Annotated in this window: 107 protein-coding genes, 1 tRNA gene and 4 pseudogenes (1 of these 112 running past the window's edge); 68 read left to right on the top strand and 44 right to left on the bottom strand. The window is 60.5% G+C overall.

Annotation, left to right across the window (positions count from 1 at the left end):
* The 4 genes from secA to CAF79_RS06840 form a co-directional block, all read left to right on the top strand.
* Positions 1-2,718, top strand: partial view of a preprotein translocase subunit SecA gene (gene secA, locus CAF79_RS06855; RefSeq protein WP_085697184.1) — the 3' portion only. 21 nt of this gene lie to the left of the window's left edge; 2,718 of the gene's 2,739 nt are visible here — the last part of the coding sequence; its start codon lies beyond the left edge, outside the window; it ends in the stop codon at positions 2,716-2,718.
* 122 nt (positions 2,719-2,840) lie between these two features.
* The gene (argJ, locus tag CAF79_RS06850; RefSeq protein ID WP_064383762.1) at positions 2,841-4,058 is read left to right on the top strand and encodes a bifunctional glutamate N-acetyltransferase/amino-acid acetyltransferase ArgJ; all 1,218 of its coding nucleotides are present in this window, start codon (positions 2,841-2,843) and stop codon (positions 4,056-4,058) included.
* A 62-nt stretch (positions 4,059-4,120) separates the two neighbouring features.
* On the top strand, positions 4,121-4,753 hold the full coding sequence (locus CAF79_RS06845; protein ID WP_085697183.1) for a glutathione S-transferase family protein: 633 nt from the start codon (positions 4,121-4,123) through the stop codon (positions 4,751-4,753).
* A complete protein-coding gene (locus CAF79_RS06840) occupies positions 4,750-5,694 on the top strand; it encodes a Nudix family hydrolase (protein ID WP_085697182.1) in 945 nt (314 codons plus the stop codon). Before CAF79_RS06845 ends, CAF79_RS06840 begins: the two co-directional genes overlap by 4 nt.
* 137 nt (positions 5,695-5,831) lie before the next feature.
* Here CAF79_RS06840 and CAF79_RS06835 read toward each other — a convergent pair whose 3' ends face one another.
* The 3 genes from CAF79_RS06835 to CAF79_RS06825 are packed head-to-tail and all read right to left on the bottom strand — an operon-like array spanning position 5,832 to position 9,419.
* Positions 5,832-6,416, bottom strand: a complete 585-nt coding sequence (locus tag CAF79_RS06835; protein ID WP_085697181.1) for a cob(I)yrinic acid a,c-diamide adenosyltransferase — start codon at positions 6,414-6,416, stop codon at positions 5,832-5,834.
* 3 nt (positions 6,417-6,419) lie between these two features.
* Positions 6,420-8,456 (bottom strand): HAMP domain-containing sensor histidine kinase, encoded by a 2,037-nt coding sequence (locus tag CAF79_RS06830; RefSeq protein WP_085697180.1) that lies wholly within the window; start codon positions 8,454-8,456, stop codon positions 6,420-6,422.
* A 45-nt stretch (positions 8,457-8,501) separates the two neighbouring features.
* Complete coding sequence (locus CAF79_RS06825; RefSeq protein WP_085697179.1) at positions 8,502-9,419, bottom strand: putative 2-dehydropantoate 2-reductase; 918 nt, start codon at positions 9,417-9,419, stop codon at positions 8,502-8,504.
* Positions 9,420-9,559: 140 nt separating this feature from the next.
* Here CAF79_RS06825 and CAF79_RS06820 point away from each other — a divergent pair, with 140 nt between their 5' ends.
* Complete coding sequence (locus tag CAF79_RS06820) at positions 9,560-10,045, top strand: YajQ family cyclic di-GMP-binding protein (protein ID WP_065258535.1); 486 nt, start codon at positions 9,560-9,562, stop codon at positions 10,043-10,045.
* Positions 10,046-10,183: 138 nt separating this feature from the next.
* Positions 10,184-11,023, top strand: coding sequence for a mechanosensitive ion channel family protein (locus CAF79_RS06815; protein WP_064599011.1), 840 nt, complete (start codon positions 10,184-10,186; stop codon positions 11,021-11,023).
* Positions 11,024-11,146: 123 nt separating this feature from the next.
* Here CAF79_RS06815 and CAF79_RS06810 read toward each other — a convergent pair whose 3' ends face one another.
* Positions 11,147-12,490, bottom strand: coding sequence for an OprD family porin (locus CAF79_RS06810; protein ID WP_085697178.1), 1,344 nt, complete (start codon positions 12,488-12,490; stop codon positions 11,147-11,149).
* An 898-nt stretch (positions 12,491-13,388) separates the two neighbouring features.
* Between CAF79_RS06810 and CAF79_RS06805 the strand changes: the two genes are divergently transcribed.
* Both CAF79_RS06805 and CAF79_RS06800 read left to right on the top strand, forming a co-directional pair.
* On the top strand, positions 13,389-13,814 hold the full coding sequence (locus tag CAF79_RS06805) for an HIT domain-containing protein (protein ID WP_085697177.1): 426 nt from the start codon (positions 13,389-13,391) through the stop codon (positions 13,812-13,814).
* Positions 13,815-13,817: 3 nt separating this feature from the next.
* On the top strand, positions 13,818-14,024 hold the full coding sequence (locus CAF79_RS06800; RefSeq protein ID WP_085697176.1) for a SlyX family protein: 207 nt from the start codon (positions 13,818-13,820) through the stop codon (positions 14,022-14,024).
* A gap of 86 nt (positions 14,025-14,110) precedes the next feature.
* Here CAF79_RS06800 and CAF79_RS29595 read toward each other — a convergent pair whose 3' ends face one another.
* Positions 14,111-14,713, bottom strand: coding sequence for a cold-shock protein (locus tag CAF79_RS29595; RefSeq protein ID WP_085697175.1), 603 nt, complete (start codon positions 14,711-14,713; stop codon positions 14,111-14,113).
* A gap of 308 nt (positions 14,714-15,021) precedes the next feature.
* Between CAF79_RS29595 and CAF79_RS06790 the strand changes: the two genes are divergently transcribed.
* The 19 genes from CAF79_RS06790 to nadA all read left to right on the top strand — a co-directional run bounded on the left by CAF79_RS06790 (position 15,022) and on the right by nadA (position 30,152).
* Positions 15,022-15,492, top strand: coding sequence for a Dps family protein (locus CAF79_RS06790; RefSeq protein WP_085697174.1), 471 nt, complete (start codon positions 15,022-15,024; stop codon positions 15,490-15,492).
* A 241-nt stretch (positions 15,493-15,733) separates the two neighbouring features.
* The gene (locus CAF79_RS06785) at positions 15,734-16,081 is read left to right on the top strand and encodes a ribbon-helix-helix domain-containing protein (RefSeq protein ID WP_085697236.1); all 348 of its coding nucleotides are present in this window, start codon (positions 15,734-15,736) and stop codon (positions 16,079-16,081) included.
* A gap of 113 nt (positions 16,082-16,194) precedes the next feature.
* The gene (locus CAF79_RS06780) at positions 16,195-16,416 is read left to right on the top strand and encodes an FmdB family zinc ribbon protein (protein ID WP_007951210.1); all 222 of its coding nucleotides are present in this window, start codon (positions 16,195-16,197) and stop codon (positions 16,414-16,416) included.
* A 108-nt stretch (positions 16,417-16,524) separates the two neighbouring features.
* Positions 16,525-18,300 carry an aspartate--tRNA ligase gene (gene aspS, locus CAF79_RS06775; protein WP_085697173.1) on the top strand — a complete coding sequence of 592 codons (1,776 nt, stop codon included), beginning with the start codon at positions 16,525-16,527 and terminating at the stop codon, positions 18,298-18,300.
* Between the two features lie 123 nt (positions 18,301-18,423).
* Positions 18,424-19,170 (top strand): YebC/PmpR family DNA-binding transcriptional regulator, encoded by a 747-nt coding sequence (locus CAF79_RS06770; RefSeq protein WP_085697172.1) that lies wholly within the window; start codon positions 18,424-18,426, stop codon positions 19,168-19,170.
* Positions 19,171-19,328: 158 nt separating this feature from the next.
* Complete coding sequence (ruvC, locus tag CAF79_RS06765; protein WP_007951206.1) at positions 19,329-19,856, top strand: crossover junction endodeoxyribonuclease RuvC; 528 nt, start codon at positions 19,329-19,331, stop codon at positions 19,854-19,856.
* Positions 19,857-19,970: 114 nt separating this feature from the next.
* Complete coding sequence (gene ruvA / locus CAF79_RS06760) at positions 19,971-20,579, top strand: Holliday junction branch migration protein RuvA (RefSeq protein ID WP_007951205.1); 609 nt, start codon at positions 19,971-19,973, stop codon at positions 20,577-20,579.
* Positions 20,580-21,641 (top strand): Holliday junction branch migration DNA helicase RuvB, encoded by a 1,062-nt coding sequence (ruvB, locus tag CAF79_RS06755; protein WP_085689401.1) that lies wholly within the window; start codon positions 20,580-20,582, stop codon positions 21,639-21,641.
* A 127-nt stretch (positions 21,642-21,768) separates the two neighbouring features.
* The gene (gene ybgC / locus CAF79_RS06750) at positions 21,769-22,236 is read left to right on the top strand and encodes a tol-pal system-associated acyl-CoA thioesterase (RefSeq protein ID WP_007951203.1); all 468 of its coding nucleotides are present in this window, start codon (positions 21,769-21,771) and stop codon (positions 22,234-22,236) included.
* Positions 22,226-22,921, top strand: a complete 696-nt coding sequence (gene tolQ / locus CAF79_RS06745; RefSeq protein ID WP_007912733.1) for a protein TolQ — start codon at positions 22,226-22,228, stop codon at positions 22,919-22,921. The genes ybgC and tolQ overlap by 11 nt, the downstream gene beginning before the upstream one ends.
* Before the next feature lie 23 nt (positions 22,922-22,944).
* The gene (gene tolR, locus CAF79_RS06740) at positions 22,945-23,397 is read left to right on the top strand and encodes a protein TolR (protein ID WP_162803534.1); all 453 of its coding nucleotides are present in this window, start codon (positions 22,945-22,947) and stop codon (positions 23,395-23,397) included.
* Positions 23,397-24,476: a cell envelope integrity protein TolA gene (gene tolA, locus CAF79_RS06735; RefSeq protein WP_085697170.1), complete on the top strand. Its 1,080-nt coding sequence runs from the start codon at positions 23,397-23,399 to the stop codon at positions 24,474-24,476. Before tolR ends, tolA begins: the two co-directional genes overlap by 1 nt.
* Before the next feature lie 17 nt (positions 24,477-24,493).
* Positions 24,494-25,774 (top strand): Tol-Pal system beta propeller repeat protein TolB, encoded by a 1,281-nt coding sequence (tolB, locus tag CAF79_RS06730; protein WP_166742344.1) that lies wholly within the window; start codon positions 24,494-24,496, stop codon positions 25,772-25,774.
* Between the two features lie 52 nt (positions 25,775-25,826).
* On the top strand, positions 25,827-26,324 hold the full coding sequence (pal, locus tag CAF79_RS06725) for a peptidoglycan-associated lipoprotein Pal (protein WP_003178634.1): 498 nt from the start codon (positions 25,827-25,829) through the stop codon (positions 26,322-26,324).
* Between the two features lie 6 nt (positions 26,325-26,330).
* A complete protein-coding gene (ybgF, locus tag CAF79_RS06720; RefSeq protein WP_085697169.1) occupies positions 26,331-27,176 on the top strand; it encodes a tol-pal system protein YbgF in 846 nt (281 codons plus the stop codon).
* A 165-nt stretch (positions 27,177-27,341) separates the two neighbouring features.
* Positions 27,342-27,989 (top strand): 7-carboxy-7-deazaguanine synthase QueE, encoded by a 648-nt coding sequence (queE, locus tag CAF79_RS06715; RefSeq protein WP_007951198.1) that lies wholly within the window; start codon positions 27,342-27,344, stop codon positions 27,987-27,989.
* A 1-nt stretch (position 27,990) separates the two neighbouring features.
* Positions 27,991-28,683, top strand: a complete 693-nt coding sequence (gene queC / locus CAF79_RS06710) for a 7-cyano-7-deazaguanine synthase QueC (RefSeq protein WP_085697168.1) — start codon at positions 27,991-27,993, stop codon at positions 28,681-28,683.
* 63 nt (positions 28,684-28,746) lie between these two features.
* Positions 28,747-28,822, top strand: a tRNA-Lys gene (locus tag CAF79_RS06705).
* Between the two features lie 271 nt (positions 28,823-29,093).
* The gene (gene nadA / locus CAF79_RS06700; protein WP_039766022.1) at positions 29,094-30,152 is read left to right on the top strand and encodes a quinolinate synthase NadA; all 1,059 of its coding nucleotides are present in this window, start codon (positions 29,094-29,096) and stop codon (positions 30,150-30,152) included.
* A gap of 58 nt (positions 30,153-30,210) precedes the next feature.
* On the opposite strand, the gene CAF79_RS06695 is transcribed toward nadA, so the two are convergent.
* The 12 genes from CAF79_RS06695 to arcD (CAF79_RS06640) all read right to left on the bottom strand — a co-directional run bounded on the left by CAF79_RS06695 (position 30,211) and on the right by arcD (CAF79_RS06640) (position 44,796).
* Positions 30,211-30,699, bottom strand: coding sequence for an RDD family protein (locus CAF79_RS06695; RefSeq protein WP_085697167.1), 489 nt, complete (start codon positions 30,697-30,699; stop codon positions 30,211-30,213).
* A gap of 97 nt (positions 30,700-30,796) precedes the next feature.
* Positions 30,797-31,009 (bottom strand): cold-shock protein, encoded by a 213-nt coding sequence (locus tag CAF79_RS06690; protein ID WP_011335634.1) that lies wholly within the window; start codon positions 31,007-31,009, stop codon positions 30,797-30,799.
* A 405-nt stretch (positions 31,010-31,414) separates the two neighbouring features.
* On the bottom strand, positions 31,415-32,539 hold the full coding sequence (gene gcvT, locus CAF79_RS06685; RefSeq protein WP_085697166.1) for a glycine cleavage system aminomethyltransferase GcvT: 1,125 nt from the start codon (positions 32,537-32,539) through the stop codon (positions 31,415-31,417).
* Between the two features lie 116 nt (positions 32,540-32,655).
* Entirely contained in the window at positions 32,656-34,032 is a 1,377-nt protein-coding gene (locus CAF79_RS06680) for an L-serine ammonia-lyase (protein ID WP_085697165.1), read from the bottom strand.
* A 75-nt stretch (positions 34,033-34,107) separates the two neighbouring features.
* Positions 34,108-36,960, bottom strand: coding sequence for an aminomethyl-transferring glycine dehydrogenase (gcvP, locus tag CAF79_RS06675; RefSeq protein ID WP_085697164.1), 2,853 nt, complete (start codon positions 36,958-36,960; stop codon positions 34,108-34,110).
* A 10-nt stretch (positions 36,961-36,970) separates the two neighbouring features.
* Positions 36,971-37,354 (bottom strand): glycine cleavage system protein GcvH, encoded by a 384-nt coding sequence (gcvH, locus tag CAF79_RS06670; RefSeq protein ID WP_007951190.1) that lies wholly within the window; start codon positions 37,352-37,354, stop codon positions 36,971-36,973.
* Positions 37,355-37,804: 450 nt separating this feature from the next.
* Positions 37,805-39,313, bottom strand: a complete 1,509-nt coding sequence (locus tag CAF79_RS06665; RefSeq protein WP_085697163.1) for a sigma-54-dependent transcriptional regulator — start codon at positions 39,311-39,313, stop codon at positions 37,805-37,807.
* Between the two features lie 208 nt (positions 39,314-39,521).
* Positions 39,522-39,884 (bottom strand): DUF5064 family protein, encoded by a 363-nt coding sequence (locus CAF79_RS06660; protein ID WP_085697162.1) that lies wholly within the window; start codon positions 39,882-39,884, stop codon positions 39,522-39,524.
* A gap of 62 nt (positions 39,885-39,946) precedes the next feature.
* Positions 39,947-40,876 (bottom strand): carbamate kinase, encoded by a 930-nt coding sequence (gene arcC / locus CAF79_RS06655; RefSeq protein ID WP_085697161.1) that lies wholly within the window; start codon positions 40,874-40,876, stop codon positions 39,947-39,949.
* Between the two features lie 121 nt (positions 40,877-40,997).
* Positions 40,998-42,008, bottom strand: a complete 1,011-nt coding sequence (locus CAF79_RS06650; protein WP_085697160.1) for an ornithine carbamoyltransferase — start codon at positions 42,006-42,008, stop codon at positions 40,998-41,000.
* A 69-nt stretch (positions 42,009-42,077) separates the two neighbouring features.
* Positions 42,078-43,334 (bottom strand): arginine deiminase, encoded by a 1,257-nt coding sequence (arcA, locus tag CAF79_RS06645; RefSeq protein WP_085697159.1) that lies wholly within the window; start codon positions 43,332-43,334, stop codon positions 42,078-42,080.
* Positions 43,335-43,368: 34 nt separating this feature from the next.
* On the bottom strand, positions 43,369-44,796 hold the full coding sequence (gene arcD, locus CAF79_RS06640) for an arginine-ornithine antiporter (RefSeq protein ID WP_085697158.1): 1,428 nt from the start codon (positions 44,794-44,796) through the stop codon (positions 43,369-43,371).
* Positions 44,797-45,244: 448 nt separating this feature from the next.
* Here arcD (CAF79_RS06640) and arcD (CAF79_RS06635) point away from each other — a divergent pair, with 448 nt between their 5' ends.
* Entirely contained in the window at positions 45,245-46,672 is a 1,428-nt protein-coding gene (gene arcD / locus CAF79_RS06635) for an arginine-ornithine antiporter (protein WP_085697157.1), read from the top strand.
* A 75-nt stretch (positions 46,673-46,747) separates the two neighbouring features.
* On the opposite strand, the gene CAF79_RS06630 is transcribed toward arcD (CAF79_RS06635), so the two are convergent.
* The 9 genes and pseudogenes from CAF79_RS06630 to gap all read right to left on the bottom strand — a co-directional run bounded on the left by CAF79_RS06630 (position 46,748) and on the right by gap (position 57,299).
* Positions 46,748-48,097 (bottom strand): CoA transferase, encoded by a 1,350-nt coding sequence (locus CAF79_RS06630; protein ID WP_085697156.1) that lies wholly within the window; start codon positions 48,095-48,097, stop codon positions 46,748-46,750.
* Between the two features lie 92 nt (positions 48,098-48,189).
* On the bottom strand, positions 48,190-48,945 hold the full coding sequence (locus CAF79_RS29685; RefSeq protein WP_371320921.1) for a methyl-accepting chemotaxis protein: 756 nt from the start codon (positions 48,943-48,945) through the stop codon (positions 48,190-48,192).
* Positions 48,946-49,047: 102 nt separating this feature from the next.
* A pseudogene (locus CAF79_RS29680) lies at positions 49,048-50,055 on the bottom strand (HAMP domain-containing protein); the annotation flags it as partial.
* Positions 50,056-50,508: 453 nt separating this feature from the next.
* Positions 50,509-50,904 (bottom strand): YbaN family protein, encoded by a 396-nt coding sequence (locus tag CAF79_RS06620; RefSeq protein WP_085697155.1) that lies wholly within the window; start codon positions 50,902-50,904, stop codon positions 50,509-50,511.
* A gap of 180 nt (positions 50,905-51,084) precedes the next feature.
* Positions 51,085-51,681: a biliverdin-producing heme oxygenase gene (locus CAF79_RS06615; RefSeq protein WP_085697154.1), complete on the bottom strand. Its 597-nt coding sequence runs from the start codon at positions 51,679-51,681 to the stop codon at positions 51,085-51,087.
* Positions 51,682-51,792: 111 nt separating this feature from the next.
* The gene (locus tag CAF79_RS06610; RefSeq protein ID WP_085697153.1) at positions 51,793-54,378 is read right to left on the bottom strand and encodes a TonB-dependent receptor; all 2,586 of its coding nucleotides are present in this window, start codon (positions 54,376-54,378) and stop codon (positions 51,793-51,795) included.
* Positions 54,379-54,500: 122 nt separating this feature from the next.
* Complete coding sequence (locus CAF79_RS06605; RefSeq protein WP_085697152.1) at positions 54,501-55,466, bottom strand: FecR domain-containing protein; 966 nt, start codon at positions 55,464-55,466, stop codon at positions 54,501-54,503.
* Between the two features lie 122 nt (positions 55,467-55,588).
* Complete coding sequence (locus CAF79_RS06600; protein WP_085697151.1) at positions 55,589-56,107, bottom strand: RNA polymerase sigma factor; 519 nt, start codon at positions 56,105-56,107, stop codon at positions 55,589-55,591.
* 190 nt (positions 56,108-56,297) lie between these two features.
* Positions 56,298-57,299: a type I glyceraldehyde-3-phosphate dehydrogenase gene (gap, locus tag CAF79_RS06595; protein WP_007951174.1), complete on the bottom strand. Its 1,002-nt coding sequence runs from the start codon at positions 57,297-57,299 to the stop codon at positions 56,298-56,300.
* A 221-nt stretch (positions 57,300-57,520) separates the two neighbouring features.
* Between gap and edd the strand changes: the two genes are divergently transcribed.
* The 11 genes from edd (at position 57,521) to CAF79_RS06540 (ending at position 70,897) form a co-directional block, all read left to right on the top strand.
* Complete coding sequence (edd, locus tag CAF79_RS06590) at positions 57,521-59,347, top strand: phosphogluconate dehydratase (RefSeq protein ID WP_064598951.1); 1,827 nt, start codon at positions 57,521-57,523, stop codon at positions 59,345-59,347.
* Positions 59,344-60,297 (top strand): glucokinase, encoded by a 954-nt coding sequence (locus tag CAF79_RS06585; protein WP_085697150.1) that lies wholly within the window; start codon positions 59,344-59,346, stop codon positions 60,295-60,297. The genes edd and CAF79_RS06585 overlap by 4 nt, the downstream gene beginning before the upstream one ends.
* Positions 60,298-60,469: 172 nt before the next feature.
* Positions 60,470-61,201 (top strand): response regulator, encoded by a 732-nt coding sequence (locus CAF79_RS06580; RefSeq protein WP_085697149.1) that lies wholly within the window; start codon positions 60,470-60,472, stop codon positions 61,199-61,201.
* A 31-nt stretch (positions 61,202-61,232) separates the two neighbouring features.
* A complete protein-coding gene (locus CAF79_RS06575) occupies positions 61,233-62,660 on the top strand; it encodes an ATP-binding protein (protein WP_170929703.1) in 1,428 nt (475 codons plus the stop codon).
* Positions 62,661-62,764: 104 nt separating this feature from the next.
* On the top strand, positions 62,765-64,024 hold the full coding sequence (locus tag CAF79_RS06570; RefSeq protein ID WP_085697147.1) for an AGE family epimerase/isomerase: 1,260 nt from the start codon (positions 62,765-62,767) through the stop codon (positions 64,022-64,024).
* A gap of 118 nt (positions 64,025-64,142) precedes the next feature.
* On the top strand, positions 64,143-65,444 hold the full coding sequence (locus tag CAF79_RS06565) for an ABC transporter substrate-binding protein (protein ID WP_085697146.1): 1,302 nt from the start codon (positions 64,143-64,145) through the stop codon (positions 65,442-65,444).
* Positions 65,445-65,537: 93 nt separating this feature from the next.
* Entirely contained in the window at positions 65,538-66,446 is a 909-nt protein-coding gene (locus CAF79_RS06560; protein ID WP_085697145.1) for a carbohydrate ABC transporter permease, read from the top strand.
* Positions 66,439-67,284 carry a carbohydrate ABC transporter permease gene (locus tag CAF79_RS06555; protein WP_007951164.1) on the top strand — a complete coding sequence of 282 codons (846 nt, stop codon included), beginning with the start codon at positions 66,439-66,441 and terminating at the stop codon, positions 67,282-67,284. Before CAF79_RS06560 ends, CAF79_RS06555 begins: the two co-directional genes overlap by 8 nt.
* A gap of 2 nt (positions 67,285-67,286) precedes the next feature.
* Positions 67,287-68,447: an ABC transporter ATP-binding protein gene (locus CAF79_RS06550; RefSeq protein WP_085697144.1), complete on the top strand. Its 1,161-nt coding sequence runs from the start codon at positions 67,287-67,289 to the stop codon at positions 68,445-68,447.
* Between the two features lie 132 nt (positions 68,448-68,579).
* Positions 68,580-69,926, top strand: coding sequence for a carbohydrate porin (locus tag CAF79_RS06545; RefSeq protein ID WP_085697143.1), 1,347 nt, complete (start codon positions 68,580-68,582; stop codon positions 69,924-69,926).
* Between the two features lie 116 nt (positions 69,927-70,042).
* Entirely contained in the window at positions 70,043-70,897 is an 855-nt protein-coding gene (locus CAF79_RS06540; RefSeq protein WP_085697142.1) for a D-hexose-6-phosphate mutarotase, read from the top strand.
* Positions 70,898-71,033: 136 nt separating this feature from the next.
* Here CAF79_RS06540 and CAF79_RS06535 read toward each other — a convergent pair whose 3' ends face one another.
* Positions 71,034-71,894, bottom strand: coding sequence for a MurR/RpiR family transcriptional regulator (locus tag CAF79_RS06535; protein ID WP_169842436.1), 861 nt, complete (start codon positions 71,892-71,894; stop codon positions 71,034-71,036).
* Between the two features lie 226 nt (positions 71,895-72,120).
* On the opposite strand from CAF79_RS06535, the gene zwf reads away from it, so the two are divergent.
* From zwf to CAF79_RS06515, 4 genes are all read left to right on the top strand, one after another.
* Complete coding sequence (gene zwf, locus CAF79_RS06530) at positions 72,121-73,587, top strand: glucose-6-phosphate dehydrogenase (RefSeq protein ID WP_085697141.1); 1,467 nt, start codon at positions 72,121-72,123, stop codon at positions 73,585-73,587.
* Complete coding sequence (gene pgl, locus CAF79_RS06525; protein WP_085697140.1) at positions 73,574-74,287, top strand: 6-phosphogluconolactonase; 714 nt, start codon at positions 73,574-73,576, stop codon at positions 74,285-74,287. The genes zwf and pgl overlap by 14 nt, the downstream gene beginning before the upstream one ends.
* Positions 74,288-74,304: 17 nt before the next feature.
* The gene (locus CAF79_RS06520) at positions 74,305-74,970 is read left to right on the top strand and encodes a bifunctional 4-hydroxy-2-oxoglutarate aldolase/2-dehydro-3-deoxy-phosphogluconate aldolase (RefSeq protein ID WP_011335602.1); all 666 of its coding nucleotides are present in this window, start codon (positions 74,305-74,307) and stop codon (positions 74,968-74,970) included.
* Between the two features lie 202 nt (positions 74,971-75,172).
* Positions 75,173-75,889 (top strand): intradiol ring-cleavage dioxygenase, encoded by a 717-nt coding sequence (locus tag CAF79_RS06515; RefSeq protein WP_085697139.1) that lies wholly within the window; start codon positions 75,173-75,175, stop codon positions 75,887-75,889.
* Here the strand turns inward: CAF79_RS06515 and CAF79_RS06510 are convergent.
* The gene (locus tag CAF79_RS06510) at positions 75,886-77,067 is read right to left on the bottom strand and encodes an aminotransferase class V-fold PLP-dependent enzyme (RefSeq protein WP_085697138.1); all 1,182 of its coding nucleotides are present in this window, start codon (positions 77,065-77,067) and stop codon (positions 75,886-75,888) included. The genes CAF79_RS06515 and CAF79_RS06510 overlap by 4 nt on opposite strands.
* Positions 77,068-77,097: 30 nt before the next feature.
* Positions 77,098-77,334, bottom strand: coding sequence for a DUF3820 family protein (locus CAF79_RS06505; RefSeq protein WP_003213031.1), 237 nt, complete (start codon positions 77,332-77,334; stop codon positions 77,098-77,100).
* Positions 77,335-77,539: 205 nt separating this feature from the next.
* Between CAF79_RS06505 and CAF79_RS06500 the strand changes: the two genes are divergently transcribed.
* Positions 77,540-78,016, top strand: a complete 477-nt coding sequence (locus CAF79_RS06500; protein ID WP_085697137.1) for a PA2169 family four-helix-bundle protein — start codon at positions 77,540-77,542, stop codon at positions 78,014-78,016.
* A 70-nt stretch (positions 78,017-78,086) separates the two neighbouring features.
* Here the strand turns inward: CAF79_RS06500 and CAF79_RS06495 are convergent, their stop codons facing one another.
* Entirely contained in the window at positions 78,087-78,557 is a 471-nt protein-coding gene (locus CAF79_RS06495) for a MaoC family dehydratase (RefSeq protein ID WP_085697136.1), read from the bottom strand.
* A 42-nt stretch (positions 78,558-78,599) separates the two neighbouring features.
* Complete coding sequence (locus CAF79_RS06490; protein WP_085697135.1) at positions 78,600-79,544, bottom strand: alpha/beta hydrolase; 945 nt, start codon at positions 79,542-79,544, stop codon at positions 78,600-78,602.
* A gap of 258 nt (positions 79,545-79,802) precedes the next feature.
* Here CAF79_RS06490 and fadD2 point away from each other — a divergent pair, with 258 nt between their 5' ends.
* A complete protein-coding gene (gene fadD2 / locus CAF79_RS06485; protein ID WP_085697134.1) occupies positions 79,803-81,491 on the top strand; it encodes a long-chain-fatty-acid--CoA ligase FadD2 in 1,689 nt (562 codons plus the stop codon).
* Between the two features lie 347 nt (positions 81,492-81,838).
* Positions 81,839-83,536 carry a long-chain-fatty-acid--CoA ligase FadD1 gene (gene fadD1, locus CAF79_RS06480; RefSeq protein ID WP_085697133.1) on the top strand — a complete coding sequence of 566 codons (1,698 nt, stop codon included), beginning with the start codon at positions 81,839-81,841 and terminating at the stop codon, positions 83,534-83,536.
* A gap of 92 nt (positions 83,537-83,628) precedes the next feature.
* Here the strand turns inward: fadD1 and CAF79_RS06475 are convergent, their stop codons facing one another.
* The gene (locus tag CAF79_RS06475; RefSeq protein WP_085697132.1) at positions 83,629-84,006 is read right to left on the bottom strand and encodes a hypothetical protein; all 378 of its coding nucleotides are present in this window, start codon (positions 84,004-84,006) and stop codon (positions 83,629-83,631) included.
* 197 nt (positions 84,007-84,203) lie between these two features.
* Between CAF79_RS06475 and CAF79_RS06470 the strand changes: the two genes are divergently transcribed.
* From CAF79_RS06470 to def, 3 genes are all read left to right on the top strand, one after another.
* Positions 84,204-84,395, top strand: a complete 192-nt coding sequence (locus CAF79_RS06470) for a CsbD family protein (protein ID WP_039766114.1) — start codon at positions 84,204-84,206, stop codon at positions 84,393-84,395.
* Positions 84,396-84,572: 177 nt separating this feature from the next.
* Positions 84,573-85,523, top strand: a complete 951-nt coding sequence (locus CAF79_RS06465; RefSeq protein WP_085697131.1) for a YihY/virulence factor BrkB family protein — start codon at positions 84,573-84,575, stop codon at positions 85,521-85,523.
* Positions 85,524-85,525: 2 nt separating this feature from the next.
* Positions 85,526-86,065, top strand: a complete 540-nt coding sequence (gene def / locus CAF79_RS06460; RefSeq protein WP_007951144.1) for a peptide deformylase — start codon at positions 85,526-85,528, stop codon at positions 86,063-86,065.
* Here the strand turns inward: def and CAF79_RS06455 are convergent, their stop codons facing one another.
* A complete protein-coding gene (locus CAF79_RS06455) occupies positions 86,066-86,485 on the bottom strand; it encodes a GNAT family N-acetyltransferase (protein WP_085697130.1) in 420 nt (139 codons plus the stop codon). It abuts the gene before it with no gap.
* A 120-nt stretch (positions 86,486-86,605) separates the two neighbouring features.
* Between CAF79_RS06455 and CAF79_RS06450 the strand changes: the two genes are divergently transcribed.
* From CAF79_RS06450 to CAF79_RS29670, 6 genes and pseudogenes are all read left to right on the top strand, one after another.
* A complete protein-coding gene (locus CAF79_RS06450; RefSeq protein WP_085697129.1) occupies positions 86,606-87,547 on the top strand; it encodes a fatty acid desaturase in 942 nt (313 codons plus the stop codon).
* Positions 87,548-87,554: 7 nt separating this feature from the next.
* Complete coding sequence (locus tag CAF79_RS06445) at positions 87,555-88,346, top strand: phosphate/phosphite/phosphonate ABC transporter substrate-binding protein (protein ID WP_085697128.1); 792 nt, start codon at positions 87,555-87,557, stop codon at positions 88,344-88,346.
* Positions 88,347-88,473: 127 nt separating this feature from the next.
* The gene (locus CAF79_RS06440; RefSeq protein WP_085697127.1) at positions 88,474-89,019 is read left to right on the top strand and encodes a sigma-70 family RNA polymerase sigma factor; all 546 of its coding nucleotides are present in this window, start codon (positions 88,474-88,476) and stop codon (positions 89,017-89,019) included.
* On the top strand, positions 89,016-90,029 hold the full coding sequence (locus CAF79_RS06435; RefSeq protein ID WP_085697126.1) for an ABC transporter substrate-binding protein: 1,014 nt from the start codon (positions 89,016-89,018) through the stop codon (positions 90,027-90,029). Before CAF79_RS06440 ends, CAF79_RS06435 begins: the two co-directional genes overlap by 4 nt.
* Before the next feature lie 579 nt (positions 90,030-90,608).
* A pseudogene (locus CAF79_RS29675) lies at positions 90,609-91,379 on the top strand (PAS domain-containing protein); the annotation flags it as partial.
* A 9-nt stretch (positions 91,380-91,388) separates the two neighbouring features.
* A complete protein-coding gene (locus CAF79_RS29670) occupies positions 91,389-91,928 on the top strand; it encodes a methyl-accepting chemotaxis protein (RefSeq protein WP_371320920.1) in 540 nt (179 codons plus the stop codon).
* 86 nt (positions 91,929-92,014) lie between these two features.
* On the opposite strand, the gene CAF79_RS06425 is transcribed toward CAF79_RS29670, so the two are convergent.
* The 3 genes from CAF79_RS06425 to CAF79_RS06415 all read right to left on the bottom strand — a co-directional run bounded on the left by CAF79_RS06425 (position 92,015) and on the right by CAF79_RS06415 (position 94,723).
* Positions 92,015-92,581: a hypothetical protein gene (locus CAF79_RS06425; protein ID WP_085697124.1), complete on the bottom strand. Its 567-nt coding sequence runs from the start codon at positions 92,579-92,581 to the stop codon at positions 92,015-92,017.
* 154 nt (positions 92,582-92,735) lie between these two features.
* Entirely contained in the window at positions 92,736-94,157 is a 1,422-nt protein-coding gene (locus tag CAF79_RS06420) for an MFS transporter (protein ID WP_085697123.1), read from the bottom strand.
* A gap of 125 nt (positions 94,158-94,282) precedes the next feature.
* A complete protein-coding gene (locus tag CAF79_RS06415; protein ID WP_085697122.1) occupies positions 94,283-94,723 on the bottom strand; it encodes a PACE efflux transporter in 441 nt (146 codons plus the stop codon).
* 120 nt (positions 94,724-94,843) lie between these two features.
* Here CAF79_RS06415 and CAF79_RS06410 point away from each other — a divergent pair, with 120 nt between their 5' ends.
* Entirely contained in the window at positions 94,844-95,716 is an 873-nt protein-coding gene (locus CAF79_RS06410) for a LysR family transcriptional regulator (RefSeq protein ID WP_085697121.1), read from the top strand.
* Positions 95,717-95,786: 70 nt separating this feature from the next.
* On the opposite strand, the gene CAF79_RS06405 is transcribed toward CAF79_RS06410, so the two are convergent.
* Positions 95,787-96,818: a LacI family DNA-binding transcriptional regulator gene (locus CAF79_RS06405; RefSeq protein ID WP_085697120.1), complete on the bottom strand. Its 1,032-nt coding sequence runs from the start codon at positions 96,816-96,818 to the stop codon at positions 95,787-95,789.
* A 216-nt stretch (positions 96,819-97,034) separates the two neighbouring features.
* Between CAF79_RS06405 and CAF79_RS06400 the strand changes: the two genes are divergently transcribed.
* Both CAF79_RS06400 and CAF79_RS06395 read left to right on the top strand, forming a co-directional pair.
* Complete coding sequence (locus CAF79_RS06400; RefSeq protein WP_085697119.1) at positions 97,035-97,568, top strand: gluconokinase; 534 nt, start codon at positions 97,035-97,037, stop codon at positions 97,566-97,568.
* Positions 97,569-97,650: 82 nt separating this feature from the next.
* Positions 97,651-99,003 (top strand): GntP family permease, encoded by a 1,353-nt coding sequence (locus CAF79_RS06395; protein WP_085697118.1) that lies wholly within the window; start codon positions 97,651-97,653, stop codon positions 99,001-99,003.
* A gap of 192 nt (positions 99,004-99,195) precedes the next feature.
* On the opposite strand, the gene alaC is transcribed toward CAF79_RS06395, so the two are convergent.
* Complete coding sequence (gene alaC / locus CAF79_RS06390) at positions 99,196-100,404, bottom strand: alanine transaminase (RefSeq protein ID WP_085697117.1); 1,209 nt, start codon at positions 100,402-100,404, stop codon at positions 99,196-99,198.
* Between the two features lie 139 nt (positions 100,405-100,543).
* Between alaC and CAF79_RS06385 the strand changes: the two genes are divergently transcribed.
* The 3 genes from CAF79_RS06385 to CAF79_RS06375 all read left to right on the top strand — a co-directional run bounded on the left by CAF79_RS06385 (position 100,544) and on the right by CAF79_RS06375 (position 102,575).
* Positions 100,544-101,206: a LysE family translocator gene (locus tag CAF79_RS06385; RefSeq protein WP_085697116.1), complete on the top strand. Its 663-nt coding sequence runs from the start codon at positions 100,544-100,546 to the stop codon at positions 101,204-101,206.
* 68 nt (positions 101,207-101,274) lie between these two features.
* Positions 101,275-101,769 carry a GyrI-like domain-containing protein gene (locus CAF79_RS06380; protein WP_085697115.1) on the top strand — a complete coding sequence of 165 codons (495 nt, stop codon included), beginning with the start codon at positions 101,275-101,277 and terminating at the stop codon, positions 101,767-101,769.
* 317 nt (positions 101,770-102,086) lie between these two features.
* On the top strand, positions 102,087-102,575 hold the full coding sequence (locus CAF79_RS06375) for a GNAT family N-acetyltransferase (RefSeq protein ID WP_085697114.1): 489 nt from the start codon (positions 102,087-102,089) through the stop codon (positions 102,573-102,575).
* 115 nt (positions 102,576-102,690) lie between these two features.
* Here the strand turns inward: CAF79_RS06375 and CAF79_RS06370 are convergent, their stop codons facing one another.
* Complete coding sequence (locus CAF79_RS06370) at positions 102,691-103,176, bottom strand: N-acetyltransferase (RefSeq protein WP_085697113.1); 486 nt, start codon at positions 103,174-103,176, stop codon at positions 102,691-102,693.
* 141 nt (positions 103,177-103,317) lie between these two features.
* On the opposite strand from CAF79_RS06370, the gene CAF79_RS06365 reads away from it, so the two are divergent.
* From CAF79_RS06365 to CAF79_RS06355, 3 genes are read left to right on the top strand one after another with little or no spacing between them, the layout of a single operon-like run.
* The gene (locus CAF79_RS06365) at positions 103,318-103,743 is read left to right on the top strand and encodes a nuclear transport factor 2 family protein (RefSeq protein WP_085697112.1); all 426 of its coding nucleotides are present in this window, start codon (positions 103,318-103,320) and stop codon (positions 103,741-103,743) included.
* A 40-nt stretch (positions 103,744-103,783) separates the two neighbouring features.
* The gene (locus CAF79_RS06360; protein ID WP_007951101.1) at positions 103,784-104,128 is read left to right on the top strand and encodes a YciI family protein; all 345 of its coding nucleotides are present in this window, start codon (positions 103,784-103,786) and stop codon (positions 104,126-104,128) included.
* The gene (locus CAF79_RS06355; RefSeq protein WP_085697111.1) at positions 104,121-105,350 is read left to right on the top strand and encodes an RNA polymerase sigma factor; all 1,230 of its coding nucleotides are present in this window, start codon (positions 104,121-104,123) and stop codon (positions 105,348-105,350) included. The genes CAF79_RS06360 and CAF79_RS06355 overlap by 8 nt, the downstream gene beginning before the upstream one ends.
* A 122-nt stretch (positions 105,351-105,472) precedes the next feature.
* Here the strand turns inward: CAF79_RS06355 and CAF79_RS06350 are convergent, their stop codons facing one another.
* Positions 105,473-106,198, bottom strand: a complete 726-nt coding sequence (locus tag CAF79_RS06350; RefSeq protein ID WP_085697110.1) for an SDR family oxidoreductase — start codon at positions 106,196-106,198, stop codon at positions 105,473-105,475.
* A 111-nt stretch (positions 106,199-106,309) separates the two neighbouring features.
* Between CAF79_RS06350 and CAF79_RS06345 the strand changes: the two genes are divergently transcribed.
* Positions 106,310-107,146 (top strand): LysR family transcriptional regulator, encoded by an 837-nt coding sequence (locus CAF79_RS06345; protein ID WP_085697109.1) that lies wholly within the window; start codon positions 106,310-106,312, stop codon positions 107,144-107,146.
* Position 107,147: 1 nt separating this feature from the next.
* Here CAF79_RS06345 and CAF79_RS06340 read toward each other — a convergent pair whose 3' ends face one another.
* The gene (locus CAF79_RS06340; RefSeq protein WP_085697108.1) at positions 107,148-108,002 is read right to left on the bottom strand and encodes a LysR family transcriptional regulator; all 855 of its coding nucleotides are present in this window, start codon (positions 108,000-108,002) and stop codon (positions 107,148-107,150) included.
* A gap of 88 nt (positions 108,003-108,090) precedes the next feature.
* On the opposite strand from CAF79_RS06340, the gene CAF79_RS06335 reads away from it, so the two are divergent.
* Positions 108,091-108,528: a multidrug/biocide efflux PACE transporter gene (locus CAF79_RS06335; RefSeq protein WP_085697107.1), complete on the top strand. Its 438-nt coding sequence runs from the start codon at positions 108,091-108,093 to the stop codon at positions 108,526-108,528.
* 58 nt (positions 108,529-108,586) lie between these two features.
* Here CAF79_RS06335 and CAF79_RS06330 read toward each other — a convergent pair whose 3' ends face one another.
* Entirely contained in the window at positions 108,587-109,342 is a 756-nt protein-coding gene (locus tag CAF79_RS06330; RefSeq protein WP_085697106.1) for an SDR family NAD(P)-dependent oxidoreductase, read from the bottom strand.
* 120 nt (positions 109,343-109,462) lie between these two features.
* On the opposite strand from CAF79_RS06330, the gene CAF79_RS06325 reads away from it, so the two are divergent.
* Entirely contained in the window at positions 109,463-110,359 is an 897-nt protein-coding gene (locus CAF79_RS06325; protein ID WP_085697105.1) for a LysR family transcriptional regulator, read from the top strand.
* A gap of 25 nt (positions 110,360-110,384) precedes the next feature.
* Here the strand turns inward: CAF79_RS06325 and CAF79_RS06320 are convergent.
* Positions 110,385-111,473: pseudogene (locus CAF79_RS06320) on the bottom strand (inorganic phosphate transporter); the annotation flags it as partial.
* On the opposite strand from CAF79_RS06320, the pseudogene CAF79_RS28685 reads away from it, so the two are divergent.
* Positions 111,474-111,623: pseudogene (locus tag CAF79_RS28685) on the top strand (LysR family transcriptional regulator); the annotation flags it as partial. It lies immediately after the preceding pseudogene.
* A 25-nt stretch (positions 111,624-111,648) separates the two neighbouring features.
* On the opposite strand, the gene CAF79_RS06315 reads toward CAF79_RS28685, so the two are convergent.
* Entirely contained in the window at positions 111,649-113,262 is a 1,614-nt protein-coding gene (locus CAF79_RS06315) for an inorganic phosphate transporter (RefSeq protein WP_085697104.1), read from the bottom strand.
* Between the last annotated feature and the right edge of the window lie 41 nt (positions 113,263-113,303).

The raw sequence follows: 113,303 nt of genomic DNA, 5'->3' as shown, positions 1-113,303 counted from the left end.
AAACTTTTTGGAAGCAAGAACGAGCGTGAAGTCAAGCGCATGCTCAAGACGGTGCAGCTCGTCAATGCCTTCGAAGAGAAGATGGTCGCCCTCTCGGACGATCAACTGCGCGCCAAGACCGCAGAGTTCAAGGACCGCATTGCCAAGGGGGAGACCCTCGACAAGCTGTTGCCGGAAGCCTTTGCGGTCGCCCGCGAAGCCGGCAAGCGTGTCATGGGCATGCGCCACTTCGACGTCCAGCTGATCGGCGGCATGACCCTGCACGAAGGCAAGATTGCCGAAATGCGCACCGGTGAAGGCAAGACCCTGGTGGGTACCCTGGGCGTTTACCTCAACGCGCTGTCCGGCAAGGGCGTGCACGTTGTGACCGTGAACGATTACCTGGCCCGCCGCGACGCCAACTGGATGCGTCCGCTGTATGAATTCCTCGGTCTGAGCGTCGGCATCGTGACGCCGTTCCAGCCGCCGGAAGAGAAGCGCGCCGCCTACGCTGCCGATATCACCTACGGCACCAACAACGAATTCGGGTTCGACTACCTGCGCGACAACATGGCGTTCAGCATGGAAGAGAAATTCCAGCGCGAACTCAACTTTGCCGTGATCGACGAAGTCGACTCCATCCTCATCGACGAAGCGCGTACCCCGCTGATCATTTCCGGTCAGGCCGAGGACAGCTCCAAGCTGTACATCGAGATCAACAAGCTGATCCCGAAACTCAAGCTGCACGTCGAAGAAGTCGAAGGCGAAGTCACCCAGGAAGGCCATTACACCGTCGACGAAAAGACCCGTCAGGTCGAACTCAACGAAGCCGGTCACCAGTTCATCGAAGACCAACTGACCAGCATCGGCCTGCTGGCCGAGGGCGAGAGCCTGTACTCGGCGCATAACCTGAGCCTGCTGACTCACGTTTACGCCGGTCTGCGTGCGCACAAGCTGTTCCACCGCAACGTCGAATACATCGTGCAGGACGGTCAGGTCGTACTGGTCGACGAACACACCGGCCGTACCATGCCCGGCCGTCGTTTGTCCGAAGGCCTGCACCAGGCCATCGAAGCCAAGGAAAACCTGAACATTCAGGCCGAGAGCCAGACCCTGGCATCGACCACGTTCCAGAACTACTTCCGCCTGTACGAAAAACTGGCCGGCATGACCGGTACAGCCGACACCGAAGCGTTCGAATTCCATCAGATCTATGGTCTGCAGGTCGTCGTGATCCCGACCAACAAGCCACTGGCCCGTAAGGACTACAACGACCTGGTGTTCCTGACCGCCGAAGAGAAATACGCGGCGATCGTCAATGACATCAAGGAAAGCATGGCTGCCGGCCGTCCGGTGCTGGTGGGTACTGCGACCATCGAAACCTCCGAGCACATGTCCGCACTGCTCGTGAAGGAAGGCATCGAACACAAGGTCCTGAACGCCAAGTTCCACGAAAAAGAAGCTGAAATCATTGCGCAGGCCGGTCGTCCGGGCGCACTGACCATCGCTACCAACATGGCCGGTCGTGGTACCGACATCCTGTTGGGCGGCAACTGGGAAGTTGAAGTCGCGTCGCTGGAAAACCCCACCCCTGAGCAGATTGCCCAGATCAAGGCAGACTGGCAGAAGCGTCACCAGCAAGTGCTGGAGTCCGGCGGTCTGCAGGTGATCGCGTCCGAGCGTCACGAATCCCGTCGTATCGACAACCAGCTGCGTGGCCGTGCCGGCCGTCAGGGTGACGCCGGTTCCAGCCGCTTCTACCTGTCGCTGGAAGACAGCCTGATGCGCATCTTCGCCTCTGACCGGGTGAAGAACTTCATGAAGGCCCTGGGCATGCAATCCGGTGAAGCGATCGAGCACCGCATGGTGACCAACGCCATCGAGAAGGCGCAGCGCAAGGTTGAAGGCCGCAACTTCGACATCCGCAAGCAACTGCTCGAGTTCGACGACGTCAACAACGAGCAGCGTAAAGTGATCTATCACATGCGCAACACGTTGCTGGCTGCGGACAACATCGGCGAAACCATCGCTGATTTCCGTCAGGATGTCCTGAACGCTACCGTCAGCGCGCACATTCCGCCGCAATCGCTGCCAGAGCAGTGGGACGTGGCGGGTCTGGAAGCGTCGATCGCCAGCGACTTCGGCGTGAAGCTGCCGATCCAGCAATGGCTCGACGAAGACGATCACCTGTACGAAGAAACCCTGCGCGAGAAGCTGATGAACGAGCTGATCGCCGCCTACAACGAAAAAGAAGACCAGGCGGGTGCCGAAGCCCTGCGCTCGTTCGAGAAGCAGATCGTGCTGCGCGTACTGGACGACCTGTGGAAAGACCACCTGTCGACCATGGATCACCTGCGTCACGGCATCCACTTGCGTGGTTATGCGCAGAAGAACCCGAAGCAGGAATACAAGCGCGAGTCCTTCACGCTGTTCTCCGAGCTGCTGGATTCGATCAAGCGCGACTCGATCCGCGTGCTGTCCCACGTTCAGGTTCGCCGCGAAGATCCGGCCGAAGAAGAACAACGCCTGCGTCAGGAAGCCGAAGCACTGGCCGCCCGCATGCAGTTCGAACACGCCGAGGCTCCTGGCCTGGAAGCGCAACCGGAACTGGTCGGTGAAGAGGTCGATGTGGCCCTCGCCGCCGCCCCGGTTCGCAACGAGCAGAAGCTGGGCCGCAACGAACTGTGCTACTGCGGTTCGGGCAAGAAATTCAAGCATTGCCACGGGCAGATCCAGTAAACCCCGTTTCAATCGCTGAAATACCCGCGCCGCGACCGGCACCAGCCGTCGCGGCGTTTTGCCATTTACACCACCGCCACTACGCTTGGCGGTGCTGACATCATTGAGTAAGGAGCGCATTCATGGCTGTTGGTCTTGGTCCTTTGCCAACGTTGCACCCGGTTGCCGGTTTTGAACTCGGTATCGCTTCGGCCGGCATCAAGCGCCCGGGGCGCAAGGATGTCGTCGTGATGCGTTGCGCCGAAGGTTCCACCGTGGCGGGCGTGTTTACGTTGAACGCTTTCTGCGCAGCGCCGGTGATCCTGGCCAAGAAGCGCGTGCAGAACCCGGTGCGCTACCTGTTGACCAACACCGGCAATGCCAACGCCGGCACCGGCGAACCGGGCCTGGCAGCCGCCGAGCGAACCACCGCCAAACTGGCTGAACTGACCGGTGTGGATGCCAGCCAGATCCTGCCGTACTCCACCGGCGTGATCGGCGAGCCGCTGCCGGTCGAGAAGATCGAGGGCGCCTTGCAGGCCGCGCTGGACGATCTGTCGGAAAACAACTGGGAAGCTGCCGCCACTGGCATCATGACCACCGACACGCTGCCCAAAGGCGCCAGCCGCCAGTTCCAGCATGACGGCGTGACCATCACCGTCACCGGCATCAGCAAAGGCGCGGGGATGATCCGTCCGAACATGGCGACCATGCTCGGCTACATCGCCACCGACGCCAAAGTCTCCCGCGACGTGCTGCAAAACCTGATGCTGGACGGCGCCAACAAGTCGTTCAACCGCATCACCATCGACGGCGACACTTCGACCAACGACTGCTGCATGCTGATCGCCACCGGCAAGGCTGCGCTGCCGGAAATCACCCGTGCCGAAGGCGAGCTGTTCGCCAAGCTGAAACAGGCCGTGTTCGAAGTGTGCATGGATGTGGCCCAGGCCATCGTGCGTGATGGCGAAGGCGCGACCAAGTTCGTGACCGTTGAAGTCAACGGCGGCGGCAATCACCAGGAATGCCTGGATGTCGGCTACACCGTGGCCCACTCGCCGCTGATCAAGACGGCACTGTTTGCGTCCGACCCGAACTGGGGCCGCATTCTCGCCGCCGTTGGCCGTGCCGGCGTGCCGGATCTGGACGTGAGCAAGATCGACGTGTTCCTCGGTGACGTGTGCATCGCCAGCCGTGGCGCCCGCGCCGCGACCTACACCGAAGCCCAGGGCTCGGCGGTGATGCAGCAGGAAGAAATCACCATCCGGATCGAGCTGGGTCGCGGCGATTGCAGCGAAACCATCTGGACCACCGACCTGTCCCACGAGTACGTGAAGATCAACGCCGAATACCGCACCTGATCCCTGCCGAAGAGGGAGGTCTGCGGACCTCCTTTTCTTCTGTCCCATGAAAGGACCCGAACATGAGCCTTCACCTGATCATTGGCGACAAACTGCTTTCCTCCTGGTCCCTGCGCGCGGCGCTGGCGCTTGAACTGACCGGCGCGCCCTACACCGAAGAACTGGTCAAACTCGGCAAGCCCGACACTCGTGAGCGGCTGCTGGCGCACTCGCCGACCGCCAAGGTGCCGCTGCTGAAAACTGCCCGTGGCACCATCGCCGATTCTCTGGCGATTGCCGAATACCTGGCCGAACAGTTTCCTTCCGAACAACTCTGGCCGACCGATATCGCCGCCCGTGCCCAGGCCCGCTCCGCCTGCGCGCAGATGCACAGCGGCTTCTTCGCGATGCGCAATCACATGCCGTTCAACCTGAGCCACGATGCGCCACTCAATCCGGTGCCGCCTGAGGTGAAGGTCGACATCGAGCGCATGCTCGCGCTATGGGCCGAATGCCGCGCCGTTGCGACTGAGCCAGGACCTTACCTGTTTGGTCGGGTGTCGCTGGCCGATGCGTTCTTTGCACCGATTGCCGTGCGCCTGCGTACCTATCAGGTAAAGCTGCCCGCCGAAGATGAAGCCTATGTTGAAACCGTCTACCAATGGCCGGCCTTCAAGGCCTGGCAAAAGGCTGGACTGGAGGAATTGCAGTCGTGAAACGTGTACACGTCGCCGCCGCCGTCATTCGTGACGACAGCGGCAAGATTCTGATCGCCCGGCGTGCCGATACCCAGCATCAGGGCGGCCTCTGGGAATTTCCCGGTGGCAAGGTCGAAGCCGACGAGTCGGTGCAAACCGCGCTGGCCCGTGAGCTGCACGAAGAACTGGGCATCGTCGTCGGCGCCGCGCGGCCGCTGATCAAGGTGCGCCACGATTATCCGGACAAGCAGGTGTTGCTGGATGTCTGGGAAGTCTCGAGCTTCACCGGCGAACCCCATGGCGCCGAAGGCCAGCCATTGGCCTGGGTTTCGGCCAAGGAGCTGACGGATTACGAATTTCCGGCGGCGAACCAGCCGATCGTCGCGGCGGCGCGTCTGCCTGCCGAATACCTGATCACCCCGGAAGATCTGGAAACCCCGGCCTTGCTGCGCGGTATCCAGAAGGCGATCGCCGGTGGGATCAAGCTGATCCAGTTGCGTGCGCCCAATGGTTATGACCCGAAGTACCGCGATCTGGCGGTAGATGCGGTCGGCCTCTGTGCCGGCAAGGCGCAGTTGATGATCAAAGGCCCGTTCGAGTGGCTGGGCGATTTCCCGGCCGCCGGCTGGCACATCACCTCGGCGCAACTGCGCAAGTACGCGGCTGCGGGGCGGCCGCTGCCGGCGGAGCGCTGGTTGGCGGCGTCCTGCCACAACGCTGAAGAACTGGCGCTGGCCGAGCAGATGGGCGTGGATTTCGTCACCCTGTCGCCGGTGCAGCCGACCCTGACTCACCCGGATGCCCAGCCGTTAGGCTGGGAGCAGGCTTCGACGCTGATCGAAGGCTTCAGCAAACCGGTATTTCTATTGGGCGGTGTCGGCCCGGCGGAGCGCGAAAAAGCGTGGGATGCCGGGGCTCAAGGTGTAGCGGGGATTCGGGCGTTCTGGCCTGAGGTTTGATTCTTTACTGAGGCTGATGTCCCCTTCGCGGGCAAGCCCGCTCCCACATTTGATTGCATTCCAACTGTAGGAATACATTTCCCTGTGGGAGCGGGCTTGCTCCGGGCGGCGTTCCAACGAAGGCGTCCTGACAGTCGCTACTGATCTGAAGGTTTCGCCGCCGGTTGCCACAGAATCTCGGCAATGCCCTGGCGCCGCGCAATCAACCTCGCCGCGACAAACAACAGATCCGACAAGCGATTGATGTACGCCAGGCCAACCCCGGCCAACGGTTCGATCGCATTCAAATGCTGGCAACGACGTTCGGCACTGCGCGCCAGGCTACGGCAGACATGCGCTTGGGCAATCAGCATTGAACCACCCGGCAGAATGAAGTTCTCCAGCGGCCCCAATTCCTCGTTCCACACGTCAATGGCCGCTTCCAGCCGTTCGATTTCCGCTGTGTTCAGCGCCTGATATTCCGGCATCGCCAACTCGCCACCGAGATCGAACAGTCGGTGCTGGCAGGGCGCCAACACGTCGATCAACTCATTCAGCCCAGGACAGGTTTCGCGTTCAGCGAGCAATCCGGCCAGCAGCACGCCGACCTGACTGTTCAGCGTATCGACCTCGCCAATGGCCTCGATGCGCGGGTGATCCTTGGGCACGCGGCGGCCGTCGCCAAGTCCGGTTTCGCCCTTGTCGCCGGTGCGGGTGTAGATCTTCGACAAGCGAAAGCCCATGGTTTACCTCGGTAGTTGATTGGTTTCGGCGGCGATGGGCGCCGGTTGTGCCAGTGGCAGACGCAGGGTGAAGCAGGTACCTTGCCCCGGCGCTGACTGCACTTCCATCTGCCCTTTGTGGTTGTTGGTGATGATGAAGTACGACACTGACAAACCGAGTCCCGTGCCCTGGCCGATTTCCTTGGTGGTGAAGAACGGCTCGAAGGTGCGCTTGCGCACGTTCTCGCTCATGCCGATGCCGTTGTCCTCGACCTGGATCTCGGCCCAGGGTGGATTGAGCCGGGTGCGCAGAGTGATCCGCCCCGGCTCGCTGTCATCTTCACGTTGGTGAATTGCCTGCGCGGCGTTTTTCAGCAGATTGAGCAGCACCTGCTCAAGTTCGTTGGCGGTGCCGGGCACAGGGCCCAGCGCCGGGTCGAACTGGCGAATGATCGCCTGACCCTTGAAGTCGAAGCCGATGGCCAGATCGAAGTCGTTACCGGCGATTTCCACCGCTTGATCGATCAATGCCGGCAAATCGCACGGCGCCATCTGGCGGTTGCTGCGACGACTGAAGCTGAGCATGTGGGTGACGATTTTTGCCGCCCGGGCGCCGGCCTGCTGGATGCCATCCAGCAATTGCGGGACTTCCCGGCCTTGCAGGTAGCGGTTGACTGCGTCCAGCTCGATGCCCAGTTGCTCGGCCTGTTCGAGGTTTTTCGGCAGGTCTGGCGACAGACGTCGGCGAATGTTCTGCACGTTGTGCAGGATCGCCCCCAACGGGTTGTTGATCTCGTGGGCCATGCCGGCGGCGAGGCCACCGACCGACAGCATTTTCTCCGACTGCACCATCATTTCTTCCAGCGACAGGCGCTGGGTGATGTCGTCGATCCGGATCACCACGCCGCGTCCGGCACCGCCCATCAACGGGTAGAAGGTGAGGGCGTAGTGTTTGGGCTCGTCGTCCTTGAACCATGTCACCCGCTCGATTTTCGCCACCGTGTGTTGCTCGACGGTCTGCTTGAGTTGCGGCAGGAACGGCTTGAGCGGCGCGAAGGCGAGGAAGATCGGCTGATTCAGCGCTTCGTCCAGCCGTGTACCGGAGAGGGCGCTGGCTTCCTGGTTCCATTGCGTGACGTAGAGCTGTTCGTCAAGTGCGATCAGCGCCGAGGGCATGGAGTCGATGATGCTGTTGAGGTAGTTCTGGAAACCGGTGAGCTTCTTCTCGATCTTGCTGCGCACCTGGACTTCCAGTTCCAGCTTGCGGTTGGTGTGGCGGGTTTCTTCGGCCAGACCCTGGGCCTGATCGTAGGCTGCCTGGGAATCGTCACGGGCGCGTTTGAGTTGCTGCTCCCGGGCCTCGATGCGCGAGAGCATGGTGTTGAACGCCTCGGCCAGACTGCCGATTTCGTCACGGTTGCCCCGTGAGGCGCGCAGGGCGTAATTCTCTTCGCGGGTCACCTGGCGGGACAGTTCTTCGAGTTGATGGATCGGCCGGGTAATCAGGCGCTTGATCTGCCGCGCGATGACCAGCCACAGCAGCACACTGAAAATCAGGATCCCCAGACTGGCCGTGAGTGTGCCGGTATAGAACGCTACTGGCAGTTCGCTGCTGGCCACTAAAAGCAGGTGGCCTGGTGCAGTGCCGGGGCGGGGCAGGGTGATGAGTTGATTGCTGCGAAATTCGGTCAGTTGCCAGGCTTCGATGTGTCGATAGCGCTCTGGCAATTTGAGTTTGTCGCCGTGTTGCAACTGCGCCAGACGTTCGCCTTTGCCGTCGTATAAAGCGGCGGCGCGCAGCGGGGAATAGCTGTCGAGTTCCTTGAGCAGCCGCTCGGCGCTTTGCGGCGACTGCAAGGCTTCGGCCACCAGGCTCGGGTTGGATACCAGCCGGCCGATGGTCTGCAACGCCTGAGGCGCCATGCTTTCCTGGGAGATGTAATAGGCGGCGCTGATAAAGGTCAGGTTGGCGACCAGCAGCACGGTGGTCAACAGCACCAGCAGGGCAGCCAGCAGTTTCTGGCCGACCGGCAGGTTTTCAAGACGCTGGCGCAATGGCATCAGGTTTATCGCAGAAAAGGAACAAGTGGCCAGCGTAGCCGCTGCTCAGTCGACGGGCAATCCGAGACTGTTCAGATGGGCGCTCAGGCGCTGCTGCAATTGCTTCAAATGCGGCAGGTTCAACTGATGACGCTCGGCTACCTTGCAGGCATGCCCGAGCAGATAGCTGATTTCGGTGCGGCGTTTATTGGCCACATCCTGATACATCGACGAGAAGTTCGCCGCCGTGGCCTGGATCACCCGTTCAACTTCCTGTTGCAGGTTGTCCGCCGCTGCCGGTTGCCCGCAGCATTCGAGCAGTTCGGTCAGTTCGCCGCACAGCGTCGCGACTTCGCAGTGATGTTGCTGGAGGTCACCGTTGCGGCAATTGTGCAGCACCGTCAGCGGATTGATCGCACAGTTGAGCGCCAGTTTTCGCCACAGGCGGGTGAGGATATCGGCGCTCCATTCATGGGGGATTTTCGCTGCCTCAAGATCGTCCAGCCAGATGGGGGCCACGGGATGACCGGCGTCGCCGAGCCAGGTGTAACCATGACCGGCAAACACCACGCGCCAGTCGCCATCGCGAAACGCGCCCTCGGTGCTGGAGGCGCTGATGCAGCGGGCTTGCGGGACACGCGCGGCGACCGCTTCCTGGCTGCCGAGGCCGTTCTGCAAAAGAATCAGTTCGGCGTCCGGCGCCAGACGATGGGCAAGTGCGGCCACGGCTGCTTCGGCGTCGTAGGCCTTGCAGGCCACCAGCAGGCGGCGAATCGGCCCGGGACTGTCCGGCGTTTCGCCGGGGATCGTGTAACGGCTGGCCACGCCTTGTTCGACGAGGGTGAGGCCGCCCGCCGTTGCATAGTCATGCAGACGGTCGACGTCGCGCAGGATCAACCGGACCGGCAATCCGGCCCGGGCCAGACGCGTGGCCCAGAGCGTGCCGAGACTTCCGGCGCCGAGGATGTGCCAAGGGGTGGACATCAGTTTTTCACTCGGTAAGGTACATGCATGCAAGGCTCGCGGTGTCGGTGGGAAAAGACCCGTTATAATGAGCCCGATTTTAACCGCAAGCCAAGCGCGCCACGTCCTGAACGAGCGCGCCTTTTTATTGGAGAGATTACATGCCGTCGTTCGACGTGGTATCCGAACTGGACAAACACGAGCTCACCAACGCGGTCGAGAACGCCGCGAAGGATCTCGATCGTCGTTATGACCTGAAAGGCAAGGGCAGCTACGAGTACAAGGAAAAGGAACTGACCGTCAACCTGACCGCTGAAGCCGAGTTTCAGCTGGAAGCGATGATCGAAATCCTCAAGCTGGCACTGGTCAAGCGCAAGATTGATGTGCAATGCCTTGAGGTCAAGGACGCTTACGCATCGGGCAAAGTGATGAAGCAGGATGCCGTACTTCGGGAAGGCATCGACAAGGAGCTGGCGAAGAAGATCGTCGCTCATATCAAGGACGCCAAGCTCAAGGTGCAGGCCGCCATTCAGGGCGAGCAGGTACGCGTAACCGGCAAGAAGCGTGACGACCTGCAGGAAGCCATTGCTGCACTGCGTGCCAAGGAATTCGGCATGCCACTGCAGTTCAACAACTTCCGCGACTAAGCTTTCCGGTCGGGAACCTCTCGGCGTTTACAGCGTCCGAGGCCCAAGCAACGGCAGAAACGATTGAGCCATTTACGGCCCGGTCTTTCTGCCGCTGGTTTTTTACAGCCCGGGAAGCCGGTAATCAGGAGATAAAAGATGGATTTGAATGCTGAGGTAGACAACCTGGTCAAGGCATCCCAGGCGTGGATTCCGATGATCATGGAATACGGCAGCCGTGTGCTGCTGGCGGTGATCACCCTGGCCATCGGCTGGTGGCTGATCAACAAGGTCACGCAAAAGCTCGGCGGCCTGTTGGCTCTGCGCAACGCCGACCTGGCCCTGCAAGGTTTCATCAGCAGCCTGGCCAACATCATTCTCAAGGTGCTGCTGATCGTCAGCGTGGCGTCGATGATCGGCGTCGAGACCACTTCGTTCGTCGCGGCGATCGGTGCGGCGGGTCTGGCCATCGGTCTGGCGTTGCAGGGCAGCCTGGCGAACTTCGCCGGCGGCGTGCTGATTCTGCTGTTCCGTCCGTTCCGCATTGGTGACTGGATCGAAGCCCAGGGTGTGGCGGGTACCGTCGACAGCATCCAGATCTTCCACACCGTGCTGCGCACCGGCGACAACAAGACCATCATCGTCCCGAACGGCAATCTGTCGAACGGCATCATTACCAACACCAACCGTCAGCCAACCCGCAAGGTTGTGTTCGACGTAGGTGTGGATTACGAAGCTGATCTGCAAAAGGCCCGTCAGGTGCTGCTGGATCTGGCCAAGGATGAGCGCGTTCTGCAGGATCCGGCGCCGCAGGCCGTTATTTCGACACTGGGTGACAGCTCGATCACTGTTTCCCTGCGCGTGTGGGTTAAAACGGCGGATTATTGGGATGTGATGTTCATGTTTAACGAACAGTCGCGTGATCGTTTAAAGACTGCAGGCATTGATATTCCTTTCCCGCAACGAGTGATTCGTGTGGTTCAGGAATCGGCGGTGTAATGATAGGTTGCTAATTAATTGGCTGACTTATCGGTCAGGCATCTATTACAAGTGACAGGCAATAAAAAAGGCCCATCGGAAGATGGGCCTTTTTGTTTTGTTACCGCAACTAACTCGGTGCGATTACAAAAGCGACAGCGGGTAGTCGACGATCAGACGGAACTCTTTGATGTCACCTTCGCCCTGGTCAGCGTTGGCGTTATGCCATGCTTGACGAACACGGAAGGAAAGATCTTTGGCCGGGCCGGACTGAACAACGTACTTGACTTCCAAGTTGGTTTCGTTGTGTTTACCGTCAGCACCATAGAGTGGATCACCGTTGGATTTACGGTAAACGCTGTTGGCAGCCAGACCGGTGCCATCGATATCCCAGCCTTTAACGTAACGGGTCATGAAGCTCAGACCAGGCACGCCGTACTCAGCCATTTTCAGGTCATAACGGATTTGTGCGGATTTCTCGTTCGGACCGTTGAAGTCAGAGTACTGGATGGAGTTGGCGAGGAAGATCGAGTCGCCGCCACGATTGTTCTTGCCCACACCGACGTAGTCGAATGGCGTGTCACCGTTAACTTTCTGGAAGGCCAGAGTAACGGTGTGCGCTTTCAGGAAGGACAGCGCGGTCGCCAGGGAGAAGGTGGTGTTGCTGATGTCACCCGCTTCCTTGTCACCGGTGTCGGTGGTGCGGTAGATGTTGAAATCAGTGTTCAGCGAAGTGTCGCCACCGAACGGGGTGGTCAGGTTCACGTTCGCATAGTATTGGTTCCAGACGTCTTCCAGCTTGGCGCCATACAGGGAAGCAGTCAGGTTCTCGGTGATGCCGTACTTGCCACCGAAGTAGTCGATGGTGTTGGCTGCAACGCCAGCATAGTTGGCCCACAGGTCGCCTTCACGGGAGTTGCGATCCTGGCTGGTCGACGAGTAGAAGTGACCGGCTTCGAGGTCAAGATCTTTGACTTCGCTGCTCTGCAGTTGGAAGCCGCTGGCAGTTTGCGGGAGGATGCGGGAACCGCCTACAGCGAACACCGGAGCGGTGCTTGGCTGCATGTCGCCGACTTTGAGTTCGGTTTTCGATACGCGGAATTTCACGGCTGCGCCGGCTTTGCCCTGGCTGTCGTTTACGTGACCGTCAGCGTCGCGGCTCATATTGCCGGTACCGCCGGTGCCATCACCGCCGTCCAGTTTGATTGCCAGGTAACCAAAAGCGTCAACGCCTACACCGACGGTGCCCTGAGTGTAACCGGAGCTGAAGTTGCCCCAGATACCCTGAGTCCAGTCTTTCTGGTCGTTGCCGCCGTCTTTGTTATTGCGGTTGAAGTAATAGTTGCGAATCAGCAAATCAGCTTTCGCGTCTTCAACAAAGCCTTTGGCTTCAGCCTGGTCACTTACGAACGGTGCGGCCGTAGCCATCTGAGTACTGGCTGCTGCTGCAACTGCCAGTGCGATCATGCTCCACTTCATCACGCGCATCGTGATTTGCTCCTTTGGTTTTAGAAGAGTACTGCCGTCCCACCTGTTTTATTATCTGGGCGGCTCTTTCTTTTTGTGTCGGCGCAAACTTATATCACGCCGACCATGTTGGCGATACTTGCACATCCAACCTTTCAGCTTCTTTACGAGCGTGTCGCAATCGGCTTGGTAGATGTCGCAAATTTACAGTCCAAATGCAATGGGACTGACAACTTCAGCGCTGTCTTACAGAGCTTGAGCATCGGTAAAAAAGAGTCCCTTGGCAAAACGCTTGAATCTCCATCGGGCAACCCTGCCACTGTTTTTATGGGGCTCAAGGCATCCACTTCGTGTGGTGCGCTTATAGTCCATATGGGTATGAATGCAACAAGCGTGCACAAACCGCTGAATTGTTCCGGTTTTTTTCAAGGTGCTCGTCTGACGCTGTGAAAACCTCATAAAACCGGGGGCCTCGAGGGCCTTTCATACAGGCTTGACGCCATCCTTCGCATGGTGTTGCTCCTTCAGTTTCGCTGCGCGACAACCAAAAACGTTACCGGTTCACCCCGTGAGTGAGTATTCGGCGGATGCCCGACGCATTGAGCGTAGACGCACTGTGCGGTTTTGGTGCAAAAAAATTCAAAGGCTGTACTGAATTCATACAGTTGGGACGCTGGATGAACGTGAACACTGAGGTGTGTGCGGGTCATTTTGCTCTGCTCATTCGCACTCCCGGTTCCGTCCTGGTGCGCTCAAGTCATAAATGTCACATCTCGGGGCGTGGAGGAATTCTTTCGGCAATGCTGTTCGCCGTGAAGGTCTCTCCAATCGCAGGTATGCTGCCATCCAGTCGCTTGGCTCGCCGCGTTCGTGGCGGGGCGCTAAGCTGAAAACAGGTCATTCGCCGGGAGTGCGCGCAGTGTTTGCTTTAGATTCACGACTTCAACAGGACACGCTGACCATCGGCGATTTCCCGCTTTGCCGACTGCTGTTGTCCAACGACGCCAACTACCCATGGTTCATCCTGGTGCCACGCCGCGACGATATCAGCGAGTTGTTTCAGTTGGATGTCGCCGACCAGCAGCGCCTGTGGCAGGAAACCACCGCCCTGGCCGAAGTGCTCAAGGATTCCTTCGACGCCGACAAAATGAATGTTGCGACCCTGGGTAACGTGGTCAGCCAACTGCATATGCATGTGATCGTACGTAAACGGGACGATGCCGCCTGGCCGGCACCGGTCTGGGGCAAACATCCCGCCAAGCCTTACAGTGCCGGGCAAGTGGCTGCGATTCGCGAGCGCCTGCGTCTGGTGCTGGACGAAGACTTCACTTTTCTGGAGGGCTGAGTCATGAGTTTCGAACAACGTGTTACCGAACTGGAAAGCCGCCTGGCGTTTCAGGACGACACCATTCAGACATTGAACGATGTGCTGGTGGAACAGCAGCGAGTGGTCGAGCGCCTGCAATTGCAGATGGCAGCCGTACTCAAGCGCCAGGAAGAGATGGTGGGGCAGATCGGATCGTTTGAAGAAGATGCGCCACCGCCACACTATTGAAATGTGTGCGGGCATGCTTCCGTGCTCCCATTAAAAAACCGCGAACAGCCAGGCTGTTCGCGGTTTTTTTATTGCGGGGACGTGGATCAGCGGCGCGGCAGGGCAGCGATCACGTCTTCGGCCTGCAGGCCCTTGTCACGGTTCATCACCGAGAACTCCACGCGCTGGCCTTCGACCAGGACGCGGTGGCCTTCGCCACGGATGGCGCGAAAGTGCACGAAAATATCATCGCCGGAATCCCGGGAGATAAAGCCGAAGCCCTTGGAGGTGTTGAACCACTTGACGGTGCCGGTATCGCGATTGCTCATGTCGTAGCTGGTGGGAGCGGCGGCCGGGGAGGACTTGTAGAAGCTGATGGCCAGGTGCAGGACCACGGCAACCAGAGCGATCACCAGGCTGAACAGCACGGCTGGCTGGCCGGCGATGACAGGCATCGGCGCGATCAGGGTCAGGGTTTGCAGGACGACGGTCAGAACCAGCAAGGCGCTGACCAGATTTTGCAGATGCTGGCGCGGACCTTTGTTCCAGTAGGGAATAACTGGCGCAAGGATCAGGTTCAGCAGGCCGAAAAAGGCCAGGTAAAGTGCATCGGGTTGTTGCAGGTAAGGTACCGCTTCGGACTTCAGGCTAGGTATGAAGGACAGCAGCAAGGCTGCTGCGCCCATTAGCAGGTGGACGATTTTCAACATTTTTATTGACTCACGTTATGACGGCTCACAAGGAAGAGCTGAGAGCGCACGGTTCGCTTCGGAACAATAAGAGGCGTTGGACACGTGCACGGCATCAGCCTATGCGCAGGCCCGGAAAACGGGGCTTAGCGACACACTGCCTATTTAACAGTAAAGCCTGCGGCTACTCAAATCACGCCGGCCAGCGGCAGGTACCGGACGATTTGTCGCGTCTATCGGGCCCATGCGGGGGCTGCGGGGCGGGGGTGGCCTTGCTACAGTGAACCGACACCTGCTGGATGAATTTCAATCGCCGTTAGGGGGTAAGCATGGCAATCGATATCGGTATCAGTGAAGAAGACCGCAAATCCATCGTCGAAGGGCTCTCGCGCCTGCTGTCGGACACTTACGTGTTGTATCTGAAGACCCACAACTTCCACTGGAACGTCACCGGGCCGATGTTTCGGACCCTGCATCTGATGTTCGAGGAGCAATACAACGAACTGGCCCTGGCAGTCGACTTGATTGCCGAACGCATCCGGGCGCTGGGCTTTCCGGCGCCGGGCGCGTACGCGACCTACGCTCGCCTGTCTTCCATTAAAGAGGAGGAGGGCGTGCCGAGTGCCGAGGACATGATCAAACAACTGGTCGAGGGGCAGGAGGCGGTCACGCGCACGGCGCGGGGGATTTTCCCTCTGCTGGACAAGGTCAGTGACGAACCGACTGCCGACCTGCTGACCCAACGCATGCAGGTTCACGAGAAAACCGCGTGGATGCTTCGTGCATTGCTCGAGGCCTGATGACGGGAGGCGCACGGATGTTCATGGTTCGTGCGCTCTTCTTTCCCCTCGGAAACTTCACCCGCGACGGTAGGAAACCAGGAAGACGCCCCGCCGCTCCATGATCCTCCGTATCGTGTTGGCTTATCCTACGTGGATGGTCAATAAGTCGTCTGGATCCGCCTTTGCACCTGCGCTTTTAATGAGGTCACAGGATTTCGCCTTGAACACAGGCGCAAAATGGCAAAGGAGTGTCAGCTATATGGAAGGTGGAGGCAGGCGACGAGATATTGCAGTCGATTTGCAGCAGGAAAAGTTCGGGGAGCCGTTTCTCGGCGGGTTCGACATGGAGTTGATCCGGCCACTGTCCCGATCGGTACGCTTGAACGGGTTCGCGACCTGCATGCGGCTGGAGCAGGTTTACTGGAATATTCTAGGCCGGATGGCCGAAGACAATTGCTGTTCGGTCGGCGCGCTGTTGTCCCGTGTCGATCGTGAAGTGCACCTGCGCCATGGCGGGGTGAAAAACTTCAGCGGTCTGGTGCGGGTGGTGTGCGTGGTGCATGGCCTGCGGGATTCTCCGGGGACGCCCGCCGCGGGTTGTCACTGACAAGACGGCCTGTGCAGTCTTCCGGCTGCACAGGCCGCATTTAATGGATATAATCCCGCTCTTTCGCCGCACAGCCCTGCGTGTGCTGGCAATCTGATTGCCGAGACAACCCCATGCCGATGTACGATTACCAATGTGCTTCCTGTGGTCATCAGTTGGAAGCCATTCAAAAGATCAGTGACGCACCATTGGTCGATTGCCCTGCCTGCCAGGCGCCGGAACTCAAGAAGCAACTGTCGATGCCGGGCTTTCGCCTCAGTGGCAGCGGCTGGTACGAAACCGATTTCAAGACCGGCGCGAAGAAGAATCTGGCCGGTGGCGACAAATCTGACTAGGGTTCAAACCCAGGTCGAACGACACGCGCGAGTTTCCACAGATTGCACATTGCTTGAGTGCAACCGGATCTCCACCGAATTTCGAATTACGAGAAGCGAACCACTACCATGATGCGCAGCCATTATTGCGGCCAACTGAACGAAAGCCTGGAAGGCCAGGAAATTACCCTTTGCGGATGGGTTCACCGTCGTCGCGACCACGGCGGGGTGATTTTCCTCGATATCCGTGATCGTGACGGTCTGGCCCAGGTAGTGTTCGATCCGGATCGCGCCGAGAGCTTCGCCGCTGCCGATCGCGTGCGCAGCGAATACGTCGTGAAGATCACCGGCAAGGTTCGCCTGCGTCCGGCCGGTGCCACCAACGCCAACATGGCGTCGGGCATGATCGAAGTGCTGGGCTACGAGCTGGAAGTGCTGAACGAGTCGGAAACCCCGCCGTTCCCGCTGAACGAGTTCTCCGACGTCGGCGAAGAAACCCGCCTGCGTTATCGCTTCCTGGACCTGCGTCGTCCGGAAATGGCCGAGAAGCTGCGTCTGCGTTCGCGCATGACCACCAGCATCCGTCGCTACCTGGACGAAAACGGCTTCCTCGACGTCGAAACGCCGATCCTGACCCGTGCCACTCCGGAAGGCGCGCGTGACTATCTCGTGCCGAGCCGTACCCACGCTGGTTCGTTCTTCGCGCTGCCGCAATCGCCACAGCTGTTCAAGCAACTGCTGATGGTCGCCGGCTTCGACCGCTACTACCAGATCGCCAAGTGCTTCCGTGACGAAGACCTGCGTGCCGACCGTCAGCCTGAGTTCACTCAGATCGACATCGAGACCAGCTTCCTCGACGAAAAGGACATCATGGGCCTGACCGAAGGCATGATCCGCAACCTGTTCAAGGAAGTGCTGGATCTGGAATTCGGCGAATTCCCTCACATGACCTTTGAAGAAGCCATGCGCCGTTACGGTTCCGACAAGCCGGACCTGCGTAACCCGCTGGAACTGGTCGATGTGGCCGATCAGCTGAAAGAAGTTGATTTCAAGGTCTTCAGCGGTCCTGCCAACGATCCGAAATGCCGTATCGCCGCGCTGCGCGTTCCAGGCGGGGCGAGCATGCCGCGCAAGCAGATCGACGACTACACCAAATTCGTCGGCATCTACGGTGCCAAGGGCCTGGCGTACATCAAGGTCAACGAGCGCGCTGCCGGTGTTGAAGGTCTGCAATCGCCGATCGTGAAAAACATCCCGGAAGCCAACCTGAACGTGATCCTCGATCGCGTCGGCGCAGTCGATGGCGATATCGTGTTCTTCGGTGCCGACAAGGCCAAGATCGTCAGCGAAGCCCTGGGCGCGCTGCGTATCAAGCTCGGTCACGACCTGAAGCTGCTGACTTGCGAATGGGCTCCGATGTGGGTCGTTGACTTCCCGATGTTCGAAGAGAACGACGACGGCAGCTTCTCGGCTCTGCACCACCCGTTCACCGCGCCGAAGTGCTCGCCTGAAGAGCTGGAAGCCAACCCGGCAGGCGCTTTGTCCCGTGCCTATGACATGGTGCTGAACGGCACCGAACTGGGTGGCGGTTCGATCCGTATCCACCGTAAAGAGATGCAACAGGCGGTGTTCCGTCAGCTGGGCATCAACGAAGCGGAACAGGAAGAGAAGTTCGGCTTCCTGCTCGACGCCCTGAAATACGGCGCGCCGCCGCACGGTGGCCTGGCCTTCGGTCTGGACCGTCTGGTAATGCTGATGACCGGCGCCCAGTCGATCCGTGAAGTCATCGCCTTCCCGAAAACCCAGAGTGCTGCCGATGTGATGACGCAGGCGCCGGGTGTTGTGGATGCGAAGGCATTGCGCGAATTGCACATTCGTTTGCGCGAGACGCCAAAGGCCGAGTAAGACGGGCCTGAAGGCGCATCTTCGGATGCGCCTTTTTTCTTTCTGCAGTGATTGAAAACAAGTTTTTTTGCTGGCCGATGCACCTGCATGGCGGGCATTGTTCAAGAGAATTCGGAGCGAGTTATGGCAGGTCATTCCAAGTGGGCGAACATCAAGCACCGCAAAGAACGCCAGGATGCCAAGAGAGGCAAGATCTTCACCAAGTGGATCCGCGAACTGACCGTGGCGGCCCGTCAGGGCGGCGGTGATCCGGGTTCCAACCCGCGTCTGCGTCTGGCCCTGGACAAGGCGCTGGGCGCCAACATGAGCCGGGACATCATCGATCGTGCCGTTGCCCGTGGCGCCGGCGCTACCGAAGCCGACAACGTTGAAGAGCTGACCTACGAAGGTTACGGCCCGGGTGGCGTGGCGGTGATGGTCGAGTGCATGACCGACAACCGCAACCGTACCGCAGCGGCTGTGCGCCATGCGTTCAGCAAGTGTGGCGGCAACCTAGGTACCGACGGTTCGGTAGCCTACCTGTTCGAACGCAAGGGCCAGATCAGCTTTGCGCCAGGCGTCGACGAAGACGCGCTGACGGAAGCGGCGCTGGAAGCCGATGCCGACGACGTGGTCAGCCACGAAGACGGCTCGATCGACGTATTCACCTCGTTCACCAGTTTCTATGCGGTGCGCACTGCCTTGGAAGCCGCAGGTTTCAAGGGTGATGACGCGGAAATCGTCATGCAGCCGACCACCAGCGCCGAACTGGATCTGGAGGGGGCCGAGAAGGTGCTCAAGCTGATCGATATGCTGGAAGACCTGGACGACGTGCAGAACGTCTACTCCAACGCGGACATTCCGGAAGACGTGGCCGCTCAGCTCGGTTAAGAGCGGCTAGGCTGCAATGTGGGAGCTGGCTCGCCAGCGATGGCGTCGGCACATCAGGTAATGATGGTGCCTGACACACCGTCATCGCTGGCAAGCCAGCTCCCACATTTGTTATGCGTTATCTCGAATTCAGTGCTTTTACCGAACCTGCAGGCGTTATGACTTTAATTCTTGGTATCGACCCCGGTTCGCGCATTACCGGTTACGGCATCGTTCGCGATACCGGACGCGGCGGTTGCATCTATGTCGCCTCGGGTTGCATCCGCACCGGTGCCGGCGAGCTGCACGAGCGCCTGCAGATCGTCTATCGCGGCGTGCGGGAAATCATTCAGACCTACGGCCCGGTGACCATGGGCATCGAAAAGGTGTTCATGGCGAAAAACGCCGATTCGGCGCTCAAGCTCGGGCAGGCCCGTGGGGCCGCTATCGTTGCCGGCGCCGAAGAGAGCCTGGAGATTGCCGAGTACACGGCCACCCAGGTCAAGCAGGCCGTGGTCGGCACCGGCGCCGCCAATAAAGAGCAGGTGCAGATGATGGTCATGCATATGCTCAAGCTCACCAGCAAACCGCAAATCGACGCATCGGACGCCCTGGCCATCGCCATTTGTCACGCTCACACCCGCTCCAGTCTGTTGCCGCACGGCCTGGGAACGGCACGCAGTCGTGGCGGGCGCCTGCGTCTCTGATAGCATCAGCAGTCAATTTCACGGAATGTGGATTTCGCGCCTGGGTCGTCGGCCGTAAATCCATGTTCTGTCGGTCGCCAGCCCACGGCTGGCCAACGCTCAAGGATCTGAAACGTGATTGGACGCTTGCGCGGCACTCTGGCTGAGAAACAGCCGCCGCACCTGATTCTGGATGTAAATGGCCTCGGGTATGAGCTGGAAGTGCCCATGACCACCCTTTATCGTCTGCCGTCGGTCGGTGAACCGCTGACCTTGCACACCCATTTGGTCGTACGCGAAGACGCGCAGTTACTCTATGGTTTTGCCGGCAAGCGTGAGCGAGACTTTTTTCGCGAGTTGATCCGTCTCAATGGTGTGGGGCCGAAACTGGCCCTGGCCTTGATGTCGAGTCTGGAAGTCGATGAGCTGATCCGCTGCGTGCAGTCCCAGGACACCTCGGCGCTGACCAAGGTGCCGGGCGTGGGCAAGAAAACCGCCGAGCGTCTGCTGGTCGAGCTCAAGGATCGCTTCAAGGCCTGGGAAACCTCGCCGGCCATGTTTGCGCTGGTTCCGAACCAGCCGGACGGCCCGGCGCCGGTCAATACCGCCGAGAATGATGCGGTCAGCGCGCTGATTTCTCTGGGTTACAAGCCACAGGAAGCGAGCAAGGCGATTTCCGCAATCAAAGAGAAAGGCCTGAGCAGCGAAGACATGATTCGACGCGCCCTGAAGGGAATGATTTAAGTGATTGAAGCTGATCGTCTGATCGCCGCCACGCACAGTCCGCGTGAGCGCGAAGAAGTCCAGGATCGGGCGATACGTCCCGTCAGTCTGGCCGAATACATCGGCCAGCCGACCGTTCGCGAGCAGATGGAACTGTTTATCCAGGCCGCCCGTGGTCGTAGCGAATCCCTCGACCACACCCTGATCTTCGGTCCGCCGGGGCTGGGTAAAACCACCCTGGCGAACATCATCGCCGAGGAAATGGGCGTATCGATCAAGAGCACTTCCGGTCCGGTGCTTGAGCGTCCGGGGGACCTGGCGGCGCTGTTGACCAATCTTGAACCGCACGATGTGCTGTTCATCGATGAAATCCATCGTCTGTCGCCGATTGTTGAAGAAGTGCTGTACCCGGCCATGGAAGATTTCCAGCTCGATATCATGATCGGTGAAGGGCCGGCGGCGCGTTCGATCAAACTCGATCTGCCGCCGTTCACCCTGGTCGGTGCAACCACGCGGGCAGGTATGCTGACCAACCCGTTGCGCGACCGTTTCGGCATCGTCCAGCGCCTCGAGTTCTACAGCACAGCTGATCTGGCGACGATTGTCAGCCGTTCGGCGAGCATTCTCGGTCTGCCGCTGGATCCGGAAGGGTCTTTCGAGATCGCTCGCCGCGCTCGGGGCACGCCGCGAATCGCCAACCGGTTGTTGCGCCGGGTGCGGGATTTCGCCGAAGTCCGGGCCAAGGGGCACATCACCAAGTCCGTCGCGGATCTGGCGCTGAACCTGCTGGATGTCGACGAGCACGGTTTCGATCATCAGGACCGGCGTCTGCTGTTGACCATGATCGAAAAGTTCGATGGCGGCCCGGTGGGCATCGACAGTCTGGCGGCGGCGATCAGTGAAGAACGCCACACCATTGAGGACGTGCTCGAGCCGTACCTGATTCAGCAGGGGTACATCATGCGGACGCCGCGCGGCAGGGTGGTTACTCGCCACGCGTACCTGCATTTTGGTTTAAACATTCCGACACGAATGGGCGAAATGCCCGTGGCAGACGAGTTTCTTGATGCCGTGGACGATTGATACACATTTAATGGCGATTTATTCAGCGTTTGTACTGTCTCAGGACGGTACTTTTGCGGTAAAGCCTTTGAACATTGAAAAACAGTTGCCTGGCCGGATTGGCAACCCGAGGAGTAAGCACTAGAGTATGCGCGCGCAAAACGGGCTTGAGCCGTTCGCACATCGTTGTCGCGTTTATTACGAGGACACCGATGCGGGCGGCATCGTGTATTACGTTAATTACCTCAAGTTTATGGAACGGGCTCGAACCGAGCGGCTCCGGGAGCTGGGCTTTGCCCAGTCGGCGCTGGCAGGGGAGGACCTGTTGTTCGTCGTGCATTCCAGCGAAGCGCGTTATCACGCGCCGGCGCGACTGGACGACGAGCTTCTGGTAAGCGCTGATGTAATCGAATTGAACCGTGCCAGCCTGCGCTTTCGACAGCAGGTCAGGCGGGCAACGGATAATGTGCTGCTCTGCGAAGGGCAGTTTCTGGTGGCCTGTGTGCGCACTAACAGTTTGAAACCCCGGGCCCTTCCCGAAGACCTGCGTGCGGCCTTTGCCGACGCGGTCGGCACGGGTACACACTCAAAGCAGGAGATAAAGCGTGGAAGCTAACGTCGTCGACCATTCCTCCATGTGGAGCCTGGTCAGCAATGCCAGCATCGTGGTGCAGTTGGTAATGTTGACCCTGGTGGCCGCATCGGTGACCTCATGGATCATGATCTTTCAGCGCAGCAATCTGCTGCGCGCCGGTCGACGCGCCCTGGAGAGCTTCGAGGAGCGCTTCTGGTCGGGTATCGACCTGTCCAAGCTCTATCGTCAGGCCGGCAGCAACCCGGATCCGGATTCGGGCGTCGAGCAGATCTTCCGCGCCGGCTTCAAGGAGTTTTCCCGTCTGCGTCAGCAGCCAGGTGTCGATCCTGAAGCGGTGATGGAAGGTGTGGCCCGTGCCATGCGCGTCGCCATCTCCCGCGAAGAAGAAAAGCTCGAGCAGAGCCTGCCGTTCCTCGCTACCGTGGGCTCCGTCAGTCCGTACATCGGTCTGTTCGGTACCGTCTGGGGGATCATGAACTCCTTCCGTGGTCTGGCCAGCGCACAACAGGCCACCCTGGCCACTGTGGCACCCGGCATCGCCGAAGCCCTGATCGCCACTGCGATCGGTCTGTTCGCCGCAATCCCGGCCGTTATCGCTTACAACCGTTTCTCTGCCCGCAGCGAAACCTTGCTGAGCCGCTACTACACCTTCGCCGATGAATTCCAGGCGATCCTGCACCGCAAAGTGCACACCAGCGAAGAATAAGCAGGTATTTCCCGATGGCTTTAATCACTCGAGCCCGACACAAGCGCAAGCCGGTCGCCGAGATGAACGTAGTGCCTTACATCGACGTGATGCTGGTGCTGCTGGTCATCTTCATGGTGACTGCGCCGATGCTCAATCAGGGCGTGAAGGTGGATCTGCCCAAGGTTTCCAGCGAAGCCTTGCCGCAGGACAACAACACCCAGGTGCTGACCATTTCGATCAAGGCTGACAAGACCTACTACTGGAACCTTGGCAGCGAAGTCGACACCGAGAAGCAACAGGACCGGGCCATGACCCTGCCACAGATGACCGACGCGGTGACCAAGATCATTCGCGCCGGCACTGAAGGCGGCAAGCGTACCCAGGTCTTCATCCGTGGCGACAAGTCCGTCGATTATGGCTCCGTCATGGGCGCCATGGGCGGGTTGCAGAAAGCCGGGGTCGGTAACGTTGGCTTGATCACCGAGGCGCCCTGATGCAGCAACAGCGAGAGCCGTCCGCCTCGGAAAGCTACTTCTGGCCCAGCGTCTGGGCGATTGGCTTGCACGTGCTGGTGTTCGGCATGCTGTTTGTCAGTTTCGCCATGACGCCTGAGCTGCCGCCGGCCAAGCCGATTGTCCAGGCGACCCTGTACCAGCTGAAATCGAAAAGTCAGGCGACCACCCAGACCAATCAGAAGATTGCGGGTGAGGCGAAGAAATCCGCCGCGCGCCAGACCGAAGTCGAGCAGATGGAGCAGAAAAAGGTCGAGCAGGAAGCGGTGAAAGCTGCGGAACAAAAGAAAGAAGAAGCGGCTCAAAAGGCCGAGGAAGCCAAGAAGGCCGATGAGGCGAAGAAAGCGAACGAGGCGAAGAAGGCTGATGAAGCCAAGAAAGCCGAAGACGCGAAGAAAGCCGCTGAGGCCAAGAAGGCAGAAGAGAAACAATTGGCTGATATAGCCAAGAAGAAAGCCGAAGAAGAAGCCAAGAAGGCTGCTGAAGAAGAGGCCAAGAAAGCGGCCGCTGAAGAAGCCAAGAAGAAGATCGTCGAAGACGCGAAAAAGAAAGCCGCCGAAGACGCCAAGAAGAAAGCTGAAGCTGAAGAGGCGAAGAAGAAAGTCGCCGAAGACGCGAAGAAGAAAGCTGCTGCCGATGCTGCGAAGAAGAAAGCGCAGGAAGCGGCACGTAAATCCGCCGAAGACAAAAAGGCTCAGGCCCTGGCAGATTTGCTTTCCGACACGCCGCAGCGCCAGCAGGCCTTGGCCGATGAGCAGGGCGATGAAGTCGCGGGCAGTTTCGATGACCTGATTCGTGCGCGGGCAGCGGAAGGCTGGGCACGTCCACCTTCGGCACGCAAAGGCATGACGGTTGTGCTGCAGATCGGCATGTTGCCGGACGGTACGGTGACTTCGGTCAGCGTGGCGAAGTCCAGTGGCGACGGTCCGTTCGATGCGTCTGCAGTGGCAGCGGTCAAGAATATTGGACGTTTGACGGAAATGCAGGGAATGAAGCCGAGCGATTTCGCTCCGTATCGTTCATTCAAGATGACATTCACACCTGAGGATCTAGCCTTGTGAGAAACCTTCTTCGAGGAATGCTGGTCGTGATCTGCTGCATGGCAGGGATCGCGATGGCGGATGAAAAGAACATTCTGGTCACCAGCGGCAGCGATCGGGCGACTCCGATCGCCGTCGTGCCGTTCGGTTTCCAGGGCGGTGCCGTCCTGCCGGATGACATGGCTGAAATCATTGGTAACGATTTGCGCAACTCGGGCTACTACTCGCCGATTCCGAAGCAAAACATGATCAGCCAGCCAAGCCAGCCGAGCGAAATCATCTTCCGCGACTGGAAGGCGGTGGGCGCGCAATACATGATGGTCGGCAGCATCGTGCCGGCCGGCGGCCGTCTGCAGGTGCAGTGGGCTTTGTTCAACGTCGCCACCGAGCAGAAAGTGGCTGACGGCAGTGTGTCCGGCACCACCGAACAGCTGCGCGACATGGCGCACTACATCTCCGATCAGTCCTTCGAAAAACTGACCGGCATTAAAGGTGCATTCTCGACTCGCCTGCTGTACGTCACAGCCGAGCGTTTCTCCGAGAAGAACACCCGTTACACCCTGCAGCGCTCGGACTATGACGGCGCCCGCGCCGTGACCTTGCTGCAATCGCGTGAGCCGATCCTGTCGCCGCGTTTTGCACCGGACGGCAAGCGTATCGCCTACGTGTCGTTCGAGCAGAAGCGTCCGCGCATCTTCATGCAGAACATCGACACCGGTCGCCGCGAGCAGATCACCAACTTCGAAGGCCTGAACGGCGCGCCAGCCTGGTCGCCGGACGGCAATCGCCTGGCGTTCGTATTGTCGAAGGACGGTAACCCGGACATCTACGTGATGAACCTCGGTTCGCGTCAGATCACCCGCGTGACCGCAGGTCCTGGCATCAACACCGAACCGTACTGGGGCAAGGATGGCTCGACCATCTACTTCACCTCCGACCGTGGCGGCAAGCCGCAGATCTACAAGACCAGCGCCGGTGGCGGCGGTGCCGAGCGCGTGACGTTCGTGGGCAACTACAACGCCAACCCCAAGCTTTCGGCAGATGAAAAGACCCTGGTGATGATCCATCGTCAGGACGGTTTCACCAATTTCAAAGTGGCGGCCCAGGATTTGCAGCGCGGAAGTGTAAAAATCCTCACTGATAGCACTCTGGACGAGTCGCCTACTGTTGCGCCCAACGGCACCATGGTAATCTACGCCACCCGCCAGCAGGGCCGGGGAGTCTTGATGCTCGTGTCCATTAATGGACGCGTGAGGCTCCCGCTTCCTACCGCTCAAGGCGAAGTCAGAGAACCGTCCTGGTCCCCTTACCTGAACTGACGCGGCGCTTTACGTTTTACTTAACACACTGGGGTTCATTAGGAGTTTCACGATGGAAATGCTGAAGTTTGGTAAATTTGCTGCGCTGGCTCTGGCCATGGCTGTAGCTGTAGGTTGCTCGTCCAAAGGCGGCGACAACGCCGGTGAAGGCGCTGTTGATCCAAACGCTGGTTACGGCGCAAACACTGGTGCAGTTGACGGTTCCCTGAGCGAAGAAGCTGCTCTGCGCGCAATCACCACCTTCTACTTCGAATACGACAGCTCGGACCTGAAGCCAGAAGCCATGCGCGCTCTGGACGTTCACGCCAAAGACCTGAAAGCAAACGGCGCTCGCGTTGTTCTGGAAGGCAACACCGACGAACGTGGTACTCGTGAGTACAACATGGCACTGGGCGAGCGTCGTGCGAAAGCCGTTCAGCGCTACCTGGTACTGCAAGGTGTTTCCCCAGCTCAGCTGGAACTGGTTTCCTACGGCGAAGAGCGTCCAGTTGCTACCGGCAACGACGAGCAGTCCTGGGCTCAAAACCGTCGCGTCGAACTGCGTAAGTAATTCGATATGCGAACGTGCCGTCGTGCTGTAACTGTTCTGGCTCTCAGCCTCGCGCCGCTTGCGGCGTGGGCTGCGGTTCCTGTGGTCGATGACAACTCCGGTTATAACAATAGCGGGAGCAGTTATCCGCCTGCAGGTTACGGTACGAACGGCGCCTATGCCGGGGGAGCGGCTTCGGCCCCTGCCTCGGCACAAGGCATGCTGTTCAACCAACTGCAACAAATGCAGGATCAACTGTCGCGCCAGCAAGGCGTGATCGAAGAACTGCAGAACCAGGTTTCGCGCATGAAACAGGAATCCCTGGAGCGATACCAGGATCTTGATCGGCGCATAGGGTCCGGCGTTGCACCTGCCGCGAATCCCGAGAATTCTTCTGCCGGTGGCGATGCAAGTGCTGCTGCCGGTGCCGCCGCTGGAGCCGGGGCCGCTGCTGCCGCTGCCGCCCAGGCACCTGCTGCGGGTGGCGAACCGGCTGATCCGGCCAAGGAAAAGCTGTATTACGATGCAGCTTTCGACCTGATCAAGGCCAAGGATTTCGACAAGGCCAGCCAGGCGTTTGCCGCTTTCCTGCGTAAGTACCCGAACAGCCAATACGCGGGCAACGCCCAGTACTGGCTGGGTGAAGTGAACCTGGCCAAGGGGGATCTGCAAGGCGCAGGTCAAGCTTTCGCCAAGGTTTCGCAGCTGTATCCCAAGCACGCCAAAGTGCCGGATTCGCTGTACAAGCTGGCTGACGTAGAACGCCGCCTCGGTCATACCGACAAGGTCAAAGGCATTCTGCAGCAGGTGGTGGCCCAGTATCCGGGCACATCCGCCGCTCAGTTGGCCCAGCGCGACTTGCAACGCATGTAACAGCGTTTGACCCGTTTGGAAGAAACCCGCGCTTGTCGCGGGTTTTTTCGTTAGAATTCACGCCCTTTTATGAAACACGCTTCTGGTGATCTACGCGTTGGCGGGGTTGCCTGAAGTGCCTGACGGAGGCGGACAGCCTGTTTAGCTGTTACGCCCGTGGCGACTATGCAAGACACATTGAGAATCACCGAAGTTTTCTACTCGTTGCAGGGGGAAACGCGGACTGCCGGGCTGCCCACGGTTTTTGTGCGCCTGACCGGTTGCCCATTGCGTTGCCAATACTGCGACAGCGCCTACGCATTCAGCGGTGGCACGATCCGCACCCTCGACGACATCCTCGAGCAAGTGGCCGGCTTTCGCCCGCGCTACGTCTGTGTCACTGGCGGTGAGCCGCTGGCTCAGCCCAACGCCATCCCTTTGCTCAAGCAATTGTGCGATGCCGGCTACGAAGTCTCGCTGGAAACCAGCGGCGCCCTCGATATTTCGGCGGTCGATCCGCGGGTCAGTCGGGTGGTCGACCTGAAGACGCCTGACTCCAAAGAAGCCCATCGCAACCGTTACGAGAACATCGAACTGCTGACGCCCAACGATCAGGTGAAGTTTGTCATCTGCTCGCGGGAGGACTATGACTGGGCGGTATCGAAGCTGATCCAGTACGGTCTCGAGCGACGTGCAGGTGAAGTGCTGTTTTCCCCAAGTCACCACGACCTGAATGCTCGGGATCTGGCGGACTGGGTGGTGGCGGATAACCTGCCAGTGCGCCTGCAACTGCAGCTGCATAAATATCTATGGAATGATGAGCCGGGGCGCTGAGATGACTGAACAACTGAATACTAGCCAAAAACGTGCGGTAATCCTGCTTTCGGGTGGGCTGGACTCGGCTACGGTCGTGGCGATGGCGCGCGCTGAAGGCTACGCCTGCTACACCATGAGTTTCGATTACGGTCAGCGTTCCCACGCTGAACTGCATGCTGCTGCTCGCGTTGCCCGCGATCTGGGTGTGGTCGAGCACAAGGTGATCGGCCTGAACCTGAACGGCATGGGTGGTTCGGCCTTGACCGACACCAGCATCGATATTCCGGAGGAGTTGGGCGAAGGCATTCCGGTGACCTACGTGCCGGCGCGCAACACGGTTTTCCTTTCGCTGGCCCTGGGCTGGGCTGAAGTGCTCGGCGCCCGTGACATCTTTATCGGCGTCAACGCAGTGGATTACTCCGGATACCCGGATTGCCGTCCCGAGTTCATCGAGTCGTTTGAGCGCATGGCCAATCTGGCGACCAAGGCTGGTGTGGAAGGCAATGGTTTCCGCATCCAGGCACCGCTGCAGAACCTGAGCAAGGCGCAGATCGTCCAGGCCGGCGTGAAGCTGGGCGTCGATTACGCGCTGACCGTTTCCTGCTATCAGGCCGACGATGACGGCCGCGCTTGTGGCAAATGCGACAGCTGCCGACTGCGTGCAGAAGGCTTCGCGACGGCCGGAATCAGCGACCCGACACCTTATTTTTGATTTTTTTTAAATTAGGTGTTGAATAGTCCTTAAAAATCAGTATTATACGCGCCACCACACAGCGGGTCGTTAGCTCAGTTGGTAGAGCAGTTGGCTTTTAACCAATTGGTCGTAGGTTCGAATCCCACACGACCCACCATTTTTGCTGTTTTTAAAAGTCTGGAAGGCCCACGAAAGTGAGGATTTCCGGATTTTTTTTTGCCTGCGATTCAGGCATCCGACCCTTCGTTTCTTCCCGCCGTGACGCAGGTCAGAATCATCTTTTGTATCACCGGGATATTCTGTAGCCTTGCGCAGCTTCAATGCTGTCCGTGCCTGATAATACTCACTTTCCCGGCGGTACCCTCAAGCGGTCCGGAGCCGGGTGTATACTCGACTTTCGCGCGAATGCGCCTGCAGGTCTTGCGAACATGACGCAGATTTCCGAACGCCTTCTGGTACAAGCCCACCTCGACGCCAAGCAGCCCAAGCCGCTGACGGCCGAGGAAGAGGCCTATTACCGTTCCGCCATCGCCGCCGAGCTCAAGGCTCAGGACGCGGTGCTGGTTGCCCACTTTTATTGCGATCCGATCATCCAGGCCCTCGCCGAAGAAACCGGCGGTTGCGTTTCCGACTCCCTGGAAATGGCCCGCTTCGGCAATGCCCATCCGGCCAAGACCGTGGTGGTCGCCGGCGTGAAATTCATGGGTGAGACCGCGAAGATTCTCAACCCTGAAAAACGCGTGCTGATGCCGACCCTGGAGGCGACCTGCTCGCTGGATCTGGGTTGCCCGGTGGACGAGTTCTCGGCGTTCTGCGATCAGCATCCGGAACGCACCGTGGTGGTGTATGCCAACACCTCGGCTGCCGTCAAAGCCCGGGCCGATTGGGTAGTGACCTCCAGCTGCGCACTGGAAATCGTCGAAAGCCTGATGGATAACGGCGAAACCATTATCTGGGGCCCGGACAAGCACCTGGGCACCTATATCCAGCGTCAGACCGGCGCCGACATGCTGCTGTGGGACGGTGCCTGCATCGTCCACGAAGAGTTCAAGTCCAAGCAGCTGGAAGACATGAAGGCGCTGTACCCGGACGCTGCCATTCTGGTGCACCCGGAGTCGCCGACCTCGGTGATCGAACTGGCGGACGCCGTCGGCTCCACCAGCCAGCTCATCGCCGCCGCTCAATCGCTGCCGAACAAGACCCTGATCGTCGCCACCGATCGCGGCATCTTCTACAAGATGCAGCAGCTGTGCCCTGACAAGGTCTTCATCGAAGCGCCAACCGCCGGTAACGGCGCGGCGTGCCGCAGTTGCGCACATTGCCCGTGGATGGCCATGAACACCCTTGAGCGCACCCTCAAGTGCCTGAAGGAAGGCTCGAACGAGATCTTCGTCGACCCGGCCCTGATCCCACAGGCGATCCGCCCGCTCAAGCGCATGCTCGATTTCACTCAGGCCGCGCGGATGAAGCTGGCCGGCAACGCCTGACTCTGAGCTGCAAACTAAAACGCCCCGATTGGATCGGGGCGTTTTTGCATCTGGAGGATTATTTGGTCTTTTTCGGGATTCGCACGAGCTGCGTGTCGGAGTAGATGTCATGCCAGGCGCGTTTCTGTTTGTCGAACAGCGACCAGAAGAACCCAAGGCCCAGGCACAGCCACGACGCAATCGATACCATGAACCGCAGCAACGCCTGCCACAGGCTGATCGCAGTGCCATCAGCGTTCTGCACGCGAATGCCCCAGACCTGCATGCCCAGGGTCTGCCCGGCGTGAGTCCAGAACTTGGCGAAGAAGCCGAACAGCACCAGCAGCAGCACTGTGGAGTACAGCGGATCGCCATCCAGCTGCCCGGCGTCAGTCAGAACCCGCAGACGCTCCTCGCCGATGATTGCCGCCTGAATCATCTTGTAGACGCCACCCGTCACGATCAGCAGGGCGGTGCACAATAGAAAGTCATAGAACATCGCTGCCAGACGACGACCCAGGCCGACGGTGGGGAAATCGCCCTGGGGAGTGAGCAGGTGTTTCGACATGGCGGCCTCTGGACGGAAAGTGAAGCGCCATTTTACGGATTTGCGCCCACAAAAAAGCCCCTGATATCAATATCAGGGGCTTTTTCGTAACAGAAAATCAGGCTTCTGCGATAACTTCGTCAGCCTGCATGCCTTTCTGGCCTTGCACTGCAACGAAGGTCACTTTCTGGCCTTCTTTCAGGCTCTTGAAGCCGTTGCCCTGAATGGCACGGAAATGCACGAACAGATCCGGACCGCTTTCTGGAGTGATAAAACCAAAACCTTTCTCGTCGTTAAACCACTTGACGGTACCGCTCTGACGTTGGGACATTTCTTATTTCCTTTGACGCAAAAATTGATGACAGTCTCTTCCTCATGAAAGAGTACTGGGGCTGGTTGCAGGAGAGTAAGAAGACGTCGAACGGGATGTAGCTAACTTGTAGGCTACTGCCCAGGTCACGATTCCAAGCTGACCCATGCAAACACAGTGGACAAACTCTACGCCAACTACGGGAGGAAAAACAAGCCCCGTTAAGGCCCCGGGTTTCCTGCGCTTGCCGGCACTTTGGTAGGTCCACTAGACCGGCTTATACGATTAGCTCGTTCAATTGTTTTCGAACGTTATAAACCAAGTTCATATTCGAAACGAAAGTAAACTGAGTGCACTGTTTTATGGCGATTGCGTTACACATTAGTGCACGCATAACGCAATCGCGTTACTTATAGAAACAGTCAATCAACCGCGATAGTAGCGTTGTGGAACAAATGGCATTTTGCTTACAAGCAATGGCACCTTTTTCCCACGAACAATTGCCCAAACTGGCGTATCGAGTGCAACGTAGGCGCTGTCCAGGTAACCCATGGCCAACGGGCCGCCCAAGGTCGGGCCGAAGCCGCCGCTGCACACGCTGCCGACGATCTCGCCCGCTTCGTTGACGATCTCTGCACCTTCACGGACCGGCGTACGCTCTTGCGGCAGCAGGCCGACACGTTTGCGCTGAACACCATTGTGCTGTTGAGCGAAGACTTGCTCAGCGCCGGGGAAACCACCGGCGCGCGCACCGTCGGCACGCCGAGGCTTGGAGATTGCCCACAGCAGGCTGGCTTCGATCGGGGTGGTCTCGGTGTTCATGTCGTGGCCGTACAGGCACAGACCGGCTTCCAGGCGCAGCGAGTCACGGGCGCCGAGGCCGATGGCGGCGACTTCCGGTTCGGCCAGCAGGGCGCGGGCGAGTTTTTCCGCGTCGGCTGCCGGAACCGAGATTTCGAAACCGTCTTCACCGGTGTAGCCCGAACGGCTGACAAAGCAATCTACACCCAGCAGAGTCACGCGGGCGAATTGCATGAAAGTCATTTTCGCCACTTGCGGCGCCAGGCGTGCCAGTACGGTCACGGCGGCCGGGCCTTGCAGGGCGAGCAGGGCGCGTGCTTCGAAGAGCTCGGTAATGGTGCATTGATCGCCGATGTGTTTTTGCAGATGGGCCAGGTCCTGATCCTTGCACGCGGCGTTGACCACCAGGAACAGTTCGTCATTGCCCAGATTGGCAACCATCAGGTCATCGAGGATGCCGCCGGTTTCGTTGGTGAACATCGCGTAGCGCTGCATGCCCACTGGCAGGTCGATGATGTCCACCGGTACCAGGGTCTCCAGAGCTTTGGCGGCATTGGCGCCGGTCAGGCGGATCTGGCCCATGTGCGAGACATCGAACAGCCCGGCCTGCTCACGGGTGTGCTGGTGTTCTTTCATCACGCCCAGCGGGTATTGCACCGGCATGTCGTAGCCGGCAAACGGCACCATGCGGGCGCCGAGTTCGATGTGCAGAGCGTGCAGCGGGGTTTTCGACAGTTGTTCGGTGGACATGCGTGACTCCTTGATTCACACCAACCCTATCCCGGAGGGAGAGGGAGCTCATTACGACCCTCTCCCGTCGGGAGAGGAAATTTATTCATCCCTTTCCCATAGGGAGAGGGCGTCTGTCAGCACTCGATAATGTTGACCGCCAGACCGCCACGGGCGGTCTCCTTGTATTTGCTTTTCATGTCGGCGCCGGTCTGGCGCATGGTGCGGATGACCTTGTCGAGGGAGACGAAGTGCTGCCCGTCTCCGCGCATGGCCATGCGCACGGCATTGATCGCCTTGACCGAGCCCATGGCGTTGCGCTCGATACACGGCACTTGCACCAGTCCGCCAATCGGGTCGCAGGTCAGGCCGAGGTTGTGTTCCATGCCGATTTCGGCAGCGTTTTCCACTTGCTGCACGCTGCCGCCGAGCACTTCGCACAACGCGCCGGCCGCCATCGAACAGGCCACACCGACCTCGCCCTGACAGCCGACTTCGGCGCCGGAAATCGAGGCGTTTTCCTTGTACAGAATGCCGATGGCCGCCGCAGTCAGCAGGAAGCGCACCACGCCGTCATCGTTCGCGCCGGGAATGAAGCGCATGTAGTAATGCAATACGGCGGGAATAATCCCCGCCGCGCCGTTGGTCGGTGCCGTAACCACGCGCCCGCCATTGGCGTTTTCTTCGTTGACGGCGAGGGCGTAGAGGTTGACCCAGTCCAGCACCGACAGCGGGTCGCGCAGCGACGATTCCGGGTTCTTGCACAGTTGCCGGTGCAGCGCCGCCGCCCTCCGCTTGACCTTCAGGCCGCCTGGCAGGATGCCTTCGTTGCGACAGCCGGCAGCCACGCAGTCCTGCATCACTTGCCAGATCTTCAGCAGACCGGCGCGGGTTTCCGCTTCCGGGCGCCAGGCGCTTTCGTTGGTCAGCATCACCTGGCTGATCGACAGGCCATAGGTGGTGCAGTGACCGAGCAAGTCCTTGGCACTTTTGAACGGGAAGGTCAGCGGGGTGGCGTCCTCGACGATGCGGTCGGCACCGGCCGCATCTTCGTCGACCACAAAACCACCGCCGACCGAGTAGTACTCGCGGCTGCGGATCTGCAATCCCGCCGCATCGAAGGCACGGAAAATCATGCCGTTGGGGTGATAGGCCAACGGTTTGCGGATCATTGCCAGATGTTCTTTCTCGTTGAACGCAATGCTGTGTTCGCCGAGCAGGTTCAAACGCCCGTTGCCACGAATCTGCGTGAGACGTGCGGCGACGGTTTCAGTATCCACGGTGTCCGGGTGTTCACCTTCCAGGCCCAGCAGCACGGCCTTGTCGCTGCCGTGACCCTTGCCGGTGGCGCCGAGGGATCCATACAACTCGACCCTGACGCTGGTAGTGGCCGACAACAGGTTTTCCCGACGCAGGCCTTCGACGAAACGCGCAGCTGCGCGCATCGGGCCGACGGTGTGGGAGCTGGAGGGGCCGATGCCAATCTTGAACAGGTCGAACACGCTTAACGACATGGTTGTTCTCCGGTTTCTTGTTATAGGCACATCAGGCTCGCATGAAAGGGGCGGGCGAACCCGCCCCCTCACAGGTCAAGCGTAGCTTTCGATCGACGGGCAGGCGCAGACCAGGTTACGGTCGCCGAACACGTTGTCGACGCGACCGACCGGCGGCCAGTACTTGCCTTCGATCAACGACGCCACCGGGTACACCGCTTGTTCGCGGCTGTACGGGTGAGTCCACTCGCCAACCAGCTCTGCAGCGGTGTGCGGCGCGTTCTTCAGCGGGTTGTCGTCCTTGTCCAGAGTGCCGTTTTCCACTGCGCGGATTTCTTCGCGGATGCGGATCATGGCGTCGCAGAAGCGGTCCAGTTCTTCCTTGGATTCACTTTCGGTCGGCTCGATCATCAGCGTGCCGGCCACCGGGAACGACATGGTCGGGGCGTGGAAGCCGAAGTCGATCAGGCGCTTGGCGACGTCATCGACGCTGATGCCGCTGCTGTCTTTCAATGGACGCAGATCCAGGATGCACTCGTGCGCCACCAGACCGTTGCTGCCGGTGTACAGCACCGGGTAGTGCTCTTCCAGGCGACGGGAAATGTAGTTGGCATTGAGGATCGCCAGTTGCGAAGCGCGCTTGAGACCTGCGCCACCCATCATGCGAATGTACATCCAGGTGATCGGCAGAATGCTCGCGCTGCCGAACGGTGCTGCGCAGACCGCGCCTTCCTTGCGTTCCATGTGGCCGTGGCCCGGCAGGAACGGAGTCAGGTGCGATTTCACGCCGATCGGGCCGACGCCCGGACCGCCACCGCCGTGCGGGATGCAGAAGGTTTTGTGCAGGTTCAGGTGCGACACGTCGCCGCCGAACTTGCCCGGTGCGCAGAGGCCGACCATCGCGTTCATGTTGGCGCCGTCGATGTACACCTGGCCGCCGTTGTCATGAATGATGCCGCAGATTTCGCGGATGCCTTCTTCGAATACGCCGTGAGTCGACGGGTAAGTGATCATCAGCGCGGCGAGGTGTTCGCGGTGCTCGATGGCCTTGGCGCGCAGGTCTTCGATGTCCACGTTGCCACGGGCGTCGCACGCGGTCACGACCACGCGCATGCCGGCCATGTTGGCGGTCGCCGGGTTGGTGCCGTGGGCGGACGACGGGATCAGGCAGATGTCGCGACGGTCTTCGCCACGGCTCTGGTGGTAGGCGCGGATTGCCAGCAGACCTGCGTACTCACCCTGGGAACCGGCGTTCGGTTGCAGGGAGATCGAGTCGTAACCGGTGGCGGCGCAGAGCATCGCTTCCAGTTCGTCGGTCAGTTGCTGGTAACCGGCGCTTTGCTCGGCCGGGGCGAACGGGTGCAGGGCGCCGAACTCGGCCCAGGTCACCGGAATCATTTCGCTGGCGGCGTTGAGTTTCATGGTGCACGAACCCAGCGGGATCATGGTGCGATCGAGGGCCAGGTCCTTGTCCGCCAGCTTGCGCAGGTAGCGCATCAGCTCGGTTTCCGAGTGATAACGGTTGAACACAGGGTGGCTGAGGATCGGTGACTGGCGAACCAGCGCGGCAGGAATGGTGCTTTGCGCGGCAGCGGCCAGAGCAGCGAAGTCCGGCAGGGTCTTGCCGTCGGCGAACAGGCCCCACAGGGTTTCGATATCAGCCTGGGTGGTGGTTTCGTCGACCGACAGGCCAAGACGCTGGGCATCGATCACGCGCAGGTTGATCTGTTGAGCGCGAGCCTTGTCGTGCAACGCAGCAGTTTGCGCGCCGGTGGCCAGGGTCAGGGTGTCGAAGAAGCTGGCTTGCTCGACGGTCACGCCCAGGGCGCTCAGGCCCTTGGCCAGGATCGCGGTCAGGTGATGCACACGGTTGGCGATCCGGGTCAGGCCTTTCGGGCCGTGGTACACGGCGTACATGCTGGCGATGTTGGCCAGCAGCACTTGTGCGGTGCAGATGTTCGACGTGGCCTTCTCGCGGCGGATATGTTGCTCGCGGGTCTGCATCGCCAGACGCAGGGCCGGCTTGCCGAAGCGGTCAACCGAGACACCGACCAGACGGCCCGGCATGTCGCGCTTGAACGCATCCTTGGTGGAGAAGTAAGCAGCGTGCGGGCCGCCGAAGCCCAGCGGTACGCCGAAGCGTTGGGCGCTGCCGATGGCCACGTCCGCGCCGAATTCGCCCGGTGGAGTCAGCAGGGTCAGGGCCAGCAGGTCGGCAGCCACGGCCACCAGAGCGTTGGCGGCGTGGAAGCGCTCGGTCAGTTCGCGGTAGTCGAACACATCACCGTTGCTGGCCGGGTATTGCAGCAGCGCGCCGAAGAAAGGCGTCACGTCGGTCAGTTCACGCTCATCGCCCACGACCACGTCGATGCCCAGTGGCTCGGCACGGGTGCGCAGCACGTCGAGGGTTTGCGGGTGGCTGTGGACCGAGGCGAAGAACTGGTGGCTGCCCTTGTTCTTGCTCAGGCGTTTGCAGAAGGTCATGGCTTCGGCAGCGGCGGTGGCTTCGTCGAGCAGGGAAGCGTTGGCGATCGGCAGACCGGTGAGGTCGCTGATCAGGGTCTGGAAGTTCAGCAGCGCTTCGAGACGGCCCTGGGAAATTTCTGGCTGATACGGGGTGTAAGCGGTGTACCAGGCCGGGTTTTCCAGCAGGTTGCGCAGGATCGGCGACGGCGTGTGGCAGTTGTAGTAGCCCTGACCGATGTAGGTCTTGAACAACTGGTTCTTGCCGGCGATGCCTTTGATCATTGCCAGGGCGTCGGCTTCGCTCAGGCCGTCGTCGAGGCCGAGCACGCTGGTGCCCTTGATGCTTTCCGGGATGACGCTGGCGCTCAGGGCTTCGAGCGAGTCGAAGCCGAGGCTGTTGAGCATGGCTTGCTCGTCACCGGCGCGCGGGCCGATGTGACGGGTGATGAATTCGTTGGCGGTGCCGAGATTAACTTGGGTCATGTCAGGTTCCTCAGGCTTCGGCTTGGGCTTTGATCAGGCGGTCGTAGGCGTCCTGATCCAGCAGCTTGGCGACGGCCGATGCGTCGGCCGGCTTGAAACGGAAGAACCAGCCTTCGCCCAGCGGATCTTCGTTGACCAGTTCAGGGCTGTCTTCCAGGGCCGGGTTGGTGGCCAGGACTTCACCGTCCAGTGGCATGTAAACGCCGCTGGCGGCTTTTACCGATTCCACGGTGGCGGCTTCGGCGCCTTTCTCGTACGCCTGCAATTCAGGCAGTTGCACGAACACCACGTCGCCCAGGGCGTTCTGCGCGAAAGCGGTGATGCCAACAGTGACAGAGCCATCGGCTTCGGCGCGCAGCCATTCGTGATCTTCAGTAAAACGCAACTCGCTCATGGAATCTCCTAGGGGCCAGACTCGTCTGGTGGACGCGGTGGAATACTCGGGCGGCAATGCCCTGATTTTATGAGCGGTTACTTAGCAAGAACGCGGCCAACGTAAAAATATCGTTATAAATCAATGAGTTGATATTTTTCCGAGAGGCTTTGAGGGTGGAGCTTGTAGCGAAATCGCTACAGCTCGGGGCGAAGAAAAAAGCTGAAGCGGATCAAAGCCTTGCACGGCGGTAATCGGAGGAGGGTGTAGCGATATCGTTCCGCTGTAGCGCTTTCAGTACAGATGGAGGTCGCTTTTGGGCTGGGACTCTCAACTGGATGGAGAGCCGGCTGGATGGAAAACCCTGTGGGAGCGAGCTTGCTCGCGATGAGGGCGTGTCAGTCGACAGCTTTTTGGATGTCGCACCGCCATCGCGAGCAAGCTCGCTCCCACAGGGGATTTGCGGTCAGATCAGGGTTTGTTGGGAATGCCGTATTTGCGCAATCGGTGGGCGATCGCGGTGTGCGAGGTCTGCAGGCGGCTGGCCAGTTGGCGGGTCGAGGGGTAGCTGACGTAGAGCTTTTCCAGCAAGGATTTCTCGAAAGCTTCCACGGCTTCTTCCAGGCTGTCGACGTCGCTGTCGGTCTGACGCGCCACGGAGGTGCCGGCGATGTCGAGGTCGCCGATGTCCACCAGACTGCTTTCGCAGATGGCCGCCGCGCGGAAGATCACGTTCTGCAATTGCCGCACGTTGCCCGGCCAGCGGTTGCCGAGCAGCGCCGGGTAAGTGCCCGGGGCGAGGCGGCAGACCGGGCGCTGGATCTGCGCGCAGGCCTGCTGCATGAAATAGCGCGCCAGCAGGAGAATGTCCTGGCCGCGTTCGCGCAGCGGCGGCACTTCGACGTTGAGCACGTTGAGGCGGTAGAACAGGTCTTCGCGGAACAGGCCTTCGCTGACCATTTTTTCCAGGTCGCGATGGGTCGCGCTGAGAATCCGCACGTTGACCTTTACTTCGCGATCACCCCCGACCCGGCGGAAGCTGCCGTCATTGAGGAAGCGCAGCAGCTTGGCCTGCAAGTACGGCGACATCTCGCCGATCTCATCGAGGAATACCGTGCCCTGGTTGGCCAGTTCCATCAGCCCCGGTTTACCGCCGCGTTGTGCACCAGTGAAGGCACCGGGGGCGTAGCCGAACAGTTCGCTCTCGGCGAGGTTCTCCGGCAGGGCCGCGCAGTTCAGCGCCAGAAACGGTGCGTTGTGCCGGGCGCTGATGGCGTGACAGGCGCGGGCCACCAGTTCCTTGCCGGTACCGGTTTCGCCCTGGATCAGCAGCGGTGCATCGAGGGCCGCGACGCGTTGCGCGCGGGCCTTGAGGGTACGGATCGGCGGGGATTCGCCGAGCAGCGCATCGAAACCTTCGGCATGGTCGTGGTGCAGCGCCGAGAGTTGTTCGCCGATGCGGTTCGGCTGATACAGGGTGAGCAGGGCGCCGGCGTCGGTGATCGGCGTGGCGTCCAGCAACAGGGTCTGGCCGTTGACGGTGATTTCCCGCAGCGGCAGGCGGAAGCCCTGCTCCAGCAACGTTTCCAGCAGGAGCGGATCATTGAACAGTTCCGAAACGCTTTCGCCTGCCGGCTCGCGGCCGTACAAGGCGATCAGCGCCGGGTTGGCCAGCAGCACCTTGCCGGCGCTGTCCAGTGCCAGTACCGGGTCGGTCATTGCCGCGAGCAAGGCGTCGAGCTGCAAGTGCCGGCGCTGGCCGGGGAGAATGTCGACCACGGTCACTGCTTCTACGCCACGCACGCGAAACAGCGCATCTTTCAGTTCTTCGAGCACTTGCGGGCTCAAGGTCGGGGCGTCGATGTAGACGTTGGGCGGGATCATCTCCACCGCATCCAGATTGAGATTGCGTCCGCCGAGGATCGCCAGGACTTCCTGGGTGATGCCGACGCGGTCGATGAAACTGACGTGGATACGCATGGGGTGGTTCTGGGTTCTGGAGTGCGGAGGGTGGCAAGTATGCCTTGGGGCGGGGAAATGGTGAAACCGGGCGCGTTCTTCCGCTGGCTACATACCCTTGTGGGAGCGAGCTTGCTCGCGAATGCGGTGTATCAGCAATGAAGATATGGACTGACAGAGCGCTTTCGCGAGCAAGCTCGCTCCCACAGGGGTATGGGGTGAGTTCGAGTCACTCGAAATGCTCGAGATTGACCGGATCCCCGGATTGCATGTTCAACTGCTTGCGGATGTCTTCAAACATCAGGTCGTAATGCTTGTGCACCGAGCCGAGCTGGCTGTGGCTCTTGGGGATGCCGTATTTTTCGGCGATCTGCGTCACGTTGCGGGCGAAGTTGTAGGCTTCCTCCTTGGGCAGAAAGAACGGTTCGTTGACCTCTTTGCCCTGCATGCTGCCGTGAAGGGTGAACTGTATCCCTTTGCCTTTCTGAGGGTCGGTGAACACTTCATAGTCGAGGTGCACGTTGTAATTGACGTCATCGTCAGTCAACGCATGCCGCTCAATATGCAAATGACCGGGTTCGAACTGGGCCATGGTTTTCTCCTTTCAAGGCATGGGAGAAGGGCAGACCTGAGGTCTGCCCCCGGAGTTTCTTTTTATCGATAGGTGATGCCCGGCGCTGCCGTGCTGACCCGCGTACCGGCGGTGCCCTGGACGATGGCTTCGATGTCCGAGAGCGAACCGATCACCGCGACCTTGCCAGTATGGCGCGCAAATTCGCAAGCTGCCTGCACCTTCGGCCCCATGGAACCGGCGGCGAAACCCAGGCGGTCGAGTTCGTCCGGATGGGCCTGGGCGATGGCTTTCTCGGTCGGTTTCTTGAAGTCGACGTACGCCGCGTTGACGTCGGTGGCGATCACCAGCAAGTCCGCCTCCAATTGTTCGGCCAGCAGCGCCGAGCACAGGTCCTTGTCGATCACCGCTTCGATGCCTTGCAGCTTGCCGTGAGCGCCATACATGGTCGGAATGCCGCCACCGCCGGCGCAGATCACGATGCTGCCCTTGTCCAGCAGCCATTTGATCGGGCGAATTTCGAAGATGCGCTTGGGTTTCGGGCTGGCCACCACGCGACGGTATTTGTCACCGTCGGCCTTGACCACCCAGCCTTTCTCTTGGGCCAGGCGCTCGGCTTCTTCTTTGGCATAGACCGGGCCGATGAATTTGGTCGGGTCTTTGAAAGCCGGATCTTTGGGATCGACTTCGACCTGGGTGAGCAGGGTGGCGAACGGCACTTCGAAGTCCAGCAGATTGCCCAGTTCCTGTTCGATGATGTAACCGATCATGCCTTCGGTTTCGGCACCGAGCACGTCCAGAGGGTAGGCTTCATCGGGTTTATAGGAGAGGCCCTGCAGCGACAGCAGGCCGACTTGCGGGCCATTGCCGTGGGCGATGACCAGTTGATTGCCGGAGTGAATCTTGGCGATTTGCTCGGTGGCGATGCGGATGTTGGCGCGCTGGTTGTCAGCGGTCATCGGCTCACCACGGCGGAGCAGGGCGTTACCGCCCAGAGCTACGACGATACGCATGGTGCATGTCCTTTTCGTGTTGATCGCTGATCGTTCCCACGCTCCCGCGTGGGAATGCATCCCGTGACGCTCTGCGTCACAGCGGACGCGGAGCGTGGGAACGATCAGTGCCAAAGCCGGGTTACAGATCAGCCAGAGTCGACACCAGAATCGCCTTGATGGTGTGCATGCGGTTTTCCGCTTGCTCGAAGGCGATGCAGGCCGGCGACTCGAACACGTCGTCGGTCACTTCGATGCCGTTGGCCAGGTGCGGATACTGCTCGGCGATCTGTTTGCCGACCTTGGTATCGCTGTTGTGGAACGCCGGCAGGCAGTGCATGAACTTGGTGCGCGGGTTGCCGGTGGCTTTCATCAGCTCGGCGTTGACCTGATACGGCAGCAGTTGCTTGATCCGCTCGGCCCAGGCTTCAACCGGCTCGCCCATCGATACCCAGACGTCGGTGTGGATGAAATCCACGCCCTTGACCGCCGCTTTCGGGTCTTCGGTCAGGGTGATGCGAGCGCCGCTTTCTTCTGCGTATTGCTTGCAGCGATCGACCAGGTCATCGTGCGGCCACAGGGCTTTCGGCGCGCAGATGCGCACGTCCATACCCAGTTTGGAGCCGACCAGCAGCAGCGAGTTGCCCATGTTGTTGCGCGCGTCGCCCAGGTAGGCATAGCTGATTTCGTGGATCGGCTTGTCGGCGTGCTCACGCATGGTCAGCACGTCGGCGATCATCTGGGTCGGGTGATATTCATCGGTCAGGCCGTTGAACACCGGCACGCCAGCGAACTTGGCCAGTTCTTCGACGATTTCCTGCTTGAAGCCACGGTACTCGATGGCGTCGTACATGCGACCCAGCACGCGGGCTGTGTCCTTCATGCTTTCCTTGTGGCCGATCTGCGAAGAGTTCGGATCGATGTAGGTGACGTTGGCGCCCTGGTCATAGGCGGCGACTTCGAACGCGCAGCGGGTGCGGGTCGAGGTTTTTTCGAAGATCAGGGCAATGTTGTTGCCCTTGAGGTGTTGCTGCTCGGTGCCGGTGTACTTGGCGCGCTTGAGGTCGCGGGACAGGTCGAGCAGGTAGCGCAGCTCACGTGGGGTGTGGTGTTCCAGGCTGAGCAGGTTACGGTTGTGAATGTTGAACGCCATGATGATTCTCCTTGGATTCGGTAATCGGCCCGGCCGCGACAGGGTCAGTGCGGCCGGGGAGATGGTCGTTTAGTAGTCGATTGGGTCGCGCACGATCGGGCAGGTCATGCAGTGGCCGCCGCCACGGCCACGGCCAAGTTCGCCGGCGCTGATGGTGATGACCTCGACCCCGGCCTTGCGCAGCAGGGTGTTGGTGTAGGTGTTGCGGTCGTAGCCGATAACGACCCCAGGTTCCAGAGCCACCACGTTGTTGCCGTCATCCCATTGCTCGCGCTCGGCGGCGAAGCTGTTGCCGCCGGTTTCCACGACGCGCAGGTTCGGCAGGTTCAGCGAGTTGGCCACGACTTCGAGGAACGTTTTGTTCTCCCGTCGTACGTCCAGACCGTAAGGTTTGCTTTCGTCAGGACGGATGATGAACGGCACGATTTCCTTGACCACTTCCGGGAAGACCGTCACCAGGTCGCGGTCGCAGAAGCTGAACACGGTATCCAGGTGCATTGCCGCGCGGGATTTCGGCAGGCCGGCGACCACGACTTTGTCGGCCGCGCCTTTGGCGAACAGCGATTGGGCCAGTTGACCGATGGCCTGGCGCGAGGAGCGCTCGCCCATGCCGATCAACACCACGCCGTTGCCGATCGGCATCACGTCGCCGCCCTCGAGAGTGGCTTTGCCGTGGTCCTTGTCCGGATCGCCGTACCAGACTTCGAAGTCGGCACCGGTGAAGTCGGGGTGAAACTTGTAGATGGCGGTGGTCAACAGGGTTTCCTGGCGACGGGCCGGCCAGTACATCGGGTTGAGCGTCACGCCGCCGTAGATCCAGCAAGTGGTGTCGCGGGTGAACTGGGTGTTGGGCAGCGGGTCGAGCAGGAAGCTGGAATGGCCCAGGTAGTCGCGATACATCTTGATCACGCTGGCGCCTTCGCTGTCCGGCAGATCTTCGCCGGCGACGCCACCAATCAGGAACTCGGCGAGCTTGCGTGGCTCCAGGCCTTCGAGCCAGCTGCGCACTTCGTTGGTCAGGCCGACGCCGACGGTGTCGGGGGTGATCTTGCGATCCAGAATCCATTTCAGCGCTTCGGGGTTGCCGACGATGTCGGTCAGCAGGTTGTGCATTTCCAGCACTTCGATCCCGCGCTCGCGCATTTTGGTGACGAAGTCGAAGTGGTCGCGCTTGGCCTGATTGACCCAGATGACGTCGTCGAACAGCAGTTCGTCGCAGTTGCTCGGGGTCAGCCGCTGATGGGCCAGACCTGGGGAGCAAACCATGACTTTGCGCAGTTTGCCGGCTTCGGAGTGGACGCCGTACTTAACTTTTTCCGTGGTCATTTCAGTGATCCTCCAGAGAGAAAACGTTGGGCAATTACAGAGTCAGGAAGCCGTCGTACAGTCCGTAGGCGGCCACGAGGGCACCCACGACCACTGCGGCGAAAATCAGCTTCTCGACGTTGGTGAAAACCGGTTGATTGAGTTCGAGCTTGGCCTTGGCGAACAGGATCGCGCCCGGGGCATAGAGCAGGGCCGACAGCAGCAGGTACTTCACGCCGCCGGCGTAGAGCAGCCAGATCGCGTAGATCAGGGCGATGGCACCGATGATCAGATCCTTGCGCCGTTCGGCCGCGAAGCCTTCGTAGCTTTCGCCGCGCACCGCCAGTAGCAGGGCGTAGGCCGCCGACCACAGGTACGGCACCAGAATCATCGAAGTGGCGAGGTAGATCAGCGACAGGTAAGTGCTGGCCGAGAACAGGGTGATGATCAGGAACAGCTGCACCATCGCGTTGGTCAGCCACAGGGCGTTGACCGGCACTTGGTTGGCGTTCTCCTTGCGCAGGAACTCCGGCATGGTGTGGTCTTTGGCGGCGGCGAACATGATCTCCGCACACAACAGCACCCACGACAGCAACGCTCCCAGCAGCGAGATGACCAGACCGACGCTGATCAGCACCGCGCCCCAGTGACCGACCACATGTTCCAGCACGGCGGCCATCGACGGGTTCTGCAGTTTGGCCAGTTCCGGCTGAGTCATGATGCCCAGCGACAGCACGTTCACCAGCACCAGGAACAGCAACACGGTGATGAAGCCGAGCACGGTCGCCTTGCCGACGTCCGAACGTTTTTCCGCCCGGGCCGAGAAGATGCTCGCGCCTTCGATGCCGATGAACACCCACACGGTGACCAGCATCATGTTGCGCACCTGGTTCATCACGCTGCCCAGGTCCGGGTTCTTCGCACCCCAGATGTCGGCGGTGAAGATGTCCAGTTTGAAGGCGAAGAGCGCGATCAAGACGAACAGCAGCAGCGGCACGACCTTGGCGACAGTGGTCACGAGGTTGATGAACGCCGCTTCCTTGATCCCGCGCAGCACCAGAAAGTGCACGGCCCATAGCAGGACAGAGGCGCCGATCACGGCGGCAACAGTGTTGCCTTCCCCGAAAATCGGAAAAAAATAACCGAGGGTACTGAACAGCAGAACGAAATAACCGACGTTACCCAGCCAGGCACTGATCCAGTAGCCCCAGGCCGAAGAGAAACCCATGTAGTCGCCGAAACCGGCCTTGGCGTAGGCGTAGACACCGCCATCAAGGTCAGGCTTTCGGTTGGCGAGGGTCTGGAAGACAAAAGCGAGGGTGAGCATGCCGACGGCAGTGATGGCCCAGCCAATCAATACCGCGCCGACGTCGGCGCTGGCGGCCATGTTTTGTGGCAAAGAGAATATCCCGCCACCGATCATTGAACCGACTACCAATGCAACCAGTGCACCTAGTCGTAGTTTTCCGGGAGCTTCAGACATTGCATGACTCCATTGCAGGAGAGAAGAGTTCACAGCGTAGTTCTGTTGGCTTTTCAAACAGCTGACTTAGATCAGTGCATAGTCACATTCCATTGTTAATGAATGACTTATGAAACGTCTGGAGGCATAAGGCTATTTTCTGGAAGGCCCGTCCTAGAGGCCTTTGTCCGAAGTGGTTAAGAATGGATCCTATTACTTTCGAATTATCACGCTAGTTCCTTTTCAGGTTTTGGCAAATTTTTCATCGCTGTTTTCAGTACAGAATTGATTTATCAGGATTCGCGCACAAAACTAACTGAACGTGCTATGCGTTAGTGCCGATGGCTATATATAACGGGTGTTGATTGGCGTTATTCAATAAACGTCATTACGCTTTATCCATTTAGTTAAAAGCCGGTTGCATAACGGTTTCGCGGCAGTTGCCGCTCTGGAACTTGGAGACGCTGGAATGTCGCAACCGACGCAAAAGCTACGCCTTGGCGCACTGATCGCCCTGGTGGTGGGGTCGATGATTGGCGGGGGGATTTTCTCCCTGCCGCAGAACATGGCGGCCCGGGCCGATGCCGGGGCCATCCTGATCGGCTGGGGGATCACGGCGATCGGCATGCTCACCCTGGCCTTCGTGTTCCAGACCCTGGCCAACCGCAAACCGGAACTGGACTCCGGCGTCTATGCCTACGCCAAGGCCGGGTTCGGCGATTACATGGGCTTTTCTTCGGCGTGGGGTTACTGGATCAGCGCCTGGCTGGGCAACGTCGGGTATTTCGTGTTGCTGTTCAGCACCCTCGGCTACTTCTTTCCGGTGTTCGGCCAGGGCAACACGCCAACTGCCATCGGTTGTGCCTCGGTGTTGCTGTGGGCCGTGCACTTTCTGGTGATGCGCGGGATCAAGGAAGCAGCGCTGATCAATCAGTTGACCACCGTGGCCAAGATCATTCCGTTGATCATGTTTGTGATCATCGCCGCCGTGGCGTTCAAGGCCGACGTTTTTACCCGCGATATCTGGGGCCGCAGCAATCCGAATTTCGGCGGCGTGATGGATCAGGTGCGCAACATGATGCTGGTCACCGTGTTTGTATTTATCGGTATCGAAGGCGCGAGCGTTTACTCGGCGCGGGCGGAGAAACGCACGGACGTCGGCCGCGCCACGGTGATCGGTTTCCTCGGTGTGCTGGCGCTGCTGGTGCTGGTCAATGTGTTGTCGCTGGGGATCATGAGTCAGCCGGAGCTGGCGATCTTGCAGAACCCGTCGCTGGCCGCCGTGCTGGAACACATCGTCGGACCATGGGGCGCGTTGCTGATCAGCGTGGGCCTGGCCATTTCGTTGCTCGGTGCGTTGTTGTCGTGGGCGCTGTTGTGCGCGGAGATCCTGTTCGCCACCGCCAGGGACAATACGATGCCGGCGTTCCTGAAAAAGGAAAACGCCAACCATGTGCCGGTCAACGCGTTGTGGCTGACCAACGTGATGATCCAGATTTTCCTGCTGATCACGCTGTTTTCCGCCGGCACTTACACCAGCCTGATCTACCTCGCCTCGTCGATGATTCTGGTGCCGTATCTGTGGTCGGCGGCCTACGCCGTGTTGCTCAGCGGACGGGGTGAAACCTATGAACATGCCTCCGCCGAACGCACCAAGGATCTGCTGATCGGCGGCATCGCGCTGTGTTATGCGGTGTGGCTGTTATATGCCGGCGGGGTGAAATACCTGCTGCTGTCGGCGCTGCTGTATGCGCCGGGAGTGATCCTGTTCGCCAAGGCCAAACATGAGCAGGGCGAGCCACTGTTCACCACGCTCGAGAAAGGGATTTTCACCTGCGTCATCGCCGGGGCCGGGCTTGCGGCCTACGGGTTGTACAGCGGCGTGTTGTCACTGTGAGATTGCGACTGCGGCGGGATGCGGCGCAGGTGCTGTGGACAACCTTGAGTCGTGCGGATTGATATCCGCACTCCTTCAAAACCATTGCGCTGGATGTGAGCCCAACTCGGTTGCCGGCAAAGCCCACTGCAACGGCGTTCCAGCAATACGAAGCGGCGTTTGCAGCCGATGCGCCGGCCCCCACGGCGTCTGTTCCATTTGCAAACTCTGATCCTTTGCATCCTCCGGACGCAGCACTTCGTCCGTCCCCGGCCCATGTTCGATCAACAGCTTCGCTGTCCGCGCCAGCGACAACCGCCCCGAGCCACCTCGACCACTGCGTAACCGTTCAGCCAGCAACCGAATCACACTCGCCGCCATCAGATACCCCGTCGCATGATCCAGCGCCTGTACCGGCAGCGGTGTCGGTTTGTCTGCCTGCTTCCAGCGCTGCCCGGCCTCGGCGATGCCGCTGCTCATCTGCACCAGACTGTCGAACCCCCGACGGTTCTGCCATGGGCCGCTCCAACCGTAGGCATTGAGGCAGACATCGATCAGCCCCGGTGCCAGTTGCCGGCGACGTTCGACGCCGAAGCCGAGATGTTCAAGAGCGTCGGCGCGATAGCCGTGCAACAGGATGTCAGCGTCCTGGAGTAACCCTTCAAATACCGCACGATCCGCCGGTTGATGGAGATCCAGCCGCGCACAACGTTTGCCGAGGGTCATTTCCGGCACCACGCCGGGTTCGTTCCAGGTCGGCGGGTCGATGCGCAACACATTGGCGCCGAGCCCTGCAAGAAAACGGCTGGCAGTCGGCCCGGCGAGTACGCGAGTCAGATCGAGCACCTTGAGCCCGGCCAATGGTTGCGCCACCGAGCCTTGCCAGGGTTGATGACTTTCGTCTTTCCCGTCACTGAAATGCACCAAGGGTTCGGCATTCACCGCCAACCCCTGCGGATGTTTTTGCCACTGCGCCCAACTGCGCATTTCGGCAGCACAACCCTTGGCATCGACCACCGCTTGCTCCAGATCGGCACTGGCCCATTGCGCGACTTTCGCCGCCATCGCCGCCCGGTCGGCGCAAGCGCCGAGCACGCTTTCAGCGGCGGCGCGGTGATGCGGGGCGTTGGTGTGCAGGCGGATCCAGCCGTCTTTGGTCGCGTAGTCGCCGGCCACCGGATCCCACAGGGGCGGCACTGCCCAGCCGATCGGTCGCAGCGAGGTGGCGAACCAGAACGACGCAAGACGTCGGTCGACTTCTACAGTGGGCAAGTCGCCGGTCTGCTGCTGAAGGAGTTCGGCAACCGCTTGCCCGGCAGCGGCAATGCTGGCGCAGGCAAGGTCGGTGACGGCGAACACCGAGGGCAGGGCGCCCTCGGCGGTAAATGCAATCGGCGTGGGGGACAAGCCGAGTGCGGCTTGAATGGACGTGAGCAGATCGGTCATCGAAGGCCCTCCTGAACGAGAGGGCAGAATAGTGCAAAACACTATCGACCTCGATGAAACACTCTGTCCCCTGTGGGAGTCAGGGCGAGCGATTACACGCGGAACTGATCCATCAATTTCATCTGCTGGCTGGCCAGGGCGTTGAGCTGGCTGCTGATCGCCGCCGATTCGGTAGCCTGTTCGGTCAGGGTTTCGGTGACGGTACGGATCGCCGAGACGTTGCGGTTTACCTCTTCGGCCACGGCGCTCTGCTGTTCGGCGGCGCTGGCGATTTGCAGGTTCATGTCGCTGATCACAGTGACTGCATCGCTGATCTTGCCGAGGGCGTCCACGGCCTGGCGGATCTGCCCGGCGTTGTTGTGGGCCTGGGTCTGGCTCGAGTGCATGGTCGCGACCACGCCACGGGTGCCGGTCTGGATGCGTTCGATGACCACGCGGATTTCTTCCACCGAATCCTGGGTGCGCTTGGCCAGGTTACGGACTTCGTCCGCCACCACCGCGAAACCACGACCGCTTTCACCGGCGCGGGCCGCTTCGATCGCGGCGTTCAGCGCCAGCAGGTTGGTCTGTTCGGCGATGCTGCGGATCACTTCCAGCACCGAACCGATCTGCTCGCTGTTGACCGCCAGCTCTTCGACCTCGGTGACCGCTTTGCTGACTTCGTCGGCCAGTTGATTGATGTCACGGGTGCTGCGCTCGATGATCGACATCCCGTCCTTGGCCGACTGGTCGGCGCCTTTCGCCGCGTTGGCGGCATTCGAAGCGCTGTTGGCGACGTCGTGGGCGGTGGCGCTCATTTCGTTGGACGCGGTCGCCACCTGATCGATCTCGCGGAACTGCACCTGCATGCCTTCGCTGGTCTGGCGGGCGATCTCCGACGATTGATCGGCGGTGCCACGGGCTTCGGTGATGCTCTGTTTGATTTGGGCGATGGTCGGTTGCAGCTTGTCGAGGAAGCGGTTGAACCAGTTCACCAGTTCGCCCAGTTCATCCTTCTTGGTGTAGTTCAGGCGCTGGGTCAGGTCGCCTTCGCCGCTGGCGATGTTCTTCAGCATTTCGGCGACGCTGTTGATCGGACGGGTCACGCCCGAGGCGGTGAGCCAGATCAGTACCAGGCCGATCAGACCGGCGATCACGGCCACCGTCAGCGTGGTCATCAAGCCGGTTTGCTGAGCGTCGTCGAGCACCGCTTGCAGTTTGACCGAGTCGGCCAGCAGCACTTGTTTCGGCAAGTCGATGACCACGCCCCAGGCGCGGGAGTTGCCGATCGGATCGACCGGGTAAACGGCGCGGATCAGATCGCCCTGTTCCAGAATCTTCGGCGTGCCGGCGCTCAGCAGTTGCAGGATGTCCTTGCCTTCGGTGCCGAGGGTTTCGGCGATGCCTTTGCCGACCTTGGTCGCGTCGGTGCTGTAGGCGCCCAACACGCCGCTGCCGGAGACAATCAGCATGTGCCCGGCACCGTTGAACAGTTCGCGCTGGGAACCCACGGCCGCCGCTTGCAGTGCATCAAGGGCGATGTCGACGCCGACCACGCCGATAGCCTTGCCATCCACCAGCAGCGGCACGGCAATGGTGGTCATGAGCATTTCCTTGCCGCCCACGGTGTCGGCGTAAGGGTCGAGCAGGCAGGTGCGCTTGTTGTCGCGAGGGCAGGTGTACCAGCTGTTGTAAGGCGTGCCGCTGACACTGAGGGTGGTCTTGTTCATGTCCTCTTCGACCATGATCGTGTTCAGCGCAGAACCGGCGGCGCGGCTCCAGTAGGTGGCGAAGCGCCCGGCTTCGTTGGACTGGCGCGCGGCGTCATTGACGAACTCGCTGTCCTTGCCGTCGAGGCCATTGGGTTCGAAGGCCAGCCAGATGCCGAGCACCTTGCTGTTGCGCTCGAACGCGGTCTTCAGGCTCAGGTTCAACTCTTCACGCAGGGCGCCGGCGTCCAGCGAACGCTTGGCGGCCATGACGCGCATGTCCTTGATCTGGTCGGCCAGCGTGGTAATCACCAGCAGACTTTCACCGAAGGTTTTCTGTACCTGCACCGCCTGTTCGGCAGCCTTGGCCTGCAGCAGGTTCTGCACGCTGGCGGTGAGCATCCTGCTGCTCGACTGGCTGACCAGTTCATCGTTCTGGTTGGTCTGGTAGATATTGATGCCGACGATCAGCGCAACCACACCGAGCAGGCACAGGCCGGACAGCAGGACGATTTTCAGGCGTATGGACAGAGAGTCGAACATGGGACGTTCTCGCGAATGAATGAACTGTTGGCTGCGGGGCAGGGAGGAGCCCGGATCGCCAAATCCATTCAGCGCCATTCAATGCTCATCGGCGCGAGGCGAGAGTGCATGAGCGACATGCCGACGAACGGTCATGACTAAACGTTTGCGTGGGTAAAAGCCCTGAAAACAAGGGGAAAATCAGGAAATCTTCGGCAGCGTTTCCGGTCGCGACCAGATCCACAGGTTGCCCATCGTCATCCCTGCAATCGCCAGATAAATCGGCCAGCCGTGATCGAGCATCACCAGCATCAGGGTCGCGCACAGCAGCATGCTGACGGTGGCGCTGACCTTGGCCTTGCGGGCGATGATCTTGCCGTTGCGCCAGTTGCTCAGGATCGGCCCGAACAGCCGATGGTTTTCCAGCCAGGCACTCAGGCGCGGCGAGCTGCGGGTCGCGGCCCAGGCGGCGAGCAGGATGAACTCGGTGGTCGGCAGGCCGGGCACGACGATGGCGATCAGGCCGATACCGAGGCTGACATAGGCGAGCAGGCCGAACAGCAGGCGGGCGAGTCGAGAAGAGGCGGGTTGGGGCATGGGCTCGGGGGGAATGCGTGAGGCGAAATGGCAATCTTACAGACTTGTGCAGTTCCCTGTGGGAGCGAGCTTGCTCCGGGCGGCGCTCCGACGAAAGCGGTACGTCAGTCAACGATGATGTTGAATCTGACGGCCTCTTCGCGAGCAAGCTCGCTCCCACAATGGGCGGTCTGTGTCGCTTTAGGCCGGTTCGGCTTCTTTGGCGTAAGCCTGTTCCAGCAACACCGTGAAGCGGTTGAACGCATCGATCGCGCCCTGCTCCATTTCAGCTTCTTCTTCAGCGCTGAGTTGCAGCGAATCGAGGGTGCGCACGAAGCGCTTCCAGCCTTCGGCGCGACCACCTTCAGGCTCGCCCAGGTGACGGGCGCCGAAGGTTTCACTCAGGTCCAGGGCAACGGCGCGCTTGATCAGAAACGCAGCGCCGAGCTTGGAGCCTTCAGACACGAAGATCCAACCCAGGGCGCGGGCCTTGCTCGGGTTTTTCAGCGCACCGGCGACGGGTACGGGCACTTCGGTGTCGAGGTCCGCGAGGTCTGCCCTGGCCGCTTCGGCGCGGCAGCGGGCCGGCAGGTCAGGGACGATGGCGATCAGTTCGGCATCGTTGTACAGCGACACCAGTTCCGACTGAAACAGGTACTGCGCGACCACGAAGCGGGCGAAGTTGGCGCGGTTCTCGAACGGCGCGTGGGCCTTGACCAGTGCATCGAGCTTGCTGTGCGGCTCGTGGGTGATCTGGTTCAAGCGTTGCGAACGCAGGGCTTTTTCCTGGGTGCTCATGAGATGTCCTTGAAAAGAAGAGGCGCTTGATAACGAGACGTACGGGCAAGCGCCGGACAGTAAAAAAACCTCACGGCGCGGCAATGCACGCGTGCCGTGAGGTCATCCGGATCAGATATCCCAGACCAGATTGATCGCGAAGTTGCGACCCGGCTGGGTCAGGCGATCGAGGTTGGCCGGTTGTGTCACCGAGGCTTCGCCGACACTGTCGTAACCGCGCACGTCGTCCCATAGCCAGTATTTCTTGTCGGTCAGGTTGTAAATGCCGCCGCTGACGGTGACGTCGTCAGTGACTTTGTAGAACCCGGTCAGATCGAGAATGCCGAAGCCCGGCGACTTGAACTGGCTGCTCACACCGTCCGGCGACTTGAAGTTGCTGTCGTCGACGCGATCCTTCTTCTTGACCACGGTCCAGCTCAGCAGGCCGCCATAGTTGTCCTGGTCGTAACCGAGGCCGAATACGCCGGTCAGCGGGTTGACGCTGTTGAGCGGTTCGCCGGTGTCGTTGTTGCGACCGTAGGCATAGGCAATCGAGCCCTGGGTGTACAGGCCTTGTGGCGCGCCGAACGCGTCGAGATTCAGACGCCCTTTGACTTCGGCGCCCTTGATGGTGGCGTGCTTGATGTTGCTGGACTGGAACGTCAGCTCGCTGTAGCCCGGGGTGACGGCGTCTTCGTTGATGAAGTCGCGGTACTTGTTATAGAACACCGCCACGTCGAACGAGCCTTGCTCGAAGTTGCCGCGCAGGCCGGTTTCATAGCTTTTGCTTTTTTCCGGTTCCAGGTCCGGGTTCGGCGCCACGTTGTAGCCGGTGGTGCTGTTCTCGAAGCGGCCGTACAACGCTTTCGCGGTCGGGGTGCGGAAGCCTTCGGCGTACTGACCGTACCAGGTGTAGTTGTCGGTCAGGGCGTAGGTCAGGCCGAATTTGGGCGAGACTTTATGCCAGGTCTTGTTCTCGTCGCTGACCGTGCCGTTGCCGTCGGCGGCCACGGTGTTGAGGAACTCCTGGGTGATGTGCGGCTTAAGCCGGGTGTAGTCGTAGCGCAGGCCCGGCAGGAAGGTCCAGTTGTTCCAGCTGATCTGATCCTGGGCGAACAGGCTGTAGGTGTTGATGGTCGGGTCCGGGAAGTCGCTGGACTTCTTCAGTACGTCAGCCGCGCTGGTAGCGCCGATGGCGGTGCAGCCGCGACCGACCGCCAGGCACTTGCCGTCGCCGCTGCGCGAGCCGGTGACTTTCTGCTGCTTGATGGTGGTGCCGTAAGTCAGCACATGATCGGTGTCACCGATGGCGAATGCCTTGTCCAGTTGCGCGTCGAAGACCCACTGTTTCTCTTCGTAAATCGTGTCGCGGGTGCGCAGCACTTTGCGGGTGATCGGGTAGTAGAACTCTTCGGTGCTCTGATCGGTCTTGGCGGTCTGGTGGTTGAGGCTCCACTTCACGTTGTCCGCCAGCAGGCTGTCGAGCTCGAAGCTGTGCTCCAGGCCGAAACGCTCGCGGGTGATGGTGTCGTTGCCGGTACGCCACTGGTACATGCCGCCGGGCAGCACGCTGTTCGGGATCGTCGGAGCACCGTTGAAGTACGGGCCGCCGTAGGCGCTTTTCTGATCGGTGTCGCGATCATCCTTGTACTTTTCGTAGGTCAGGCCCAGGCGCGAACCCTCGTTGTAGTTCCAGCCGATCTTGGCCAGCACGTTGGTGGCTTTCACGTCTTCCGGGTTGGCGGCGGTGCGCTCCAGGCCGATGCCGTTGTTGCTGCCGTAGGAATCGGTTTCGTGGCCGTCGCGCTGGCTGTAGTGCAGCAAACCGTCGAACTGGTCGGCGCGACCGGCGACGGTGGCGGATTTCAGCCAGCTCTCATCGGCGGAGCTGTAGCCGGTTTTCAGGCGGGCACCGACGTCTTTGCCGGGCTTGATGATGTCGTCCGGGTCGAGGGTGTAGTAGCTGACGGCGCCGCCGATGGCGTTGCTGCCGTACAGCACCGAGGCCGGGCCACGGAGGATTTCGACACGTTTGATGATTTCCGGGTCGACGTAGTTGCGTTGGGTCTTGGCGTAGGGGCCGTTGAAGAAACCGTCCGGCACTTCGACACCGTCGACCTGAGTCAGGATGCGGTCGCCGTCGATGCCGCGGATGTTGTAGCCGCTGATCCCTCCACGCTGGCCGGCGCCGCCGACGGATACGCCCGGCTCGTAGCGCACCAGATCCTTGATGGTGTTGACGTTGTTGCGGTCGAGTTCTTCGCGGGTGTGCACGGTGACGGTGCTGGGCACGCTGTTCACCGACTGTGCCTGACGGGTGGCGCTGATGGTCACCTGATCGAGGTTGAGTGCGCCGCTGCTGACGCGTTTCTCCAGCACGACGTTGTTGTTGCTCAGTTTGCGGAAGCTCAGGTTGGTCCCCACCAACAGACGCTCCAGGGCTTTTTCCGGTGGCAGCGAACCGCGCACGCCCGGCGACGATACGTCCTGACCCAGTTGCGCCGGCAAACCGACCTGCCAGCCCGTGACGGCGGTGAACGCGTTGAGCGCTGACACCAGCGGTTGCTGAGCGATGGCGAACGAGTAGTCGCCCATGTTGCGCGTCGGCTGTTCAGTGGCGGCCATCAGCGGCGCGGTGCCGGCCATCAGGATGGCGGCGGTCAGCAGCGACAGCACGCGGGAAGGGGAAGAAGTCTGGCGGGTAAGGCGTGAGGACATCGATAGCGCTCCGTGTCGCACGAATCTTTATAGGTGCTGATTGATCTCGCGAGATGCGAATCAATTGCATTGGCTATAACGAGACGAACGAGCTTTGGCTATCGAGTAAAAATAATTCTCATTTAGTTCAAAATCACCAGCGCCGGGAATTCCTGAAGCTTGGCCGAGGTGATGTGAGCGAGCGAACGCACTGCGTCCAGCGGCTGGTCGAGGCGGTAATTGCCGGTGACGGCGACGTCGGCCAACCGTTCGCTGGTGTTGATGATGAATCCCGGATAGTAGCGGCGCAGTTCCGCCAGCACTTGGCTCAGCGGGCAGTTCTCGAAGATCAGCCGACCCTGTACCCAGGCCAGATCGGTGGCGGCGTCGACCTTGGCCGAGCGGTCGAAACCGTTCGGGCCGATGCGGATGCTTTCCCCGGCGGACAGCCGCACACGGGCATCGTCACGGGTAGCCCGCAAATCGACATCGCCGCGCTGCACGCGCACCTGCGCCACGCCATCCAGATAACGCACGGCGAATGCGGTGTCGCGCACGCTGGCTTTCACCGGGCCGGCATCGATTTCCAGCGGCTGGCTGCGGCTGGCCGGGATCTCGAAAAACGCTTCGCCCTGATACAGCCGCGCGACTCGCTGCTGATCGTTGATCGTGCTGGAGAACGCGGAATTGGTGTTGAGCAGGACTTTCGAGCCGTCCTCAAGCTGCAGGCGCTGACGCTCGCCGACCACGGTCAGGTGATCGGCCTGCAGACGCATCGGCAGGTTGCTGAAACTGAACAGCCCGAGCAGCAGAACGGCAGCAGTGGCCAGCGGTTTCCAGTGCGGGCGCAGGCGTGTGAGGACGGTGACTTTCTTCGGCTTGGCCGCGAGGTTCTGCGCGCACCGGGCGATCTGCGGGCCGTCCCAGATTGCTTGGGCCTTGGCGAACGCCTCGCCATTCAACGGATCGGCCGCCAGCCAGGCATGGAATTGCCGGGTTTGCTCCTCGTCCGGACTGCCGAGCACGATGAGCCAGTCCAGCGCCTGGTCCATTGCACTTGCGGCGTCCTGCGCCGATGAAGGCGAAGGGGAGCGGTGGATGTCCGTCACGGTGTTTCCTCGGCAGTGTCTGTGCACGGCTGTTTTTTTGGTGAAGCGTAAAAGTCGGGCAAGGGTAACAAAGCCCGATGATCAGTGCAGTCGATCCTGTCCAATACCGACAAGGCTGCCGATCAGTCGCCGTTCAAGCGTTCGGCGACACCGATGCAGATGGTCATGATCAGTTTGAGTTCTTTCTGCACCGTGCTGAGGGAAACGCTCAGTTCTTCAGCGATTTCCTGATAGCTGCGCCCATGCAGGCGGCTGAGGATGAAGATTTGCTGCTGGCGGGGGCTGAGTTCACCGAGGCTCACGTTCAGGCGCTCCAGCAATTGTTCGGCGTGGGCGGCGTCTTCGGCGCTGCTGGCGGGGGCGGCGACGCTGTGCACCACGTCCTGCGGCACGTCGTCGACCATGGTTCGCGATTGAATCTTGCGCGCACGCAAATGGTCCAGCGCCAGATTGCGCGCGGTCTGGAAAACAAAGGGTTCAAGGTGATCGATGTCCCGCTCGCTCAGCGCCCGGGTGACGCGCAGGTAGGTTTCCTGCAGCAGGTCTTCGGCGGTGCTGTGGTTGTTGACCATGCGTTCCAGCGTTCGCAGCAGTGAAGTGCGCTGGGCGAGGAAAACGTGATTGAACTGCGAATGACTCACGGGAGGACCTGATCCGTTTCGAGCGAATGATAATGCTTATCATCCGCCGGAGTGGTCAAGTGTTGATTTCAGATTGAGATCAAAAAACTGTGGGAGGGGATTTGCTCGCGAAGGCGTCGTGTCAGGCAATTAAATGTCGACTGACCTGCCGCTTTCGCGAACAAGCTCGATCCCACTGGTGGATAGCTGTTTATTCCGCGTTGCACAGCGCCAGGCAGTTATCGAGCATGCGGTTGGAGAAGCCCCACTCGTTGTCGTACCAGGCCAGCACTTTCAGCAGCTTGCCGCTGGATTTGGTGTGGTTGGCATCGAAGATCGACGACAGCGGGTTGTGGTTGAAGTCGCTCGATACCAGCGGCAGGGTGTTGTAGCCGAGGATCTTCGAATGCTGGCTCGCTGCTTTCATCAGTGCATTGACTTCATCGGCCGAGGCTTCGCGCTTCAACTGCACGGTCAGGTCAACCAGCGACACATTGATCACCGGTACGCGCACGGCCATGCCGGTCAGTTTGCCCGCCAGTTCCGGCAGCACCAGGCCCACAGCTTCGGCAGCGCCGGTCTTGCTCGGGATCATGTTCTGGGTGGCGGAGCGCGCGCGGTACGGGTCGGTGTGATAGACGTCGGTCAGGTTCTGGTCGTTGGTGTAGGCGTGAATCGTGGTCATCAGACCGCTTTCGATGCCCAGTTCGCGGTGCAGCACCTGGGCCACCGGCGCCAGGCAGTTGGTGGTGCACGACGCGTTGGAAATGATCTGGTGCGACTGGCGCAGAATGTCGTGGTTCACACCATAAACGACGGTGGCATCGGCGCCCTTGGCCGGGGCCGAGATAATCACTTTGCGTGCGCCGGCGGTAATATGCGCGGCGGCTTTGGCCCGGTCGGTGAACAGACCGGTGCATTCGAACACCACATCAATCTTTTCCGCGGCCCATGGCAGGTCGGCCGGGTTGCGGATGGCGCTGACCGAAATGCGGTCGCCGTTGACGGTCAGGCTCTCGTTGTCATGAGCAACTTCGGCGTCGAATGTGCCATGAACGGTGTCGTACTTGAGCAGATGCGCATTGATCGCGCTGTCGCCCAGATCGTTGATGGCGACGATCTGCAAATCCTGACGATAGCCCTGGGTATACAGTGCACGCAGGACATTACGGCCGATGCGGCCAAAACCATTGATTGCGATTCGAAGAGTCATTGAGCAGCGCCGCCGTCGTTTTGTTGTTGGAATTACAAGATTATTCGCATAAAAATAGAAAACAAGCCTTTTTAGTGGCAATATTTTGTTTTATCTACAACGAGTGACCTGAATCAACTGGTCCGAATGATCAAGAAAACCGCCCGTCATCCCATGCGTGCGGGCTCCTTGATCAGCATAGACAATCAGGTCGCCACATCCGTTAGCCTGGAGTTCTAAACATGCATCCCCGCGTTCTTGAGGTCACCGAACGGCTTATCGCCCGCAGCCGCGCCACGCGTCAGGCTTACCTTGCGCTGATTCGCGGCGCTGCAACTGACGGGCCGATGCGCGGCAAGCTGCAATGCGCCAACTTCGCCCACGGCGTGGCCGGATGTGGCAGCGAAGACAAGCACAGCCTGCGGATGATGAACTCGGCAAACATCGCAATTGTTTCGTCATATAACGACATGCTCTCGGCGCACCAGCCGTATGAAGTCTTCCCGGAACAGATCAAGAACGCCCTGCGCGAAATCGGCTCGGTCGGCCAGTTCGCCGGCGGCACGCCTGCGATGTGCGACGGCGTGACCCAGGGCGAGCCCGGCATGGAACTGAGCCTGCCGAGCCGCGAAGTGATCGCCATGTCGACGGCGGTGGCGCTGTCCCACAACATGTTCGACGGCGCGCTGATGCTCGGCATCTGCGACAAGATCGTGCCGGGCCTGATGATGGGCTCGCTGCGTTTCGGTCACCTGCCGACGATTTTCGTTCCGGGCGGGCCGATGGTCTCGGGGATTTCCAACAAGGAAAAAGCCGACGTGCGGCAGAAGTACGCCGAAGGCAAGGCGACCCGCGAAGAGCTGCTGGAATCGGAAATGAAGTCCTACCACAGCCCGGGCACCTGCACGTTCTACGGCACCGCCAACACCAACCAGTTGCTGATGGAAGTCATGGGCCTGCACTTGCCGGGCGCCTCCTTCGTCAACCCGAACACGCCGCTGCGTGAAGCCCTGACCCGCGAAGCCGCGCATCAGGTCACCCGTCTGACCAAGCAGAACGGCAACTTCCTGCCGATCGGCGAAATCGTCGACGAGAAGGCGCTGGTCAACTCGATCGTCGCGCTGCACGCCACCGGCGGTTCGACCAACCACACCCTGCACATGCCGGCCATCGCCATGGCGGCGGGCATTCAACTGACCTGGCAGGACATGGCCGACCTCTCCGAAGTCGTGCCGACCCTGAGCCACGTCTATCCGAACGGCAAGGCTGACATCAACCACTTCCAGGCCGCCGGCGGCATGTCGTTCCTGATTCGCGAACTGCTCGAAGCCGGCCTGTTGCACGAAGACGTCAACACCGTGCTCGGCCACGGCCTGAGCCAGTACACCAAGGAACCGTTCCTCGATAACGGCAAGCTGGTGTGGCGCGAAGGCCCGACCGACAGCCTCGACGAAAACATCCTGCGCCCGGTGGCCCGTGCGTTCTCGGCAGAGGGCGGCTTGCGTGTGATGGAAGGCAACCTCGGTCGCGGGGTGATGAAGGTGTCCGCCGTCGCGCTCGAAAACCAGATCGTCGAAGCGCCGGCCATGGTGTTCCAGGATCAACAGGATCTGGCCGACGCCTTCAAGGCCGGTCTTCTGGAGAAGGATTTCGTCGCGGTGATGCGCTTCCAGGGCCCGCGCTCCAACGGCATGCCGGAACTGCACAAGATGACGCCGTTTCTCGGCGTGCTGCAGGATCGCGGCTTCAAGGTTGCGCTGGTGACCGATGGACGCATGTCCGGCGCCTCGGGGAAAATCCCGGCGGCGATTCACGTCAGTCCGGAAGCTTATGTGGGTGGCGCTTTGGCGCGCGTGCAAGAGGGCGATATCATCCGCGTCGATGGCGTCAAAGGCACTTTGGAACTCAAGGTGGACGCCGCCGAATTCGCAGCGCGCGAACCCGCCAAAGGCCTGTTGGGCAACAACATCGGCAGCGGTCGCGAACTGTTTGGCTTCATGCGTTTGGCCTTCAGCTCGGCGGAGCAGGGCGCCAGCGCCTTCACTTCTGCCCTGGAGACGCTTAATTGAAACTGGCTTTGGTCGGTGACATCGGAGGCACCAACGCGCGGTTTGCGTTGTGGAAAGATCAGCAGCTCGAATCGGTTCAGGTGCTGGCCACCGCCGACCATGCCAGCCCGGAAGAGGCGATCAGCCTCTACCTGAGCGGGCTGGGTCTGGCGCCGGGTGCCATCGGTTCGGTGTGCCTGTCGGTGGCGGGGCCGGTGAGCGGTGATGAATTCAAGTTCACCAACAACCACTGGCGCCTGAGTCGCAAGGCGTTCTGCCAGACCTTGCAGGTTGAGCAGTTGTTGCTGGTCAACGACTTCTCGGCGATGGCGCTGGGCATGACCCGTTTGCAGCCCGGCGAATTCCGCGTGGTCTGCGAAGGCGAGCCGGAGCCATTGCGCCCGGCAGTGGTCATCGGCCCGGGCACCGGCCTGGGCGTCGGCACGTTGCTTGATCTCGGTGAAGGGCGGTTCGCCGCGTTGCCGGGAGAGGGCGGTCACGTCGATCTGCCGCTGAGCAGCCCGCGCGAAACCCAGCTCTGGCAGCACATCTACAACGAAATCGGCCACGTCAGCGCGGAAACCGCGTTGAGCGGCGGCGGCTTGCCGCGGGTGTACCGTGCGATCTGCGCGGTGGACGGGCATGAACCGAAACTCGACACGCCGGAAGCCATCACTGCGGCAGGCCTTGCGGGCGACCCGATTGCCCTGGAAGTGCTGGAGCAATTCTGCTGCTGGCTTGGTCGCGTGGCCGGCAACAACGTGCTGACCGTTGGCGGCCGTGGCGGGGTGTACATCGTGGGTGGCGTGATTCCGCGTTTCGCCGATTTCTTCCTCGAAAGCGGTTTCGCCCGCAGCTTCGCCGACAAGGGCTGCATGAGCGATTACTTCAAGGGCATTCCGGTGTGGCTGGTGACGGCGCCGTACTCGGGGCTTGTCGGTGCAGGAGTGGCGCTCGAGCAGGAAGGCTGAAGATCGTTCCCACGTCGGGGCGTCGAACCGTCCGCGTGGGAATGCAGCCCGTGACGCTCTGCGTCACTGGACGCGGAGCGTCCCTTGATACATTCCCACGCAGAGCGTGGGAACGATCGGTCTACACATCAGGCATAATCCGCCCAATTCCAACAACAAGGATGCCTTCGAAGTGAGCTCAGTCAACAAGTCGATTTTGTTGGTCGATGACGACCAGGAGATACGCGAGTTGCTGGAAACCTACCTGACCCGCGCGGGTTTTCAGGTACGGGCCACGGCGGATGGCGCCGGTTTTCGTCAGGCGCTGAACGAAGCGCCGAGCGATCTGGTGATCCTCGATGTGATGCTGCCCGATGAAGACGGCTTCAGCCTGTGCCGCTGGGTGCGCCAGCATCCGCGTCAGGCTCAGGTGCCGATCATCATGCTCACCGCCAGTTCCGACGAAGCCGACCGGGTCATTGGCCTGGAACTCGGCGCCGACGATTACCTCGGCAAACCTTTCAGCCCCCGCGAACTGCAAGCCCGGATCAAGGCCCTGCTGCGGCGCGCTCAGTTCGGTCAGGAGCGCGGCGGCAGTGAAGTGCTGGCGTTCGATGAGTGGCGGCTGGATATGGTCAGCCATCGACTGTTTCACACCGACGGCGAGGAAGTGATTCTGTCCGGCGCCGACTTCGCTCTGCTGAAACTGTTCCTCGACCACCCTCAGGAAATCCTCGACCGCGACACCATCGGCAACGCCACCCGTGGCCGCGACCTGATGCCCCTCGACCGCATCGTCGACATGGCCGTCAGCCGTTTGCGCCAGCGTCTGCGCGACACCGAAAAGCCGCCACGGCTGATCCGCACCGTGCGTGGCAGCGGCTACCAGCTGGCAGCCAATGTGGTTGCCGGCAATGGTCACTGAGTTCCTGCGCACCACCGCGCGCAAAGTGCCGATGCCGCGTTCGCTGCTTGGGCGGATGTTGCTGCTGACGTTGCTCGCGGTGTTGTTCGCCCAGACCCTGTCCAGCGTGATCTGGGTGTCCCAGTTGCGCGCGACCCAGCTCGAAGGCCTGGTCACCAGCGCCCGCAGCCTCGCCCATTCGATGACCGCCAGCGTCAGTTATTTCCGTTCCTTGCCGGTGGCCTATCGGCCGCTGGTTCTCGATCAGTTGCGCAGCATGGGCGGCACGCGTTTTGTCGTGACGCTGAATGACAAACCGCTGGGCATGGAAGTGCTGCCGGTGACGCCGCGCAAGGCGGCGGTGCTCAAAGCGGTGGATGAGGTGCTGCGTCAGTCGCTGGGCCAGGACACCGACATTCTGGTGACCTTCGTCAGCCCCGATGATCTGCGGATTTTCAACGCCGGATTGAAGCTCGATGAGTTGCCACGTTCGTGGGCGCATTACGCCTTGACGCTGGAACCGGTGAATCCGCCGGTGCTGGTCACCCAGATTCAGTTGGCGCCCGGTGAATGGCTGTACATCGCCTCGCTGCTGCCCGAGCCCTACACCAGTCTTGAAGAGCAAGGCCTGCCGACCCAGCAGGTGTGGTTCATCGTCTTCACCAGCGGTTTCCTGTTGTTGTTTATCGGCCTGCTGGTGCACTGGCAGAGTCGGCCGCTCAAGCGTCTGGCGCGGGCGGCGCGGGACTTGTCGCTGGGCGCCGACGTCGAGCCGGTGGCCGAGGGCGGTGGCAGTGAAGTGGTGGAAGTGGGCCGCGCGTTCAACACCATGCGCGAGCGGATCAGCCGTTACCTGACCGAGCGCAGTCAGTTGTTCAGCGCGATTTCCCATGACCTTCGTACCCCGATCACCCGCCTGCGTCTGCGGGTCGAACTGCTCGAAGACGAACAACTGCAAACCAAGTTTGGCCGTGACCTGGACGAGCTGGAGCTGCTGGTCAAAGGCGCGCTGCAATGCGTCAAAGACACCGACATTCACGAAAACATCGAACCGGTGGATCTGAACCATGTACTCGACTGTCTGGTGGAGCCGTATCTGGCGCCCAACGGCAACGGTCGTGTGACCCAGCAGGGACGGGCGCTGGCGGCTTATCCGGGCAAGCCGTTGGCGCTCAAGCGCTGCATCGGCAACCTGATCGACAATGCGTTGAAGTACGGACAGAACGCGCATTTGCATATCGATGACGACGAAAGCGCCTTCGTGCTGCACGTCGATGACGAAGGGCCTGGCGTGCCGGAGCAGCGGCTGGAGCAGGTGTTCGAGCCGCACTTCCGGTTGGCGGGGCAGCAGCAGGGGTATGGGCTCGGGTTGGGGATCGCCCGCAACATTGCTCATAGCCATGGCGGTGAAGTGACGTTGCAGAATCTGCGTGAGGGCGGATTGCGGGTGACCCTGCAATTGCCGCGTTCGGCGGATTGACCTGAATGTCACCGAACGGTGACAAAACCTGCCCCCTTCGTTACAAGCCAACCCAGGCCCGTTGTTTAGACTCCCCGCAGTCATAACAACAAAAAAGGCCACCCATGGATCACTTCAATCCGGACTTCAGCAGTTGGCTGAACGCCCCTGCCCACCAGCAATGGCTTGCCGACGAAGGCCTGCGTCTGCTGGCATTTGCCAAGGCTTCACGGCTGCCCGAAGGGTTTGGCAATCTTGATGAGCGCGGCCAGCTCCAGGCCGGCGCGCAAGCCGAAACCATGAACACCGCGCGCATGACCCATAGCTTCGCCATGGCCCATATTCAGGGCCTGCCGGGCTTTGCCGAGCTGGTCGATCACGGCATTGCGGCCCTGCGCGGTCCGTTGCGCGATGCGCTGCACGGCGGCTGGTTCGCCGTCGCTGAACATCGTGACGGCAACACCGGCAAGAACGCTTATCTGCATGCTTTCGTCGCCTTGGCGGCCAGCTCCGCCGTGGTCGCGCAACGCCCCGGCGCCCAAGCGTTGCTGGATGACGCCATCGACATCATCGACACCTATTTCTGGAGCGAAGAAGAGGGCGCCATGCGCGAGTTCTTCAATCGCGACTGGCGCGAAGAGGAAGCCTATCGCGGCGCCAACAGCAACATGCACGCCACTGAAGCCTTCCTGGCGCTGGCCGATGCAACAGAAGATCCGCGCTGGCTGGTGCGTGCGCAGCGCATCGTCGAACGGGTGATTCACGGTCACGCCGCTGCCAACGATTACCTGGTGATCGAGCATTTCGACCGCGACTGGCAGCCACTGCGCGAATACAACCAGGACAATCCCGCCGACGGTTTCCGTCCCTACGGCACCACGCCGGGCCACGGTTTCGAGTGGGCGCGGCTGTTGCTGCACCTTGAAGCGGCGCGGGTCCAGGCTGGCATGCTGACCCCCGGCTGGCTGGCCACCGACGCGCAAAAACTGTTCGAGCAAAACTGCCGCCATGGCTGGGACGTCGACGGTGCGCCGGGCATCGTTTACACCCTCGACTGGAACAACAAAGCGGTGGTGCGCCATCGCCTGCACTGGACTCACGCCGAGGCCAGCGCTGCCGCCAGTGCCTTGCTCAAACGCACCGGCGATGCGCAGTACGAAACCTGGTACCGCCTGTTCTGGGAATTCTGCGAAGCGAATTTCATCGACCGCTGCGACGGCAGCTGGCATCACGAACTCGATCCGCAAAACCGTCCAAGTGCCGATATCTGGGCGGGCAAGCCGGACCTGTACCACGCCTGGCAGGCCGTGCTGATCCCGCGTCTGCCGCTGGCGCCAAGCATGGCCAGTGCTCTGGCACAGCTTTCACGAAACGTTCCTGTGTAACCATGTGGTGACATTCGCGCGTCCCTTCGTTACCTGCGAGGGGAAACGCTCTGTTTAAACTCGTGTGCAGCGCAAGCACCAGACTTGCATGCATAACAACAAGAAAGGTACATCTCAGATGAATGCGATTTCTCGCCTCGCTACTGTCATTTCTGTCGCCTCCCTGTTCCCGCTCGCTGTGCTGCCCCTGAGTGTTTCCGCTGCCGAATCCAAAGGTTCGGTGGAAGTCGTGCATTGGTGGACGTCCGGTGGCGAAAAAGCCGCCGTCGATGTGCTCAAGGCTCAAGTCGAGAAAGACGGCTTCACCTGGAAAGACGGCGCTGTCGCCGGCGGTGGCGGTGCGACTGCCATGACCGTGCTGAAAAGCCGCGCGGTAGCCGGCAACCCGCCGGGCGTTGCCCAGATCAAAGGCCCGGACATCCAGGAATGGGCGTCGACCGGTCTGCTCGACACTGACGTGCTGAAGGACGTTTCCAAGTCCGAGAAGTGGGACAGCCTGCTCGACAAGAAAGTCTCCGACACCGTGAAGTACGAAGGTGATTACGTGGCCGTGCCGGTGAACATTCACCGGGTGAACTGGCTGTGGATCAACCCGGAAGTCTTCAAGAAAGCCGGTATCGAAAAAGCCCCGACCACCCTCGAAGAGTTCTACGCCGCCGGCGACAAGCTGAAAGCGGCGGGCTTCATCCCGCTGGCTCACGGTGGTCAGCCATGGCAGGACAGCACCGTGTTCGAAGCGGTCGTGCTGTCGGTGATGGGCGTTGATGGTTACAAGAAAGCCCTGGTCGACCTGGACAACGCTGCCCTGACCGGCCCGGAAATGGTCAAGGCTCTGACCGAGCTGAAGAAAGTCGCGACCTACATGGACGTCGACGGCAAAGGTCAGGACTGGAACCTGGAAGCGGCCAAGGTCATCAACGGCAAGGCCGGCATGCAGATCATGGGTGACTGGGCCAAGTCCGAATGGACCGCCGCCAAGAAAGTCGCCGGCAAGGACTACGAGTGCGTAGCTTTCCCGGGCACCGACAAGGCGTTCACCTACAACATCGACTCGCTGGCCGTGTTCAAGCAGAAGGACGCGGGCACCGCGGCCGGTCAGCAGGACATCGCCAAAGTCGTGCTGGGTGAAAACTTCCAGAAAGTCTTCAGCATCAACAAGGGCTCGATCCCGGTGCGTAACGACATGCTCGCCGACATGGGCAAGTACGGGTTTGACTCGTGCGCCCAGACCGCTGCCAAGGACTTCCTGGCAGATTCCAAGAATGGCGGCCTGCAGCCGAGCATGGCGCACAACATGGCGACCACGCTGGCGGTGCAGGGTGCGTTCTTTGATGTCGTGACCAACTACATCAACGACCCGAAAGCCGACCCGGCCGACGCTGCCAAAAAACTCGGCACCGCCATCAAGGCTGCCAAGTAACGTCAGCGTAGAGCAGCTGCAAGCTTGAGGTCGCGCATCGGCCTCAAGCCTGCAGCTTGCAGCGGTCCTTCATTTTCTTTACTGGATCTTCCCATGAGTTCTGTTGCTGTGTTCAGCAAGGCCTCGCCGTTCGACGCATTGCAGCGCTGGCTACCGAAACTGGTGCTGGCGCCGAGCATGTTCATCGTTCTGGTGGGCTTCTATGGCTATATCCTCTGGACGTTTGTCCTGTCGTTCACCACGTCGACCTTCCTGCCGAACTACAAGTGGGCAGGCCTGGCGCAATACGCGCGGCTGTTCGACAACGACCGCTGGTGGGTGGCGAGCAAGAACCTGGCCGTGTTCGGCGGCATGTTCATCGGCATCACCCTGGTGATCGGCGTGACACTGGCGATTTTTCTCGACCAGAAAATCCGCCGCGAAGGCTTTATCCGCACCATTTACCTATACCCGATGGCGCTCTCGATGATCGTCACCGGTACTGCGTGGAAATGGCTGCTCAACCCGGGCATGGGCCTGGACAAATTGCTGCGGGACTGGGGCTGGGAAGGCTTCCGTCTCGACTGGCTGATCGACCCGGATCGCGTGGTGTATTGCCTGGTGATTGCGGCGGTCTGGCAAGCTTCGGGCTTCATCATGGCGATGTTCCTCGCCGGTCTGCGTGGCGTTGATCAGTCGATCATTCGTGCCGCCCAGATCGACGGCGCGAGCATGCCGCGCATCTACTGGAAAGTGGTGCTGCCAAGCCTGCGTCCGGTGTTCTTCAGTGCAGTGATGATCCTGGCGCACATCGCGATCAAGAGCTTCGACCTGGTGGCGGCCATGACGGCCGGCGGCCCGGGTTATTCCTCCGATCTGCCGGCGATGTTCATGTACTCGTTCACCTTCAGCCGTGGACAGATGGGCATGGGCTCGGCCAGTGCAATCCTGATGCTCGGCGCGATCCTCGCGATCATCGTGCCTTACCTGTACTCCGAGCTGAGGACCAAGCGTCATGACTAGTCTCGCCTCCAAACCGGCCATCAGCCTGAGTCGCATCGCGATCTACGCGGTGCTGATCCTCGCGGTCCTGCTGTATCTGGTACCGCTGGTGGTCATGCTGCTGACCAGCTTCAAGACCCCGGAAGACATCTCCACCGGCAACCTGCTGAGCTGGCCGACCGTGGTCAGCGGCATCGGCTGGGTGAAAGCCTGGGCCACCGTTGACGGCTACTTCTGGAACTCGATCAAGATCACCGTTCCGGCCGTGATCATCTCCACCGCCATCGGTGCATTGAACGGTTATGTACTGTCGTTCTGGCGCTTCCGAGGTTCGCAGCTGTTCTTCGGTCTGCTGTTGTTCGGCTGCTTCCTGCCGTTCCAGACCGTGCTGCTGCCGGCGTCGTTCACCCTCGGCAAGATGGGCCTGGCAAGCACTACCACGGGCCTTGTGTTCATCCATGTGGTCTACGGCCTGGCGTTCACCACGCTGTTTTTCCGTAACTACTACGTGAGCATTCCGGATGCGCTGATCAAGGCGGCGCGTCTCGATGGCGCGGGGTTCTTCACGATCTTCCGCCAGATCATCCTGCCGATGTCCACCCCGATCATCATGGTCTGTCTGATCTGGCAGTTCACCCAGATCTGGAACGACTTCCTGTTCGGCGTGGTGTTCTCCAGCGGTGATTCGCAACCGATCACGGTGGCGCTGAACAACCTGGTCAACACCAGCACCGGGGCCAAGGAATACAACGTGGATATGGCGGCGGCGATGATCGCCGGGCTGCCGACCCTGCTGGTCTATGTGGTCGCAGGCAAGTATTTCGTGCGCGGGCTGACGGCCGGCGCAGTCAAGGGGTAATCATGGCTACGCTTGAACTTCGCAATGTAAACAAGACCTACGGTACCGGCCTGCCGGACACACTGAAGAACATCGAACTGTCGATCAAGGACGGTGAATTCCTGATCCTCGTCGGGCCTTCGGGCTGCGGCAAGTCGACCCTGATGAACTGCATCGCCGGCCTGGAAACCATCACCGGCGGCGCGATCATGATCGGTGACCAGGACGTCAGCGGCATGAGCCCGAAAGATCGCGACATCGCGATGGTGTTCCAGTCCTACGCGCTGTACCCGACCATGAGCGTGCGCGAGAACATCGAATTCGGTCTGAAGATTCGCAAGATGCCTCAATCGGCCATCGACGAAGAAGTCGCCCGCGTGGCCAAGCTGTTGCAGATTGAGCACCTGCTCAATCGCAAGCCGGGCCAGCTCTCGGGCGGTCAGCAACAGCGCGTGGCGATGGGCCGCGCCCTGGCGCGTCGCCCGAAGATTTATCTGTTCGACGAGCCGCTGTCCAACCTCGACGCCAAGCTGCGCGTCGAGATGCGCACCGAAATGAAACTGATGCATCAGCGTCTGAAAACCACCACGGTCTACGTGACCCACGACCAGATCGAAGCAATGACCCTGGGCGACAAAGTGGCGGTGATGAAGGACGGGATCATCCAGCAGTTCGGTACGCCGAAGGAGATCTACAACGACCCGGCCAACCTGTTCGTGGCGAGCTTCATCGGTTCGCCGCCGATGAACTTCATTCCGCTGCGCCTGCAACGCAAGGACGGCCGTCTGGTGGCGCTGCTCGACAGCGGCCAGGCCCGTTGCGAGTTGCCGATGGCGATGCAGGACGCCGGTCTCGAAGATCGCGAAGTGATCCTCGGCCTGCGTCCGGAGCAGATCGCTCTGGCGAACGGCGAGGGCAATGGCCTGCCGAACATCAAGGCTGAAGTGCAGGTTACCGAGCCGACCGGTCCGGACACCCTGGTGTTCGTCAACCTCAACGACACCAAGGTCTGCTGCCGTCTGGCGCCGGACGTGGCGCCGCAGGTGGGCGAAACCCTGACGTTGCAATTCGATCCGTCGAAAGTGCTGCTGTTCGACGCCAAGTCCGGTGAGCGCCTTGGGGTTGCGGGCCTGCCGAAAACCGAGTCGCACAGCGCAAACGTGGCCCAGTTCAAGGGGCGCTGATCAACAAATGCGGGAGCGGGCTCGCCCGTTTCCGCAGGGAGCACGCGGTGCGTGGCCTGTCGCGCGCCGCATCAGATGTAAACCGCGTTAGATAAGAAGAACAGTTAATAACAATAAAACGAGGATGTAGGGATGAAGAAGAACAACAACGCTCAGCGTATCGGCCAGTTGTCGGCGATTGCGGCAATGATGCTGGCCGGTAGCGTCCACGCGGCTGACGCGTTCAGCTCCGATTCGGAGTGGATGACCGGGGACTGGGGTGGCGAACGTACCAAGCTGATCGAGCAGGGTATCGACATCAAGATGGACTACGTCGGTGAGGTGGGCGGCAACCTGCACGGCGGCTACAACAACGACAAGACGGCGCGTTACTCCGACCAGTTCGGTCTGGGCGTGGCGTTGGACCTGCAAAAACTGTGGGGCTGGGACAACACCCAGGCCAAGATCCAGCTGACCAACCGTAATGGCGAAAACATTTCCAACGACCGTGTTGGCGATCCGCGTGCCGGCACACTCAGCTCCTCGCAGGAAGTCTACGGTCGTGGCCACATGGTGCGTCTGACCCAGTTGTGGATCAAACACCAATTCTTCGACAACAAACTCGACGTCAAGGCCGGTTACTTCGGCGAAGGCGAAGACTTCAACACCTTCCCGTGCGACTTCCAGAACCTGGCGTTCTGCGGTTCGCAAGTGGGCAACTGGGCGACCAACATCTGGTACAACTGGCCGGTCAGCCAGGCGGCCATTCGCGTCAAGTACAACATCAACGACGAGCTGTATGCGCAGATCGGTGCGTACAACCAGAACCCGTCGCAACTGGAACACGGCAACGGCTTCAAGCTGAGCGGCAGCGGCACCAAAGGCACCGTGTTGCCAGTGGAACTGGTCTGGTCGCCTAACCCGAGCGGCCTGCCGGGCGAATACCGTGTCGGTTACTACAAGAGCACGGCCGATGCCGACGACGTTCGCGAAGACGTCAACGGTTTCGACGCGGCGACCACCGGTGATGCCTATCGCACCCACAGCAGCAAGCACGGTTACTGGTTCGTTGCGCAACAGCAACTCACCAGCCACAACGGTGACAAGAGCCGTGGCCTGAGCATCGCTGCCAACGCCACGTTCCACGACAAGGACACCAACTTCATCGACAACTACCAGTCCGTGATGTTTGTGTACAAAGGTCCGTTCGACGCGCGTCCGAAGGATGACTTCGGTATTGGTGCGGCACGTATTCATGTCAACGATGACGTGAAGAAGAACGCTGAACTGCTGAACGTCTCCAACGGTGTTTCGGACTACGACAATCCGGTGTTCTCGCCGATTCGTGAAACCGAATACAACTACGAGATCAACTACGGCTTCCACGTGACCAACTGGCTGACCGTACGCCCGAACCTGCAATACATCACTCATCCGGGCGGTGTGGATGAAGTGGATAACGCTTTGGTCGCTGGCCTGAAAATTCAGTCTACGTTCTGACGCGTCTGCGATAAGCTCCTCTCTATGTGCGCATATTTGCGGACGGCCAAGGCTGTCCGCTTTTTTTTGGAAAGGGGTGTCGCAGCCCATGAAAGTTGAATCTGGAACCGTGGCCCATGCATGAGCATCCGCTGCAACGCTTCTTCAAATCCCTGCGCGAACGACCGGTGTTCGCCTGGGAGCGCTATCAGATGCGCGATGTGCTGGTGATCGATCATCCACTGTGTCAGGCGGTGTTCAGTCGTCAGGGCGCGCAACTGCTGCATTTTCAGCCGCGAGGTCAGAAACCGTGGTTGTGGTGCGCGGCGAAGTGGCCGCATGTCGGCGCGATTCGCGGCGGCGTGCCGGTGTGCTGGCCGTGGTATGGCCGTCACCCGAGCGAAAACGCGTGGCCGTCCCATGGCTGGGCGCGACTGCTGGACTGGAAACTGCTCGACAGCAGCAGCGCCGATGACGGCGTGCGCCTGCACTGGCAATTGCAACTGTGCGACTGGCAGGTGGACCTGCACGCGCACCTGGGCGAACGCATGGAATTGCGCCTGAGCACCGAGCATCAGGACGACATGCCGTGCCAGTTGAGCCAGGCTTTGCACGCTTACTGGCGTATTGGCGATGTGAGTGAGATAGCGCTGTCTGGGCTCGAAGGCGCGCAGGGTTATGATCAGTTGAACCGTGAGGTCTGCCAGCAGGAGGGCGAGTTACGGGTCGATGGTGGCTGTCAGCGAGTGTTCCAGCACGACGGCGAATTGCAGCTCAAGGATCACGCCTGGCAACGCGAATTGTGCATCGATACCGGTGACAGCGCGGACACCGTGGTGTGGCATCCGGGAGCACGGCCGTTGCTGGGCGTGAGCTGGGACGAGATCTCGGAATTTGTCTGTGTTGAAGCGGCGGCGGGGGGCACCGACAGCCTGCATCTGGCGCCGGGGGAGAAGGCGCATTTGAGTTTGCAGGCTTGGGCTGGCGCCTAGCGATGATCGTTCCGACGCAGAGCGCTGATCGTTCCCACGCTCCGCGTGGGAATGCAGCCCGTGACGCTCCGCGTTACTGGACGCAGAGCGTCCCTTGAGGCATTCCCACGCAGAGCGTGGGGGCGATCAGCGCGAACTAGTTGAACTCATCGCCAACCGGATACCGGCTCGCGTTCAGGCTCTCTTTGATCTTGCGCAGATGCGGCTGGAAATCCACCCCGCGACGCAACGTCATTCCCGTCGCCAGCACATCCAGCACCGTCAACTGAATGATCCGCGAAGTCATCGGCATATAGATGTCGGTGTCTTCCGGCAACGGAATGTTCAGGCTCAGCGTACTGGCCTTGGCCAGCGGCGAGTTTTCTGCCGTCAGGCCCAGCACCGACGCGCCGTTCTCCCGGGCGATGCGCGCCACTTCCACCAGCTCGCGGGTGCGCCCGGTGTAGGAGATGATCACGAACAGCTCGCCGGTGTGCGCCACCGAAGCAATCATGCGTTGCATCAGCACATCGGCGTGGGCGGTCACCGCCAGGTTGAAGCGGAAGAACTTGTGCTGCGCATCCAAAGCCACCGGAGCCGAAGCTCCGAGGCCGAAGAAGTGGATCTGCCGGGCCTGGATCAACAGGTCGACGGCGCGGCTGATCAGGTTCGGGTCCAATGCCTGACAGGCGCTGTCCAGCGAGGCGATGGCGCTGCCGAAAATCTTCTGCGTGTAGGCCTCGGGATTGTCGTCGGCTTCTACTGCGCGGCTGACATAGGCCGCGCCGCTGGCCAGGCTCTGGGCCAGTTGCAACTTGAGTTCGGGGTAGCCGCTGACGCCGAACGAACGGCAGAAACGGTTGACCGTCGGTTCACTGACCGACGCTGCCTGGGCGAGGGCGGCGATGCTGAAGCGGGTGGCCTGCTGTGGGTTGAGCAGGATCACTTCGGCGACTTTGCGTTCGGCCTTGTTCAGCTCTTCAAGGCGACTCTGGATCTGTTCCAGTAAATTTCGCACGCGGTCCATAAGAATTCCTAGATTCACCGGCGCCGATAAGCGCGCGGCTATGCAAATTGGGCCTTTGATGTGGCCCGTGACGGTGGCCTATCCTACTGATGGCTCCGACCGACCACCACTCGGAATCTGTATTTTGCGAAAATGTTGTGGTTATTACTACATTTTCCCTTGAGTGATGCCTTGAAAAAAGGTATTTGTAGCTTAACTTGATAAAAGAACAAACATCATGCCTTCGATTACGGTTGAACCGTGCACCTTCGCCTTGTTCGGCGCCTTGGGCGATCTGGCCCTGCGCAAGCTGTTTCCTGCCCTTTATCACCTTGACGGCGCCGGCCTGCTGCACGAGGACACGCGCATTATCGCACTGGCCCGTGAGGCGGGTACCGAGCAGCAGCACCTGGCGTTCATCGCCGCCGAGCTGCGCCGTTATGTGGGCAAAGAGCTGGACGAGGCCGTGGCCGAGCGCTTTCTGGCGCGCCTGACCTACCTGCACGTCGACTTCCTCAAGGCTGAAGATTACGTGGCGCTGGCAGAATTGGCCGGCAACACACAACGCATGATTGCCTACTTCGCCACTCCGGCGGCGGTGTATGGCGCGATCTGCGAGAACCTCGCGAATGTCGGTCTGGCAGAAAACACCCGCGTGGTACTGGAAAAACCGATCGGTTCGGACCTGGAATCCTCGCGCAAGGTCAACGACGCCGTGGCGCAATTCTTCCCGGAGAACCGCACCTACCGCATCGACCATTACCTGGGCAAAGAGACCGTCCAGAACCTGATCGCCCTGCGTTTCGCCAACAGCCTGTTCGAAACTCAGTGGAACCAGAACTACATCTCCCACGTGGAAATCACCGTGGCCGAGAAGGTCGGTATCGAAGGCCGCTGGGGCTACTTCGACAAGGCCGGTCAGCTGCGGGACATGATTCAGAACCACCTGCTGCAACTGCTCTGCCTGATCGCCATGGATCCGCCGGCCGACCTGTCCGCCGACAGCATCCGCGACGAAAAGGTCAAGGTGCTCAAGGCCCTGGCGCCGATCAGTCCGGAAGGCCTGACCACCCAAGTGGTGCGCGGCCAGTACATCGCCGGGCACAGCGAGGGCAAGTCCGTGCCGGGCTACCTCGAAGAACCGAATTCCAACGCCCAGAGCGACACTGAAACCTTCGTTGCCCTGCGTGCCGACATCCGCAACTGGCGCTGGGCCGGCGTGCCGTTCTACCTGCGTACCGGCAAGCGCATGCCGCAGAAACTGTCGCAGATCGTCATCCACTTCAAGGAACCGTCGCACTATATCTTTGCCCCCGAGCAGCGCCTGCAGATCAGCAACAAACTGATCATCCGCCTGCAACCGGACGAAGGCATTTCCTTGCGCGTGATGACCAAGGAGCAAGGCCTGGACAAGGGCATGCAACTGCGCAGCGGCCCGCTGCAACTGAATTTTTCCGACACCTGGCGCAGCGCTCGGATCCCCGATGCCTACGAGCGGTTGTTGCTGGAAGTGATGAACGGCAATCAGAACCTGTTTGTCCGTAAAGATGAAATTGAAGCCGCGTGGAAATGGTGTGACCAGCTGATCGCCGGGTGGAAAAAATCCGGTGACGCGCCCAAGCCGTATGCGGCCGGGTCATGGGGGCCGATGAGCTCCATTGCATTGATCACGCGGGACGGGAGGTCGTGGTATGGCGATATCTGATGTGAAACTGCCCGAGGGCGTGAATGCCCGTGAATTCAAGAGCCCGGTGTTGCTCGCCGAAGGTTTGGCGCTGAACGTCGCCAAACAGTTGAGCGAAGCACTGGCAGCGCGCGGCAACGCTGTGCTGGTGGTGTCCGGCGGTCGTAGCCCGATGGCGTTTTTCCAGCACCTGGCCAAGCAGGAACTGGACTGGTCGAAGGTCGTCGTGACCCTCGCCGACGAACGCTGGGTACCGGTCGAACATGCCGACAGCAACGCCGGTCTGCTCAAGCAGTATCTGCTCAAGGGCCCGGCGGCAAAGGCGCAGTTCCTCAGCCTTTACAGCGCGGCGGCCAACGTCGAGCAGGCTGCGGAGCAGGCCGATCGTTTGCTCGCCGAGTTGCCGCCCATCGACGTGCTGGTGCTGGGCATGGGCGATGACGGTCACACCGCGTCGCTGTTCCCGGACAGCCCGAACCTGGCTGAAGCCCTGCAAGCTGACGGCACTCGCCGCTGCTGGCCGATGCTCGCGCCAAGCGTGCCGCGTCAGCGCCTGACCATGAGCCGCGCACTGCTGGCCTCCGCGAAGCACAAGATTCTGTCGATTTCCGGTCAGTCGAAACTGACCACCCTGAATGCCGCAGTGGCATCCAACGACGTCGCCGCCATGCCGGTTCGCGCGTTTCTGCAACCTACGTTAGAGATTTACTGGTGCCCATGAGCCAAGGAACAGCCGCTATGACAACCCCATCCCCGACCGTTTCCATGGCGGACAAAGTTGCCCTGATCGACAGCCTCTGCGCCAAGGCGCGGATTCTGCCGGTGATCACCATCGCCCGTGAACAGGACGTGCTGCCGCTGGCCGACGCCCTGGCTGCCGGTGGTCTGACCGCGCTGGAAGTGACCCTGCGTTCGCAGTTCGGCCTCAAGGCGATCCAGATCCTGCGCGAGCAGCGCCCGGAACTGGTGACCGGTGCCGGCACCGTGCTCGACCGTAACATGCTGGCTGCGGCCGAAGCCGCCGGTTCGCAATTCATCGTCACCCCGGGGATCACTCGTGATCTGCTGGAAGCCAGCGTCGAAAGCCCGATCCCGCTGCTGCCGGGCATCAGCAATGCCTCCGGCATCATGGAAGGCTATGGCCTGGGTTATCGCCGCTTCAAGCTGTTCCCGGCTGAAGTCAGCGGCGGCGTGGCGGCAATCAAGGCCCTTGGCGGCCCGTTCGGCGAAGTGAAATTCTGCCCGACCGGCGGCGTCGGCCCTGCCAACATCAAGAGCTACATGGCGCTGAAAAACGTCATGTGCGTGGGCGGTAGCTGGATGCTTGATCCTGAGTGGATCAAGAACGGCGACTGGGCCCGCATTCAGGAATGCACTGCCGAGGCGTTGGCGCTGCTGGACTGATTGGTTCAACCCTACACTTCGTTGTGTGTTCTACGGCTTTACGGTGCGCTTGGTCGGTGCACCGTTTTTTTTTGCCCGCGAAAAACTTCGTTATCTGGAGATACGTTATCTGGGGATACGTTATCTGGAGATACATAGTTACCGCACCTGGCTTCGCGTGTGGCGTTAACCTGCGTTCATCTTATGGAAGAGAGAGCGCGTCATGGATAACCAGCTTTCAGCACCCCCGGTATATCAACTGGCCCCCGAGCAAGTCGCCGGGCCGTATTTTCGCAATCCCAAACTGTTGCGCCGCAACATCAGCGAAGGTGCCGAAGGCCTGCCGCTGCTGCTGCGCCTGACCATCGTCGACGCCATGACTGCCGAGCCGGTCAGTGGTGCGCTGGTGGATATCTGGCATTGCAACGCACGCGGCGCCTATTCCGGCTGGAGTCGGGTGAACCCGGATCTGGAAGTCGACGTCGAGGACATCGGCTCGATTCCGCGAACCGACGACGACACCTATCTGCGCGGCGGCCAGTTCAGCGACCACAAGGGCAGGGTGCGCTTCACCACGATCTATCCGGGGTTCTACGCCGGCCGTGCCCTGCATATTCATGTGGCGGTGCGCATCGTCGCCGGCACCGAATACCTGGAGGAGCGCAATGTGGCCTGGGTCGGGCAGTTGTATTTTCCGGAGGTGGTTTCCCGTGGCGTGCTCAATGCCAAGGCCTATCGCGGGCGCAGCTCGCTGCCGGTGTGCAACGCAGACGATCCCTACTTCGCCAACATGGGCGGTGAAGAGTCGACCCTGACGGTGTGGCCGATCGGTCGCGAGTCACACGAGGACGGTTACTTCGGCCACCTCACGATCGGCATCGACACCTTTGCGGTGTCGTCGCAGATCAAGCCCGAGGATTTCGACAAGTACACGGTTTAACGCAGCTCATTCAGCGCCAGAATCAGCGACTGAATCTCCGCCGCCGTCGTGGTCAGCGACGGCGTGATACGGATGCACGGTCCGCAGGCTGCGCCGTTGCGCACGACAGTGAACAGGTTGTAGTCGTTGAGCAGGCGTTCGACCATCGCCTGCTGGTCGGTATGGCGAGTAAAACGCATCGAGGTGATGCCGCAATACAGGCGCGGATCGTCCGGGGTCGTGACTTCGATGCCTGGCAGGTTGCGCACGGCGCTGACCCACAGGTTGCGCAGGTAATTCATCCGTGCACCTTTGGCCGCCGCGCCACCCAGTGAGCGGTGCTCCTCGAACACCAGAGGCAGGGTCATCAGTGCCGGAATGTTCGGCGTGCTGTGGGGCGTGCGTGAGCGGATATCGCCAGCCGGAAAATGCATCTCGCCCATGTCCGGGTCGATGTCGGCCAGGCGCTGCGGTGCGATGTAGATAAAACCGAGGGTCAGCGGCGAGCCGATCCACTTGTGCAGGTTGTACCCGGCAAAGGCGATGCCCAGCGCTTCAAGATTGAACTCGATCTGGCCAAGGGCATGGGCGCCATCGAGGATGATATCGACGCCGTACTCTTTGGCCAGCGAGGCAATGGCCTGCACCGGCATCACCAGCCCGGTACGGTGGGTGACGTGGGTCAGGGCCATCAGCTTGAGCTTTGGATGGCGGATAAAGGCTTCGCGGTACGTGGCCAGCAGGCTGTCGAAGGTGGCGGGGTGGGCGTGCTCGATTTCGATCACCTCGACTCCGCGATACTGCGCCAGCCAGCGCATGGCGCCCTTGACCGTGTCGTACTCCAGATCGCAGATCAACACCTGGTCGCCTGGCTGCAGGCGATTGTAGTTGCGGATCAGCGATTGCAGGCCGGCAGTGGCGTTGTGGGTGAACGCCACGCTTTGCGCGCGCACGCCGATCAACTCGGCCAGTTGCGCGCGGATCTCGAAACTGTCGTGCTGTTCGAAACGCTGGCGCACGTAGATCGAGTTGCTGTTGTTGATCAGCTCGATGTTGCGCTGGTACTCCTCGACCACGGTGCGCGACATGCGCCCGAAATAGCCGTTCTCCAGATTCACGGGGCCAGGGTGGCGGTCGTAACGGTCGGCGAAGGTTTGCCAGAAAGCTTCGTCTCGGGCGCGGCGGGTGTTATCGGGCATGGTCGACTCGACTCGGATCAGGGTGACGCCTCAGTGGCGCGGGGCGGGTTTGCCGTGTTTGGCGCGCAGCGGTTCGAGCAGTTCCGACAGGCCGTTGTGGTCGATTTCCTGCATCAACGCCAACAGCCCGCCCAGTTCGCCATGGGGAAATCCTTCCCGGGCAAACCAGTTCAGGTAGGGGCCCGGCAGGTCGGCAATGATCCGGCCCTTGTACTTGCCGAAGGGCATTTCGCGGGTGATCAGCAGTTCGAGCTTTTCAGGGTTCATCGTTGGAGTCGTCTGGCTTTGAAAACACTTTGGAAAATACAGGCATTCTGCATGCAGGCCAAATGACAGATCATGCAAATAACAGGCATACAGATTTTTGCTGTATCTATAACTTATTGAAAAATAACGATTAAATTCTTTAATAGAATCTGGCACGGCTGCTGCAACACTCCTTGCATCTTTAACCCACGCAAGGAATTGAAAAATGACTGACATGAATAAAGAAGCCATCTCCGTCCTCAACGACCTGATCGAAACCAGCAAGGACGGTCAGGAAGGGTTCAAGACCTGCGCTGAAGACATCAAGAATCCAGAGCTGAAAACGCTGTTCGTGAAACGCTCCGCCGATTGCGCAACGGCTGCGGCCGAGCTGCAAGCTGCGGTGCGTTCGATGGGTGGCGATCCGGAAACCTCGACCAGCGTGAGCGGTGACTTGCACCGTCGTTGGGTCGACGTCAAAGCGATGTTCACCGGCAAGGATGAAGAAGCGGTGCTCAACGAAGCCGAGCGCGGTGAAGACCACGCCCTGAAGGCTTATCGTGAAGCGATCGATAAGCTTACCAAGATTAAAGATCACGGCCTGACAAAAATTTTTGACCTGGTCGAAAAGCAGTACCACGGTGTGCAACGCAATCACGATCAGGTGAAAGTGTTGCGTGACCAGGCCCGCGCACGCTCGTAAGCGTTCGAGGCCAACAAAAAACGCCAGCGGGTCTGGCGTTTTTTTTGTGTCCGGATCAAACCGAGGATGATCAGCCGATGCTGATAGCCGGCAACGTCGGCAGGGTAACGGTCTGTTGTTTGCGCGGCGCCAGAATTTCGGCCTCGCCGTCCACCACCAGCTCATCGCGCTGGTTGAACACGCGAGTGGCAATGCGCACGCGGAATTTCGGCAGTTTCTCGAGGATTTCCAGACGCACGGTCAGGGTGTCGCCGATCTTCACCGGCTTCTGGAAGCTCATCTGCTGGCCGATATAAATGGTCCCCGGCCCAGGCAGCTCGCAAGCGACTGCGGCACTGATCAGCGCGCCGCTGAACATGCCATGGGCGATGCGCTCCTTGAACATGCTGGCGGCGGCGAACTCGGCGTCCAGGTGCACCGGGTTGTGGTCACCGGACATCGCGGCGAACAGCTGAATGTCGCGTTCCTCGACGGTCTTGCTGTAGGTCGCGGTCTGGCCCACTTCGAGGGCTTCGTAAGGGATATTGGTAACCTGGGTCATGGGGCTGAATTCCTGTGACGGATGAAATGAATCCACAAAAAATTATTCGCTGCGGTGCGGCCGGCGATGGCTCAGGGCCTGGTCGATCCAGGTCAGCACATCGGCGGTCACTTCCTCGCGGTTGCTCTCGTTGAACAATTCGTGCCGCGCCTGCGGGTAGATCTTGAGTTGCAGGTTCTGGCTGCCGGCCGCGCGCAAGGCGTTGGCCAGATCAGTCAGACGCTTGCCTTCGCTCACCGGATCACATTCGCCGCCGATTACCAGCAGCGGGAGGCCCGGATCGATCTGGGCGAGATTGGACGCTTTGCTGATTTGCTGCAACCCGCCGAGCAGGTCGATCCACAACTGATTGGTGCAACGAAAGCCGCACAGCGGATCGGTGGCGTACTTGTCGACCTCGGCCGGATCGCGGCTGAGCCAGTCGAAAGGCGTGCGTGCCGGTTTGAATGCCTTGTTGAACGAGCCGAACGAAAGCCATTCGATCAACGCGCTGCGGCCCTTGGGGCCCTGGCGCAGTTTTTCGAACCGGGCGATCTGTCGGGCCGCGCGGTACAGCGCGACCGGCTGGAAATTCGATCCGCTGAGAATCGCGCCGTGCAGGCTGGCGCTGTGATGCAGCAGATACGCTTGGGCAATGTAGCTGCCCATGCTGTGCCCGAGCAGCACGATCGGCACCCCCGGATGACGCTGGCCGAGGAACTGGTTGAGGCTGGCGATATCGCCAACCACTTTGCACCAGCCATCATCATCGGCGAAATGCCCCAGCGTCCCATGATCGGCGGTTTTGCCATGGCCACGCTGATCGGGCGCATACACACCGTAGCCCTCGGCACAGAAGGCCTCTGCCAGGCGTGCGTAGCGGCCACTGTGTTCCGCCATGCCGTGGGCCAGCAGAATCAGCGCCTTCAGCGGCGTGTTCGGCAGCCACAGGTTGACGTAGAGGCGGCTGCGGTCACTCGCGTCCAGCCAGAAGGTGTCGTGGATCATGGCGATTCCTTTTGCGGCCTGATATTGCTGAATGTTGCTGATGCGTCTTGCAGAGGTTGCATTGTATAGCGCGTCCGATCAGCTCTCGCCACGGCAGGAAGATTCACACGATCAATGACGACCTTGCCCATATTTGCCTGATTGACCATAGCTGCTAGTGTCCGTGAAGCTCCGCTTTTTGCTCTCGGCTTTTTCAGGGACAGACAAAAATGACAGCGAAGCGGCCCCGGATCGGCTCAGGTAAAGAGGACAAGAACAATGCAACCTGATTTCTGGAATGACAAACGCCCGGCGGGCGTACCCCTGGACATCGACGCGGGTGAATTCAAGTCGGTGATCGAGGTGTTCGAGCGTTCCTGCAAGAAATTCGCTGATCGCCCGGCGTTCAGCAACATGGGCGTGACCCTGACCTACGCCGAGCTGGAGCGCCAGAGCGCCGCGTTCGCCGGTTATCTGCAAACCCACACCGATCTGGCACCGGGGGATCGCATCGCGGTGCAGATGCCCAACGTCCTGCATTATCCGATTGCCGTGTTCGGCGCGTTGCGCGCCGGGCTGATCGTGGTCAACACCAACCCGCTGTACACCGCGCGCGAGATGCGTCATCAGTTCAAGGACTCCGGCGCCCGGGCGCTGGTGTACCTGAACATGTTCGGCCAGAAAGTCCAGGAAGTGCTGCCGGACACCGACATTCAATATCTGATCGAAGCGAAGATGGGCGACCTGATGCCTACCGCCAAGGGCTGGCTGGTCAACACCGTGGTCAGCAAAGTGAAGAAAATGGTCCCGGCGTATTCGCTGCCCCAGGCGATTTCCTTCAAGAGCGCGTTGCGCATGGGCCGGGGCCTGGGCATCAAGCCGCTGAAGGTCGGTCTGGATGACATCGCCGTGCTGCAATACACCGGCGGCACCACCGGTCTGGCCAAGGGCGCGATGCTGACCCACGGCAATCTGGTGGCGAACATGCAGCAGGTGCGCGCCTGTCTCGGTCAGTTCGGCAGCGACGGCCAGCCGCTGTTGCGCGAAGGGCAGGAGGTGATGATCGCGCCGCTGCCGCTGTACCACATCTATGCGTTCACCGCGAATTGCATGTGCATGATGGTGTCGGGCAACCACAACGTACTGATCACCAACCCGCGTGACATCGGCGGCTTTATCAAGGAGCTGAAGAACTGGAAGTTCTCGGCGCTGCTGGGGCTCAACACACTGTTCGTTGCGTTGATGGATCATCCGGACTTCAAGACCCTGGATTTCTCCACTCTCAAGCTCACTAACTCCGGCGGCACCGCGCTGGTCAAGGCCACCGCCGAACGTTGGGAGAAGATCACCGGTTGCCGCATCACCGAAGGCTACGGCCTGACCGAAACCTCGCCGGTAGCCTGTACCAACCCGTACGGCGAGCTGTCTCGGATCGGCACGGTCGGCCTGCCAGTGCCGGGCACCCGGTTGAAAGTCATCAATGACGACGGCGTCGAACAGCCTTTGGGCGAACGCGGCGAACTCTGCATCAAGGGCCCGCAGATCATGAAGGGCTACTGGCAGAAACCCGAGGCTACCGCCGAGGTGCTGGACGCGGAGGGCTGGTTCAAGTCCGGCGACATCGCGGTGATCGATCCGGACGGGTTCGTGCGCATCGTCGACCGCAAGAAAGACATGATCATCGTCTCCGGTTTCAACGTGTACCCGAACGAGATCGAAGACGTGGTGATGGCTCACCCGAAAGTCGCCAACTGCGCAGTGATCGGCGTACCGGACGAACGCTCCGGGGAGGCGGTGAAGCTGTTCGTGGTGGCGCGGGAAACCGGCGTGAGCCTGGAAGAGCTGAAGGCTTACTGCAAAGAGAATTTCACGGCGTACAAGGTGCCGAAACACATCGTGCTGCGTGAGTCGTTGCCGATGACGCCTGTCGGGAAAATTCTGCGGCGGGAGTTGCGCGATATCGCCTGATCGATGACGCGCACCGTTGAAACTGAAAGATCGCAGCCTCTGGCGGCTTCCTCAAGCTGCTGCAGGCTGCGATCTTTTGCTTTGTATTCCCGACGTTGTCCCCGAAAACAGGGACTTTCAAGGGGTTATAGGATTTTTGCTCTAAAATGACTGCCAGTAGTTCTTGAGTCATGAAAATGACTGTAGGGGCCGCTTTTGGCTCTAGTCGACCCTTGGCAAAGCTGCTACTCTCGGCGCGCTTTGTGACTTCTCGGCCTTGTAAAAAGCCAGACTCACCAATAAACAAACACCAATAATAATCGCATCAAATGCGGTGCTGAATTCGCGTTGCTGAGGAGTGGGCTTCCATGATCGAAGACTTTTGGAAGGATAAGTACCCCGCTGGAATTGCTGCCGACATCAATCCAGACGAGTACCCGAATATTCAGGCAGTGTTGAAGCAATCCTGCCAACGCTTCGCCGACAAACCGGCGTTCAGCAACCTGGGCAAGACCATCACCTACGGTGAACTGTACGAATTGTCCGGTGCGTTTGCCGCTTATCTGCAACAGCATACCGATTTGCAGCCAGGTGATCGAATCGCCGTGCAACTGCCCAACGTGTTGCAGTACCCGGTCGCCGTCTTCGGTGCGATCCGTGCCGGGCTGATCGTGGTCAACACCAACCCGCTGTACACCGCGCGGGAAATGGAACACCAATTCAACGACTCCGGTGCCAAGGCGCTGGTGTGCCTGGCGAACATGGCGCATCTGGCCGAAGCCGTGGTGCCGAAAACCGGCGTCAAGCACGTCATCGTCACTGAAGTCGCGGATCTGCTGCCGCCGATCAAGCGCCTGCTGATCAACAGCGTCATCAAGTACGTGAAGAAAATGGTGCCGGCCTATCACCTGCCCAAAGCCGTCAAGTTCAATGACGTACTGAGCAAGGGCCAGGGCCAGCCGGTCGCCGAAGCCAATCCTGACAGCGGCGACGTCGCGGTGCTGCAATACACCGGCGGCACCACCGGCGTGGCCAAGGGCGCGATGCTCACCCACCGCAACCTCGTCGCCAACATGCTGCAGTGCAAGGCGCTGATGGGCTCCAACCTCAATGAAGGTTGCGAGATCCTGATCACCCCGCTGCCGCTGTACCACATCTATGCGTTCACCTTTCATTGCATGGCGATGATGCTGATCGGCAACCACAACATCCTGATCAGCAACCCGCGCGACCTGCCGGCGATGGTCAAGGAACTGTCGAAGTGGAAGTTCAGCGGCTTCGTCGGCCTCAACACGTTGTTCGTGGCCCTGTGCAACAACGAAGGCTTCCGCAAGCTGGATTTCTCGGCGCTGAAAGTCACCCTGTCCGGCGGCATGGCCCTGCAACTGGCCGCGGCAGAGCGCTGGAAAGCGGTCACCGGTTGCCCGATCTGCGAAGGTTACGGCATGACCGAAACCAGCCCGGTGGCCACGGTCAACCCGATCCAGAACATCCAGATCGGCACCATCGGCATTCCAGTGCCGTCGACCCTGTGCAAAGTCGTCGACGATGCCGGCGTCGAGCAGCCGCTGGGCGAAATCGGCGAGCTGTGCGTCAAGGGCCCGCAAGTGATGAAGGGCTACTGGCAGCGTCAGGAAGCCACCGATGAAATGCTCGACAGCGAAGGCTGGTTGAAGACCGGTGACATCGCGCTGATCCAGCCGGACGGCTACATGCGCATTGTCGATCGCAAGAAAGACATGATCCTGGTCTCGGGTTTCAACGTGTACCCGAACGAGCTGGAAGACGTGCTGGCGGCCCTGCCGGGCGTGTTGCAGTGCGCGGCCATCGGCATTCCGGACGAGAAATCCGGCGAGGCGATCAAGATCTTCATCGTCGCCAAACCGGGCGTCACCCTGACCAAGGAACAGGTGATGGAGCACATGCGCGCCAACGTCACCGGCTACAAGGTGCCGCGTTCGGTGGAATTCCGCGATGCGCTGCCGACCACCAACGTCGGCAAGATCCTGCGTCGCGAACTGCGCGACGAAGAGCTGAAAAAGATCAAGGCGAAGAGCGCCGCATAAAACGAAAAGCCCCTCAGATGCGGGGCTTTTTGTTGTAGATGATCGTTCCCACGTAGAGCAGGGGAACGATCACGTCGGTCAGCATAAAAGGTTTACTGGCGGAACGGCGCGAAGTTCACATTGGTGCCTGCCGGGCGCATGTCCTGCAGGTACGAGTCCTTGTCGGCGCTCAGTTCCAGGCTCAGGGCTGCCTTGCGTTTGCCTTCGTTGCGGATGACCAGGCCTTCGAGCTTTTCACGCAAGAACGCGGTCGGTACTTTCAGGTGCAGCAGTTCGTCAGTGGCCGGGGTGTGCATCAACAGGTGAATCCACTCGTATTGACCGATGGCCAGGCGCGACACCGGCAAGTCGAACCACCAGATGTTGCGGTTGCGGTTCAGTTCGGCGAAGTGGCAGTTGTTGGTGCCGAGCACGGCACCGCCCAGTTCCTGGTTGCGACGGGCGATGGCCTGCTTTTTATCGAGTTTCATAACATTCCTGCGGGATCGGTTCTATGGCGCCTGGCGCCCTTATGCCGGGCATTCTCGGGGCTACGCTCGCAAACATAAAGCCCAACCTGCGCATGGCGACGAAATGAAGCCGTGAAAATAAATGAAACTTGGCGCAAACCGGGCCTGTCAATCATTACGTACTGACTTTCCCCGTTAATGTTCCAAGGAGAATCACCATGGGCAGCACGAGCGATAAAGTGAAAGGCATGGCCAACGAAGCGGTCGGCAACGTCAAGCAAGGTGTCGGCAAAGCCACCGACAACACCAAGCTGCAAGCCGAAGGCAAACTGCAAGAGAAGAAAGGCGAGGCCCAGCAAGCGGTGGGCAAAGCCAAGGACGCGGTCAAGAAAGGCGTCGACAAGGCTTGATCGAGCCTTGAACGAAACAACGAAGCGGCCATCCAAGGATGGCCGTTTTTGTATCCCGTTCACATGCGGTCATGGATCACAGTGTTTCAAAGTCGCCAAGTGAGCTACTTTGATGAGAGAAAAACGGCCCCTGATTCGCCACGACTTCAACCTGTTTTGCGGCGAAAGGAGACGCGAATGATTTTCCCCGACATGAAAGGCCTGCCCCTGCACCGAGTCATCGTGCGCACCGTCACCGAGTTCATGGACGACGAGATGTCGACCTATGCCTCGGCACTGGCCTACCAGATGCTGTTCTCGCTGTTCCCGTTCATTCTGTTCCTGATTGCCCTGATCGGTTTCCTGCACCTGCCGGACTTCTTCTCCTGGCTGCGTCTGCAATCGGAACTGGTCCTGCCGCCTCAGGCGCTGGAGCAGGTCAACCCGGTGATCGATCAACTGCAGCAATCCAAGGGCGGCCTGCTGTCGGTCGGTATCGTCATCGCCCTGTACACTGCGTCCGCCGGCGTGCGCCTGATGATGAGCGCGATGAACGCGGCCTACGACGTGGTCGAGGGTCGGCCGATCTGGAAGCGCTTTCCATTGTCGATTGTCTACACCGTCGGCATCGCCGGCATGCTGCTGGTGGCCGCCGCGCTGATGGTGCTCGGCCCGCAGGTGATGGGCTGGATCGCCGCGCAGGTCGGGCTGGAAGATTTCATCGTCACGGTGTGGACCATCGCCCGCTGGCCGGTGATCGTGATCCTGATGATGGTGGCCGTGGCGCTGATCTATTACGTGATGCCCGACGTCAAACAGGAGTTTCGCTTCATCACGCCGGGCTCGGTTCTGGCGGTGGTGGTGTGGATCATCGCGTCGTTGGGATTCGCGTTCTACGTCAAGACGTTCGCCAACTACAACGCCATGTATGGCAGCATCGGTGCGATCATCGTGCTGTTGCTGTATTTCTACATTTCGTCCGCCGTGTTGCTGCTCGGTGCGGAGATGAATGCGGTGATCGAACACATGTCCAACGAGGGCAAGGATCCGGGCGAGAAAGTCCCCGGCGAACTCGATGAACATCCCAAACAACACGTTTCCGGCCTCGGGCGCGATCACTCGCTCAAGCCGAACACCGACGAAGCCTGATCATGATTCGTGAAATTCTGAAGATGGGCGACGAACGCCTGCTGCGTATCGCCCCGCCAGTGCCCGCCGAGATGCTCGACAGCCCGGAGCTGTGGCAACTGATCGACGACATGTTCCAGACCATGGAAAGCGTCGGCGGTGTCGGCCTGGCTGCGCCGCAGATCGGCGTCGATCTGCAACTGGTGATCTTCGGCTTCGAGCACAGCGAACGGTACCCGGATGCCGAAGCCGTGCCGCAGACGATCCTGATCAATCCGCTGATCACGCCACTCAGTCCGCTCATGGAAGAGGGGTTTGAAGGCTGCCTGTCGGTACCTGGTCTGCGTGGCGCGGTGGATCGTTACCAGCAGATCCGTTACGAAGGCGTCGATCCCAAGGGCGAGCCGATTGTGCGTGTGGCTTCGGGTTTCCACGCGCGGGTGGTGCAGCACGAATGCGATCACCTGATCGGGCGGTTATACCCGTCGCGCATCACCGATTTCAGCAAGTTCGGTTTTACCGAAGTGATGTTCCCGGATCTCGATCCCAACGCTGACGACTGATCATCCGCTGCGCGGGGCCAGCTCCATGGCAATCATCGGCTTGCTCCGCGCATAACGGCTCAGGCGCTCGGCCATGGCCTGGGGCAGGGCGGGGTCGAAGGTGAAGCCGCGCCGCTCATAGAAACCACGCAGGTCCGGGTGGCAGAACAGCCACACCGGGGTCTCCACATCATTCACCGCCGCCGCGATCAACTGCGCAGCTATGCCCTGTTCGCGGCAGGCCGGATCAACGAACAACCCGGTCAGCCAATGCCCGCCGAACACCGACCGCAGGCACAGCGCAGCCACGATTTCCTCACGCCGCGCCACCCACAATTGCGCCTCGCGCACCGCTTTCATCGACGATTGATGCTGGCGGTAGAACTTGTTCATCAAGGGCCAGGACAATTCATCGAGCTGGCTATATCGGGTATCGGTCATCACTCGGACTGCCGGTGCAAAAAGAGACGGGATTATAAGGATCCCGGCTCGCAAAAATAATCTGCAAGATTTCCCGTTGGTGTTGCACAGAACGAACAGACCTTCGTTCCGAGCCACGCCATGCCCCACTATTTCGACGATGCCCATCGCCAACAGATCGAAACCCTGCGTCAACGTTTCACAGCCCGTACCGACTGGCCGACCTGGTTGCTGCTGATTGGCGTGTATGCCGGCTGGTTCGCCCTGATGCTGGGCAGCAATTGGCTTGGCGTCTGGTGGAGCACGCTGCTGCTGATTCCATTGCTGGTGCTGTGGCTGTCCGTGCAGCACGAGTTGCTTCACGGTCATCCGACGCGCTGGACCTTCGTCAACAAAGTCCTCGGCTATGCGCCGTTTGCGGTGTGGTATCCCTATACGCTCTATCGCGACAGCCATTTGCAGCACCATCGCGATGAAGACCTGACGATTCCTGGCCTCGACCCCGAAAGCCGCTACCTGAGCGCCGAGCGCTGGCAGGGCAGTTCGCTGTTCGAACGCAGCCTGCACTGGCTGAACAAAACCGTATTGGGCCGATTCATTCTTGGCGCGCCGCTGGCGTTGCTGGCGCTGGCCGGTGAAGAATTGCAACGACTGAAAAGCCGCGAGCGCCAGGCCTGGCTGATGTGGCTGACCCACGGCGCCCTGGCCGTGCTGATGCTGTTTTTCATCGCCCGCTACAGCGTGTTGCCGGTCTGGCATTACCTGTTTTTGATCAGCGTGCCGGCGCTGTCGATTGCGATGGTTCGCTCTTACTATGAACACCGGCCGCACACACAACCGGAACAGCGCACGGTGCTCAACGAAGCCGGGTGGCCTTGGCGCTGGCTGTTCCTGAACCTGAATTTCCACCTCGTGCACCACGATTTGCCGAAGCTTTCGTGGTACGACTTGCCCAAGGCCTACCGCATGCGTCGGGAGCAATGGGTGGCGCGCAGCGGTGGATTTCTGGTGCAAGGTTACGGGCAACTGTGGCGCCAGCACGGCATCAAGCCGATCGACAGCCCGCAGCATCCGTTTATTTGAGGCCAGCATGACGTCAGGTTACGCAGAACTGTTGATGTACATCGCCCCCGCGCCGATCCGCGCGGCCAATGAACAGTGGCTGGCGCGGATTCTCGAGCACTTGGGCTATTCGCGGATCAGTGCCGAAGGTTTGTCGCTGCCGGAGCTCTGGCTGTCGCCGCAACTGCTGCTGACCCAGACCTGCGGGTACCCGCTGATGACCGCACTGCGCAGGCAGGTGAGGATTGTCGGCCGTCCGCGCTACGAATTGCCGGACGCCACGGCCGGCAATCATTGCAGCCTGATCCTTGCCCGCGCCGATGATCCGCGCCGACATCTGGCGGAGTTCTTCGACAGTCGCGGAGTGATCAACAGCGAAGACTCCAACAGCGGCATGAACCTGTTGCGTCAGCGTCTGGCGCCATTGCAGCGGGACGGGCAGTTTTTTGCTTCGGTGGGCATCAGTGGCGGCCATCGCGAAAGCCTGCGCTGGTTGCGCGAGGACCGTGCCGATCTGGCGGCCATCGACAGCGTGACCTTCGCGTACCTGGCGCAGTACGCCGTTGAAGAGGTCATTGGATTGCGGGTGTTGGCGCGCAGTGCGTTCAGCCCGACCTTGCCCTTTATCACCGCCGCCAGCACGTCGGACCAGCAGATCGAACGCTTGCGCCGAGCCATGAACCGCAGCCTTCAAGACCTGCCCGAGGTGGCCCGCATCCTCGGCTTGTCCGAAGTCCTGCCTGCCAGCGAAAACGATTACCTCATCCTGCTGGATTACCAGCGCGAGGCCGAAGAACTGGGTTATGGCCGCTTGCGTTAGGGCTCTCTATTAATTCACTAATGGAATATAAGAATTCTTTTTAAGTATTTTTAACGCATAAGGCACCTTGCTAGGATCGCGCCACCGGACGACCGGACATTCAGCGACCCTTGACCAAGGAGCCCCCATGTCCGGCGCCGACTCATCCCATCGCAATCATGTGAACACGTTGTTTCGCGACCATTACCCGTGGTTGTGCACGCGTCTGCGTCGGCAATTGAATGATGCGGCCACGGCCGAAGACATCGCCGCCGAAACCTTCGCGCAACTGCTCGAAGCCCCGGACCTGACCGCCATCCGCGAACCCCGCGCCTTGCTCACCACCATCGCCCGACGCCTGCTGTACGAACGCTGGCGGCGCGGCGATCTGGAGCGTCGGCATCTCCAGCAACTGCGACAGAGTGACCTTGATCACGGGCCGTCCCCAGAGGAACTGGCCGACCTGTCACAGAGCCTCAAACATCTGGACCGGACGCTCCAGCGCCTGCCGGGCAAAGTCCGTTCGACCTTTCTGCTGGCGCGCATCGACGGCCTGACCTACCCGCAAATCGCTGCCGAACTGGGCATCTCCCAGCGTTCGGTCAGCCTGTACATGACCCGCTCCCAAGCCCTGTGCAACCGCCACAGCGCCAATCAAACCCTGATTTCCTCCCAGAACAAGAGGTCCGCATGAGATCGATCAAAACCCTGCTCGGCAGTTCGCTGCTGGCCCTGACCCTGACGACCGGGCATGTTGGCGCCGCGGAAACGAGAGCGCCGATCCACTTCGGTGACATCACCTGGGAAAGCGGCAGTTTCATCACCGAAGTGTTGCGCCTGATCGTCGAGAAAGGCTACGGCTACCCGACCGACACACTGCCGGGCAGCACCGTCAGCCTGGAAGCGGCGCTGGCGAAAAACGATATTCAAGTGATCGGTGAAGAGTGGGCAGGGCGCAGTCCGGCGTGGGTCAAGGCCGCTGCCGAAGGTAAGGTGTTCGGTCTTGGCGACACCGTGAAGGGCGCCACCGAAGGCTGGTGGGTGCCGGAATACGTGATCAAGGGCGACCCCGAGCGCGGGATCAAACCGCTGGCGCCGGAGCTGAAATCGGTGGCCGACCTGCCGCGCTACAAGGATGTGTTCAAGGATCCGGAAGACCCGAGCCGCGGGCGTTTCCTCAACAGCCCGACCGGCTGGACTTCGGAGATCGTCAACAGCCAGAAGCTCAAGGCGTATGCGCTGAACGACAGCTTCGTCAACTTCCGCACCGGTTCCGGCGCGGCGCTGGATGCCGAGGTGGCGTCGTCGATCAAGCGCGGCAAGCCGGTGCTGTTCTATTACTGGTCGCCGACGCCGTTGCTCGGCCGTTTCAAACTGGTGAAGCTGGAAGAACCGCCGTTCGACGCCGAAGCCTGGAAAACCCTGGCCGATGCCAGCAACCCAAACCCGAAAGGTACCCGCTCGATGCCGGCGAGTCTGGCGATTGGCGTGTCGGCGCCGTTCAAGACGCAGTACCCGGAACTGGTGACGTTCTTTGAGAAAGTCGATTTGCCGATAGATCTGCTCAACCAGACCCTGGCCGGGATGAGCGAAAAGCGCCAGCAACCACGCCAGGTGGCCGAAGCGTTTCTGCGCGATCAACCGCAAGTGTGGACGCCTTGGGTGCCGGGTGATGTGGCGAGCAAGGTGAGCGGGAGTCTGTAATTCTTTTCTGAAATTTCTGTAGTGCTGCACCGTCGCCATCGCGGGCAAGCCCACACAGGTATTACGCTGACTTGAACAGCGCGTAGAACCTGTGGGAACGGGCCTGCCCGCGAAAGTGGTAGATCAAACAAAACACATTCGCTGAACCGTTTCTTTTCCGCTTCCTGTCCGAATTCACTCAATGCTGGCCGACTAGTGGCCTTGCGCAAAGCATTGCGCTGTCTATGCTCATTCATAACTAACTATGTCGAACGCCTTCAGTGTGGTTCGACCGCTAGCAGTTACCGATCTCAAAGCTGCCAGAGTGCGCAATCCAAGGCACCGACACTTGACCGACAAGGAGCTGTTTTTAAAGGGAAGTTCTTCTGCATGTTAGGAATGGCCCGTCACCGGGCTATCAAGAGAAGGATGTCTTGATTAGAGCGTCGCCGCATGGACCCTCCGATTGATCATCGTTTATCACCTGACAACTTCCTCCTGTGGAGGAATGCGTGTGCCTGTTCCGTGGAACGTAGTGGTGGATTCTGAAAGACCTGAACTTTCATCAAATCAAAAGACTGCGCTCAAGGTGATCGAGACATGTTCAACCTACATCACAAGGCTGACCTGCAGGAAATCGAACGCTTCAGTTGTGCCCTGACCGAAGCCAACGCCAAGTTGGCGGCGATCAGCCGTTCGATGGCAATGATCGAATTCACTCCCGAAGGCATCGTGCTGGATGCCAATGACAACTTCTGCAAGACCATGGGCTACAGTGCCGAAGAAGTGCGTGGCAAACATCACCGGATCTTTTGTGAAGAAGAGTTCTATCGCAGCGAGGAATACGCCAAGTTGTGGCGTGACCTGGCCCGGGGTGAACCCATCAGCGGTACTTTCCTGCGCTTGAACAAGAGTGGCCGGGAGATCTGGCTCGAAGCCAGTTACATGCCGGTGTATGGCCCGGACAAACAAGTCCGCAGTGTGATCAAAGTGGCGTCGGACATTACGGCGCGCGTGAACAAGGAAAAGGAAGAGGAAAGCATGCTGGCCGCGATCGGCCGTTCGATGGCGGTGATCGAGTTCACCCCGGAAGGCAATGTGATCTCGGCCAACGACAACTTCCTCAAGACCATGCAGTACTCGCTCAACGAAATCGTCGGCCACCATCACAGTCTGTTCTGTCACCGGGCCGAAGCCGAATCCGCGCAGTACAAAGCGTTCTGGGCTTCGCTCAATCGCGGCGAATATCACTCGCACCGTTTCGAGCGCAAGAACAAGTCCGGGCAGACCGTCTACCTCGAAGCCTCGTACAACCCGCTGTTCGACGCCAAGGGCCGGTTGTACAAAGTGGTGAAGTTCGCCAGCGACATCACCCACCAGATGACCACCTTGCAGACTGCTGCGGAATCGGCCCACAGCACCTCGGTACAAAACGACGCCTGCGCGCAAAAAGGCTCACAGGTCGTGCAGCAAACGGTGCAGATCATTCAGGACATTTCTCGCGATCTCAATGAAGCGGCGCTGAGCATCGATGCGGTCAGCAAGCAGTCGGACATCATCGGCACCATCGTCCAGACCATTCGCGGGATCGCCGACCAGACCAACCTGCTGGCGCTCAACGCGGCCATCGAAGCGGCGCGGGCGGGTGAGCACGGACGCGGTTTTGCGGTGGTGGCGGACGAAGTGCGCAGCCTCGCGGCGCGGACCAGCCAGGCGACCCTGGAGATCGTCGATGTGGTGCGCAAGAACCATGAGTTGTCACTGAGTGCGGTGTCGAGCATGCAGTCGAGCCTGAGCCGCACCGGGCTCGGGGTGGAACTGGCGAACGAGGCGGGCGACGCGATCCGTGAGATTCAGCAGGGCTCGCGGCATGTGGTGGATGCGATCAGCCAGTTCAACGAGACGTTGCAGCTGAACTGACTGATCGCAACATCCGAAAAACCTGTGGGAGCGGGCAAGCCCGCTCCCACGGGTGTCAGTGCTTAATCCGATTCAACCGGCAGCAGTCAGAGTGCGGCGAGGAACTTGTCAGCCGACTCGTCGCTGATCTTCGCCGAATTGGCGTCTTGCTTGTTCTGCTTCTCGGCTTCGGCCAGCTTCATCTTGTCCTGCAGGCGCTCGGCGATCTCTTTGCCGATGGCCAGTTGTTTCTCCGGCGGCATGGCTTTGATGTCGTCTTCGGTCAGGCCCATTTCCTGGAGGATACTGTCGCGCAAACGCTGTTCCGGCGTCTTGCTCATGTAGTCCTTGAACTCGTCCAGCGCCGATGAACCTGAGGATTTGGTCGGCGAGTTATCGGAGGTTTGCAGGGCGACGCGGGTCTTGGCGAATGCCTCGTCGACGTTGTCGCTGATGCGCGTGGCTTCGCTGACTTGCTGAGTGGCGAGTCGGGTGGCCGACTCTTGCACCTTGGCGGTGGCTTCGGCGGTTTGCGCCTGTGTCTGGGCTTGCAGGGTTTGCAGCATTGCGCCGTGCAACCCGCCTTGCAGGCCGGCAGCGGCGGTGGTGGTTGCATCATCATTCAGGTGCTTGGGCAGATGGATGATTTGCTGTTGTTTTGCACTGACCAACATGATGGATAGACCTGTAGGTAATGGCTGTCAGTCCTACGCCAGCAAATACCGTGCCTTTCGAGAAAGTCCTTTTATTTCAGCGATTTGGGTTCTGGCGTGGCCCGATGAAGCGGTCATCCCTTGCCGGTGGGCGGCAGAGGATGACCGTTGTCCGTCAGCGATGGGCGATGTTTTCCAGCGCCAGGTTGCGGGTGCGGGGGCCGAAATAGCCGATGGTCAGCATCACGATCAGCATGCTGACAACGATGAACGCCAGCACGCCCGGCGTGCCGAAGTGGTCGAGGAACAGACCGATCAACAGGCTGCTGAACACCGTCGACAAACGACTGAATGAATAGCAGAAGCCCACCGCCCGGGCGCGGATGTTGGTGGGGAACAGTTCGCTCTGATAGGAGTGATAACTGAAGCTGAGCCAGGCGTTGCAGAAGGTGATCATCACTCCGCAGAAGATCAGGCCGAAGGCGCTGGTCTGCAGGGCGAACAAGGTACCGAAGGTCATGGCGCCCAGCGCCGAGCCGACGATCTGCCACTTGTTCTCGAAGCGGTTGGCGAATTTCACGAACAGCAACGGCCCGAGCGGGTAGGCGAGGGTGATGATGAACGCGTACATCAGGCTGTGAGTGACGCTGACACCCTGACCGGAAAGCAACGCTGGCAGCCAGTTGCCGAAGCCGAAGAAACCGATGGCCTGGAAGATGTGGAAGGCGATCAGCATCAGCGCGCGGCGCCGGTACGGTGGTTGCCAGATATCAGCGAAGCGGCCCTTGCCTTCGACGTCCACGGGCACGGCTTGCGGTGCGTCCAGTGGTTGACGGTGATCTTTCTCGCAGCGTGCTTCGATGCCATCGAGAATCCGGTTCGCTTCATCGAAGCGGCCATGCTGGGCCAGCCAGCGCGGCGACTCCGGCAGACGCTTGCGCAGCCACCAGATGAACAACGCAAACACCGCACTTGCCAGCACCACCCAACGCCAGCCGGACACCCCGAACGGCGCCTGCGGCACCAGCCACCAGGACATCAGCGCCACCGCCGGCACCGACAGGAACTGCACGAAAAACGCGAAGGCAAACGCCGAACTGCGCATGCGTTTGGGCACCAGTTCCGAGAGGTAGGCGTCAATGGTTACCAGCTCGATGCCGAGGCCGATGCCCACCAGAAAACGCATGCAGATGATCCCCAGCGCCGAACTCTGCACGCCCATCAGCACCGTGGCGACGGTGTACCAGACCAGCGCGAACGTGAAGATCGCCCGCCGCCCGAACCGATCCGCCATGGGGCTGAGCAGACTGGCGCCGAGAAACAGGCCGAGGAACGTCGCCGAGGCGAACGCGGCCTGATCGGAGAAACCGAACACGCCCTGATTGCCGGTGGCGAAGATGCCGTCGCGGATCAGCCCGGGGCTGATGTAGGCGGTCTGGAACAGGTCGTAGAGTTCGAAGAAACCACCGATCGACAGCAGCGCCACCAGCCGCCAGATTGTGGCGACGGCCGGGAGGCGGTCGATGCGGGCGGAAATCTGTGCGGCGCGTATCGGGTCGATGCCGTCGCGTTGTGCGGCGGGGGCATGTGCAGTCATGGGCTGATCCATTTTTTATTGATGGAAAAGCTTAGCCTGCTATCGGAAATCAAGGATTGTTTATATCGGCGGTTGGCGCGGAAAAACCGCCGATTTCTTGCAATATCTGCTTACCAATTAACGATTTATGTCGCGGGCTGCGGATCCGGCAATGCCGAGGCCGGAAGGCCGAACACTTTATCGAACAGCCAGTTGAAGGCGAAGGTGTAGCAAGGGATGAACACGATCAGCGCCAGATCCAGCAAAAAGGCCTGCACAAGGCTGATCTTCATCCACCACGCGATCAGCGGAATCAGGAACACGATCAGCGTCAGCTGGAAGCCGACGGCGTGGGCAATGCGCCGTTTCACCGTGCGGGTGCGTGACACCTGACGGCTTTCCCAACGCTCGAACAGCGAGGTGTAGATGAAGTTCCAGGTCACGGCGATGGTGGTAATGATCACCGCCAGCGGGCCGGTGCTGCCGGGCGAGGTGCCGGACAGCAGCGCCAGACCGAGGGCCGAGAAGGTCATGCCGATCACTTCATAGAGCGACACATAGACCAGTTTGCGTTTGACGCCTTGCATGGGAATTGCCTCTTTCTTGCGACTTGTGGCCAGTGGGACTGGCGAAGGCGACGAAAGATAGCTTCAATTGAGGTGACAGAAAAAGTAAGTAGCTTTCAGTTTTATTGATAGGTGTGTGAAGTGAATTTCAACAGCGAAAGCATCGAACTGTTTCTCGCCGTGATCGAGCGCGGCTCGTTTTCCGCCGCTGCCAGAGCATTGGGTAAAGTCCCGTCGGCGGTGAGCATGGCCATCGGCAATCTGGAGGCCGAACTCGGCTATGCGTTGTTCGACCGCCGTCACCGCGAACCGCAACCCACGGCCATGGCGCTTTCGCTGGTGCCTCACGCGCGATTGATCGCCGATCAGCTCAAGCAATTGCAGGTGCATGCGGTGCAGTTGTCGCTGGGTCTGGAGAGCAAATTGTCGATCGGCGTGGCGGCGGATATTGATCGTCGACGGTTGTTGGCGGCCATCAGGGAGATCAGCGAGCGTCATCCGTTGCTCGATATCGAAGTGCTGACTGCGCCGCAGGACGATGTGCTGGCGATGCTTCACAGTGGCCGGGTCAGCGTGTGCCTGGCGTTCGCCGGGTTGAGTGTGAACGTGCTGGAGCGCTTTCAGTTTGTCGGCAGTGAGCGAATGATTGCGACGCTGGCGGCGGACAGTCCGCTGTTGCAGGGGCAGGATCTGTTTCTCGAGGATCTGGTGCATGTGCGGCAGATCGTGGTCGGCAGTCGTGATTTGCCGATCAGCGAAACACGGCCGCTGGTGGCTGAATCCCACTGGCGCACCGACAGCCTGGAGACGGCGCTGGAGATGGTCGAGGCGGGTTTGGGTTGGGGCAATTTCCCGTTGTCGGTGGTGCAGCCGTGGCTCGATAACGGGCGATTGAAACGGCTGAATTTCCGCAACATCGAAAACGGCCTGGTGCTGCCGGTGCATGCGGTGTGGCTCAAGAGCCAGCCGTTGCAGAAGGGGGCGGCGGCATTGGTTGAAATACTCGGCCGGTGATCGTTCCCACGCTGTGCGTGGGAATGCAGTCCGGGACGCTCCGCGTCCCTTCCAGAGCCGAACGCAGAGGTCAGGTGCTCTCGCGGATTTTCAATTCGAAGCCCATGTCCTCGACCGGCCGCGCCACGCTGTTGCCGGCCATCAGCGTCAGCATCTGTTCCGCCGCACGCCGGCCGATGGCTTCACGCGGGGTGTTGATGCTGCTCAGGCGCGGCACCATGTGCTCCGACATCGGCAAATCGTTGAAGCCGAGGATCGCCACTTGTTCGGGGATCCTGATTCCGTTGCGCAGGGCCTCGAGCAGGGCGCCCTGAGCCAGGTCGTCGTTGCCGAAGAAGATCGCATCGACATCCGGATGCGCCGCCAGCAATTGCAGAAACAACTCGCCGCCCAGGCCCACGGACGATGAACGCGGGGTCAGCACTTCCAGATCCGGGTCGTAACGACCAGCCTTTTGCAGTGCTTTGCGAAAGCCTTCGCCACGCAGCAACGTGCGCTGATCGAGCTGCGCGCCGATGTACGCCAGACGCTTGCGGCCACGGGACAACAAATGTTCGGCAGCCGTTTCGCCGGCGCTGAGCTGTGAGAAACCGACGCAATTCACCCCGGCGGCGCTGTCCAGCTCCATCATGTACACGCAGGGAATGTTGCTGGCCTCGATCATCCGCCGCGAACTTTCGGTGCGGTCGAAACCGGTCAACAGGAGGCCGCGTGGCTGATAGGCCATGTAGTTGCGCAGCAGGTTTTCTTCTTCATCGCGCGAGTAGTGGAAGTTGCCGATCAGCACTTCGAAGCCCTTGGGCGTCAGCACCCGATGAATGGCTTCCAGGGTGTCGATGAACAACAGGTTGGACAGCGAAGGCACCAGCACCACCACCGAATGGCTCTGGGCCGAGGCCAGGGCGCGGGCGGCGGGGTTGACCACGTAGTTGAGTTCCAGCGCGGCTTTCTGGACTTTTTCCACCAGTTCGGTGGCGACCGTGCTGACCCCGCGCAGGGCGCGCGAGGCGGTAATCGGGCTGACGCCGGCCAGACGGGCGACTTCGTTGAGGGTGGGACGGCCGGTGGTGCGGGTGTTTTTATCGTTTTTAGGGGTGGTCATCGGGCGGCTTGCCAAACAAAAATCAAGGCACTAAGGTAGCGCTGTCCTTATGCAGCTGCAAATGCGTAAGCGAGGTCCTGCCTGATCCTCGCTTTTTAGCGTACCGACAAAACCTGCTGCAACCCAAAAAAACGACAAGAAGGCGTCGGCAACTTCTGCCTGTGCACTAGAGTCATAGCTAGCAAAGGTAGCGCTGTCTGCGCGCTGAGGTGTTACATGAATCATCCCATCACCGCCCTGGTCATCATGGGCGTTGCCGGTTGCGGCAAGACGTGCGTCAGCCAGGCCCTGTGCCAATTGAGCGGCGCCACTGCCATTGAAGGCGATACTTTCCATCCGGCCGCGAACATCGAAAAGATGAGCGCGGGGATCCCCCTGAACGACGAAGACCGTGCCGGCTGGCTCGACAGCCTGTGCGACGAACTGCGTCGCGTCGACGCCCTGGGCGAACGCCCGGTGCTGACCTGCTCGGCCCTCAAGCACATTTACCGCGAACGCCTGCGCAGCGCCTTGCCGGGCCTGGGCTTCGTATTCCTTGAATTGACGCCTGAAGTCGCCGCCGACCGCGTTTCCCATCGCCCGGGCCACTTCATGCCGGCCACCTTGATCGAAAGCCAGTTCGCCACCCTCGAATCGCCGGTAGGCGAGCCGTTGACCCTGGCCCTGAATGCTTCGATCCACAGCGTTGAAGAACTGGCGTCGCAAGCCCACGTCTGGTGGCAGGCCCATGGCCTGAAACAGGCGGTATGAGTGTGATTGCGAAGATAGCGCTGTCATTACGGCTTCTGATTAACCCGCTTTAATAACAACAACAAACCAGGAGACACCCCCAATGTTTGGCATGTCCCATGACGCCTACCTGCTGCTTGATGCAGTGGTCACGGTGATCGGGCTTATCGTCCTGATCACCAAGTTCAAGATTCACCCCTTCATTGCCCTGACCATCGCCGCCGCGTTCCTCGGCCTGACGTCCGGCATGCCGATCGGCACCATCATCAAGGCGTTCCAGGACGGCTTCGGTGGCGTGCTCGGTTTCGTCGGCATCATCCTCGCGCTGGGTACCATGCTCGGCAAGATGATGGCCGAATCCGGCGGTGCCGATCAGATCGCCCAGACCCTGATCCGCGCGTTCGGCAAGGACAAGGTTCAGTGGGCGATGATGTTCGCCGCGTTCCTGGTGGGCATTCCGCTGTTCTTCGAAATCGGCTTCGTGCTGCTGATTCCGCTGGTGTTCATCGTGGCTCGCCGCACCGGTGTGTCGATCATCAAGATCGGTATTCCGCTGCTCGCCGGCCTGTCCGCCGTGCATGGTCTGGTACCACCGCACCCGGGTCCGCTGCTGGCCATCGGCGTGTTCGGTGCCGACATCGGCAAGACCATTCTGTACGGTCTGATCGTCGCGCTGCCGACCGCCATCATCGCTGGCCCGATCTTCGGTACGTTCATCGCCAAGCACATTCCCGGTACACCGAATCAGGAACTGGTCGATCAACTGGCCCGTGAGTCGGACTCGCAGGATCTGCCAAGTTTCGGCATCACGCTGGTCACCGTGCTGTTGCCGGTGTTCCTGATGCTGCTGAAAACCTTCGCTGATGTGGTGATGCCGGAGGGTCATTTCTTCCGCACCTGGATGGACATGATCGGTCACCCGATCTCGGCACTGCTGCTGGCGTTGCTGCTGTCGCTGTACACCTTCGGCTACAAGCAGGGCATCGGTTCTCAGCAGATGCTCAAATGGCTCGACGCGAGCCTGGCGCCGACTGCCGCGATCATCCTGATCATCGGTGCCGGCGGCGGTTTCAAGCAGATGCTGGTGACCAGCGGCGTGGGCGACGTGATCGGCCACATGGCGGTCAGCGCGCAAATCTCGCCGATCCTGCTGGCGTGGCTGGTGGCGGCGGTGATCCGCATCGCGACCGGTTCGGCCACCGTGGCGACCATCACTGGCGCGGGCATTGTGGTGCCGGTGGTCGGGATGATTCCGGGCGTGAATCGTGAGTTGCTGGTGCTGGCCACCGGTGCTGGCTCGCTGATTCTGTCCCACGTTAACGACGCCGGTTTCTGGCTGGTGAAGCAGTACTTCAACATGACTGTGGCCGAGACCTTCAAAACCTGGACGGCGATGGAAACCATCCTGTCGGTGGTTGGCCTGGGCTTTATCCTGTTGTTGTCGCTTTTCGTCTAACGGCGAATCGCAGACACAAAAAAACCGCAGCGATGCGGTTTTTTTGTGGGTGCAATTCGCGAGTGATCGTTCCCACGCTCCGCGTGGGAATGCCTCAATGGACGCTCTGCGTCCGCTTTCGGCAGGGACGCGGAGCGTCCCGGGCTGCATTCCCACGCGGAGCGTGGGAACGATCAGGTGGGGAGGAGGCAGTTACTTAGTGCCCAGGCCATCCGCCCGGAACATCCCGCGAATCCCGCGGACCGCCTGACGAATCCGGTCCTGGTTTTCGATCAGCGCGAAGCGCACGTGATCGTCGCCGTACTCACCAAAGCCGACACCGGGCGAGACGCAGACCTTGGCCTCGGCCAGCAGCTTCTTGGCGAACTCCAGCGAACCGAGGTGCGCGTAGGCTTCGGGAATCTTCGCCCAGACGTACATCGAAGCTTTCGGGTTCTCGACCATCCAGCCCAGTTCATGCAGGCCCTTGACCAGTACGTTGCGGCGCTGGCGATACTGCTCGGCGATGTCACGCACGCACTGTTGATCGCCTTCCAGCGCAGCAATCGCGGCCACCTGCAGCGGGGTGAACGTGCCGTAATCGTGGTAGCTCTTGATCCGCGCCAGCGCGCTGACCAGTTCCGGGTTGCCGACCATGAAACCGATGCGCCAGCCCGCCATGTTGTAGCTCTTGGACAGGGTGAAGAACTCCACTGCAATGTCCTTGGCGCCCGGCACCTGCATGATCGACGGGGCTTTCCAGCCGTCGTAGACGATATCGGCGTAGGCCAGGTCATGCACCACCAGCACGTCGTACTGTTTGGCGAGGGCGATCACCCGCTCGAAGAAATCCAGTTCCACACATTGCGCGGTCGGGTTGGACGGGAAGCCGAGGATCATCATCTTCGGTTTCGGGATCGAGCCGCGAATCGCCCGTTCCAGTTCGGCGAAGAAGTCCACGCCCGGCACCAGCGGCACCGACCGCACCTGGGCGCCGGCAATCACGGCACCGTAGATGTGAATCGGGTAGCTCGGGTTCGGCACCAGCACGGTGTCGCCCTGGTCCAGGGTCGCCAGCATCAGATGCGCCAGGCCTTCCTTGGAACCGATAGTGACGATGGCTTCGCTTTCCGGGTCGATCTCGACCTCGTAGCGTTCCTTGTACCAGTTGGAGATCGCCCGACGCAGGCGCGGAATGCCCTTGGACGTGGAATAACCGTGGGTGTCTTCGCGTTGTGCAACCTGCACCAGTTTTTCAACGATGTGCGGCGGCGTGGCGCCGTCGGGGTTGCCCATGCTCAAGTCGATGATGTCTTCGCCACGACGTCGGGCGGCCATCTTCAGCTCGGCAGTGATGTTGAAAACGTAAGGGGGGAGTCGATCAATGCGCGCAAAGCGGCGCGGCGAACCTTGTTCAGCCATTGTTGCCTCGGATAACGTAAGCGCCCGGAACCGTCCGAGCGACGCTGGTCACTGCGGTGACCTGTGGCGGAAGATAAGGGCAGCGATGGCTGACTGTCCAGCGTGCACGACAACAATTTTTTCCCAAGGAAAACGGTTAATGGAATTCACCAGTGGCTTCTTGCTGAGCCTTTCGCTGTGCCTGGATATCGGCGTGGCCAACATCGCCATGATCACTTTGGCCATGCAGCGCGGCTATTTTCAGGGCTTCGCATTGGGCCTCGGCACCTGCGTCGGCGACCTGATCTACGCGGTGCTGGCGCTGGCCGGGATGACCGTTCTGCTGCAATACGAAACCGTGCGCTGGGTGCTGTGGATCGGCGGTTCGGCGTTGTTGATCTACTTCGCGGCGAAGATGATCCATTCGGCGATTCATCACGAAGCGCAATTGGCGGCGACCGCCGAAGTCGGGCAGAACTCCCATCGCAAGGAGTTCTTTCGCGGGATTTTTCTCGCCATGTCGTCGCCGAGCGCCATCCTCTGGTTCGCGGCCGTCGGCGGCACCTTGATCGCCCGCTCCGGTGGCGGCGGTCCTTTGAGCTCGGCGCTGTTCCTCGGCGGTTTCTTGTGCGCCGGGCTGCTGTGGTCGGCGGGGCTGTGTTTCGCCGCGAGCCACGGCGGCAAGTTGCTCGGCGACAAGCTGCTGCGCTATTCCTACCTGGCATCTGCGGCGATCTTCTGCTATTTCGCGGTCTACGTGATCGTATCCGGTTATAACGAATTCGTCGGTTCAGGCGCCGCCGAGGCCCTGCATACGCTGTAAATGTGCGAATCGGGTTTGGCTTCTATACTCCCAGCCGAACCCACTTTTTTCGTTCAAGGAGTCGCGTCATGGATGAGCAAAAACGCGTCGAAGTGGCTGAACCTCGCTTCGAACATGGGCACTTCCTGCTGATTGCAGGTTTTCGCGATCGCTTTACCAAAGAGACCGTTCAGGACATCTCCGCGCTGTGGGAAAAACTGATCCCGCACATCGGAAGCATTCCGGGTCAAAAGGGCGAGGTGACCTACGGCGTTTGCAGCAATTTCGACGGTAACGGCGGTTTCGATTACATGGCCGGGGTCGAAATCAGGAAGCTGGATGACTTCCCGCAGGAAAAGTATCCGTGGATCGAAATCCTGCCGCGTCAGTACGCAGTGTTCGAACACAAGGGGACGCTGGATCAGCTGCCGCAGACCATTGACTACATCTACAACACCTGGCTGCCGGCGTCTGATTACAAAGGGCTCAACGCCCCGGAGCTGGAGCGCTACAGCGCCGACTTCAACCCGAAGCTCAATACCGGCAAGCTGGAAATCTGTGTCCCGGTCGAAAAGAAAACCTGATCGACAACCGGCAGCGCGAACCCGCTTCGCGCTGCCGGTCGAGCCTTATTTGCCCTTGATCCGTCGTGCCCGCAACAGGTCGATGCCCAGGGTGATGAAACCGAAGACACTGATGCCCAACACCATCAACAAACCGATTTCCACGCTGCTCATAAACGGTTCCCTCCTCGGGTGATCAGAGACAGGCGTCAGAAATAGACCGTCCCGAATCCGAAGAAAAGCGCTTATACGCAGGCTTTACGCCCCCCGCGCGGATCGATATGAACACCTTATTCCTTTATCCTTGGCCGCCTTGTTTCCACTGATTTCGAGCCGCCATGAACACCGTCATCCGCCACGTCACCGCCGCCGACCTGGACCGCTGCTACGCCATCGAAACCCTCGCCTATGAAGGCGACGAAGCCGCGACCCGCGAGAAGATCGCCACGCGCATCGCCACCTGGCCGGACGGGTTCATCGTCGCCGAGGTGGACGGGCAGGTGGCCGGGTTCATCAACTCCGGCGCGGCGTTCGATGTGCAGATGTCCGACGAGGCGTTCAAGGAACTGATCGGCCACGACCCGGCCGGGCCTAACGTGGTGATCATGTCGGTGGTGGTGCACCCGGACTATCAGGGCCAGGGTCTGGCCAAGCGTCTGCTGGGTGAATTCATCGAACGCATGCGCGAGCAGGGCAAGGCAACGATTCACCTGATGTGCAAGGAGCGGCACATCCCGCTGTACGCCGGATTCGGTTTTGCCTATATCAAACCGTCCGAGTCCGACCACGGCGGGATGGCGTGGCACGAGATGATCCTGACCCTCTGAGGAGAAGCCCCTGACCTGATCGTTCTCACGCAGCGCGGGAACGATCAACGGGTGGGTCGGTAGAGCATGTCGCGCACCCGCGCCTTACTCTCGATCATCGTTGCTCCCCAGACGATTAGAAGAACAACCCCATCCGCCGCTCGTAACCGATACGGCCCTTGTACGCTTCGCCGCTGTCGACGAAGCCGTACTTGGCGTACAGCGCAATCGCGGCGTCGTTGTCGGCGTCCACCGACAGTTCCAGCCCTTTGATTTCCGGCCATGCCTCGCGCGCAACTTCTGGCAGCGCCAGCAGGCAGGCCTTGCCATAGCCCTTGCCCTGGGCGCGGTGATCGACCTGCAACGCATGCAGGGTGGCGCTGTGTTCATCGGCCCATTCCGGCAACGCCGGCGGGCGCTTGAGCAGCAGGAAGGCCACCGGCACGTCTTCGGCCAAAAGCGCGAATCCCTTCACGCCTGGGCCGGGTTTGGACAGCAGCGTGTGCAGGGCGCCGTGGATGTCGCCGGAGAATTTGATCTGCTCGGGGTGGATTTCAATGGCCTCGACCTGTTGGCGTTGGGCGGCGTTCAGGCTTTCGTAAGGTACGAGTCGGGCTGACACGGGAATTTCCTTTTCCTGCAAAGATGAGCCTCGGATTCTAGCGATTTTGGCTTCTTCGGTAATTTTTTGTTTCGGTTGTCGATCCGGCCAATCGCCGAACGACTAAGGGTGTCTTCACAACAAAAACCAGGGAGAAACCCCATGAGTACGCAAGCGCAGATTCAAGCCGTGATCGACACCTACCGTCAGGCCGTCATGACCAAGGACGTGGACAAGGTCATGACCCTTTACGCCGACGACATCCTCTCGTTCGATGCGATCAAGGCCCTGCAATTCAAGGGCAAAGAGGCCTACCGCGCCCACTGGATCGCCTGCATGGAAATGTGCCCCGGCCCGCACATCTTCGAATTCCACGAAATCACCATCGAGACCGGCGACAACCTCGCCTTCGCTCACTGGGTCGCCAACTGCGGCGGGACCAATGAAAAAGGCGAAACCCAGAGTTGCTGGATGCGCGCCACTGCCTGCTATCGGCTGGTCGGCGATGCCTGGAAAATTGCCCACGAACACTGGTCGGCACCGTTCGATCCGATGACTGGTGCGACCCTGTTCGATGCGAAACCCTGATCTTCAGCCATAGTTGATCCGTCCGATTCAGGAGAACGCCATGAAGTATTTATGCCTGGTCTACAGCGACGAGCGCCTGCTGCATTCATCGCCCGACAGCCCGGAAGACGCCGAGTGCTGGGCCTATGCCGAGTCGATCCAGGGCAGCGGGCGGATGGTCGCCGCCGAAGCGCTGGAGTCGGTGCAGACCGCCACCACGGTACGCATGCGCAACGGCAAGCTGTCGATCACTGACGGCCCGTTCGCCGAGACCAAGGAGCAGCTGGCCGGTTTCTACCTGATCGACGCGCGGGATCTCAACGAGGCGATTCAGGTCGCCGGGAACATTCCGGCGGCCCGGGTCGGCAGCGTCGAAGTGCGTCCCGTGCGCCAGTTGAATGTCTGAGGTCAGGGCGCGGGTCGAGCAGGTCTATCGCGAAGACTCGCGGCGGATCCTCGCGACCCTGATCCGCCTGCTCGGCGATTTCGACCTCGCCGAAGAAGCCTTGCACGAGGCGTTCTTCGTCGCGGTCGAGCGCTGGCAGCGTGACGGCGTGCCGGACAATCCGCGGACCTGGCTGGTGTCCACCGGGCGTTTCAAGGCCATCGACGTGTTGCGCCGTCGCGCCCGGTTCAAGGCCTCGCAACCATTGTTGCTGGCGCAACTGGAAGAACTGGAACAGTCCGAATGGGACGCTGAAGACGTGGAAGACGATCGCCTGCGCCTGATCTTCACCTGCTGTCACCCGGCGCTGGCGCCGGACGCGCAAGTGCCGCTGACCCTGCGTGAAGTCTGCGACCTCACCACCGAAGAAATCGCCCGCGCATTCCTCTCGGCCCCGGCGGCGATTGCCCAGCGCATCGTGCGGGCCAAGGCGAAGATTCGCGACGCGAAAATCCCTTATCAAGTACCGAGTCTGAGTGAGTTGCCCGAACGCCTCGACAGCGTGTTGCGGGTGATTTATCTGGTGTTCAACGAAGGCTACTCGGCGTCCGGCGGCGCCCAGGTGACCCGCGAGGATTTGACCCGCGAGGCGATTCGCCTCGGGCGGTTGTTGCTGGAGTTGTTGCCGGACCCGGAAGTCATGGGGTTGCTGGCGTTGATGCTGCTGCATGAGTCGCGGCGGTCGGCGCGCTCTTCTCCGGATGGTGAGTTGATTTTGCTGGATGACCAGGATCGTAGTTCGTGGAATGCCGAGCTGATTGCCGAAGGCTGCAATTTGGTGGAGAGGGCGCTGACCACCGGACGCTTCGGCCCTTATTGCCTGCAAGCGGCAATCGCGGCGGTGCACGCCGAGGCGCCGACAGCAGAGGCGACGGACTGGGCACAGATCGTCGGGCTGTACAACGTTTTGCTGCGGGCGGTGCCGTCGCCGGTGATCGAGTTGAACCGGGCGGTGGCGGTGGCCAAGCGCGACGGGGCGCTGGCCGGGTTGACCTTGATCGAGGGGATTCTGCAGCGCGGGGAGCTGCAGGATTACCACCTGGCGCATTCGGCACGGGCGGAGTTTTGTCGACAGTTGGGGCGGGTCGAGGAGGCTCGGGCGGCTTATACGCGGGCGCTGGAGTTGACGCGGCAGGAGCCGGAGCGGCGGTTTATCGAGGGGCGGCTTAAAGCACTGGACTGATCCGAAAGGATCGTTGGCAATATTGGCCTCTTCGCGGGCAAGCCCGCTCCCACAATTGGAATGCGATCAAATGTGGGAGCGGGCTTGCCCGCGAAGGGGCCATTTAGGTCTGTAACAATGGATCAGGCCTGCTGACGCGTAGCAGCCATCACAATCTCGCGAATACAAACCCCCTGCGGCTGCCCATACGCATAGGCAATCGCCGTCGCCACATCTTCGGCGCTCAGCACCGTGCCGCCCATGTCCTGCTTCCACGCCTGATACCCGGTCTTGATCGCCTCATCCGTGGTATGGCTCAGCAATTCGGTCTCCACCGCACCCGGCGCAATCGTGATCACGCGCACGTTATGCGGCGACAACTCTTCACGCAGGTTCTCCGACAACCCGTGCACCGCAAACTTGGTGCCGACGTACGCCACATGGTTGGGGAAGGTCTTGCGCCCGGCCACCGAGCTGACGTTGATGATGGTGCCGTGCTTGCGCTCGATCATCCCGGCCACCACCGCGTGTACGCCGTTGAGCAAACCTTTCACGTTGACGTCGAGCATCTGGTCCCACTGCGCCGGGTCCTGTTTGCTCATCTCGCCCAGCAGCATCACGCCGGCGTTGTTGATCAGTGCATCGGCCGGGCCGAACTGCGCTTGCGCCTCGGCAACAGCGGCCAGCAACGCGGCGCGGTCGGTGATGTCGACGCGGCGGTTGAGGGTGTTCGGCAGTGCCAGTGCTTCAAGGCGTTCGATGCGCCGGGCCAGCAACAGCAGAGGATGGCCGGCAGCGCTCAAGCGGCGAGCGGTGGCTTCGCCGATGCCCGAGCTGGCACCGGTGATGATGATCAATGGCTTGCCCATGGTTGAACTCCTGAAATAAGAAAAACAAATAACCAGATTCGTGGCGCAGTATATTTAGCCAGTTGGAGGCTGAAAAATGCCTTATTCCTCTGTCTGCTATCGGAATCTCCTATGGATATCCGCCATCTCAAAGCCTTCCTCGCCGTATTCGAGGAACGCAATATCACCGCTGCCGCGCAACGGCTGTTCATCAGCCAGCCCACGTTGTCGGTGACCATCAAACAACTGGAAGAAGAACTCGGCGCGCCGCTGTTCGTGCGTCAGCCCCGTGGTGTGGAGGTCAGCGACGAAGCGCGATTGTTGTACCCGCAGGCGCGGCGGATGGTGGCCGAAGCCGAGGCGCTGAGCCGGATGTTTCGCGGTCGCGAAAACCGCGCGCCGCTGACCCTCGGCATCGAGGGCGACATCGCCGGCAGCCACATCGAAGCCTTCGTGCGCATGGCCCATCAGGCGTTGCCCAATCTGCTGCTGACCCTGGAGGAGGGTTGTCACGGCGATGGTCGATTGGCGGTCGAGGAAATGTGCTGCGAGGACGAACTGTTCCTGCCGCTGTGGGAAGAATCCTATGTGATGGCGCTGCCCCTTGATCATCCGATGGCCAACGCGCAGGCCGGCTGGGCGCCGATCGAGGACTGGATCACCTGTCCGCAACATCCGTCCCATCAGCGCTTGATGGCGCTTTATGGGCGGTCGCCGGAAGCCGTGGCGGGGCATGCCGGTTCACTGCAACAGGCGTTGCACATGGTGGCGGCGGGCGTTGGCGTGGCGATGTTGCCGCAGTCGCTGGTCAGCGGGCACGAGTGCATCGTCGTGCGTGCGCTGCACCTGCCGGCGCCGACCCGGCGGGTGGGATTGTGTTACGCGGCGCAGGCGCTGGAGTTGCCGACGATGCGCCGGTTGCACGAGTATTTTCAGGTCAATCGCCCGGCCGCCATCGAGGCGGCCTGAGCTATTCCAGCATCTTGCTGAGCAACCAGCTGCCCGCCGGCCCCGGCGGGTACAGCCGCGACCACAGTGCATCGACGAACACCGGTTTCGGCCAGCCGCGCACCTTCAGTTCAACCAGCAAGTCATTGCCGAAGCGCTCCACCAGCCAGCGCGGCAGTGGCGCCCAGCCGAAACCTTTTTCCGCCATTTCCAGCAGCATCAGATAACTCGGCGCCGACCACACCCGGCCTTTGCCGCGACTGTCATAGGGATTGACGATGGTGGCCAGGCGCAGCTCGCGATGTTGTTCAAGGACTGTTTGATCGATGGATTCCTGCGTTGCCAACGGATGGTTGCGACCTGCGAACAAGGCGATTTCAGTGCGTTCGGCGACGGTCGCAGTCGCCAGATCCGGCGGGTAGTTGTCCTGCATTTCGGCGAACGCCAGGTGCGCCCGACCGCGCTGCACCAGTTCAACCAGGTCATCGCATTCGGCGATCAGGCATTCCAGTTCCAGATCCGGATACCGCTGCTCGAACCCCACCAGTGCGGCTTCGAATCGGTCGGACTGATACGTGTCGGAAATCGCCACCGTGAGTTTCGGTTCGACGCCTTGAGCCAATTGCCGGGCGGTCATTTCCATTCGGCTGGTGGCCGCCAGAATCGCCTCGGCCCGTTGCAGCATCACGTGGCCGGCCGGGGTCAGCGTCGGTTTGCGGCTGCTGCGGTCGAACAGGATCAAGTCCAGATCAATCTCAAGGCTGGCCACCGCCGCACTCACCGTCGATTGACTGCGCCCAAGTTTGCGCGCCGCCGCCGAAAAAGAACCTTGAGTCGCCGCCTGGACAAACGCCAGCAACACTTCCTGAGAGGCCATGAACTATCGCCTTGATCGATGGTTATTGGTTTTGAAGTATCGGTTTGGTGCTGGATCATGGCAACCATCTTCACAGAGGAGTTCGGCCATGACTGCCAACAAATCCATCACTGAACGTATTTTCCAGGCCATCGGTTTCGAACTTTTGGCGATCCTGATCTGTACTCCGTTGCTGGCCTGGATCATGGGCAAGCCGCTGGTCGAAATGGGTGCGGTCACCATTGCCATCGCGCTCTTGGCCTTGGGTTGGAACGTGGTGTTCAACGGCTTCTTCGATCGCATGCTCAAACGCTGGAACATCCCGCACAACGCCTGGGTGCGGGTGGCGCACGCGCTGCTGTTCGAGGGCGGGTTGATCGTGATGGGCGTGCCGCTGATTGCCTGGTGGCTGTCGGTCAGTCTGTGGCAGGCGTTCCTGCTCGACATCGGCGTGCTGCTGTTTTTCCTGCCGTACACCTACATCTACCACTGGGGTTATGACGTGGTGCGCGAGCGGCTGGTGATGCGCAACGCTTGCCAGAGCTGAAACAAAAAATCGCAGCCTGAGAGGGCTGCGATTTTTTTGTCCGGTTTTTGTTGAGGGTTTAGAGAAACATCCCGCCCGACGCTTCAATCCGCTGACCATTGATCCACTGCGCCCCCGGCGACAGCAGCAGCGCCAACGCGCCGCCAATGTCATCCGGCTGACCGGCACGGCCCAGCGCGGTGTTGCTGGCGACCATCGCGTTCAGCGCCGAATTGTCGCGCACCGCGCCGCCGCCAAAGTCGGTTTCGATGGCGCCCGGGGCCAGGATATTCACGGCGATCTGCCGCGCGCCCAGTTCCTTGGCCTGATAGCGGGTCAGCACTTCCATCGCGCCTTTCATCGCCGCGTAAGCGGCATAACCCGGCAGGGTGAAACGGGCCAGACCGCTGGAGATGTTGATGATCCGCCCGCCATCGTTGATCAGCGGCAGCAGTTGCTGAGTCAGGAAGAACGGCCCTTTCAACTGCACGTTCATCAGCAGGTCGAACTGCTCCGGCGTGGTGTCGGCGAAGGACGCATGCACGCCAATCCCGGCGTTGTTGATCAGGAAATCGAAGCGCGAACGATCGAGCTGTTGCAGCGCCTGTTCGACTTGCACGGCGAAATCGGCAAAGCCTTCGCTGCGGCTGACATCCAGTTGCAGCATCACGGCGTTGGCGCCGCGATTTTTCAGTTCCGCGACCAACGACTGCGCTTCATCGGCGCGGCTGTTGTAGGTGCCGATGATGTCCACGCCTTGGGCGGCGAGGTGCAGGGCGGCGTTCATGCCGAGGCCACGGCTGGCACCGGTGATCAATGCGATTTTGCGGTTCATGGGTCTTCCTCGTTGGCGGTGACGGTTGATGGGGCAAAGTTTATTTATCCGCCGTGAGGTGATAAACAGACTGAAACCGGAATCACTGGTCGGATTGTCCGAACAATCAATGGGTGGCTCATGAACAAACTGGAACTGCTGCGCACCTTCGTCCGGGTCAGCGAATTGTCGAGTTTCACGATGGCGGGGGAGAGTCTGGGGTTGCCGCGTTCGACGGTGTCCGAACAGGTGCAGGCGCTGGAGACCCTGCTCGGCACGCGCCTGCTGCAACGCACCACGCGCCGGGTACAGGCGACTCAGGACGGGCTGGCGCTGTACGAGCGCAGCAAGGATCTGCTGTCGCACATGGACGAAATCGAGAACCTGTTCCGTCAGGACGAAGCGTCGCTGACCGGGCGGATTCGGGTCGATATGCCGAACATTCTGGCGCGGCGGCTGATCATGCCGAAGCTGCCGGAGTTCATGGCCCGTCATCCGAATCTGGAACTGGAGATCAGCAGCACCGATCGCCGGGTCGACCTGCTCGCCGAAGGTTTCGATTGCGTGCTGCGCGTCGGCGCGCAGCCGGATCAATCCGTGGTGGCGCGGCATCTGGGGGATTTCAGCATGATCAACTGCGCCAGCCCTGCATATCTGGAGCGTTACGGCGTGCCGCAAACGCTTGAGGATCTGGCGCAGCATCGGCTGGTGCACTACGTCGGTGTGCTCGGTTCGCGTTCGGAAGGGTTTGTCTACGAGCAGGACGGGCAGGTCCATCGCGTGCCGATGGCCGGCAGCGTGACGGTCAACAGCACCGATGCCTACGAGTCGGCGTGCCTGGGAGGATTCGGTCTGATTCAGGTGCCGCGCACCGGCATGAACACCTATCTGGACAGCGGCGAGATCGTCACCGTGCTGCCGCAATACGCCGCGCCGGCGATGGGCATTTCACTGCTGTACGCGAGGCAGCGGCATCTGCCGTTGCGGGTTCGGGTGTTCATGGATTGGTTGGGGGATTTGATTCGCTCAACGCTTTAACAGCTCCCACAAAAGCCCGAAGTGTTCAGAAGATCCGGGTAAACAGCCAATACAGACTGCCCGACAACACAATCGCCGCCGGCAAGGTCAGCACCCACGCCATCAGCAGATTGCGGATGGTCTTCATCTGCAGGCCGCCACCGTTGGCGACCATGGTCCCGGCCACGCCCGAGGACAACACATGAGTGGTCGACACCGGCAGACCGAACATGTCGGCGGCGCCAATGGTCAGCATCGCAACCGTTTCTGCCGAAGCGCCCTGGGCGTAGGTCAGGTGGGTCTTGCCGATCTTCTCGCCGACCGTGACCACAATCCGCTTCCAGCCGACCATGGTGCCCAGCCCCAACGCAATCGCCACGGCAATCTTCACCCACAACGGAATAAACCGCGTGGCGTTGTCGATCTGCTGTTTGAACAACTGCAGCTTGCCGGTGGTATCGGCGTCGAAGTTACCGACCTTGCTCTTGTCCATCAGGCGAATGGTTTCGCTGGCCAGGTACATGTCGTTACGCACGTTGCCCATGGCCTCGGCCGGCACTTTCGCCAGCGAGCCGTAGCCTTTGACTTCTTCACCGATGTGTCCGGTCAGGGAAGCAAGGGCCGGGATCAGTTGCGGCGTGGCTTGCTTGCTGCGTACGTAATCCGAGAGCACCGGACGCGGATCGGCCGGGGCCGGCAGCGGGGCGCTTTTCACCAGCGCCTGCTGGGTGACCTCGGCCACCGCCGCGAACTGCAACGTCTGATCGGCAGGCATGGTGCGGTTCAGCGCATAAGCCATCGGCAGCGTACCGACCAGAATCAGCATGATCAGGCCCATGCCTTTCTGTCCGTCGTTGGAGCCGTGGGCGAACGAGACGCCGGTGCAGGTCGCAATCAGCAGACCGCGAATCCACCACGGCGGCGGGGTGTTGCCTTTTGGTGCCTTGTACAGCGAACGGTGCTTCACGAACGCGCGCAACGCCAGCAGCAACAGCGCCGCACAACCGAAACCCACCAGCGGCGACAGCAGCAGGGCGTAACCGATCTTGGTCGCCTGGGCCCAGTCCACACCGCTGGTGCCGTCGCGGCCATGCATCAACGCGTTGGCCACGCCGACGCCGATGATCGAACCGATCTGGACAGCGGCGAGATCGTCACCGTGCTGCCGCAATACGCCGCGCCGGCGATGGGCATTTCACTGCTGTACGCGAGGCAGCGGCATCTGCCGTTGCGGGTTCGGGTGTTCATGGATTGGTTGGGGGATTTGATTCGCTCAACGCTTTAACAGCTCCCACAAAAGCCCGAAGTGTTCAGAAGATCCGGGTAAACAGCCAATACAGACTGCCCGACAACACAATCGCCGCCGGCAAGGTCAGCACCCACGCCATCAGCAGATTGCGGATGGTCTTCATCTGCAGGCCGCCACCGTTGGCGACCATGGTCCCGGCCACGCCCGAGGACAACACATGAGTGGTCGACACCGGCAGACCGAACATGTCGGCGGCGCCAATGGTCAGCATCGCAACCGTTTCTGCCGAAGCGCCCTGGGCGTAGGTCAGGTGGGTCTTGCCGATCTTCTCGCCGACCGTGACCACAATCCGCTTCCAGCCGACCATGGTGCCCAGCCCCAACGCAATCGCCACGGCAATCTTCACCCACAACGGAATAAACCGCGTGGCGTTGTCGATCTGCTGTTTGAACAACTGCAGCTTGCCGGTGGTATCGGCGTCGAAGTTACCGACCTTGCTCTTGTCCATCAGGCGAATGGTTTCGCTGGCCAGGTACATGTCGTTACGCACGTTGCCCATGGCCTCGGCCGGCACTTTCGCCAGCGAGCCGTAGCCTTTGACTTCTTCACCGATGTGTCCGGTCAGGGAAGCAAGGGCCGGGATCAGTTGCGGCGTGGCTTGCTTGCTGCGTACGTAATCCGAGAGCACCGGACGCGGATCGGCCGGGGCCGGCAGCGGGGCGCTTTTCACCAGCGCCTGCTGGGTGACCTCGGCCACCGCCGCGAACTGCAACGTCTGATCGGCAGGCATGGTGCGGTTCAGCGCATAAGCCATCGGCAGCGTACCGACCAGAATCAGCATGATCAGGCCCATGCCTTTCTGTCCGTCGTTGGAGCCGTGGGCGAACGAGACGCCGGTGCAGGTCGCAATCAGCAGACCGCGAATCCACCACGGCGGCGGGGTGTTGCCTTTTGGTGCCTTGTACAGCGAACGGTGCTTCACGAACGCGCGCAACGCCAGCAGCAACAGCGCCGCACAACCGAAACCCACCAGCGGCGACAGCAGCAGGGCGTAACCGATCTTGGTCGCCTGGGCCCAGTCCACACCGCTGGTGCCGTCGCGGCCATGCATCAACGCGTTGGCCACGCCGACGCCGATGATCGAACCGATCAGCGTGTGCGACGACGAAGCCGGCAGGCCCAGCCACCAGGTGCCGAGGTTCCACAGGATCGCCGCGATCAGCAGGGCGAAGATCATCGCGAAACCGGCGGACGAACCGACCTGCAGAATCAGCTCCACCGGCAGCAGCGCGATGATGCCGAACGCCACCGCGCCGCTCGACAGCAACACGCCGAGGAAGTTGAAGAACCCCGACCAGACCACCGCGAAATACGGCGGCATCGAATGGGTGTAAATCACCGTGGCCACGGCGTTGGCGGTGTCGTGGAAACCGTTGACGAACTCGAAGCCCAGCGCAATCAACAGCGCCACGCCGAGCAGCAGAAAAGGGGTCCAGGTGGTGACCACCGTGCCGAGTTGGTGCATGTCGTGCATCAGGCTGTAGGCGGTGAACAGCAGCCCCATCGCCAGCACCGCAAAAAACACCACGTAGGTGAACGGGCCGGTTTTCTTGTCGAGGACCGGTCTGCCACTGGCAGCGGAGGCCGGGCTGGCGGTCAGGGAGGGAGTAGCCATGGGCGGACAATCCTGAGCGGGGGAAGGAGTGTCGCTCATGA

It is taken from the genome of Pseudomonas sp. B26(2017) (assembly GCF_002113045.1).
In the GTDB taxonomy this organism is placed as follows: Bacteria; Pseudomonadota; Gammaproteobacteria; order Pseudomonadales; family Pseudomonadaceae; genus Aquipseudomonas.
Note: the sequence above shows the minus strand (reverse complement) of the source record. Positions and strands in the feature narration are given on the sequence as shown.

What these genes read in the sequence shown, in the direction of transcription:
- CAF79_RS29595 (WP_085697175.1), bottom strand. Translation starts at nt 14,713, where the DNA reads ATGTTGAAAATCGTCCACCTGCTAATGGGCGCAGCAGCCTTGCTGCTG.
- CAF79_RS06790 (WP_085697174.1), top strand. Translation starts at nt 15,022, where the DNA reads ATGGCAATCGATATCGGTATCAGTGAAGAAGACCGCAAATCCATCGTC.
- queE (WP_007951198.1), top strand. Translation starts at nt 27,342, where the DNA reads ATGCAAGACACATTGAGAATCACCGAAGTTTTCTACTCGTTGCAGGGG.
- CAF79_RS06540 (WP_085697142.1), top strand. Translation starts at nt 70,043, where the DNA reads ATGCATGAGCATCCGCTGCAACGCTTCTTCAAATCCCTGCGCGAACGA.
- CAF79_RS06550 (WP_085697144.1), top strand. Translation starts at nt 67,287, where the DNA reads ATGGCTACGCTTGAACTTCGCAATGTAAACAAGACCTACGGTACCGGC.
- CAF79_RS06575 (WP_170929703.1), top strand. Translation starts at nt 61,233, where the DNA reads ATGCCGCGTTCGCTGCTTGGGCGGATGTTGCTGCTGACGTTGCTCGCG.
- CAF79_RS06395 (WP_085697118.1), top strand. Translation starts at nt 97,651, where the DNA reads ATGTTTGGCATGTCCCATGACGCCTACCTGCTGCTTGATGCAGTGGTC.
- CAF79_RS06845 (WP_085697183.1), top strand. Translation starts at nt 4,121, where the DNA reads ATGAGCCTTCACCTGATCATTGGCGACAAACTGCTTTCCTCCTGGTCC.
- nadA (WP_039766022.1), top strand. Translation starts at nt 29,094, where the DNA reads ATGACGCAGATTTCCGAACGCCTTCTGGTACAAGCCCACCTCGACGCC.
- CAF79_RS06695 (WP_085697167.1), bottom strand. Translation starts at nt 30,699, where the DNA reads ATGTCGAAACACCTGCTCACTCCCCAGGGCGATTTCCCCACCGTCGGC.
- CAF79_RS06515 (WP_085697139.1), top strand. Translation starts at nt 75,173, where the DNA reads ATGGATAACCAGCTTTCAGCACCCCCGGTATATCAACTGGCCCCCGAG.
- CAF79_RS06355 (WP_085697111.1), top strand. Translation starts at nt 104,121, where the DNA reads ATGTCTGAGGTCAGGGCGCGGGTCGAGCAGGTCTATCGCGAAGACTCG.
- tolB (WP_166742344.1), top strand. Translation starts at nt 24,494, where the DNA reads ATGCTGGTCGTGATCTGCTGCATGGCAGGGATCGCGATGGCGGATGAA.
- CAF79_RS06360 (WP_007951101.1), top strand. Translation starts at nt 103,784, where the DNA reads ATGAAGTATTTATGCCTGGTCTACAGCGACGAGCGCCTGCTGCATTCA.
- fadD2 (WP_085697134.1), top strand. Translation starts at nt 79,803, where the DNA reads ATGCAACCTGATTTCTGGAATGACAAACGCCCGGCGGGCGTACCCCTG.
- CAF79_RS06490 (WP_085697135.1), bottom strand. Translation starts at nt 79,544, where the DNA reads ATGATCCACGACACCTTCTGGCTGGACGCGAGTGACCGCAGCCGCCTC.
- pgl (WP_085697140.1), top strand. Translation starts at nt 73,574, where the DNA reads ATGGCGATATCTGATGTGAAACTGCCCGAGGGCGTGAATGCCCGTGAA.
- CAF79_RS06470 (WP_039766114.1), top strand. Translation starts at nt 84,204, where the DNA reads ATGGGCAGCACGAGCGATAAAGTGAAAGGCATGGCCAACGAAGCGGTC.
- CAF79_RS06495 (WP_085697136.1), bottom strand. Translation starts at nt 78,557, where the DNA reads ATGACCCAGGTTACCAATATCCCTTACGAAGCCCTCGAAGTGGGCCAG.
- queC (WP_085697168.1), top strand. Translation starts at nt 27,991, where the DNA reads ATGACTGAACAACTGAATACTAGCCAAAAACGTGCGGTAATCCTGCTT.
- CAF79_RS06450 (WP_085697129.1), top strand. Translation starts at nt 86,606, where the DNA reads ATGCCCCACTATTTCGACGATGCCCATCGCCAACAGATCGAAACCCTG.
- CAF79_RS06340 (WP_085697108.1), bottom strand. Translation starts at nt 108,002, where the DNA reads ATGGCCTCTCAGGAAGTGTTGCTGGCGTTTGTCCAGGCGGCGACTCAA.
- arcD (WP_085697157.1), top strand. Translation starts at nt 45,245, where the DNA reads ATGTCGCAACCGACGCAAAAGCTACGCCTTGGCGCACTGATCGCCCTG.
- CAF79_RS06325 (WP_085697105.1), top strand. Translation starts at nt 109,463, where the DNA reads ATGAACAAACTGGAACTGCTGCGCACCTTCGTCCGGGTCAGCGAATTG.
- CAF79_RS06440 (WP_085697127.1), top strand. Translation starts at nt 88,474, where the DNA reads ATGTCCGGCGCCGACTCATCCCATCGCAATCATGTGAACACGTTGTTT.
- alaC (WP_085697117.1), bottom strand. Translation starts at nt 100,404, where the DNA reads ATGGCTGAACAAGGTTCGCCGCGCCGCTTTGCGCGCATTGATCGACTC.
- CAF79_RS06425 (WP_085697124.1), bottom strand. Translation starts at nt 92,581, where the DNA reads ATGTTGGTCAGTGCAAAACAACAGCAAATCATCCATCTGCCCAAGCAC.
- CAF79_RS06315 (WP_085697104.1), bottom strand. Translation starts at nt 113,262, where the DNA reads ATGGCTACTCCCTCCCTGACCGCCAGCCCGGCCTCCGCTGCCAGTGGC.
- CAF79_RS06330 (WP_085697106.1), bottom strand. Translation starts at nt 109,342, where the DNA reads ATGAACCGCAAAATCGCATTGATCACCGGTGCCAGCCGTGGCCTCGGC.
- CAF79_RS06630 (WP_085697156.1), bottom strand. Translation starts at nt 48,097, where the DNA reads ATGACCGATCTGCTCACGTCCATTCAAGCCGCACTCGGCTTGTCCCCC.
- CAF79_RS06660 (WP_085697162.1), bottom strand. Translation starts at nt 39,884, where the DNA reads ATGGCCCAGTTCGAACCCGGTCATTTGCATATTGAGCGGCATGCGTTG.
- CAF79_RS06380 (WP_085697115.1), top strand. Translation starts at nt 101,275, where the DNA reads ATGGATGAGCAAAAACGCGTCGAAGTGGCTGAACCTCGCTTCGAACAT.
- CAF79_RS06420 (WP_085697123.1), bottom strand. Translation starts at nt 94,157, where the DNA reads ATGACTGCACATGCCCCCGCCGCACAACGCGACGGCATCGACCCGATA.
- CAF79_RS06615 (WP_085697154.1), bottom strand. Translation starts at nt 51,681, where the DNA reads ATGAGCACCCAGGAAAAAGCCCTGCGTTCGCAACGCTTGAACCAGATC.
- CAF79_RS06400 (WP_085697119.1), top strand. Translation starts at nt 97,035, where the DNA reads ATGAATCATCCCATCACCGCCCTGGTCATCATGGGCGTTGCCGGTTGC.
- CAF79_RS06810 (WP_085697178.1), bottom strand. Translation starts at nt 12,490, where the DNA reads ATGCGCGTGATGAAGTGGAGCATGATCGCACTGGCAGTTGCAGCAGCA.
- CAF79_RS06375 (WP_085697114.1), top strand. Translation starts at nt 102,087, where the DNA reads ATGAACACCGTCATCCGCCACGTCACCGCCGCCGACCTGGACCGCTGC.
- fadD1 (WP_085697133.1), top strand. Translation starts at nt 81,839, where the DNA reads ATGATCGAAGACTTTTGGAAGGATAAGTACCCCGCTGGAATTGCTGCC.
- CAF79_RS06825 (WP_085697179.1), bottom strand. Translation starts at nt 9,419, where the DNA reads ATGTCCACCCCTTGGCACATCCTCGGCGCCGGAAGTCTCGGCACGCTC.
- CAF79_RS06650 (WP_085697160.1), bottom strand. Translation starts at nt 42,008, where the DNA reads ATGGCGTTCAACATTCACAACCGTAACCTGCTCAGCCTGGAACACCAC.
- zwf (WP_085697141.1), top strand. Translation starts at nt 72,121, where the DNA reads ATGCCTTCGATTACGGTTGAACCGTGCACCTTCGCCTTGTTCGGCGCC.
- CAF79_RS06555 (WP_007951164.1), top strand. Translation starts at nt 66,439, where the DNA reads ATGACTAGTCTCGCCTCCAAACCGGCCATCAGCCTGAGTCGCATCGCG.
- CAF79_RS06820 (WP_065258535.1), top strand. Translation starts at nt 9,560, where the DNA reads ATGCCGTCGTTCGACGTGGTATCCGAACTGGACAAACACGAGCTCACC.
- edd (WP_064598951.1), top strand. Translation starts at nt 57,521, where the DNA reads ATGCATCCCCGCGTTCTTGAGGTCACCGAACGGCTTATCGCCCGCAGC.
- CAF79_RS06815 (WP_064599011.1), top strand. Translation starts at nt 10,184, where the DNA reads ATGGATTTGAATGCTGAGGTAGACAACCTGGTCAAGGCATCCCAGGCG.
- CAF79_RS06560 (WP_085697145.1), top strand. Translation starts at nt 65,538, where the DNA reads ATGAGTTCTGTTGCTGTGTTCAGCAAGGCCTCGCCGTTCGACGCATTG.
- CAF79_RS06690 (WP_011335634.1), bottom strand. Translation starts at nt 31,009, where the DNA reads ATGTCCCAACGTCAGAGCGGTACCGTCAAGTGGTTTAACGACGAGAAA.
- gap (WP_007951174.1), bottom strand. Translation starts at nt 57,299, where the DNA reads ATGACTCTTCGAATCGCAATCAATGGTTTTGGCCGCATCGGCCGTAAT.
- arcA (WP_085697159.1), bottom strand. Translation starts at nt 43,334, where the DNA reads ATGACCACGGAAAAAGTTAAGTACGGCGTCCACTCCGAAGCCGGCAAA.
- CAF79_RS06405 (WP_085697120.1), bottom strand. Translation starts at nt 96,818, where the DNA reads ATGACCACCCCTAAAAACGATAAAAACACCCGCACCACCGGCCGTCCC.
- arcD (WP_085697158.1), bottom strand. Translation starts at nt 44,796, where the DNA reads ATGTCTGAAGCTCCCGGAAAACTACGACTAGGTGCACTGGTTGCATTG.
- argJ (WP_064383762.1), top strand. Translation starts at nt 2,841, where the DNA reads ATGGCTGTTGGTCTTGGTCCTTTGCCAACGTTGCACCCGGTTGCCGGT.
- gcvT (WP_085697166.1), bottom strand. Translation starts at nt 32,539, where the DNA reads ATGTCCACCGAACAACTGTCGAAAACCCCGCTGCACGCTCTGCACATC.
- CAF79_RS06785 (WP_085697236.1), top strand. Translation starts at nt 15,734, where the DNA reads ATGGAAGGTGGAGGCAGGCGACGAGATATTGCAGTCGATTTGCAGCAG.
- arcC (WP_085697161.1), bottom strand. Translation starts at nt 40,876, where the DNA reads ATGCGTATCGTCGTAGCTCTGGGCGGTAACGCCCTGCTCCGCCGTGGT.
- ruvC (WP_007951206.1), top strand. Translation starts at nt 19,329, where the DNA reads ATGACTTTAATTCTTGGTATCGACCCCGGTTCGCGCATTACCGGTTAC.
- gcvP (WP_085697164.1), bottom strand. Translation starts at nt 36,960, where the DNA reads ATGACCCAAGTTAATCTCGGCACCGCCAACGAATTCATCACCCGTCAC.
- CAF79_RS06500 (WP_085697137.1), top strand. Translation starts at nt 77,540, where the DNA reads ATGACTGACATGAATAAAGAAGCCATCTCCGTCCTCAACGACCTGATC.
- CAF79_RS06780 (WP_007951210.1), top strand. Translation starts at nt 16,195, where the DNA reads ATGCCGATGTACGATTACCAATGTGCTTCCTGTGGTCATCAGTTGGAA.
- CAF79_RS06445 (WP_085697128.1), top strand. Translation starts at nt 87,555, where the DNA reads ATGACGTCAGGTTACGCAGAACTGTTGATGTACATCGCCCCCGCGCCG.
- CAF79_RS06455 (WP_085697130.1), bottom strand. Translation starts at nt 86,485, where the DNA reads ATGACCGATACCCGATATAGCCAGCTCGATGAATTGTCCTGGCCCTTG.
- CAF79_RS06350 (WP_085697110.1), bottom strand. Translation starts at nt 106,198, where the DNA reads ATGGGCAAGCCATTGATCATCATCACCGGTGCCAGCTCGGGCATCGGC.
- CAF79_RS06665 (WP_085697163.1), bottom strand. Translation starts at nt 39,313, where the DNA reads ATGCGTATCCACGTCAGTTTCATCGACCGCGTCGGCATCACCCAGGAA.
- CAF79_RS06385 (WP_085697116.1), top strand. Translation starts at nt 100,544, where the DNA reads ATGGAATTCACCAGTGGCTTCTTGCTGAGCCTTTCGCTGTGCCTGGAT.
- CAF79_RS06435 (WP_085697126.1), top strand. Translation starts at nt 89,016, where the DNA reads ATGAGATCGATCAAAACCCTGCTCGGCAGTTCGCTGCTGGCCCTGACC.
- CAF79_RS06835 (WP_085697181.1), bottom strand. Translation starts at nt 6,416, where the DNA reads ATGGGCTTTCGCTTGTCGAAGATCTACACCCGCACCGGCGACAAGGGC.
- CAF79_RS29670 (WP_371320920.1), top strand. Translation starts at nt 91,389, where the DNA reads ATGACCACCTTGCAGACTGCTGCGGAATCGGCCCACAGCACCTCGGTA.
- gcvH (WP_007951190.1), bottom strand. Translation starts at nt 37,354, where the DNA reads ATGAGCGAGTTGCGTTTTACTGAAGATCACGAATGGCTGCGCGCCGAA.
- CAF79_RS06680 (WP_085697165.1), bottom strand. Translation starts at nt 34,032, where the DNA reads ATGTCGTTAAGCGTGTTCGACCTGTTCAAGATTGGCATCGGCCCCTCC.
- CAF79_RS06415 (WP_085697122.1), bottom strand. Translation starts at nt 94,723, where the DNA reads ATGCAAGGCGTCAAACGCAAACTGGTCTATGTGTCGCTCTATGAAGTG.
- CAF79_RS06365 (WP_085697112.1), top strand. Translation starts at nt 103,318, where the DNA reads ATGAGTACGCAAGCGCAGATTCAAGCCGTGATCGACACCTACCGTCAG.
- ybgF (WP_085697169.1), top strand. Translation starts at nt 26,331, where the DNA reads ATGCGAACGTGCCGTCGTGCTGTAACTGTTCTGGCTCTCAGCCTCGCG.
- CAF79_RS06475 (WP_085697132.1), bottom strand. Translation starts at nt 84,006, where the DNA reads ATGAAACTCGATAAAAAGCAGGCCATCGCCCGTCGCAACCAGGAACTG.
- CAF79_RS06620 (WP_085697155.1), bottom strand. Translation starts at nt 50,904, where the DNA reads ATGCCCCAACCCGCCTCTTCTCGACTCGCCCGCCTGCTGTTCGGCCTG.
- CAF79_RS06345 (WP_085697109.1), top strand. Translation starts at nt 106,310, where the DNA reads ATGGATATCCGCCATCTCAAAGCCTTCCTCGCCGTATTCGAGGAACGC.
- CAF79_RS06800 (WP_085697176.1), top strand. Translation starts at nt 13,818, where the DNA reads ATGAGTTTCGAACAACGTGTTACCGAACTGGAAAGCCGCCTGGCGTTT.
- CAF79_RS06510 (WP_085697138.1), bottom strand. Translation starts at nt 77,067, where the DNA reads ATGCCCGATAACACCCGCCGCGCCCGAGACGAAGCTTTCTGGCAAACC.
- ybgC (WP_007951203.1), top strand. Translation starts at nt 21,769, where the DNA reads ATGCGCGCGCAAAACGGGCTTGAGCCGTTCGCACATCGTTGTCGCGTT.
- tolA (WP_085697170.1), top strand. Translation starts at nt 23,397, where the DNA reads ATGCAGCAACAGCGAGAGCCGTCCGCCTCGGAAAGCTACTTCTGGCCC.
- aspS (WP_085697173.1), top strand. Translation starts at nt 16,525, where the DNA reads ATGATGCGCAGCCATTATTGCGGCCAACTGAACGAAAGCCTGGAAGGC.
- pal (WP_003178634.1), top strand. Translation starts at nt 25,827, where the DNA reads ATGGAAATGCTGAAGTTTGGTAAATTTGCTGCGCTGGCTCTGGCCATG.
- CAF79_RS06770 (WP_085697172.1), top strand. Translation starts at nt 18,424, where the DNA reads ATGGCAGGTCATTCCAAGTGGGCGAACATCAAGCACCGCAAAGAACGC.
- def (WP_007951144.1), top strand. Translation starts at nt 85,526, where the DNA reads ATGATTCGTGAAATTCTGAAGATGGGCGACGAACGCCTGCTGCGTATC.
- CAF79_RS06610 (WP_085697153.1), bottom strand. Translation starts at nt 54,378, where the DNA reads ATGTCCTCACGCCTTACCCGCCAGACTTCTTCCCCTTCCCGCGTGCTG.
- CAF79_RS06570 (WP_085697147.1), top strand. Translation starts at nt 62,765, where the DNA reads ATGGATCACTTCAATCCGGACTTCAGCAGTTGGCTGAACGCCCCTGCC.
- CAF79_RS06335 (WP_085697107.1), top strand. Translation starts at nt 108,091, where the DNA reads ATGACTGCCAACAAATCCATCACTGAACGTATTTTCCAGGCCATCGGT.
- CAF79_RS06545 (WP_085697143.1), top strand. Translation starts at nt 68,580, where the DNA reads ATGAAGAAGAACAACAACGCTCAGCGTATCGGCCAGTTGTCGGCGATT.
- CAF79_RS29685 (WP_371320921.1), bottom strand. Translation starts at nt 48,945, where the DNA reads ATGCAGGTGCAGTTCCGCGAGATCGATCAGGTGGCGACCGCGTCCAAC.
- CAF79_RS06465 (WP_085697131.1), top strand. Translation starts at nt 84,573, where the DNA reads ATGATTTTCCCCGACATGAAAGGCCTGCCCCTGCACCGAGTCATCGTG.
- CAF79_RS06520 (WP_011335602.1), top strand. Translation starts at nt 74,305, where the DNA reads ATGACAACCCCATCCCCGACCGTTTCCATGGCGGACAAAGTTGCCCTG.
- CAF79_RS06565 (WP_085697146.1), top strand. Translation starts at nt 64,143, where the DNA reads ATGAATGCGATTTCTCGCCTCGCTACTGTCATTTCTGTCGCCTCCCTG.
- CAF79_RS06505 (WP_003213031.1), bottom strand. Translation starts at nt 77,334, where the DNA reads ATGAACCCTGAAAAGCTCGAACTGCTGATCACCCGCGAAATGCCCTTC.
- CAF79_RS06830 (WP_085697180.1), bottom strand. Translation starts at nt 8,456, where the DNA reads ATGCCATTGCGCCAGCGTCTTGAAAACCTGCCGGTCGGCCAGAAACTG.